Annotated in this window: 98 protein-coding genes, 2 tRNA genes and 3 rRNA genes (2 of these 103 cut by a window edge); 66 read left to right on the top strand and 37 right to left on the bottom strand. The window is 38.8% G+C overall.

The window, feature by feature from the left end; translation table 11 throughout:
- Nucleotides 1–485: the 5' end (the start) of a beta-N-acetylhexosaminidase gene (gene nagZ / locus HUV91_RS13395; RefSeq protein ID WP_174493736.1), read on the bottom strand. It extends 535 nt beyond the left edge of the window; the window shows 485 of its 1,020 coding nt (coding positions 1–485); its start codon is at nucleotides 483–485; the stop codon falls past the left edge of the window.
- 195 nt (nucleotides 486–680) lie between these two features.
- Between nagZ and HUV91_RS13390 the strand changes: the two genes are divergently transcribed.
- The 15 genes from HUV91_RS13390 to HUV91_RS13320 all read left to right on the top strand — a co-directional run bounded on the left by HUV91_RS13390 (nucleotide 681) and on the right by HUV91_RS13320 (nucleotide 20,276).
- Nucleotides 681–2,861 carry a carboxy terminal-processing peptidase gene (locus tag HUV91_RS13390; protein WP_130072057.1) on the top strand — a complete coding sequence of 727 codons (2,181 nt, stop codon included), beginning with the start codon at nucleotides 681–683 and terminating at the stop codon, nucleotides 2,859–2,861.
- 217 nt (nucleotides 2,862–3,078) lie between these two features.
- Nucleotides 3,079–5,178, top strand: a complete 2,100-nt coding sequence (locus HUV91_RS13385; protein ID WP_174493735.1) for a putative bifunctional diguanylate cyclase/phosphodiesterase — start codon at nucleotides 3,079–3,081, stop codon at nucleotides 5,176–5,178.
- A 350-nt stretch (nucleotides 5,179–5,528) separates the two neighbouring features.
- Nucleotides 5,529–6,290, top strand: a complete 762-nt coding sequence (locus HUV91_RS13380; protein WP_174493734.1) for a PP2C family protein-serine/threonine phosphatase — start codon at nucleotides 5,529–5,531, stop codon at nucleotides 6,288–6,290.
- A gap of 21 nt (nucleotides 6,291–6,311) precedes the next feature.
- Nucleotides 6,312–6,512 (top strand): DNA translocase FtsK, encoded by a 201-nt coding sequence (locus HUV91_RS13375; protein WP_174493733.1) that lies wholly within the window; start codon nucleotides 6,312–6,314, stop codon nucleotides 6,510–6,512.
- 24 nt (nucleotides 6,513–6,536) lie between these two features.
- On the top strand, nucleotides 6,537–8,180 hold the full coding sequence (locus HUV91_RS13370; RefSeq protein WP_174493732.1) for an McrB family protein: 1,644 nt from the start codon (nucleotides 6,537–6,539) through the stop codon (nucleotides 8,178–8,180).
- Between the two features lies 1 nt (nucleotide 8,181).
- Nucleotides 8,182–9,609: a 5-methylcytosine restriction system specificity protein McrC gene (locus tag HUV91_RS13365; RefSeq protein ID WP_174493731.1), complete on the top strand. Its 1,428-nt coding sequence runs from the start codon at nucleotides 8,182–8,184 to the stop codon at nucleotides 9,607–9,609.
- Between the two features lie 158 nt (nucleotides 9,610–9,767).
- Nucleotides 9,768–11,357: a peptide chain release factor 3 gene (locus HUV91_RS13360; protein ID WP_174493730.1), complete on the top strand. Its 1,590-nt coding sequence runs from the start codon at nucleotides 9,768–9,770 to the stop codon at nucleotides 11,355–11,357.
- Nucleotides 11,358–11,471: 114 nt separating this feature from the next.
- A complete protein-coding gene (locus HUV91_RS13355; RefSeq protein ID WP_174493729.1) occupies nucleotides 11,472–12,296 on the top strand; it encodes a hypothetical protein in 825 nt (274 codons plus the stop codon).
- A 93-nt stretch (nucleotides 12,297–12,389) separates the two neighbouring features.
- On the top strand, nucleotides 12,390–13,373 hold the full coding sequence (locus tag HUV91_RS13350) for an RsiV family protein (protein ID WP_174493728.1): 984 nt from the start codon (nucleotides 12,390–12,392) through the stop codon (nucleotides 13,371–13,373).
- Nucleotides 13,374–13,409: 36 nt separating this feature from the next.
- Nucleotides 13,410–14,234 carry a TatD family hydrolase gene (locus tag HUV91_RS13345; protein WP_174493727.1) on the top strand — a complete coding sequence of 275 codons (825 nt, stop codon included), beginning with the start codon at nucleotides 13,410–13,412 and terminating at the stop codon, nucleotides 14,232–14,234.
- A 123-nt stretch (nucleotides 14,235–14,357) separates the two neighbouring features.
- Nucleotides 14,358–17,114, top strand: a complete 2,757-nt coding sequence (acnA, locus tag HUV91_RS13340; RefSeq protein WP_174493726.1) for an aconitate hydratase AcnA — start codon at nucleotides 14,358–14,360, stop codon at nucleotides 17,112–17,114.
- A 169-nt stretch (nucleotides 17,115–17,283) separates the two neighbouring features.
- Nucleotides 17,284–18,060 (top strand): ThiF family adenylyltransferase, encoded by a 777-nt coding sequence (locus HUV91_RS13335; protein WP_130072050.1) that lies wholly within the window; start codon nucleotides 17,284–17,286, stop codon nucleotides 18,058–18,060.
- 344 nt (nucleotides 18,061–18,404) lie between these two features.
- Nucleotides 18,405–19,049: a hypothetical protein gene (locus tag HUV91_RS13330; protein ID WP_130072049.1), complete on the top strand. Its 645-nt coding sequence runs from the start codon at nucleotides 18,405–18,407 to the stop codon at nucleotides 19,047–19,049.
- A 144-nt stretch (nucleotides 19,050–19,193) separates the two neighbouring features.
- Nucleotides 19,194–19,598, top strand: coding sequence for a hypothetical protein (locus HUV91_RS13325; protein ID WP_174493725.1), 405 nt, complete (start codon nucleotides 19,194–19,196; stop codon nucleotides 19,596–19,598).
- 12 nt (nucleotides 19,599–19,610) lie between these two features.
- A complete protein-coding gene (locus HUV91_RS13320; protein ID WP_130072047.1) occupies nucleotides 19,611–20,276 on the top strand; it encodes a CDP-alcohol phosphatidyltransferase family protein in 666 nt (221 codons plus the stop codon).
- Between the two features lie 46 nt (nucleotides 20,277–20,322).
- On the opposite strand, the gene dusA is transcribed toward HUV91_RS13320, so the two are convergent.
- Nucleotides 20,323–21,327, bottom strand: coding sequence for a tRNA dihydrouridine(20/20a) synthase DusA (gene dusA / locus HUV91_RS13315; protein ID WP_174493724.1), 1,005 nt, complete (start codon nucleotides 21,325–21,327; stop codon nucleotides 20,323–20,325).
- A 206-nt stretch (nucleotides 21,328–21,533) separates the two neighbouring features.
- On the opposite strand from dusA, the gene HUV91_RS13310 reads away from it, so the two are divergent.
- Complete coding sequence (locus HUV91_RS13310) at nucleotides 21,534–22,178, top strand: HEPN domain-containing protein (RefSeq protein WP_174493723.1); 645 nt, start codon at nucleotides 21,534–21,536, stop codon at nucleotides 22,176–22,178.
- A 42-nt stretch (nucleotides 22,179–22,220) separates the two neighbouring features.
- Here HUV91_RS13310 and HUV91_RS13305 read toward each other — a convergent pair whose 3' ends face one another.
- From HUV91_RS13305 to HUV91_RS13290, 4 genes are all read right to left on the bottom strand, one after another.
- Nucleotides 22,221–23,408, bottom strand: a complete 1,188-nt coding sequence (locus tag HUV91_RS13305) for an MFS transporter (protein WP_130072044.1) — start codon at nucleotides 23,406–23,408, stop codon at nucleotides 22,221–22,223.
- 558 nt (nucleotides 23,409–23,966) lie between these two features.
- Nucleotides 23,967–25,562, bottom strand: coding sequence for an FAD-dependent monooxygenase (locus tag HUV91_RS13300; RefSeq protein WP_174493722.1), 1,596 nt, complete (start codon nucleotides 25,560–25,562; stop codon nucleotides 23,967–23,969).
- A 317-nt stretch (nucleotides 25,563–25,879) separates the two neighbouring features.
- The gene (locus HUV91_RS13295) at nucleotides 25,880–26,761 is read right to left on the bottom strand and encodes a S66 peptidase family protein (protein ID WP_174493721.1); all 882 of its coding nucleotides are present in this window, start codon (nucleotides 26,759–26,761) and stop codon (nucleotides 25,880–25,882) included.
- Nucleotides 26,762–26,785: 24 nt separating this feature from the next.
- The gene (locus HUV91_RS13290) at nucleotides 26,786–27,712 is read right to left on the bottom strand and encodes a DMT family transporter (protein ID WP_174493720.1); all 927 of its coding nucleotides are present in this window, start codon (nucleotides 27,710–27,712) and stop codon (nucleotides 26,786–26,788) included.
- Nucleotides 27,713–28,593: 881 nt separating this feature from the next.
- On the opposite strand from HUV91_RS13290, the gene HUV91_RS13285 reads away from it, so the two are divergent.
- From HUV91_RS13285 to HUV91_RS13270, 4 genes are all read left to right on the top strand, one after another.
- Entirely contained in the window at nucleotides 28,594–29,721 is a 1,128-nt protein-coding gene (locus HUV91_RS13285) for a Re/Si-specific NAD(P)(+) transhydrogenase subunit alpha (RefSeq protein WP_130072041.1), read from the top strand.
- Nucleotides 29,722–29,732: 11 nt separating this feature from the next.
- A complete protein-coding gene (locus HUV91_RS13280) occupies nucleotides 29,733–30,053 on the top strand; it encodes a proton-translocating transhydrogenase family protein (RefSeq protein ID WP_174493719.1) in 321 nt (106 codons plus the stop codon).
- A gap of 3 nt (nucleotides 30,054–30,056) precedes the next feature.
- The gene (locus tag HUV91_RS13275) at nucleotides 30,057–31,511 is read left to right on the top strand and encodes an NAD(P)(+) transhydrogenase (Re/Si-specific) subunit beta (protein ID WP_174493718.1); all 1,455 of its coding nucleotides are present in this window, start codon (nucleotides 30,057–30,059) and stop codon (nucleotides 31,509–31,511) included.
- Nucleotides 31,512–31,904: 393 nt separating this feature from the next.
- A complete protein-coding gene (locus HUV91_RS13270) occupies nucleotides 31,905–33,113 on the top strand; it encodes an ammonium transporter (protein ID WP_174493717.1) in 1,209 nt (402 codons plus the stop codon).
- 82 nt (nucleotides 33,114–33,195) lie between these two features.
- Here HUV91_RS13270 and rsfS read toward each other — a convergent pair whose 3' ends face one another.
- From rsfS to HUV91_RS13245, 5 genes are all read right to left on the bottom strand, one after another.
- Complete coding sequence (gene rsfS / locus HUV91_RS13265) at nucleotides 33,196–33,594, bottom strand: ribosome silencing factor (protein ID WP_130072033.1); 399 nt, start codon at nucleotides 33,592–33,594, stop codon at nucleotides 33,196–33,198.
- Nucleotides 33,595–33,695: 101 nt separating this feature from the next.
- Nucleotides 33,696–34,490 carry a hydroxypyruvate isomerase family protein gene (locus HUV91_RS13260; protein WP_174493716.1) on the bottom strand — a complete coding sequence of 265 codons (795 nt, stop codon included), beginning with the start codon at nucleotides 34,488–34,490 and terminating at the stop codon, nucleotides 33,696–33,698.
- Between the two features lie 45 nt (nucleotides 34,491–34,535).
- Nucleotides 34,536–35,405 carry an NAD(P)-dependent oxidoreductase gene (locus tag HUV91_RS13255; protein ID WP_174493715.1) on the bottom strand — a complete coding sequence of 290 codons (870 nt, stop codon included), beginning with the start codon at nucleotides 35,403–35,405 and terminating at the stop codon, nucleotides 34,536–34,538.
- Nucleotides 35,406–35,456: 51 nt separating this feature from the next.
- Nucleotides 35,457–36,245, bottom strand: coding sequence for a crotonase/enoyl-CoA hydratase family protein (locus tag HUV91_RS13250; protein ID WP_130072030.1), 789 nt, complete (start codon nucleotides 36,243–36,245; stop codon nucleotides 35,457–35,459).
- Between the two features lie 115 nt (nucleotides 36,246–36,360).
- A complete protein-coding gene (locus HUV91_RS13245) occupies nucleotides 36,361–39,165 on the bottom strand; it encodes an ATP-binding protein (protein WP_174493714.1) in 2,805 nt (934 codons plus the stop codon).
- Between the two features lie 315 nt (nucleotides 39,166–39,480).
- Here HUV91_RS13245 and cysM point away from each other — a divergent pair, with 315 nt between their 5' ends.
- The 4 genes from cysM to HUV91_RS13225 all read left to right on the top strand — a co-directional run bounded on the left by cysM (nucleotide 39,481) and on the right by HUV91_RS13225 (nucleotide 45,062).
- Nucleotides 39,481–40,395: a cysteine synthase CysM gene (cysM, locus tag HUV91_RS13240; RefSeq protein ID WP_130072028.1), complete on the top strand. Its 915-nt coding sequence runs from the start codon at nucleotides 39,481–39,483 to the stop codon at nucleotides 40,393–40,395.
- Between the two features lie 108 nt (nucleotides 40,396–40,503).
- A complete protein-coding gene (locus HUV91_RS13235; protein WP_130072027.1) occupies nucleotides 40,504–41,325 on the top strand; it encodes a 3'-5' exonuclease in 822 nt (273 codons plus the stop codon).
- An 8-nt stretch (nucleotides 41,326–41,333) separates the two neighbouring features.
- Nucleotides 41,334–42,728: a 23S rRNA (uracil(1939)-C(5))-methyltransferase RlmD gene (gene rlmD, locus HUV91_RS13230; protein ID WP_174493713.1), complete on the top strand. Its 1,395-nt coding sequence runs from the start codon at nucleotides 41,334–41,336 to the stop codon at nucleotides 42,726–42,728.
- A gap of 27 nt (nucleotides 42,729–42,755) precedes the next feature.
- Complete coding sequence (locus HUV91_RS13225) at nucleotides 42,756–45,062, top strand: RelA/SpoT family protein (RefSeq protein ID WP_130072025.1); 2,307 nt, start codon at nucleotides 42,756–42,758, stop codon at nucleotides 45,060–45,062.
- 62 nt (nucleotides 45,063–45,124) lie between these two features.
- Here the strand turns inward: HUV91_RS13225 and HUV91_RS13220 are convergent, their stop codons facing one another.
- A complete protein-coding gene (locus tag HUV91_RS13220) occupies nucleotides 45,125–45,898 on the bottom strand; it encodes an SDR family oxidoreductase (RefSeq protein WP_174493712.1) in 774 nt (257 codons plus the stop codon).
- Between the two features lie 114 nt (nucleotides 45,899–46,012).
- On the opposite strand from HUV91_RS13220, the gene mazG reads away from it, so the two are divergent.
- The 9 genes from mazG (at nucleotide 46,013) to yjgA (ending at nucleotide 52,709) form a co-directional block, all read left to right on the top strand.
- Nucleotides 46,013–46,795 (top strand): nucleoside triphosphate pyrophosphohydrolase, encoded by a 783-nt coding sequence (gene mazG / locus HUV91_RS13215; RefSeq protein ID WP_174493711.1) that lies wholly within the window; start codon nucleotides 46,013–46,015, stop codon nucleotides 46,793–46,795.
- Nucleotides 46,785–47,225, top strand: a complete 441-nt coding sequence (locus HUV91_RS13210; RefSeq protein ID WP_416377021.1) for a ComEA family DNA-binding protein — start codon at nucleotides 46,785–46,787, stop codon at nucleotides 47,223–47,225. Before mazG ends, HUV91_RS13210 begins: the two co-directional genes overlap by 11 nt.
- A 152-nt stretch (nucleotides 47,226–47,377) precedes the next feature.
- The gene (gene pcnB / locus HUV91_RS13205; protein WP_174493710.1) at nucleotides 47,378–48,832 is read left to right on the top strand and encodes a polynucleotide adenylyltransferase PcnB; all 1,455 of its coding nucleotides are present in this window, start codon (nucleotides 47,378–47,380) and stop codon (nucleotides 48,830–48,832) included.
- Nucleotides 48,829–49,317, top strand: coding sequence for a 2-amino-4-hydroxy-6-hydroxymethyldihydropteridine diphosphokinase (folK, locus tag HUV91_RS13200; RefSeq protein ID WP_130072021.1), 489 nt, complete (start codon nucleotides 48,829–48,831; stop codon nucleotides 49,315–49,317). The genes pcnB and folK overlap by 4 nt, the downstream gene beginning before the upstream one ends.
- A 43-nt stretch (nucleotides 49,318–49,360) precedes the next feature.
- Nucleotides 49,361–50,170, top strand: a complete 810-nt coding sequence (gene panB / locus HUV91_RS13195; protein ID WP_174493709.1) for a 3-methyl-2-oxobutanoate hydroxymethyltransferase — start codon at nucleotides 49,361–49,363, stop codon at nucleotides 50,168–50,170.
- 2 nt (nucleotides 50,171–50,172) lie between these two features.
- Nucleotides 50,173–51,018: a pantoate--beta-alanine ligase gene (gene panC / locus HUV91_RS13190; protein WP_130072019.1), complete on the top strand. Its 846-nt coding sequence runs from the start codon at nucleotides 50,173–50,175 to the stop codon at nucleotides 51,016–51,018.
- A gap of 25 nt (nucleotides 51,019–51,043) precedes the next feature.
- Nucleotides 51,044–51,895 carry an RNase adapter RapZ gene (gene rapZ / locus HUV91_RS13185; RefSeq protein WP_130072018.1) on the top strand — a complete coding sequence of 284 codons (852 nt, stop codon included), beginning with the start codon at nucleotides 51,044–51,046 and terminating at the stop codon, nucleotides 51,893–51,895.
- Nucleotides 51,892–52,161: an HPr family phosphocarrier protein gene (locus HUV91_RS13180; protein ID WP_130072017.1), complete on the top strand. Its 270-nt coding sequence runs from the start codon at nucleotides 51,892–51,894 to the stop codon at nucleotides 52,159–52,161. The genes rapZ and HUV91_RS13180 overlap by 4 nt, the downstream gene beginning before the upstream one ends.
- A gap of 2 nt (nucleotides 52,162–52,163) precedes the next feature.
- On the top strand, nucleotides 52,164–52,709 hold the full coding sequence (gene yjgA, locus HUV91_RS13175; protein WP_130072016.1) for a ribosome biogenesis factor YjgA: 546 nt from the start codon (nucleotides 52,164–52,166) through the stop codon (nucleotides 52,707–52,709).
- A 173-nt stretch (nucleotides 52,710–52,882) separates the two neighbouring features.
- Here the strand turns inward: yjgA and HUV91_RS13170 are convergent, their stop codons facing one another.
- Nucleotides 52,883–54,529, bottom strand: coding sequence for an acyl-CoA synthetase (locus HUV91_RS13170; RefSeq protein WP_174493708.1), 1,647 nt, complete (start codon nucleotides 54,527–54,529; stop codon nucleotides 52,883–52,885).
- Between the two features lie 208 nt (nucleotides 54,530–54,737).
- A complete protein-coding gene (locus HUV91_RS13165) occupies nucleotides 54,738–55,826 on the bottom strand; it encodes a hypothetical protein (RefSeq protein ID WP_174493707.1) in 1,089 nt (362 codons plus the stop codon).
- A 279-nt stretch (nucleotides 55,827–56,105) separates the two neighbouring features.
- Here HUV91_RS13165 and thrS point away from each other — a divergent pair, with 279 nt between their 5' ends.
- Together thrS and infC are read left to right on the top strand one after the other, a co-directional pair.
- Nucleotides 56,106–58,028, top strand: a complete 1,923-nt coding sequence (gene thrS / locus HUV91_RS13160) for a threonine--tRNA ligase (RefSeq protein ID WP_130072013.1) — start codon at nucleotides 56,106–56,108, stop codon at nucleotides 58,026–58,028.
- Between the two features lie 5 nt (nucleotides 58,029–58,033).
- Nucleotides 58,034–58,585 carry a translation initiation factor IF-3 gene (gene infC, locus HUV91_RS13155; protein WP_130072012.1) on the top strand — a complete coding sequence of 184 codons (552 nt, stop codon included), beginning with the start codon at nucleotides 58,034–58,036 and terminating at the stop codon, nucleotides 58,583–58,585.
- 60 nt (nucleotides 58,586–58,645) lie between these two features.
- On the opposite strand, the gene HUV91_RS13150 is transcribed toward infC, so the two are convergent.
- Complete coding sequence (locus tag HUV91_RS13150) at nucleotides 58,646–59,119, bottom strand: Hsp20 family protein (protein ID WP_130072011.1); 474 nt, start codon at nucleotides 59,117–59,119, stop codon at nucleotides 58,646–58,648.
- A gap of 288 nt (nucleotides 59,120–59,407) precedes the next feature.
- Between HUV91_RS13150 and HUV91_RS13145 the strand changes: the two genes are divergently transcribed.
- The 3 genes from HUV91_RS13145 (at nucleotide 59,408) to HUV91_RS13135 (ending at nucleotide 60,827) form a co-directional block, all read left to right on the top strand.
- On the top strand, nucleotides 59,408–60,025 hold the full coding sequence (locus HUV91_RS13145; protein ID WP_130072010.1) for a glutathione S-transferase N-terminal domain-containing protein: 618 nt from the start codon (nucleotides 59,408–59,410) through the stop codon (nucleotides 60,023–60,025).
- Between the two features lie 64 nt (nucleotides 60,026–60,089).
- Nucleotides 60,090–60,374 carry a hypothetical protein gene (locus HUV91_RS13140; protein ID WP_174493706.1) on the top strand — a complete coding sequence of 95 codons (285 nt, stop codon included), beginning with the start codon at nucleotides 60,090–60,092 and terminating at the stop codon, nucleotides 60,372–60,374.
- A 27-nt stretch (nucleotides 60,375–60,401) separates the two neighbouring features.
- Complete coding sequence (locus HUV91_RS13135) at nucleotides 60,402–60,827, top strand: YqaA family protein (RefSeq protein ID WP_130072008.1); 426 nt, start codon at nucleotides 60,402–60,404, stop codon at nucleotides 60,825–60,827.
- Between the two features lie 4 nt (nucleotides 60,828–60,831).
- Here HUV91_RS13135 and HUV91_RS13130 read toward each other — a convergent pair whose 3' ends face one another.
- Both HUV91_RS13130 and HUV91_RS13125 read right to left on the bottom strand, forming a co-directional pair.
- A complete protein-coding gene (locus HUV91_RS13130) occupies nucleotides 60,832–61,557 on the bottom strand; it encodes an energy transducer TonB (protein WP_174493705.1) in 726 nt (241 codons plus the stop codon).
- 98 nt (nucleotides 61,558–61,655) lie between these two features.
- Nucleotides 61,656–62,918, bottom strand: coding sequence for an MFS transporter (locus HUV91_RS13125; RefSeq protein WP_174493704.1), 1,263 nt, complete (start codon nucleotides 62,916–62,918; stop codon nucleotides 61,656–61,658).
- 233 nt (nucleotides 62,919–63,151) lie between these two features.
- On the opposite strand from HUV91_RS13125, the gene rpmI reads away from it, so the two are divergent.
- On the top strand, nucleotides 63,152–63,346 hold the full coding sequence (rpmI, locus tag HUV91_RS13120; protein ID WP_002054552.1) for a 50S ribosomal protein L35: 195 nt from the start codon (nucleotides 63,152–63,154) through the stop codon (nucleotides 63,344–63,346).
- A gap of 11 nt (nucleotides 63,347–63,357) precedes the next feature.
- Nucleotides 63,358–63,717, top strand: a complete 360-nt coding sequence (gene rplT, locus HUV91_RS13115; RefSeq protein WP_120401613.1) for a 50S ribosomal protein L20 — start codon at nucleotides 63,358–63,360, stop codon at nucleotides 63,715–63,717.
- 56 nt (nucleotides 63,718–63,773) lie between these two features.
- Here the strand turns inward: rplT and HUV91_RS13110 are convergent, their stop codons facing one another.
- A complete protein-coding gene (locus tag HUV91_RS13110; RefSeq protein WP_174493703.1) occupies nucleotides 63,774–64,937 on the bottom strand; it encodes a hypothetical protein in 1,164 nt (387 codons plus the stop codon).
- 54 nt (nucleotides 64,938–64,991) lie between these two features.
- On the opposite strand from HUV91_RS13110, the gene HUV91_RS13105 reads away from it, so the two are divergent.
- The 4 genes from HUV91_RS13105 (at nucleotide 64,992) to HUV91_RS13090 (ending at nucleotide 66,753) form a co-directional block, all read left to right on the top strand.
- Nucleotides 64,992–65,372, top strand: a complete 381-nt coding sequence (locus tag HUV91_RS13105; protein ID WP_174493702.1) for a hypothetical protein — start codon at nucleotides 64,992–64,994, stop codon at nucleotides 65,370–65,372.
- A gap of 95 nt (nucleotides 65,373–65,467) precedes the next feature.
- The gene (locus HUV91_RS13100) at nucleotides 65,468–65,665 is read left to right on the top strand and encodes a hypothetical protein (protein ID WP_130072003.1); all 198 of its coding nucleotides are present in this window, start codon (nucleotides 65,468–65,470) and stop codon (nucleotides 65,663–65,665) included.
- 121 nt (nucleotides 65,666–65,786) lie between these two features.
- Nucleotides 65,787–66,119 (top strand): GNAT family N-acetyltransferase, encoded by a 333-nt coding sequence (locus HUV91_RS13095; RefSeq protein ID WP_286433712.1) that lies wholly within the window; start codon nucleotides 65,787–65,789, stop codon nucleotides 66,117–66,119.
- A gap of 85 nt (nucleotides 66,120–66,204) precedes the next feature.
- On the top strand, nucleotides 66,205–66,753 hold the full coding sequence (locus HUV91_RS13090; protein ID WP_174493701.1) for an NADAR family protein: 549 nt from the start codon (nucleotides 66,205–66,207) through the stop codon (nucleotides 66,751–66,753).
- Between the two features lie 42 nt (nucleotides 66,754–66,795).
- Here HUV91_RS13090 and HUV91_RS13085 read toward each other — a convergent pair whose 3' ends face one another.
- Nucleotides 66,796–67,809, bottom strand: coding sequence for a hypothetical protein (locus tag HUV91_RS13085; RefSeq protein ID WP_130072001.1), 1,014 nt, complete (start codon nucleotides 67,807–67,809; stop codon nucleotides 66,796–66,798).
- A gap of 170 nt (nucleotides 67,810–67,979) precedes the next feature.
- Between HUV91_RS13085 and pheS the strand changes: the two genes are divergently transcribed.
- The 3 genes from pheS to HUV91_RS13070 all read left to right on the top strand — a co-directional run bounded on the left by pheS (nucleotide 67,980) and on the right by HUV91_RS13070 (nucleotide 71,766).
- Nucleotides 67,980–68,960: a phenylalanine--tRNA ligase subunit alpha gene (gene pheS / locus HUV91_RS13080; protein ID WP_130072000.1), complete on the top strand. Its 981-nt coding sequence runs from the start codon at nucleotides 67,980–67,982 to the stop codon at nucleotides 68,958–68,960.
- Nucleotides 68,961–69,091: 131 nt separating this feature from the next.
- Nucleotides 69,092–71,473, top strand: a complete 2,382-nt coding sequence (gene pheT / locus HUV91_RS13075; protein WP_174493700.1) for a phenylalanine--tRNA ligase subunit beta — start codon at nucleotides 69,092–69,094, stop codon at nucleotides 71,471–71,473.
- A complete protein-coding gene (locus HUV91_RS13070) occupies nucleotides 71,470–71,766 on the top strand; it encodes an integration host factor subunit alpha (RefSeq protein ID WP_004723042.1) in 297 nt (98 codons plus the stop codon). Before pheT ends, HUV91_RS13070 begins: the two co-directional genes overlap by 4 nt.
- Before the next feature lie 319 nt (nucleotides 71,767–72,085).
- Here the strand turns inward: HUV91_RS13070 and HUV91_RS13065 are convergent, their stop codons facing one another.
- The 3 genes from HUV91_RS13065 to trxA all read right to left on the bottom strand — a co-directional run bounded on the left by HUV91_RS13065 (nucleotide 72,086) and on the right by trxA (nucleotide 74,672).
- Nucleotides 72,086–72,367 carry a hypothetical protein gene (locus HUV91_RS13065; protein ID WP_130071998.1) on the bottom strand — a complete coding sequence of 94 codons (282 nt, stop codon included), beginning with the start codon at nucleotides 72,365–72,367 and terminating at the stop codon, nucleotides 72,086–72,088.
- A gap of 381 nt (nucleotides 72,368–72,748) precedes the next feature.
- Entirely contained in the window at nucleotides 72,749–74,017 is a 1,269-nt protein-coding gene (rho, locus tag HUV91_RS13060; RefSeq protein ID WP_111859432.1) for a transcription termination factor Rho, read from the bottom strand.
- Between the two features lie 328 nt (nucleotides 74,018–74,345).
- Entirely contained in the window at nucleotides 74,346–74,672 is a 327-nt protein-coding gene (trxA, locus tag HUV91_RS13055; protein ID WP_130071997.1) for a thioredoxin, read from the bottom strand.
- Nucleotides 74,673–74,948: 276 nt separating this feature from the next.
- Between trxA and ppx the strand changes: the two genes are divergently transcribed.
- The 5 genes from ppx to HUV91_RS13030 are packed head-to-tail and all read left to right on the top strand — an operon-like array spanning nucleotide 74,949 to nucleotide 80,098.
- Nucleotides 74,949–76,469, top strand: a complete 1,521-nt coding sequence (gene ppx, locus HUV91_RS13050) for an exopolyphosphatase (RefSeq protein ID WP_174493699.1) — start codon at nucleotides 74,949–74,951, stop codon at nucleotides 76,467–76,469.
- A gap of 51 nt (nucleotides 76,470–76,520) precedes the next feature.
- Nucleotides 76,521–77,345: an acetyl-CoA carboxylase carboxyltransferase subunit alpha gene (locus HUV91_RS13045; protein WP_130071995.1), complete on the top strand. Its 825-nt coding sequence runs from the start codon at nucleotides 76,521–76,523 to the stop codon at nucleotides 77,343–77,345.
- Nucleotides 77,282–78,631, top strand: coding sequence for a tRNA lysidine(34) synthetase TilS (tilS, locus tag HUV91_RS13040; protein ID WP_174493698.1), 1,350 nt, complete (start codon nucleotides 77,282–77,284; stop codon nucleotides 78,629–78,631). The genes HUV91_RS13045 and tilS overlap by 64 nt, the downstream gene beginning before the upstream one ends.
- Before the next feature lie 28 nt (nucleotides 78,632–78,659).
- Nucleotides 78,660–79,490, top strand: a complete 831-nt coding sequence (proC, locus tag HUV91_RS13035) for a pyrroline-5-carboxylate reductase (protein WP_174493697.1) — start codon at nucleotides 78,660–78,662, stop codon at nucleotides 79,488–79,490.
- Nucleotides 79,491–79,528: 38 nt separating this feature from the next.
- Entirely contained in the window at nucleotides 79,529–80,098 is a 570-nt protein-coding gene (locus HUV91_RS13030) for a YggT family protein (RefSeq protein ID WP_174493696.1), read from the top strand.
- Nucleotides 80,099–80,252: 154 nt separating this feature from the next.
- Here HUV91_RS13030 and polA read toward each other — a convergent pair whose 3' ends face one another.
- Nucleotides 80,253–83,012 carry a DNA polymerase I gene (gene polA, locus HUV91_RS13025; protein ID WP_130071991.1) on the bottom strand — a complete coding sequence of 920 codons (2,760 nt, stop codon included), beginning with the start codon at nucleotides 83,010–83,012 and terminating at the stop codon, nucleotides 80,253–80,255.
- A 162-nt stretch (nucleotides 83,013–83,174) separates the two neighbouring features.
- Between polA and HUV91_RS13020 the strand changes: the two genes are divergently transcribed.
- A complete protein-coding gene (locus HUV91_RS13020; RefSeq protein WP_174493695.1) occupies nucleotides 83,175–85,883 on the top strand; it encodes a DUF2339 domain-containing protein in 2,709 nt (902 codons plus the stop codon).
- A gap of 67 nt (nucleotides 85,884–85,950) precedes the next feature.
- On the opposite strand, the gene HUV91_RS13015 is transcribed toward HUV91_RS13020, so the two are convergent.
- Nucleotides 85,951–86,889 (bottom strand): mechanosensitive ion channel family protein, encoded by a 939-nt coding sequence (locus HUV91_RS13015; RefSeq protein ID WP_174493694.1) that lies wholly within the window; start codon nucleotides 86,887–86,889, stop codon nucleotides 85,951–85,953.
- A 9-nt stretch (nucleotides 86,890–86,898) separates the two neighbouring features.
- On the bottom strand, nucleotides 86,899–87,720 hold the full coding sequence (locus tag HUV91_RS13010; RefSeq protein WP_130071988.1) for a hypothetical protein: 822 nt from the start codon (nucleotides 87,718–87,720) through the stop codon (nucleotides 86,899–86,901).
- 98 nt (nucleotides 87,721–87,818) lie between these two features.
- On the opposite strand from HUV91_RS13010, the gene gspE reads away from it, so the two are divergent.
- The 3 genes from gspE to HUV91_RS12995 are packed head-to-tail and all read left to right on the top strand — an operon-like array spanning nucleotide 87,819 to nucleotide 90,220.
- Entirely contained in the window at nucleotides 87,819–89,306 is a 1,488-nt protein-coding gene (gspE, locus tag HUV91_RS13005; RefSeq protein WP_174493693.1) for a type II secretion system ATPase GspE, read from the top strand.
- A complete protein-coding gene (locus tag HUV91_RS13000; RefSeq protein ID WP_174493692.1) occupies nucleotides 89,306–89,530 on the top strand; it encodes a hypothetical protein in 225 nt (74 codons plus the stop codon). The genes gspE and HUV91_RS13000 overlap by 1 nt, the downstream gene beginning before the upstream one ends.
- 30 nt (nucleotides 89,531–89,560) lie before the next feature.
- Nucleotides 89,561–90,220, top strand: a complete 660-nt coding sequence (locus HUV91_RS12995; RefSeq protein ID WP_217431202.1) for a hypothetical protein — start codon at nucleotides 89,561–89,563, stop codon at nucleotides 90,218–90,220.
- Nucleotides 90,221–90,416: 196 nt separating this feature from the next.
- Here HUV91_RS12995 and HUV91_RS12990 read toward each other — a convergent pair whose 3' ends face one another.
- The 5 genes from HUV91_RS12990 to HUV91_RS12970 form a co-directional block, all read right to left on the bottom strand.
- Nucleotides 90,417–90,842 carry an organic hydroperoxide resistance protein gene (locus tag HUV91_RS12990; RefSeq protein WP_130071983.1) on the bottom strand — a complete coding sequence of 142 codons (426 nt, stop codon included), beginning with the start codon at nucleotides 90,840–90,842 and terminating at the stop codon, nucleotides 90,417–90,419.
- Nucleotides 90,843–90,960: 118 nt separating this feature from the next.
- On the bottom strand, nucleotides 90,961–91,785 hold the full coding sequence (locus tag HUV91_RS12985) for a carbon-nitrogen hydrolase family protein (RefSeq protein ID WP_174493691.1): 825 nt from the start codon (nucleotides 91,783–91,785) through the stop codon (nucleotides 90,961–90,963).
- 20 nt (nucleotides 91,786–91,805) lie between these two features.
- Nucleotides 91,806–92,336 (bottom strand): anti-anti-sigma factor GigB, encoded by a 531-nt coding sequence (gigB, locus tag HUV91_RS12980; protein ID WP_130071981.1) that lies wholly within the window; start codon nucleotides 92,334–92,336, stop codon nucleotides 91,806–91,808.
- Nucleotides 92,337–92,449: 113 nt separating this feature from the next.
- On the bottom strand, nucleotides 92,450–93,418 hold the full coding sequence (gigA, locus tag HUV91_RS12975; protein WP_130071980.1) for an RsbU family protein phosphatase GigA: 969 nt from the start codon (nucleotides 93,416–93,418) through the stop codon (nucleotides 92,450–92,452).
- Nucleotides 93,419–93,567: 149 nt separating this feature from the next.
- Nucleotides 93,568–94,500, bottom strand: coding sequence for a VacJ family lipoprotein (locus tag HUV91_RS12970; RefSeq protein WP_174493690.1), 933 nt, complete (start codon nucleotides 94,498–94,500; stop codon nucleotides 93,568–93,570).
- Between the two features lie 559 nt (nucleotides 94,501–95,059).
- On the opposite strand from HUV91_RS12970, the gene HUV91_RS12965 reads away from it, so the two are divergent.
- The 5 genes from HUV91_RS12965 to rrf all read left to right on the top strand — a co-directional run bounded on the left by HUV91_RS12965 (nucleotide 95,060) and on the right by rrf (nucleotide 100,493).
- A 16S ribosomal RNA gene (locus HUV91_RS12965) occupies nucleotides 95,060–96,596 on the top strand.
- A 59-nt stretch (nucleotides 96,597–96,655) separates the two neighbouring features.
- Nucleotides 96,656–96,732 (top strand) — tRNA-Ile (locus HUV91_RS12960).
- Nucleotides 96,733–96,806: 74 nt separating this feature from the next.
- Nucleotides 96,807–96,882, top strand: a tRNA-Ala gene (locus tag HUV91_RS12955).
- Between the two features lie 431 nt (nucleotides 96,883–97,313).
- Nucleotides 97,314–100,206 (top strand): 23S ribosomal RNA (locus HUV91_RS12950).
- Nucleotides 100,207–100,378: 172 nt separating this feature from the next.
- Nucleotides 100,379–100,493 (top strand): 5S ribosomal RNA (rrf, locus tag HUV91_RS12945).
- Together the 16S, 23S and 5S rRNA genes with 2 tRNA genes alongside form the textbook arrangement of a ribosomal RNA operon.
- 148 nt (nucleotides 100,494–100,641) lie before the next feature.
- On the opposite strand, the gene HUV91_RS12940 is transcribed toward rrf, so the two are convergent.
- Together HUV91_RS12940 and HUV91_RS12935 are read right to left on the bottom strand one after the other, a co-directional pair.
- Nucleotides 100,642–101,481, bottom strand: a complete 840-nt coding sequence (locus HUV91_RS12940) for an FkbM family methyltransferase (protein ID WP_174493689.1) — start codon at nucleotides 101,479–101,481, stop codon at nucleotides 100,642–100,644.
- 79 nt (nucleotides 101,482–101,560) lie between these two features.
- Nucleotides 101,561–104,950 carry a DEAD/DEAH box helicase gene (locus tag HUV91_RS12935; protein WP_174493688.1) on the bottom strand — a complete coding sequence of 1,130 codons (3,390 nt, stop codon included), beginning with the start codon at nucleotides 104,948–104,950 and terminating at the stop codon, nucleotides 101,561–101,563.
- A gap of 202 nt (nucleotides 104,951–105,152) precedes the next feature.
- Here HUV91_RS12935 and HUV91_RS12930 point away from each other — a divergent pair, with 202 nt between their 5' ends.
- The gene (locus tag HUV91_RS12930; protein WP_174493687.1) at nucleotides 105,153–106,316 is read left to right on the top strand and encodes an acyl-CoA dehydrogenase family protein; all 1,164 of its coding nucleotides are present in this window, start codon (nucleotides 105,153–105,155) and stop codon (nucleotides 106,314–106,316) included.
- 70 nt (nucleotides 106,317–106,386) lie between these two features.
- On the opposite strand, the gene HUV91_RS12925 is transcribed toward HUV91_RS12930, so the two are convergent.
- The 5 genes from HUV91_RS12925 to HUV91_RS12905 all read right to left on the bottom strand — a co-directional run bounded on the left by HUV91_RS12925 (nucleotide 106,387) and on the right by HUV91_RS12905 (nucleotide 109,623).
- The gene (locus HUV91_RS12925) at nucleotides 106,387–107,145 is read right to left on the bottom strand and encodes a hypothetical protein (RefSeq protein WP_174493686.1); all 759 of its coding nucleotides are present in this window, start codon (nucleotides 107,143–107,145) and stop codon (nucleotides 106,387–106,389) included.
- The gene (locus tag HUV91_RS12920) at nucleotides 107,138–107,887 is read right to left on the bottom strand and encodes a hypothetical protein (RefSeq protein WP_174493685.1); all 750 of its coding nucleotides are present in this window, start codon (nucleotides 107,885–107,887) and stop codon (nucleotides 107,138–107,140) included. The genes HUV91_RS12925 and HUV91_RS12920 overlap by 8 nt, the downstream gene beginning before the upstream one ends.
- Before the next feature lie 28 nt (nucleotides 107,888–107,915).
- The gene (locus HUV91_RS12915; protein WP_174493684.1) at nucleotides 107,916–108,533 is read right to left on the bottom strand and encodes a DUF6915 family protein; all 618 of its coding nucleotides are present in this window, start codon (nucleotides 108,531–108,533) and stop codon (nucleotides 107,916–107,918) included.
- A 100-nt stretch (nucleotides 108,534–108,633) separates the two neighbouring features.
- Entirely contained in the window at nucleotides 108,634–108,984 is a 351-nt protein-coding gene (locus tag HUV91_RS12910; protein ID WP_174493683.1) for a VOC family protein, read from the bottom strand.
- Nucleotides 108,985–109,023: 39 nt separating this feature from the next.
- Nucleotides 109,024–109,623, bottom strand: coding sequence for a TetR/AcrR family transcriptional regulator (locus HUV91_RS12905; RefSeq protein ID WP_130074984.1), 600 nt, complete (start codon nucleotides 109,621–109,623; stop codon nucleotides 109,024–109,026).
- 173 nt (nucleotides 109,624–109,796) lie between these two features.
- Here HUV91_RS12905 and HUV91_RS12900 point away from each other — a divergent pair, with 173 nt between their 5' ends.
- The 4 genes from HUV91_RS12900 to HUV91_RS12885 all read left to right on the top strand — a co-directional run.
- Nucleotides 109,797–111,587: an acyclic terpene utilization AtuA family protein gene (locus HUV91_RS12900; protein WP_174493682.1), complete on the top strand. Its 1,791-nt coding sequence runs from the start codon at nucleotides 109,797–109,799 to the stop codon at nucleotides 111,585–111,587.
- A gap of 82 nt (nucleotides 111,588–111,669) precedes the next feature.
- Nucleotides 111,670–112,620, top strand: coding sequence for an SDR family oxidoreductase (locus tag HUV91_RS12895; RefSeq protein WP_174493681.1), 951 nt, complete (start codon nucleotides 111,670–111,672; stop codon nucleotides 112,618–112,620).
- Nucleotides 112,617–114,230, top strand: a complete 1,614-nt coding sequence (locus tag HUV91_RS12890; RefSeq protein ID WP_174493680.1) for an acyl-CoA carboxylase subunit beta — start codon at nucleotides 112,617–112,619, stop codon at nucleotides 114,228–114,230. The genes HUV91_RS12895 and HUV91_RS12890 overlap by 4 nt, the downstream gene beginning before the upstream one ends.
- A 65-nt stretch (nucleotides 114,231–114,295) precedes the next feature.
- Nucleotides 114,296–115,343 carry the 5' portion of an acyl-CoA dehydrogenase family protein gene (locus tag HUV91_RS12885; RefSeq protein WP_174493679.1) on the top strand. The gene runs 110 nt beyond the window's last position, so the window shows 1,048 of its 1,158 coding nt (coding positions 1–1,048); the start codon lies at nucleotides 114,296–114,298; its stop codon lies off the right edge, out of view.

The raw sequence follows: 115,343 nt of genomic DNA, 5'->3' as shown, positions 1-115,343 counted from the left end.
GTTGCCATGCCAGCACGTTGCATCCCTCGCATAAAGGCACAGGCTAAAGGCACGATGTCTTTTACATTGTTTGCAAAAGCACGATCACCAATGACATCACTAATGGCATTGATATCTAAAACAGGTGCAAAGCTAAAATCAATCCCGACAGCAAGAACTTCGGTTGCCATAAGCCAACCACATTTTTCTGCAAGGTCAAGTGCTTTTTCAGGTGCGTTTAAGTAAAGTTCACCAAAATGACCCATGGCCGGCAGTAGCGTAAAGCCTTGTTTTAAGCGTTGTACACGTCCACCTTCTTGATCGACAGCAATAAGAATATCAGGACGAATTTGACGCATATGGTCAGTGAGTTGACGTACTTGAGCAGGAGATTGAATATTTCTTGAAAATAAAATCACCCCACCGACTTGCGGAGCACGTAATAGTTCAATATCTTCTTGATTAAGTTCTGTGCCTGCAATGTCAAGCATCAATGCGCCGATCATAAGAAATCCGAATTGTATTTATTTAAAAAAGAAACAATAACCGAATTTTGCAATGATTTGCTACATTTTGTCAGTACAGTTTATGATAAAACTACACGATATAAACAGATAAAGTTGTTTAAGATTTTGAATTGCATGAATTCATTTCAAAAAACAGCGCTGAAATTGGTAAATCCAAGGAAGTACACACAATTTATGAAACTTCAAACAATCGCATGTGCAGTTGCTATCGCAACGGGTGGTTTATTTTTTAACCATGCTATTACAATGGCTATGGCGGCAACTGAAACAACTGCTGTTTCAGAATCTATTCAACCAACAAAAGAACAAGCTTTGGTGACACGCCAGTTGGCAACTTTGGTGGATCGTCAGCATTATTTAAATATGCGTTTGGATGCGAATACCTCTGCACGTATTTTAGATATGTATATAGATAGTTTAGATCCTGATCATTCTTTATTCTTAGCCCCTGAAATTGAGCAGTATAAAAAGCAATATGGTGCAACCTTGGGTGCTGCTTTAAAAGCAGGGGATTTGACAGGATCATACGCAATTCATGCGCAATATCGAGCACGTCTAAAAGAATTTTATACGTATATGTTGGCAGAGCTGAAAAAGCCGCAAAATCTGAATCAGCCTGATGCTTATATCGAAACAGATCGAGAAAAAGCGCCATTTTTTAGTCACAAGGCTGAACAAGAACAGTATTGGAATAAAATGTTGGTGTCTCAGCTCATCAACTTAACCATTACCAAACAAGAAGAACAAGCGAAACAAAAAGCACTGAAAGATGATCCTTCTTTGGCGAATGGACAAGATCTGACAGCTTCTGAAGATTTAACGCCTGTTCAAACTTTGACGAAGCGTTATACGCGTCAGTTAGAACGTATGGGACGTGTCAAAAGTGATGATGTGCTTGAGAAAATTTTAAACTCAATGACATTAACTTATGACCCACATAGTAATTATTTCCCACCACTTGATGCAATGGAGCTGAATCGTCAAACTACGTTGCAGCTTGAAGGGATTGGGGTCTCGATTCGTCCTGAACGGAGTAATGAAGATTACACCAAGATTGAAACTATTGTAGAAGGTGGGCCTGCAAGTAAGTCGGGACAAGTGAAATCAGGTGATCGGATCATTGGTGTCGCACAAGATGGCGAAAAAATGATTGATGTCATCGGTTGGCCAAGCTCGGAAATTGTTGGGTTAATTCGTGGTAAGCGTGGTACCAAAGTCAGTATTAAGCTGTTAGGTGCAGGTGCTTCTATGAACCAAGCCCGTACAGTGACATTGACTCGTGATGTGATTCAAGAAGAAGATGCAGGGGTGCGCTCTCGTACAGTTGAAGTAACACGTGATGGGGTTAAACATAAGTTTGGTGTGTTGGAAATTCCATCATTCTATTTGAACTATCGTGCACGTCGTGCAGGCAATGAATACCGTTCAGTTGCAGAAGACACCAACAAAGCATTGCAAGATTTAGCGAATCAAAAAGTCGAAGGGGTTATTATTGATCTACGCAATAATCCAGGTGGTTCTTTAGAAGAAGTTGCGAAAATGATTGGGCAAGTGGTAAAAGAAGGCCCTGTGGTGCAAATTCGTGATGGCAATGGCACAGTGAACGTATTTGAAGATACTGATGGAGGCGCTCAGACTTATGCGGGGCCTCTAGCTGTACTGATCAATCTTGCATCTGCTTCGGCAAGTGAGATTTATTCGGCTGCAATCCAAGATTATGATCGTGGTGTGGTACTAGGCAGTACGACTACAGGCAAAGGCACAGCCCAAGTTCAATTAGACAGTTTGGCGTATGGTCAAGCTACCTTAACACAACGTAAATTCTATCGAATCACAGGTGGAAGTACCCAAAACAAAGGTGTGATTCCGGATATTAAACTGGTGGATATCTATGATGAAGAGTTTGGAGAACGTAAAGCGAAGAATGCATTGAAATGGGATACGATTCCAACAGCGCCATTTAAGCGTGAAGGTTCTATTAAACCGTATTTGCCACAATTAGCTGAAAAATCAAAAATACGTGTATCTTTAGATCCTCAATTTCAGTATTTAGCGCAAAGAACTGCAATTGCGCAGCAAACCAAAGATCAAAAGCAAATTGTTTTAGATATTGAAAAGCGTAAAGCAGAGCTTAATACTCTGGAGTTAAAAACTTTAGCTGCTGAAAATAAAAGACGTGCTGAAACAGGGTTAAAAGCTTATCCAAATTGGGAGAGTTATCAGGCTTCTTTGGATGCACTTGCTGAATCTCGTGCAAAAATGAAAGCAAATAAGCGACCTGCTTTACCTGAAGAAGAAACTTTTGTGACTGAAGCGGCAAATGTGTTAATTGACTTGGCAAAATTACAGAAGTAAATTTGTCTAAACACTCTGTTAAATCAAGATTAAAAGCATATTACGATATGCTTTTTTCTTATCTAAAAAGTTAAGAATAACTTGACCTTCAATAAGATAATGCTATTTTAACCATATATTTTACATTCTTTAAAAGGCGAACCTTCACACAGTTTTCTGTTGTAAAAAAATTGGGGTTTTATAAAAATAATAGGTTCTCTATTGGAAGATAATTTTTATGAATGATATGGGTTATGACAGTAGTCTCGTAATGGGGTCTGCATGTGTTGCAGTATTTATCTGTTATGTTGCTATATCATTAGAACAACTCATATTTGTTTCAAGGACGCCCCGTATACAAAAAATGATCCTTTGTCTGAGCGGCATGGTCTTTGGTTTTGCAATTTGGGCAATGCATTTTTTGGGGTTATGGGCGGGTGATTTACCAGAAGGTTATACGTTTGATCTGTCATTAACCATCATTTCTTATGTAATTGCAGCACTTGCTTCAACTTTTGCAATTTGGTTAATGACGCGTGAAACGTTACCCATAGTCCGTTTAGTCTTAGGTGCATTGCTGATGGGTTTAGGGATCTCGGGTATGCATTATGTAGGAATGATGGGCCTACAAATTCCAAATCAGGAAATTCACTATAATATTTTATTGGTTGTATTTTCTGTTTTGATTGCGATTAGTGGAGCTGGTTTATCTTTTTGGTTAGCATTTAAATATAAAAATACCTTTAAACACAAAACACTCTATAAAATCGCTCTTTCTGTCATGCTCGCTTTTAGCATTGTTGGCATGCATTATACTGGTATGGCGGCTACAACTTTTCATTCTCTTGGAAATTTATTACATACGACACATCATGTTCATGGTGGGCAAGGGATTTTATTATTAACTATCATTTTTGTGACCAGTTTAATTTTGGTTTCTGCTTTTAGTGTTGCGGTGTTAGAGCGCAGATTAGAAGAGCGTAATTTACAATTATTACAAGCCAATAAAGAACTTGAAGATTTAGCATTACAGGACAATTTAACTAAGCTGCCGAATCGATTATTTTTAGAAGATCATATCCAAAAATTATTTCAGCATTATAAAGTAACTCACCAAAAATTTGCTTTGATTTACTTAGATTTAGACTTTTTTAAGGCTGTAAATGATAATTTTGGTCATCAAGTTGGTGATGATTTATTGGTGGCTTTGACCACGCGATTACAAACAGTGTTACATGATAATCAAACTTTATTACGCTTAGGTGGTGATGAGTTTTTAGTGATTGTTCCACAAATTAAAGAACTTAAACTGGATGTTCTTGCAGAAAAAATTTTAGAAAAAATTCAACAGCGTTTTTTAATTCATGAAAAGCAAATTAATATTTCAGCAAGTTTAGGAATCGTGTTATATCCTGATCATGGGCAATCTTTACAAGATTTATTGATTCATGCGGATACGGCAAAAATGCTTGCCAAAGAGCAGGGGCGCAATACTTTTTGTATTTATCATCAAAATTCAGATGATTATTTTCAACATCGTCATCAATCTAAACTGGTGAATGATTTATATTGTGCCGTTGATGAGCAGCAGTTTGTTTTATATTATCAGCCTAAATTTACAGCGGATTATAAAATTTGTGGTGTTGAAGCTTTGATTCGTTGGCAGCATCCAACTTTAGGTTTGCTGGCACCGAACAAATTTATTGAGGTGGCTGAACAAACAGGTTTAATTATTCGCATGGGCTATTGGGCATTAGAACAAGCCTGTATTCAGTTGCAATCATGGCATCAACGTGGGATGCCATTTTGTCCAATCGCAGTGAATTTGTCGGCAATGCAGTTTGAGCATAAGCATTTAATTACCACTTTAGATAATTTAATGCAAAAGTATCAGATCCAAGCCAAGGAGCTGATTGTTGAAATTACTGAATCGACGGCTATGCATCACATTGAAAAAAGTATCGCAACTTTTGAGCAGCTAAAAGCATTGGGTATTTTATTGGCAATTGATGATTTTGGGACAGGACATTCTAGCTTTTTATATCTGAAGAACTTACCTGTGGATGAATTGAAAATTGATCGTGAATTTATTCGTAACTTATGTGAAGGCTCTAAAGATGAAATTATTTTGGAAAGTATCATTCATCTCGCAATACGACTGGGTCTAATTGTCACTGCTGAAGGTGTAGAAACCGAGCAGCAAGCTGCAATTTTAAAACGCTTAAATTGTCAGCAGTTACAGGGTTTTTTATTTGGAAAACCAAAGCCAATACAATGTTTGGAAAATAAATATTTCGCAGCTCAACTCGCTGCTCATAAGACAGTTCATCTTGACTAAAACGCAAGTCACAAACAAAAAATAAAAAATGATCCGTGCTGAAAACATGTCTAATTTATTCGCAGATATCAGCGTATTCATATACTGATGTGTGCTGATAAAACTGGAGGATTTAACTTGGTAAGCCTAAAAGCCTGAAGCAAAGGTAGCGTCTTAAATCATGATTTAGCCTTAAAAATATTTCGTTACATTTTATCTAAATAGTTAAACATGAACGAAACTCTAAAAGCGTAAAGTCAGTTTATAATTAAATAATTTATTATAAATCAAAAACTTATGTAATATTTTTCTTGATTGTCTTATTGTAATTTGATAAAAATAAACTCACTATCAAGTATGAGATCGGTGTGATGAGTACTTTTGAAATGCAAGGTCTGACATGGAAGGCAAGGTCGAAGTATCAACAAGATGCCATTTTGATTGAAAATAAAGTGATTCAACATGATGGGCTAATGAGTAAACGATATTGCCATTCTGAAAATGAGCAGTGGTGTGTTGCTGTAGCGGATGGGATTAGTAATAGTCCAGCAGCTGAGCAAGCAGCTTATACAGTTTTAAATGCTTTAATACAAAATAGAAAGTTAGAACTATATCAAGCATTCACCGTTCAGCAGTATCTTGTTGATCAAGTAGCACATCAAAAAAATGGTTTTGGCGCAAGTTCAACACTCGCACTCATTCAAAATAATGGCGAACAAGGTTTTGTGACCATTCAACATATTGGGGATAGTCGAGTATATTTGTTTAGCCAGCATGATCAAAAGTGGCACTGCCTGACGAGAGATCATAATTATCTTGAACAGCTAAGAGAAAATGGCGAGATAAAAGAAGGAGAAAATTATGCCAGTATTTATGGTGCATTATTACAATACTTTTGTGCTGATCCCTTGCATGAAGTGATGGATTTTACAACAACAGAAGAATACTTAACTGAAAATGATGCCTTATTGGTTTGTACAGATGGTGTGCATGATGTGGCGGAGTGTGGGGAATGGCCTGCTTTAAAAGTGGATATGGAGCTTCGGGCATGGTTGCTCAATATGAAAGCGTTATTAGATTCGAAACAGGTATATGACAATGTCAGCATGGTCTTAGTCCGAGCAAAAATTTGATTTATTGAAAATGGGGGAGTTATGCAATCAGACGATCTTTTTGAACGTGCTAAATTGTTTACTGAAGAGGTTGGGGGTATTTCTGTTTCTAGTCTACAACGTAAGTTTTTAATTGGACATACTCAGGCAGAAACGTTACTTAAACAGTTAATTAAAGACAATATTTGCGAGAGCTATTTTGTTCAAGGACAAGGCTATATTTTAAAAAAGCTTTTGAAGTAAATTAATTTAGAAAAAGGATACAGTATGTCGATCAGATTAAAAAATCTTTATAAGCTTTTAATTGAAAATAGAAAGCATGAGATTCAAGGGTGGAATAAAGCATATAAAAATTTTTATAGTCAGGTTGAGGAAATCCGTGAAAGGTTAAAAAGTGGGGAAATCTTATCAAATCAAGATGAGAGTTTTTTACGTGAGCTTCTTTATAATTTAGATAACGGAATTGCTTCTCGTGGGCAATCAGTTTTGAGTAATGAGAATTTTATAAATTTTCTAAAAAACAAACAATTTTTATCAGCTTTAGAGAGCTTAATTGTTAATCCTAATATTGAAACTTATCAAAATTTTAATAAGGTTTGGTCTGACGAAGGTAAATCGAATAATCCAGTACTCATCAATCGAGTAGTTGCGGCATGTACGCTTGACGTTTCTACAACAGTGGACGCAGGTAAATTTAATCAAATTTTTAACTGGTTAATGCGTGAAAAAATTATTCCTATTTATCCTGATAGTGAAGCTCAAGACTGGTATTCAAAAAATTATTATTTGATGGCGATTTTGAAAAAAGTATTTAGTGAAGAGATTCAGAATCAAGAAACCGATGAGTTTTATTTAAGTCAGTTTGTGTGGGAGCTTTATGAAAACTTATCAAATCCATTTAGTTTAAAAAAACAAATTATCAAATACGGTGCTCCTGGTACAGGGAAGACTTTTCAAGCTCGTCAGCAAACTTCACTTTTATTTGATATTTGGAAAGAGGAATTTGCTGCCAATAGCGATTTTACTCATCATGGTCAGATTGAGTTAGTACAATTTCATCCATCTTTTAGCTATGAAGATTTTATTGAGGGATTACGTCCTATTTTGGATGAGAATGGTCAAGCTCAATTAAAATTACAGAATGGCGTTTTTAAAGACTTTTGTTTGAGTGCAGGTAAATGGGAGATTGATGTATTTCATTTGCATCTACAGAGCGAATGGGAGGATATAAAAATCATAGATTTAATTCCCTATAAAGATCAACTTAGCGGCTCACATTGGGATTATATCTTTAAAATAGAGGACCACAATAAGTTAGTTTCTGATGCAATTCCTCCATTCTTTTTTATAGTAGATGAAATCAATCGTGCTGAACTGTCTCGTGTTTTTGGCGAGTTAATGTACTGCTTGGAATATCGTGGATTTAAGGGATGCGTTAAAACTCAATATGCTAATTTGAATACGAAGCAAACAGGGATGTTGAAATTAGAGCAGACGTATCAATTTTTCATTCCGACCAATATATATTTAATAGGCACAATGAATACGATTGATAGAAGTGTGGAAAGTTTTGACTTTGCTCTTCGTCGTAGATTCTCTTGGCAAGAAGTGAAACCAGATATTAGATTGTTGAAATTCTACCTGTCAGAGCATTGTGCTAAATGGATTGAACTAGCCACTAGTCTTGAGAAGCTTAATGAAAAGATAGAAGAACAAGCTTTGCTCGGTCATGATTATCAAATTGGGCATGCTTATTTGATGAATTTGAAATATCCGAAAAGTTTAAGCTTAACAGAGGTGAAAGCTTCGATTTGGGAAGATAGTATCAGGCCATTATTGCAAGAATATTTACGTGGTACAGGTGAAGAAGCTGAGTTGATTATCTCCTTTAGCAAATCTTTTGGGGTTTAATATGTGGCTTTTTGATGTCATTAAAAATGGAACTCTAGTCGACAATCAGACGTATACAGTTCAAGATGAAATCTTGCGCAACCAACGACTAGATGCACCCATTAAGCTAAATAAAAGGGCGAATAGAAAATGGACGTGTCCTCTTAATAATGACCAAGCAGTTTGGGAGTTCATTAATAAGATATCTACTGATGTCAACGATTTCTTAATCAATCGTGGTGCTGATGCTTTGGTTCTCTTTAACGATGGTGAATATGAGCATAATACTGATGATACTTTATTAAGAGTCAACGGTGTTAATGTCGCTAATTTTACGCTTAGTACAGGTAATCTTATTGGCTTTATAAAACAGGGAGAATATTCACTGAAGATTAGTTCGCGATTTGGCGATAATTTTTTAAGATTTATTATCGCTGATGCTGACGGTTTTCTTGAGTTAGAGAATTTGGGTGGACAAATGGACGAGGAGGGGTATGAGTGGCTCCTCGCATATCTTTGGAATATTAAATTTAAGCGAGCGTATCGTTTAGGACTTCCAAAAACCTATGTAACAAAAAATGAGAAGTTAGCGCGAGTGCGTGGAAGGATTGATATTATTGATTATTTTAACAAAAAGATGTCAGGAAAACACTTATGTCGTTATAGAGCGCATAGCTACGAAAACGCTGCTGCTTCACTTTTCCTTGCTACTTACGAAATGATAGAGGATTACTCATTTTGTCAGCATACGAGGAGTATCTATAACGCATTTCTTATTGCTAATAACGGGGTGAAAAGGACGAGACAGGAGATTTTGCGAACGCAATATTTCACAAACCCATTTTATAATGATTACAATGTTCTTATAGATTTATCCAAGAAAATCATAAGTCAAAAAAGTTCTGATTTCAGTTCCGAAGACGCATCAAGCTCATTTTTATTTGACGTATCTATGCTTTTTGAATATTTCATTCGTAAGTTAATAAAAAGAGCTGGGATAATTATGCGTAGTAAATATGCACAAAATCATAAAATATCAGCAGGTATCAATACTGGATATATGAGGAAATTAGAGCCAGATTTGGTTCTCGAAGCTACCGAAGGTCTTTATGTATTTGATGTTAAATATAAAATTTTCGATAGTAGATTTGGCATTAGTCGTGAGGATCTATTTCAGCTTCATACTTACATCGGTCAATATGCTAATGAGGCTCAAATCAAAGGGTGTGGTTTTATATATCCAATATCAGAGAAGAATTGGAGATCATTGAATTTAGATAGCACGAATGGCGTAATTTCTAGTGTTATAAAACAACATGGCGTAGATATTCCTTTCCATGTGGTATTCTTTAAAATTACTGAAGATGATTTTAATTTCAATCTGTCTATGAGGAATGAGAGTTTAGATTTTTGTACACGTATAAAAGAAAAACTGATAGGAATGATATAAATCCTGTCAGTCATAAGATATGGACTCTTAATGGCCAAGACTTGAATATAGCGAGTTTAAATCTGCTACAATTGCGCCAATTTTAAGTTACCACTTCACTGGCTTGATACACATTTACAAGTGTGTACAAAACTGTGTACATATTGAAGATTTCCTTTATGTTTAAAGATCAATTAGCTAGAGAAGTTGCGGCACGCCGAACCTTTGCCATTATTTCCCACCCCGATGCGGGTAAAACCACAATGACAGAAAAACTGTTGTTATGGGGACAAGCGATTCAAGTGGCGGGAATGGTAAAAAGCCGTAAAGCCGATCGTGCTGCGACATCAGACTGGATGGAAATGGAAAAAGAACGTGGGATTTCGATCACCACATCTGTGATGCAATTTCCATTTAAAGATAAAATGATTAACTTGCTCGATACCCCAGGGCACGAAGACTTTTCGGAAGATACTTACCGTACCTTGACGGCAGTGGACTCTGCGTTGATGGTGATTGATGGTGCAAAAGGTGTCGAAGACCGTACCATCAAATTGATGGAAGTGTGTCGTATGCGTGACACGCCGATCATTTCATTTGTTAACAAAATGGACCGTGAAATCCGTGAGCCATTAGAGCTGCTTGATGAAATTGAAAATGTCCTCAAAATTAAATGTGTACCACTGACTTGGCCTTTAGGTACAGGACGTGATTTTGCGGGTGTATTTAATTTAATTGAAGAAAAATTTTACGTTTATAAAGCAGGGTTTGGTTCAACCATTACTGAAATTGAAGTTCGTGATGGCTATAACCATGCAGACCTTCGTGAAAAAGTCGGTGAACTCGCATGGGCTGCATTTGAAGAGTCTTTAGAACTCGTACAAATGGCAAATGAGCCGTTGAATCGTGAAGAGTTTTTGGCAGGTCGTCAAACGCCTGTATTGTTCGGTACGGCTTTGGGTAACTTTGGTGTAGACCATGTTTTGGATGCATTTAGTAACTACGCACCGCCACCTAAAGCACATCCAACGGAAGTGCGTACTGTTGATGCGACTGAAGAAGGCTTTACAGGCTTTGTCTTTAAAATTCAAGCCAATATGGATCCGAAACATCGTGACCGTATTGCATTTATGCGTATTTGTTCAGGTCGCTATGAAAAAGGCTTGAAAATGAAGCATGTACGTATCGATAAAGATGTACGAATCAGTGATGCTTTGACTTTCTTGGCCGGTGATCGTCAACACTTAGAGGAAGCTTGGCCGGGCGATATCATTGGTTTGCATAACCATGGTACGATTCAAATTGGTGATACCTTCACTTCAGGTGAAAAATTACAATTTACAGGTATTCCTCACTTTGCCCCTGAAATGTTCCGCCGTGTACGCTTAAAAGATCCTTTGAAATCTAAACAGTTGCAAAAAGGTCTTAAAGAGCTTTCAGAAGAAGGTGCAACACAAGTATTTATGCCGCAAAACAGCAATGACTTAATCGTAGGTGCTGTGGGTGTGCTGCAGTTTGAAGTGGTGGCATATCGCTTGAAAGAAGAGTACAAAGTGGACTGTATTTATGAGCCTGTGAGTATCAATACTGTGCGTTGGGTGTCATGTAGCGATGAGAAAAAATTCAATGAATTTAAGAAAAAAGCGCATGATCAGCTTTCTGTAGATGGTGGTGGTCATTTGACCTATCTTGCACCAAGTCGCGTAAATTTACAGTTGATGCAAGAGCGTTATCCTGACATCGAATTCCGTGCGACACGTGAACATTAATTATAGATTGTGATATATCATTGTCTTGAATCAAAAACAGCTTCCTGGTGAAGCTGTTTTATTTGCTCGTAGGTTCAAAATACTGAAATATAAGAGACAAAATGAGAGGGCGTAATGTACATTCATAAACGTTTCATGCTGATGCTTTGCCTGGGGATCTTTTTGTCAGCATGTGATTCAAATAAAAAATCATCACCACAAGAAGAATCGAGAGATGCCACTGTACAAGAAAAAGTAGTTGAAAAAGCTGAGGTTTTACCTTATCTAAATATTCAAGAAACAAAAGCAGATTATGCTGTACCATTTTGTGAAAAGAAAAATTGTATAGAAATCGACATACAAACTTTAAAAACTCAAGACCCTTGGTTAAATACTTGGATTGCCAATAACCAGGCCAAGGTGATTCAAGACCAAATTGGGTTAAAACAAAGCATGACTTTGCAGCAAGCTGTGAATGCCTATGTGAAAAAGTCAGATGCGTGGCAAGATGAGTTTTCTAAAAATAAAGCCTATGAACTACATCTGAGTACGAGAATGGCATCACAACGTAATCAGTATGTTTTATTGCAATTGTCGGTGGATACACAACAAGCTGAAGTTGCTGTCAAAGCGCGACAATACTTTTTTGTGGCAGATCGTAAAACACAGAAAAGCTTAAGTATTTTGGATGTGATCCAATCGAAACAACAAAATAAACTCAATGCTTGGGTGCAAGAGAAATACCAAGCATGGTTAAAAAAACAAGACAGTCTTGTGCAAAAATCTGCCCCGAAAAAGTTGTATTGGGGGCAGTCAGATTGGTTCTTTGATGGCGAAGGGGTGGGCTTACATTATCGTGCAGGAGAAATTGTGGAAGACGCTCAACAGTTAGATATATATTTTTCTAAACAACAAACCCAAGAAATTTTACAAGCACCCGTGTTTCAATATATGTTTTAAGCTTGGATACAAATAAATATTGAGTGTGTGATGGAGGAGGCATAAGCTAGCAGTATGCCTTTTTTATTTCTATTTGTTTTAAGGTTTTATGAGATGTTAGATCGGAAACACACATGTGTATTGTCTATTTTGATGGTAAGCCTTGCCTTATCTGCTTGTCAGCCGAAAGCAGATCAAAAAGAACAAAAACCGCCTGTAGAACAACAAAGCAGTTCAGAGGTCATCGACACGACATTGACTTTACAAGGTGAAGCCGAAAAAGTGGTATTGGATTTACCTGAATGTAATGGCAATAGTTGTTCTGAATTCACAGTTGAGCGCTTACATACCAATCAATTTGTCGTGGATAGTATTATTGATCAAGCCATCTTAAAAAACTTAGATCAAATCTTGGATGTTGGGCATCAAAGTAAAAGTATTCAAGAAGAAAAGAAAAAGAGTGAACAGCAGCAAAAACAAGATGAACAGCAAGCCAGTAGTAGTGTGATCGCTGCCAATGCAGCAAAAACACCTGCACAAACCATGGCGGATCAGCTTAAACCTTATGTCACGACTTTTGCAGCATTACAAAAAGAGCTGACCAGTTTAGGGGCGAGCAGTAAAATCAGTGTCAGCGTGAGTCCAAAAATTTTGAACTCGATTGAGCCCTTAGCAACAGTTGTATTAAATACCAGTAGCTATTTGGGAGGGGCACATGGTTCAGCTTCACAGGTTTACTATAACTTTGATTTAAAAAATCAAAAGCAAGTCAGTTTAGATGATATTGTTGAGCCAAACCAAAAGAAAGCATTAGAAAAATTGGCTTATGAGGCATTTAAAGTTTGGGTAGCGGATAATAAATTAGCGGATAATTTGCAAGAGTATGAGCAAGTCTGGAAATTTAAACTGTCGGATAATTTTTATCTGGGTAAGCAAGGTTTAATTTTACAATATGCTGAATATGAAATTGGTCCATATGTGGTGGGTTTACCCCGCTTAGAGATCTCTTATGACGCACTTAAAACTGTGTTGAAAAAACCGTATTTACCTGTGGAATTGGTGGTAGATCAACCTGCATCAACCGTGGTTAAAAACTAAATGTTTAAATAGGCAGCGAATACGCTAGCAAAATATATGTCTAAATTGGTTTTGTTTGATACGCATACACATTTTGATGTGGAAGACTTCGATGTAGATCGAGAGGTTTTAGCGTATCAAGCCAAAGCGGTAGGCGTAGAACGTTTGATTCTTATCGGTTTTCAGCAACAACGGTTTGCTGCTTTAATTCAAACGCAACATTTTTTAAATCAATTGCATCAGGCACCGCAAAGTTATTTAGCACCTGGTCTGCATCCATTCTATATTGAGCAACATGAACAGCAGCATTTGGCAGAGTTAGAACATATTTTAAATCATGAAGATTGTGTGGCAATCGGTGAAATTGGCTTAGATACGTTTTTAAAGCAACATAAACAAGCGGTACTGTTACAAAAGCAAAAAGATTTTTTTGCAGCCCAAATTGAACTTGCACAACAATTTGACAAACCCATACTGTTACATATCCGTAAATCCCATGCGGATGTTCTTGCGATGTTAAAACGACACCATTTTAAACTCGGTGGAATTGCACACGCATTTAGTGGTGGAGTGGAAGAAGCCAAAGCCTTTATTCAACTTGGTTTTAAAATTGGTGTGACAGGGCAGATTACAAACCCGAATGCCAAAAAGCTGATCAATGTCGTACAGGCTGTTGGGGCAGAACATTTGGTTTTAGAAACCGATTGCCCTGATATGACACCTTTATGCTGTCAAACCTCGCATGAACACCGTATACGTAATACCCCTGCCAATTTACCTTATGTGCTAGAAGGATTGGCTCAGCAACTCAATATTGCACCTGAAAAACTTGCTGCAATGCTTTGGGAAAATACGTTACAGGCATTACATTTGCCATTTTAAAAAAGTGAAAGTGCTAGAAATTTAACCAATTCATAACATCTATAAATTTGAATTGGCTTACATTAGAACAAGAGCGACTTCTTGCCATCCAATAAAAATGTATTTTACCAAAGGAGTAACCCCATGGGTAAATATAGCCACAAAAACAGTTTTAAAGCATTCAAAGATTTACAGGTTGGTTCAGCACAGTACAAAATTTTTAGTTTAAATGCTGCCCAAGCACAGTTAGATGACTTTTCAAAATTACCTAAATCATTGAAGGTATTGTTAGAAAATCTACTGAGATTTGAAGATGATGTCACAGTCAAAACCGAACATATTTTAGCGTTGGTGAATTGGCAGAAAACACAGAAGTCTGATCAAGAAATCCAATATCGACCTGCACGGGTTTTGATGCAAGATTTTACAGGTGTGCCTGCTGTTGTTGATTTGGCTGCTATGCGTGCCGCGGTAGCCAAAGCAGGGGTTGATCCTGACAAAATTAATCCATTGTCTCCTGTCGATTTGGTGATTGACCATTCTGTGATGGTGGATCATTTTGCAACGCCGCAAGCCTTTGAAGAAAATGTCGATATTGAAATGCAAAGAAATGGCGAGCGCTATCAGTTCTTACGTTGGGGACAGTCTGCATTTGATAATTTTAGTGTTGTTCCACCTGGAACAGGGATTTGCCATCAGGTCAACTTAGAATATTTAGCACAAGCGGTATGGCTAGGTGAAAGTGAAGGCGATACTTTTGCATTTCCAGATACCTTGGTCGGGACAGACTCGCACACCACCATGATTAATGGTTTAGGTGTTTTGGGTTGGGGGGTGGGAGGAATCGAAGCTGAAGCGGCAATGTTAGGACAGCCCATTTCCATGCTGATTCCCGAAGTCATTGGCTTTAAGCTCACAGGCAAATTAAAAGAAGGCATTACTGCCACAGATTTGGTATTAACCATTACACAAATGTTGCGTCAAAAAGGCGTGGTTGGAAAATTTGTAGAATTTTATGGCGATGGTTTAGCGGATTTACCTTTGGCAGATCGTGCCACCATTGCCAATATGGCACCTGAGTATGGTGCAACCTGTGGTTTTTTCCCTGTCGATGAAATTACTTTAGACTATTTAAGACTGACTGGGCGTAAAGCCGAGCGAATTGCCTTGGTGGAAGCCTATTGTAAAGAGCAAGGTTTATGGCGCAATGCAGGTGATGAACCGATTTTTACGGATGTATTAAGCTTAGATATGAGCACAGTACAAGCGAGTGTTGCTGGGCCAAAACGCCCACAAGATCGAGTACTTTTGGCGGATATTCCACACGTATTTGATGCGTTGATGGCACTTGATCTTAAACCTGCCAAAGAAGACAAAGAGCGTTTGGTCAATGAAGGTGGTGCAGGTGCAGCTGTTGATGCTAAACAATCTGCGGTACAAAATGATGAGCCGCACTGTGTGATTGAGGGTAAGCGTTATCCATTGGTGGATGGTGATGTGGTGATTTCAGCAATTACTTCATGTACCAATACCTCTAATCCAAGTGTCATGCTTGCAGCAGGGCTTTTGGCGAAAAAGGCAGTTGAAAAGGGACTGCATCGTAAACCGTGGGTAAAAAGCTCTCTGGCACCAGGTTCAAAAGTGGTGACAGATTATTTGGCTGCGGCAGGTTTAACCCCGTATTTAGATCAATTGGGTTATAACTTAGTGGGGTATGGATGTACCACCTGTATTGGTAATTCTGGGCCTTTACCTCAGCCGATTGAAGATGCAATTCAATGCTATGACTTAAATGTTGCTTCGGTACTTTCGGGTAACCGAAACTTTGAGGGACGTGTACATCCTTTGGTGAAAACCAATTGGTTAGCATCCCCCCCTTTGGTGATTGCATTTGGGCTTATGGGGACGATTCGCAAAGACATTACCCAAGAGCCTTTAGGTGTGGATTTACAAGGGAATAATGTCTATTTAAAAGATATTTGGCCGAGCCAAACAGAAATTGATGCGGTTTTACAAAAATTAAATACCGAGATGTATCATAAAGAATATGCAGCGGTATTTAACGGTGATGAAAAATGGCAAGCTATTTCAATTCCTAATAGCAAAACCTATGAATGGAATGCACAATCGACTTATATTCGTCATCCCCCATTTTTTGAAGGCATTGATCAGCCTGCAAAACCGATAGCCAATATTCTGGGTGCCAATATTTTAGCTGTGCTGGGTGATTCGGTGACGACAGATCATATTTCACCTGCAGGAAATATTAAAGCAGATAGCCCAGCGGGCAGATATTTACAGGCTCAAGGCGTGGCACAAAAAGACTTTAACTCCTATGGTTCACGCCGTGGTAATCATGAAGTAATGATGCGAGGCACATTTGCCAATATTCGGATTAAAAATGAAATGTTGGGTGGTGAAGAAGGTGGCAACACGCTTTATATTCCGACAGGTGAGAAGTTGGCAATCTATGATGCTGCTATGAAATATCAAAGCACACAAACGCCATTGGTGATTATTGCAGGGAAAGAATATGGTACAGGTTCATCCCGAGATTGGGCAGCGAAAGGAACAAATTTACTCGGGGTGAAAGCGGTCATTGCAGAAAGTTTTGAGCGTATTCACCGTTCAAACTTGGTCGGAATGGGGGTATTACCTTTGCAGTTTGTGAATAATCAAAGTCGTCAAAGTTTAAACTTAACAGGGCACGAGCAGTTGTCGATTAGGGGGCTGTCGGATGAATTACAACCCCATCAAACTTTAGATGTGGAGTTAAAACGTGCAGATGGTTCAATTGAGCAATTTAAAGTGTTGTGCCGTATTGATACTTTGAATGAAGTAGAATATTTTAAAGCAGGTGGTATTTTACATTATGTATTACGTCATCTGATTGCTGCTTAAAAAATTCAGTTCTCCAAGCCCTACCAGAATGTAGGGCTTTTTTTTATTCATAGATTTAAAATAATCTGCGCTCAATCGAGTGATTCAAGCAAGAGGAAATGGAAAATTTTCGATTTGGCAGTGGAGTTTGTTAAAATGGACAGGATTTTATCAATTTTAGATTTTTGCCATGACTGATGTACTTCAAAATGATGAATATGACCGCCGTTTTGCTGGTGTTGCCAAAATTTATGGAGAAGATGCATTTCAATATTATGAAAAAAGCCATGTCATGGTAATTGGAATTGGGGGAGTAGGTTCGTGGGCGGTTGAAGCTTTGGCACGTACAGGTGTTGGTGAGTTGACCTTGGTCGACATGGACTCGATTGCAGCCTCCAACATTAACCGCCAATTGCCTGCCATGACTGCAACATTGGGACAAGAAAAAATTGAAGTGATGGCAGAGCGTTGTCGTTCGATTAACCCGAGAATTAAAATCAATTTAGTGGATGATTATCTCAGTGCTGAAAATATCAAAGAAATTTTGGCAGATGCTCCTGATTTAATTTTAGATTGTATTGATGATGTCAAAGCCAAATTGGCGTTAATGTTACATTGTCGTTTTAATAAAATTCCCTTGATTGTATCGGGTGGTGCAGGGGGTAAATTAGACCCACTAAAAATTCGAGTGGCTGATTTATCAAAAACGGAACAAGATCCGATGTTAGCCAAGTTGCGTACACAACTGCGTGGTATGGGCATTTGCAAAAAACCGAAAGATAAATTTGGCATTACCTGTGTCTATTCCATTGATAATCCATTTTCGAGTGCCGATGTATGCGCAAGTGCAGGTTTACGTTGCGGTGGCTATGGCTCAGCTGTTGTGGTGACCTCAAGTTTTGCCATGGTGGCTGTGGCGGAAGTATTGAAAAAGTTGGATCAAATAAAGTCTAAACAGAGAGGTTAAGAGGGTTAAGATTAGCATCTACCAACATAAAAATTCTCAAATATACAAAAACCATTAGATGTTGTTGCTAAGATTTATACTTTTAATAGCGATATCTTTGCGTATTTTACGAAACATTTAGCTGAACAAAATTATCTTATTTTACCGTATGTAGAGTCACTCGATGTATTTGAGGGGTGTTTTGATCAAGATAGATGAGTTCATTCAAGGTATGATTGAGCTTTAAAAATATAAAATAAAAACCATTGAACTTGGAATAGAGATTGTTTAACGTCTTCTTTATGAATCTTATTCTATTTGATTCATAGCGTTAATGATGAATGGCGAGAATCAAAGGTTAGCACGTGAAAACATTATTTTTGGTTTTATTTCTTATGTTGAGTGTTGGATGCTCTTATTTTAAGACGACTCAACAAGTTGAAAATGATGTTAAGGCTCAAATTCAGGAAGCTTTTGATTTAAAAACAAATTTTAAGGATTATCATTTTAAAATTATTGATTTAAAAATTATTGATGAAAGTTTAAATCAATATACGGGTTTAGCCACTGTTGAATATCAAGGTCAAACTCACAAAATGACCGTAAAAATCATGAGAAATGGTGATGAGCTTGTTTGGCGGATTCCTGCGGAAAATTTTGCTTTTGTAAAACAAATACAGCTTGAAAAATATCAGCATGATTTAGATGCAAAACTAAATGCAATCACCATTACCGATAATGATCGACTTTCATATGTCAATCCTAATCTAAATGCTGCGAGTTCTGCAGAAAATGTCGCTGAGATGTTTGCAGCAGAGACTTCTTCTGCATCAGAAATCCTTGAAGATGGAGTAAATTTATCAACTGCGCTTTTAAATGTGGAAGATCGATCCTTAAAATCTTCAGAAGTGGCTGAGAATTTGGAGCAAAAAAATAAAGTTGGGATGGATGTGGAACATTTAGAATCTAAAAATCTCTATAAAGCTGCTATTCAGGAGCAAGTAAAATAAAGGCTTAAAATTTGAGTAGCGTTTAAAAAGTTTCGTCCAACTTATTTTGAAGCTGAGTATATAAAAAATATAAATTATTCACATTGATTGATATTCATGATTCCACTAAAGTAAAAGAAATTGTACTTACTAAAATGTTTCAAAATGAACAATAAAATTAAAAATACACAACGTTATAATTTTTTGTCGGCTTTTTTTGCTTTTCTACTTTGGGGCTCATGGTCATTTTACATCAACATGACTCAAGGCAATTTGAAAGTAGGCATCATTTCAGGGCTTGCACAAGGCATCTGTAGTTTTATCATTACGCTGCTCATTACACACCTAATTGAAAAACAATTTAATTTTTATCAAATAAAAGGGTTGAAATTACTACTTCCGCCGATTTGCACAATTCTTTTTACAGGGAGCATATTGGTCTTGGTACATCATCTTATTCATACCCCCAATATTTTTAAAACAGTTGCACCTGCATTAACAGTTGCATTTATTTTTGCATTTTTCACCAATTTAAAACTTTATAAGCAATATCAAAATGTTGAATTGTGAGGGAAATATAGGATGTCACAGGAAAATAATTCACCTGAAAACCGCCGCCCGTTGAAAGTGCGAGGTGTAGGTTTGGTTAATCAATTTGCCAAATGGTTAAGTCAAAAGTCAATTACGCCGAATCACATTTCATTGTTCAGTATTGTTTTTGCTGCATTTGCTGCAGCATGTTTATTTGCTGTTCCATATTACGAGGGTATGCTGCAACTTACATTGTACCTTTTAGCTGCATTGTTTATTCAAGGGCGCTTGCTGTGCAATTTGTTTGATGGATTGGTGGCGATCGAGGGTGGAAAGTCTACAGCTTCAGGTGAACTGTTTAACGATATTCCAGATCGAATTTCAGATCCGTTGATTATTATTGCCGCAGGATATTCTATTGGTTGTGTGAGTTATGGTGATATTTTGGGATGGTGTGGGGCATTGCTCGCAGTATTAACCGCATATGTACGAACATTGGCGGTATCGATTGGTGCACCTGCGAATTTCATGGGGCCAATGGCAAAACAACATCGTATGGCATTATTAACCGTTGCCTGTGTGGCGAGTGCAGTGGAACAATGGATTTGGCAACATGATTTTGTCATGTTGTTTGCATTGGTATTGTTAAATCTAGGGGCAGCTGTCACTACGTGGCGTAGGGCTGCATTTGCATATCGCTTTTTAGAGAATAAGTAGCTGAAATATTCCATGTAAATAAGCTCCCGATTTGGGAGCTTATTTTTTAGTTTTGCTTTTCTAAAATGTATTCTTCAGTGCGTTTCATCGCTTCTTTGATATTGATTATTGCATTTTCAACATCAGCAAAAGTTTTGGCATTACCACCACTTAAAGCCTGACGCCATTTACGTGCACCTGGAAGATTTTGAAATAAACCTAAAATATGACGCGTGATAATGGACAGGGGTGCACCTTCTTCCATACGTTTTGCAATATAAGGCAACATTTGATCCATAATGTCAAAACGGTCAGGCAAGTCTAAATTCCACAATTGCCCCATTTCAGCCAAAAGATAAGGATTGTGATAGGCCTCACGACCAATCATTACACCATCGACATGTTTAAGGTGTTCTTGCGTTTCAGCGAAAGTTTTGATGCCGCCATTGATCTCGATGAGTAAATCTGGACGTTCTTGTTTTAAACGATAAACATCTTCATAGCGTAGCGGTGGCACATCGCGATTTTCTTTGGGGGATAGACCTTTGAGGAGTGCAATGCGTGCATGTACGATAAAATTATTACAGCCGGTTTTTGCTACAGTGTCTACAAAATGCAACATCTCTTCATAGGATTGCATGTCGTCAATGCCGATACGGTGTTTTACTGTGACAGGGATATCTACAGCGTTACGCATTTCAGCAATACACTCAGCGACCAAATCAGGCTCTGCCATTAAACAAGCCCCGATTTTATTATTCTGTACACGGTCACTTGGACAGCCGACATTTAAATTGACTTCATCATAGCCCCAGTCTTGTGCCATTTTACTACAGGTTGCCAGCTCTTGGGGGTTGGAGCCACCAAGCTGTAAAACAATCGGATGCTCTTCATGGTTATAGTCTAAATGACGATTTGCACCACCGTAGATGATTGCACCTGTCGTGACCATCTCGGTATATAAAATCACGTTTGGATTAAATAGACGTGCAAAAAAACGGTAATCCTTAGTTGTCCAATCCATCATCGGGGCAACCGAAATGCGAGGCTGTAAAGAATGGAGATCAGACATAACATAATCCACAAGGAGCAAAACGAAAGGGCAAATTATACGGGTTTTAGTTATAAATCTACAGTACTGTGATAATGCATAATTTTTGTCGCAATTTTATTGCTCGTGTTTTAGTTATTTTAAATAAAATTAAATATTTAGGCTTGATGCATCGCTTAAATTTCAGTAATGTAATTTTATAAATATAAAGAATGGAGTGATAAACCATGTTGGTTTTAGAAGAAACTTACAAAAGTAAGAAAGCGCAAAATTCAGACCAATTTAATTTAAGAATTCATCGTAGTTTGAGTTGGTTGAAACAAGCCATATTATTAGATAAAAGTTTAGATTTAAAATTTATCAGTTTATGGGTTGCATTCAACGCAATTTATGCGCAAGACGGTGATGAAATCAAAGATCGACAGCAATTTAGACGCTTCTTATTGGAACTGTGTCAGGCGGATACTGAACATAAAATTTATTATTTAATTTGGACGAAATACAGTCATTCAATACGTATATTGCTTGATAATCCTTATACTTTTCAACCTTTTTGGGATTATCAAAACCAAAAAATCAGCCAACAAGAGTGGAAAATAAGTTTTGAGAAAGATAAAAATAAAGTACATCAAGCTTTGCAACAAAAAGACAGCGTGGAAGTGCTATATGTGATTTTTAATCGGCTCTATACCTTACGTAACCAAATTATGCATGGTGGTTCGACGTATAACAGCTCAGTGAATCGTGCACAGATTCAGGATGCATGTCATATTTTAACCGCAGTGTTGCCTACATTTATGCATATCTTATTGGAAAATGAAAAGATTATAGATTTAGGTAAACCCTTTTACCCTGTAGTTCAGGTGTCTTAAGCAAAAAAAATCCCTCAAATATTGTGGGATTTTGCATGGGTTTTAAGCTTGAATTTTATTTAAAAATAAGCGGTCTAGCAGTGCAAAAAATGCTGAACAAAGGACTAAACACAAACCAACGAGACAGGTCATTGTCCACCCACCATGATGCCAAGCATAAACACCAAGTGCTGACCCACACGCACCACCCGTAAAATAAGCCGTCATATAAATTGAATTAATACGAGATTTTGCATCAGGGCGTAAACGGAAAATAATGTTTTGGTTACTACTGTGCACGATGGCTAAACCAAGGCTAATCACACCATACCCGATGATATAACTGAAGAGTGATGTGCCACCAAAATATAAAAATACCCAACTACAGGCTAAAATAATCACACCGATGAGGGTTAAACGATTGGTATAGCCTTTGTCTGCGATTTTACCGATTTTTGTAGTACTGAGTGCGCCAAAGACACCGATGAGCGTAGCAACGCCCACCATGACATCGGGGAGTTCAAAAGGTTTTGAAGTGAGTAGAACGGCAATGGTTGAAAATAAAATACTCATTGCAGCAAAGGCAAAACCGCCAATCAATGAGCGATAGACTAAACGTTTTTCTTCAACAATCAACGTGGCCATCGACTGAAAAATTTTACGATAACTCATCTTAAATGTAGGTACTGCAGGCAAACGAGTTCTTAATAAAAATGCTAAAATTAACATCAATATAGAACTTAGGGCATAGATCACTTTCCAGTGAAATAAGTTAGAGAGTAAACCTGCCAAACTGGTGGAAAGTAATAATCCAACCAATAAACCACTCATTAAAAAGCCAATGACTTCACCCGTTTTTTCAGGCTTGACTGCCATCGTTGCCAAGGGAATCAAAACTTGTGCAGCCACAGAAAATAATCCTGCGATGACTGTACCGAGCCAAAGCATGGGTAAATTCACAGCAAAAGCACAAAGTAATAAACCGATTGCGGCAAAAAACATCAATAAAGGAATAAACTTAGTTTTATTTACAATATCGCCAACAGGCACAATGAATAATAGACCTAAAGCATAGGACACTTGTGCAAAAGTCACAGTCAGTGCTACCTGTGATTCAGGGACTTGAAAATATTGTTGAATCGAATGCACTAAAGGTTGGCAATAATAGTTCGCACCTGCACATAAACCACAGGAGATCGCCATCAGCCACAATAATCCTTTATTTTGGCTAATATCGAGTTGAGGTTGCATAAAAGCTCCGTATGGGTTTTATAAACAATAGGCTGTTGCTTCAATTTCAAGCTGCATTGCGGGCAGTACAAAACAAGGCATAGGAATCAATCTACATGCAGGGAAAGCGTGATTTTTCCATAAAAGTTACATTTCTTGAATTAAGCTTTGATGCTTTTGTGCAGGAAAAATGTTTCACTTCAGCGATGTGACTATACGTAAATGCAGATGGATTATAAAGAGTGTTTTGATTAAAGAGGATAAAGACTTTGATGCAAAAAAAAGATTTAATTTGCAGTATAGGATGAGTCTGATACAAGTCATGCAAGCATCTAATGTTTTGCCACGATAAGGTCTACCGAATCAGCTTGATTGAAAATAAAGGTCAAAAAATTGGCGATCATGATTTGATTAAAAATAATATAATTATGGCAGTTTTGCTAATCGTTAGATCAATTTATTGGGTGTGAATATAAGATCAAAAATAAATCAAGAACAATAAGAAATGACGATTAAATAAAAGAAACCTTTACACAAAAAGTGCAAAGGTGTGTTGTTAAGTTTCTCTATATGTAGAGCTTAATTGATTGAATTCTTGATGGGTACAGCGATTTGATTGATCACCTGAAGAAGCACATTTTCAGGATCATCGGGTCGATTGATGCTGCGCCAAGCAATAAAACCATCTGGACGAACAAGACTTACACCTTCAGCATTTATGCCAAATAAAGAATTAAACTCATCGGGCTGATCAAAGAACACATCTACACCAATCACGAAGGTTCGTAGGGGAATTGCTGTCTTTTCTGCAACAATGTGTGCGGCGATTTTCCATCTTGGATTTTGTGTAAGGAGAATGAATCCTTGACCAAATAAATCGATTGTTGATCTCCTATTTTGTTGATCATGAATCCATGCGTGAGGTGCGCGTGTACCTGGTTGTCCTGCCCATTCAGTTGGTGTTGCTGCAGGAGGCAGATTTGTATGTGTATCGACAATCGCGGATGAACATAACCGTTGTCCTAATTCCATAGCGAGATCACTGAATAATGGTATTTCATTAAATTTTGCACCAAGAAATTTATGATAATCAGGTCGTGCAAAAGTTTGATCATGTCGCAATACGGCAATAGGCTGACGTTCAGTTTGGTAAGTAGAAAGTAAAATGGGGGCAGAATTTCCTTTGATAACAAGTTCAAGTTTCCATGCTAGGTTATACACATCATCTATTCCTGTATTGGCCCCAAAACCTCCACGTGTAGGAGGAAGTTGATGGGCAGCATCACCAGCCAAAAATATACGACCATCGCGATAGTGTTCTGCGATCCAACCTGCCATTTCCCATTGACCTGTGGTAATGATCTTAAAATCCATTTTTTTACCGAGCGCCAAATGAATTGCAGCCTTAAGTTCATCCTCGGTTCGTTCATGATGATCAGTAAACATAAGTACCCAACGACCATCATGGTAGGTGGTTAGAAATGCTTTTAAATGAGGCTGCTCAATTTCAAATTGCTGAATTCCTTGCTTAAGATAAAGATCTGCTTCAGGGCAACTAAATAGAACGCTATACACTGTTTGTAAATATCCAACACCATTACGTTGAATACCGAGCTGTGATCGAACCGAACTATGACAACCATCAGCAGCGATCATATATTTTGCTTCTATAATCTGTTCTTCAAGTGTCTCACGATGGCGTATACGTGCCGAAACGCCTTGACTATTTTGAGTGAAATCAATCATCTCACTACCTAGCCTGAAGTCAGCCCCCAAGGCGAGTGCACGTTTACGCAGGATCGGTTCAAGTTTATCTTGTGCGATAGCTGCACCTTTTACAGGTGAATACTGCATGGGTATTTCTTTAGTTGTTTGTGGTGTCCAAGGTGATTCTTCAAACCATTTTCCACTTAAGCTTTCAGCACGAATACGTCTTAAGCGAAAACTATCATTCACTTGTGGAATTTCATCACCGATTCCCGTGATGCGGAAAAACTCAAGCGTATGTTCTGTATAGCCCATCGCTCTAGGATGGGGAGAACTGTTTAAGTGTTTTTCAATGAGAATATTTTTAATGCCTCGCCATGATAAAAACAGCGAAGCAGAAAGACCAACTAGGCTACCGCCAATAATCACAATATCAGTTTGTTGTGATTTAAGATGAGAATTTTGCATCTCTACCTCCTATAAACATGAATAAAAAGACATTCATATTCGGTTGAGTATCGGAAGCTGTAGAGGTTACAAAAGAGAAAATTTGAATAAATCATCAACGAACTCCGACACTAGACAGATATAAAAACGTCTATTGTCGTGGTCCGCGGCCTTAGGGGCTGGATCATTCATGCTTGATCTTGGTCAAGTATTGACTGGGGCTCACCACATCCAGTCTCGCCATTTTCGACCTTTTGATCATAATCCAATTTTAAATGGATGGAAATCCAAATTTAAAAAACAGATGGATGAGGTAAATCAGCTTTTGAGCAATTGGGTTAAAAAACAAGTTGTGAGTTTTGAATAGAGGCCTCTTTTCCAATCCAAAATGGCTGGTTACTCGCACCGTGCCCAAACCAATCACATTGATAAAGTGGAATTTTTAATGGCTCTAAATGTTCGGCAACAATTTCTACAATACTTTGAGGAACATTTTTTTGAGGACATGCATAGAAATCACCGAGGACCAATGCTTTTAAGTTCGAGAGATCAAGGCTTTGTAATAGCTGTGTCAATGCACGCTCAATACGGTAATAGGGTTCACCAACATCTTCGAGTAAGAGCATACTCGGTTGCTGTAATTTCAATGCATTACTTGTCCCTTGTAGACTGCACAATACGGTAAGATTTCCACCTAACACTTTGAGTTGACCTGAACATGCTTGAGCATGATCTGAATAAATCTGCGTGAGTGGATAAACATTTTCTGACGTTAAAGCTAAACGTTGAACATCAAGCAGTTGAATAACAGATTGAGCATCGGGTGAAAGCGTATGCTGAGCTAAATTTTTTACAGCAATTTCAGAAAATACAGGTGCATGTAGCGCTTGACCGTGATGCATTGCAACATAGTTTAGCAACACGGTTGCATCTGAATAGCCAATAATTGGTTTGTTTAATATCCAGTTTTCTAGATAAGGCACGAGCATGGCTGCTCCAGAGCCACCGCGTGCCAACCAAATAGCATCGACTTCAGGATCTAAACACGCCATTTTTAAGTCTGAAAGACGTTGTTCGACTGTACCTGCCAAATAGCGGTATTGAGCAAAAACATGAGTGCCTAAACTGACTTGATGACCCAGTTGTTCAAGCTGAGTTTGAGCTAATTTAATATTTTCAACATCTACACATGCGCTAGGCGAAACAATTCTAAAATGCATATTTATTCCAAAATTTTATACGATTTAACTTGCAAGTTTCTTCTTGGATAATGTGATCATCATGACACCAATGATATTTAAGATGCAACCAAACCATTGAATACTATTCATCTGCTCGCCCAATAAAGCAACAGCTAAAATAATGGTTAAAATTGGTCCAATAGAGCCAATCATTGCAGATTGTGCTGCACCTAAACGGGAAATACTTTGCGCAATTAAAATGGTGGGTAAAACCGTGACCAATAAACCCAAAGCAATACCATACCCAATAATTTCACGCGGTAACTGAGCAAGTAAAGTCAAAGGTTGTGGGGTCGCAATCAGAAAATGGGTCAATGTCCCTATACATGCAACACTGAGTGCTAAACCTGTAAAGTTCCAAGAACCAAAACGCACGATTAAACGAGGGGTTAAGAGCAAATAGGCTGCAAAACTGATTGCACTTGCAAATACCAAGCTGACCCCGAGCCAAAAATTACCTTCATGTGCAACGGTACTTTGCTCTTGTAACATCACAATTACAGTACCACCGTAGCTTAAAGCAATAGCAATAAGACTTTTGACGCTGAGTTTTTGTTTATAGATCGCGCAAGACGCCAAGACTGTTAAAGTTGGATATAAAAATAAAATAATTCTTTCCAAGGATGCACTGATATACATTAACCCTGAAAAGTCTAACCAACTTGAAAAGTAATAACCAAGTAAACCCGCAAAAACTAACAGCCCCCAATCTTTCAGTGTAATATTTTGACTATGTTTACGGTTTAACCAACACAACAAGAGAAAAAATGGCAAAGCACTTGCCATACGCAATGCCATCAGTACTGTGCCATCGACCAAAGGTGATAGTGCATAGGCTTGTTTAATGAAAATAGCTTTGGTACTAAACAAAAATGCAGCACCCAAAGCAAACAAAGAACCTAATTGTGTGCTAGATAAAGAAAATTTCATGGATTGATCACAATTTAAAAATGAGGACTTTCGATATATGCATTTTCAGTATAAAGGCTCTTAATTTAGAGATGAAATGCAAAAAAAGAATCAATTCCATCAAAAGATGGAATGGAAGATCTATGCAAGTGTTATATGAAGCTGTTTATTGAGATCAAAGCGAGATGATGTCATTTAAGCACACCAAACGAGTTTGTTTAAAAATGCACTAAAAATGTGCATATTATGCCAAAGTGTTTCAATAATGCCGTTTGGTCATCATTTGGCAAAATGGCGAATAAAAAAATTAAAAAATTTTTGCATTTTAAATTATGGTAAAAAAGGCAATTTAAGATATTTTATCCAAGTACTTTTATTTATTAATGAAATTAAAAAAAGTAATGATAACATTCTTGCATAATTGACATTTTTTGTATGAAATTAAGTCAATAAAACAAGAGAGGTAAAACGATAAAATTGTCAGAAAGGCGAATTTAGAAAATTATGCAGCTAAAAAGCTTGTTTTCTAAATAAATATCTAAAAGTGATTAAGACGAATTTTCTAAGTCTAAGTGTAGTAAAAGCCAATTTAAATGTGATGTTCGATATCACAACCGTGATTTAACAAGCTCAAATGCTTCATAAATCACTTTAATTTTTTTATTTTGATTAAAAAATAGGCTTGAATAGCATAGGTGCTATTACTTTAAATAAATGTTGCATATGTTTTTAATTTATAAAAGTGAATCTTGAGTTCAAAATAATCACATTTATTAAATAAATATTGGGTAGTATTTTAAAAAAGTTCAATTAGAATCCAAAAATTAGAAGAAAACGCATCCTAGGGGGAGACATCGTTTACACGATGTTTGCTTGAAGAAAAATTAGCTTGAGGAACGCTCATGCAGATCGGAATCCCAACCGAAACTGTCGTCGGAGAAAGTCGTGTAGCTGCTACACCTGAGACAGTAAAAAAGTTGATCAGCGCTGGTCATAACGTAGTCATTGAACGTGGAGCAGGTAAAAAAGCTGCTTATATTGACAGTGCTTACGAACAGGTCGGTGCAAAAATTACGGATGATGCCTACACGGGTAGTCAATTGATTTTGAAAGTTCGTGCACCTAAGAATGATGAAATTCAAAAACTTGCTGCGGGCACAACAGTGGTTGCTATGTTTGATCCCTATCGTAATCCTGACCTTGATCAGTTTGCGTCACAACAGGTATCTGCATTTGCATTAGAGCTTTTGCCTCGTACACTTTCTCGTGCGCAGAACATGGACGTATTGTCTTCTCAAGCGAACCTTGCAGGTTATAAATCTGTACTTTTAGCTGCTGCAGAATATCAACGTATGTTCCCAATGCTCATGACGGCTGCTGGTACTGTGAAACCAGCTCGTGTCGTGATCATGGGAGTTGGTGTTGCAGGTCTTCAAGCGATTGCGACTGCAAAACGTCTAGGTGCTGTGGTTGAAGCCACAGATTTACGTCCAACTGCACGTGACCAAGTAGAATCACTTGGTGGTAAGTGGTTAGACGTACCAATGTCTGATGAAGAAAAACAAAAAGCTGCAGATGCTGCAAAAAATGGTTATGGATGGATGCCAGGTGAGCAATACATCAAAGACCAAGCCATTATCGTCGATAAAGCAGTTTCAAATGCGGATATCGTAATTACGACGGCATTATTGCCAGGTCGTGATGCACCGCGTCTGATTAAAGCTGAAACTGTTGCCAAAATGAAACCAGGTTCAATCATCCTTGATATGGCGGTTGAAACAGGCGGTAACGTTGAAGGCTCGAAATGTGGTGAAAATGTTGTAACAGATAATGGCGTGACTATTTTGGGTATCCCAAATATTCCTGCAACTGTTTCGACAGAAGCTTCGGCGTTGTATGCACGTAACGTTTTCAATTTCGTAGAAACGTTGTTTGATAAAGAGAAAAACTTTGCCATCAACCAAGAAGACGAAATTCAAAAAGCACTTCTAGTAACTCATGGCGGTCAAGTACTGCTGAAGCGTGGTTAAGGAGAGTCATCATGGTTGAAACTATTACTATTTTCGTCTTAGCCATCTTTGTTGGTTACTACGTGGTTTGGGGTGTAACACCTGCATTGCATACGCCGTTAATGGCGGTAACCAATGCTTTGTCATCAATCATTATCGTGGGTGCGATGCTACAAACTGTTGGTATCCCAGGTGTTGTTGATGCAAATGTACAATTCCAATCAATCAATGTTGTGAGTGTACTTGGTGCAGTTGCAGTGTTCTTGGCAAGTATTAACATTTTTGGTGGTTTCGCAGTCACTGCGCGTATGCTTGAAATGTTTAAGCCTAAACAAAAGAAAAAAGAGGGCTAATCCATGGAATTCATTAAAGAATATGCGGATTGGTTCTACCTAGTCGGTGCTGTCCTTTTTATCTTAACTTTACGTGGTCTTTCGGGTCCTAAAACTGCGATCCAAGGTAACCGTTACGGTATGGTTGCGATGGCAATCGCTGTCATTACAACTTTCTTCGTGGCAGATCATCCTGTTGTTTGGATGATTGGTGGGGCGATGGTGTTGGGTGCGATTGTGGGTATTGCGCGTGCTCGTACAGTGCCAATGACACAAATGCCTGAAACTGTTGCGTTAATGCACTCATTGGTGGGGTTGGCTGCGGTATTGATTGCGATTGCTGCAATTTTACACAATAACCAGCTCACAGCATTATTTGCTGAAAATGAAGCTGCTTTGACTGCTGCAGGTGTACAACATGCACACATGAGCAAAGTTCATTTATTTGAATTATTTGTAGGTTGTTTCGTTGGTGCGATTACCTTCACAGCTTCGGTATTTGCTTATGGTAAATTGGCTGCGAAGAAATGGGCAAAAACCATTTCAGGTGGATGGGTTAAACCTGTTCAAGCAATCATTTTTATTGCAATGTTGGCATGTGGTATCTACTTCTTTACCACAGGTAACATGCAAGCATTCTGGGCAATGACAGCACTTGCACTTGCATTCGGCTGGGTGTGGATTGCACCAGTTGGTGGCGGTGATATGCCAGTGGTGGTATCGCTTCTTAACTCATTCTCAGGATGGGCTGCTGCTGGGATTGGTTTCACGCTTGAAAACAACATGTTGATTGTTGCTGGTTCACTGGTTGGTTCTTCTGGTGCAATTCTGTCTTACATCATGTGTAAAGCAATGAACCGTTCAATCATCAACGTATTGTTTGGTGGTGCAATGGGTGGTGCAGCTGCTGCGACTGCTGAAAAAGGTGAACAGGTTCAACGTAATTATCGCTCAGGTTCTGCGGATGATGCTGGCTTCTTGATGTCAAATGCGGATAGCGTTGTGATTGTACCAGGTTATGGTATGGCGCAAGGTCGTGCGCAAAATGCTGTGAAAGAGTTGTGTGAAATCTTGAAAGAACAAGGTGTAACGGTTCGTTTTGCGATTCACCCAGTTGCTGGTCGTATGCCAGGTCACATGAACGTACTTTTAGCTGAAGCTGATGTTGCTTATGAAGACATCTTGGAAATGGATGAGATTAACTCAGATTTTCCTGCAACAGACGTGGTACTTGTGATTGGTGCGAACGACGTAGTGAACCCAGCTGCGAAAGATGATCCAAGCTCACCAATTTATGGTATGCCAATTCTTGAGGCGCATAAAGCACGTACCATCATGGTGATCAAACGCTCTATGGCAACAGGTTATGCTGGCTTAGATAACGATTTGTTCTACAATGAAAAAACCATGATGATCTTTGGTGATGCGAAGAAAGTGGTTGAAGATATGACGAAAGCGATTAATGGCGGCGGTCACTAATCTATGCTTCTAAAGTCCCTCTTTTGTAAAGAGGGACTTAGGGAGAGTAAAAACCACCTTCGGGTGGTTTTTTATTGTGACTGAAGAGATATTTAGCCATTAATTGAATTTCAAATTTTGGAACTGGATTAAAAGCTTGACTAAGTTTTAAATAATATTTAGGACATGCAGTAAGGCAAGTTCAATAAATTTAAATGATTTGCTTTAAACATCTAATTAAAATTACTGTTTGATAAATAGTATAAAAAATGAGAAAACGTGAAAAGTTGTTTTTTAAAAGACAAAATCACTTTATAATTCAAACGAATTGATAACTATGTAACATTAGTATTATTAATTGTGATTTTTTTAAAATAAATAAAATGTCATTTAAACAATGGGATAGAGGAATTCATGCTGAATTGGAAGTACGCTAAGTATCTTGCTTTATTCATGTTGCTTGTCCCATGCTGTGTATTTGCTTCGAATTTAGATCAAGATATTGCTGCATTTAATCTCATAACTGACTACCGATTACTGTTTTTTGGTGGGGTATTCGTGATTTTTGTTCAAGCTGGTTTTGCTATAGTTGAAGGTGGATACCAGTTTAATCTTAAGTCTATTTTTGCGCTGTTGATCAGTTATTTATCTTCAATTTTAGGTGCTGTGCTTTTTGGCTTATTGTGTGTGGGGGGGATTCATTTTGGCGTAATAGATCACCCCAATGATAAGCCATATTTTTATTCTGGTTGGCATAGGAATTTATTGTTTTTCTATATACTTATGGCAACTACAATTACTACAGTTGTAGGGCGAATTATTCCTAATAAAAGTTCACTTATCATGAGTTGGGGAGTGGGTTTAACCATTTCTGCAATTATTTTTCCTTTCTTTAGTAGTTGGGTTTGGGGCAATATTTTATGGGGTGGTGGCTGGCTAAAAAATATTGGATTTATTGATTTTGCAGGTTCTACCGTTGTTCATTCTGCGGCAGCATGGGTGCTTCTTGCAGGTTATTTGACATTGAAGTCTGCTGGAAAAGAAGAAGAAAAGAAGAAGAATTTAATCTTTGAAGATTATCGAATTTTATCATTTGCAGTTGCAGGTTTTATTCTTTGGCTCGCGTGGTCAGGATTGAATGTTGTTTATATCACTGCGATTCCAGTCGATGTTAGTGTAGTTGTGAGCAATGCTTTTATTGCGCTGTTCACAGCCTTCATTGCTCCCCTGATTTTAGTTTCAGCATTTGATCGTCGGATGATCTCTTGGAATGAATTAATTAAATCTGCACTCGGTGGATTGGTAGCTATCACTGCAAGCTGTGGATTTGTTGATTATTTCACAGCAACACTGATTGGCGCAGTAGCAGGTTTACTAACCGTTTATGTACCCCGAACATTGATTCATCGAGTAACATCTCGACATGTTAGAGATGTGATTGCAGTACATGGAATGTGTGGTGTGTGGGGGACTTTGGCAGTTGCCATGGTTGAAAGTTCAATGGGACTTTCTATAGCAGAAGCTTTTGTTGTTCAAAGTTTTGGTGTTTTGGTTAATTTTGTTTGGAGTTTCGGGCTAGGTTATCTTGTCTTTAAGCAGTTATCCAAAATGAATTTTTTATAAAAATTCGCAAAAAATCAAATAATAGTGACAAAAAAAGCGACAAATACGTCGCTTTTTAAGTTTCTCATTTTATAAATGAGCTTTAGGCAACTTCAGGAGTTACACGCCATAAGCTTTCTAAATCATAAAATTTACGAGCTGTCGGTAGCATGACATGTACAACAACCAATCCTAAATCAATCAGGATCCATTCTGCATCACGCTCACCTTCTACCCCGATCGGGCGGAAGCCAGCTTTACGTGCTTCTTCAGCAACATTATCAGCAAGCGCTTTAACATGACGTGTTGATGTACCACTTGCGATGACGATAGCATCTGCTACGTTGCTAATGCTGCTTACATCAAGTTCAAGAATATCTTTTGCTTTTACATCTAGTAGGGCTTCATGTACAACTTTTAAGCAATTTTGTACATCTTGTTTGTGAGAATTCATTGCAAGTTCAAGAGAATTAGAAGCGCTGGGCGATGGTTCTAAATTCATGGTAAAATATATTTTCCAGACAATTACTCATCCTCTAATATAGCGCCTTTATCGAATAAATTCAAATTTATACAATAAGACTTGTGGATATTTTTTCCAGTTTAAGCTTGGTGGTTGTCGGTAAAATATTTTCTTTTCCATGCAAATGATTGATTGGAATAAACTTGTGGTTTGTATTCTGCGGCGATATAGCCTGTGTATGAACTTTGTCCAAGCCATGTGAAAATTTCTGCATAATTTATCTGAGCTGTATCGGGTTCATGTCGCCCTGGGCAGTCAGCAAATTGAATATGCCCAATCCAGTTTATATTTTCCTGTAGTGCCAGCAAAATATTTTCGCCCATCATTGCCATGTGGTAACAATCGTATTGTATTTTTAAAGCAGGATGTTGTACGGCTTCGAGCATTTCTTGGGCTTGTGCAATATTTTGCACTAAAAAGCGTGGCATATCTGTGCCATTAATCATTTCAAAAACAGGCTGAATGTGATGTTCCGAACACAGGTGACATGCAAGCTTTAAGTTTTTAGATAGGGTGTTGAGGCAGGGAAGTAGATCTGCATCTAGAGGTTGTTTACCTGCAAGAATATTTACACTGGGGACATTCAGCGCAGTGGCATATTCAATTGCTGTTAATAGCGCTTGATGAAATTCAAGCTCTTTGCCAGGAATGCCTGCTAAACCATTACCGCCATGCATTAAGTCGCCCGCAGGGACATTGATCAAGCAGAGTTTTAAGTCATATTGATCAAGTTGATTTTGAATTTCTCTAATGCTGAGCTCATAAGGAAACTGAATTTCAATGTGTTGGAAGCCGTGCTGATGTGCTAAAGCAAAGCGTTCAATTAAGGGAACTTCAGTAAAAATCATTGAAAGATTTACTGCGAGTTTACTCATATATCTGCTCCATGATGATGTATCATATTATTAATTTTCAATGTTTTACTGATTTTCAACGTGTTTAATTACACTTGCTAAATCTGAATCAGCATAACCATTGTTTTGGTGTGCTTGCAACTGCGACAATGCTTTTTTTGCTACAGGAATATCGAGTTGGAATTTTTCAGCCAAGTGAACTGCATTATTTAAATCTTTTGATAATGTCTGTACTTTCCATTGCACAGGCTCAAAGTGATGTGCTGCCATGCGAGGCGTTAAAATTTGAAAAGGTTTTGAGTCAGCAAAACCACCTGCGAGCGCAGGCGCAAGTAGTGTGGTATCTACACCTGCTTGTTGTGCAAGTGCAACCGCTTCAGCAATCAGTGTACTGTTTGCGGCAACAATAAGTTGATTACAGATTTTAGTGGCTTGTCCTGTTCCTGAGTCACCCATGCGTGTGACACGTTGCGAAAGAACATTGTAGATTAAGCTTAAATGCTCAATGGTTTCGGCATCTCCCCCAGCAAAAATGACCAAAGTGCCATTTTCTGCACCTGCTGTTCCACCTGATACAGGCGAGTCAATCCAAGTGACACTAAGTTGCTGTGCTTTATCCGCAAGTGTCAGCGTTTTATCCACAGATAAACTCGAAAAATCCACAATGACCTGTTGAGGTTTGAGATGTGGTGCGATGAGATCAAACACATTTTGTACGGCATGATCATCGGCAAGGCAGCTTAAAATAACAGGATAGTCTGCAATATTGTCGAGTTGAAGAGCATGTGCTCCCATGTCAATCAAGCTTTCACATGCACTCGCAGTTCGATTCCATATCGCTACTTGAAAACCAGCTTGGACTAAACGCGTTGCCATGCGGCTGCCCATCAATCCCATTCCAAGAAATGCAATTTTAGTATTACGATCAAAACTCATATTCACGATCTCAAACTATTCCCTGTAAATTTAAATGATTTCACATATCTATTATTTAAATTGGCGAGGTAAAAACTCCACGTCTGGGTTTTTATCTTTTTTACGTGCAATTTGACTGTTCTTACCTAAAAGTAATTTCAATTGCCAAATTTTTTCTAAACGCAATGACTTTTTAGGTTCATGCTCCATTGCATCGAGCACGCGTTTTGCTGCTGCAAGCGCATCCGGTGAGCGTTGTAACATTTCTTCAGCAATGGCTTGAGCTTTTGTAAGCGGAGCTGGATCAGTATGAGTGACTAAGCCGATCTCTTTGGCGTAATTGCCATCAAAAATACGCGCAGTTAAAGTCAACTCTTTTGCTAAATCTAAGCCAATAACGCCTTTGATTGAGCGAGATAATCCCATATCAGGCACTAAGCCCCAACGACTTTCCATGATTGACATTTTCGTATCAGGATGAGCGATTCGAATATCTGCTGCAAGCGCCAATTGCATCCCTGCGCCAAAGCAAAAACCTTCTAGTGCTGCAATGACAGGAACTGGGAGTTCTTGCCAAATGAGAAAGGCTTTTTGAAATAAACTTTGTCCTGGTTTTAACAACTCCCAAGCAGCAAAAGCTGTATTTTTGGGGCTGTTTAAATCAGCAAGATCAATGCCAGCACTAAATACATTGGCTTCGCCTGTTAAAATGACGGCACGGATACTACGGTCTTTTTTAATCTTTTGGGCAGTAATGACCAACTCTCGTAGTAAGGCAAAGCTCATGGCATTGCGTTTTTCTGGGCGGTTGAGATATACCGTAGCAATGCCATTTTGTTTTTCAATGCGTAATAGCGACATGTTTTTTACTCTTCTTGATTTGTCATTTAGCATAGCATGTGCATGTCATGGGAACATGACAGTGCAGTCACAGAAAGTAGTCATTAGTGATACCTCAATAGTTCTGATCTACAGATTAGCTACTGAGCACTTGCTGCGCGGCTGACTCCACTTCATGAATGACTAATTGTAAATGGTCTAAACGTTGCAAAGTTTCTTGAATAAATGGTTCATCGGCTTTACGGCGTTCTTTTCTTAAAGTCGATACAAACTGTTCAAACTCACCTGTAGCGCGTTGTAATTTTGGTGTACCTACATAACGTGTTGCACCATATAAACGATGTAATACATGTTCAAGCTGTGGGAAATCTTCAAGTTCAATCAATTGTGAAATTTCATCTAATTCTGTTGGGAAGCTATCGACTAACATTTTGAGTAAATCTTGTGCTAAATCTTCTTTATTGGCTGCTAAAGAAAGACTTTGTTTCCAATCTAAGATATCGGGGTCGAGTGCATCGACATAGACCGTATTTTCAGTAGCTTGTTGTGATTGAACAAAGTTATCAGATGTCCATTGCGTTAAGATTTGAATCAATTGATCAATCTGAATGGGTTTGGTGACATAGTCATCCATACCTACTTTTAGAAGTTTTTGTTTTTCATCTGCCAGTGCATGAGCAGTGAGCGCAATGATCGGCATGCGCATGCCATCCAAAGTTGACTCTAAAGAACGAATGGCACGGGTGGTATCAATACCTGACATGACAGGCATTTGAATGTCCATAAACACGAGATCATGTGGTTTTAAGCCTTGTTCAATACCTTGTTGGATGATGGTTAATGCTTCTTGACCACTTTGCGCTTTGGTGGTTTTGACATTGAGTTCAGCAAGCAGGGCTTCAAGTACAATTAAGTTGGGCAAATGGTCATCGACTGCCAAGACATGCAGATCACGTGCTTTAAAATCTTGGTGTTGCTCAGTTTCAAAAATTGGCTGATTGCTGAGGAGTTGAATGACACCTGTACGACTGAGCGGTTGATACAATGGACGAGCACGATATTCATTGAGCATATTTGGCTCTAATGACATTTGATAGCCATATACTGCTAAATGACCTTGATAACGTGCACGAATTTCTTTTAATAATGCTTCTGTATCACCGCTATGATCAACAATTAACCATGTGTTTTCAGGTAGTCGCTCTAAGCTATTGAGCTTGCTAAACAAGTCTAAAATAGACTGTGTTTCAATATGCGTCACTTGATAGTCTTCTAAATAATGACGTAACACATTGGCAGTTGCAGGATGTGCGAGGAAGGAAACGACATGCATATCTTTAAAGACCGGATGGATAATTTCCTCATGTTCATCCACATCAAACTGTGCGGTAAACCAAAAGGTTGAGCCTTTTTCTGTGGGTGCACGTTCTTGATTGTCTTCAAAACCAATTTGCCCGTGCATCAAATGTACAAGCTGTTTGGAAATGGCAAGTCCTAAACCTGTACCACCGAACTGGCGTGTGACAGAAGCATCACCTTGTGAGAAAGATTCAAATAGTTTTTTCCGATCTGTACCACTTAAACCGATTCCGCTGTCTTGTACACTAAAGTGCAATAAGCATTGTCCAATATCATCATGTTCCATACGCACACGTACAATAATTTCGCCATCTGGGGTGAATTTAATCGCATTGGAAATCAGATTAGTCAGAATTTGCTTAAAGCGTAAAATATCACCATTGACATGTTTCGGAACGGTATCGTCATAGTAAAATGCCATTTCAATCTGCTTTTGTGCAGCCAAAGGTGACAACATATCCATGACGTCAAAAATTGCTTCTTCAAGATCAAAAGGTGCAGTTTCGAGTTCTAATTTTCCGGCATCAATTTTGGAAAAGTCGAGTACATCATTAATTAATGCCAATAAATGGGCCGAAGATTTACGAATGGTTTGTAGGTATAAGCTTTGGTCATTGCTGAGATTATCTTGTCGAAGCAATAAATGAATAAAGCCATCGATACTGTTTAATGGGGTGCGTAATTCATGACTGATATTTGCTAAAAAGACCGATTTTGCCTGATTGGATGAAATCGCTTGGTCACGTGCCTGTTTATAGGTAATGTTTTGCACTTCGAGTGTATCTAAGGTACGTCTTAAATCATCCTCAGTTTGTTCGGTATGTTCTTTTAATTCTAAGAAACTAAAATGCAGACGTTTGACCACATTGGCAATGTCGCGTTGTAGTAGACGTAGCTCGCCTGTACTGTTGATGACCATGTGCTGATCGAGCGTGTCAGCATTTAGACGTTGTAACTGCATACGAATCTCGTACATTGGTGCGATCCAACGGCGAGAATAAAAATTTAAGCACAGTAATAATAAAAGTAAAGTAAATAGCCCTGTGGTAATCAACACGATCATGACCCGATAGTGGGCAATTTCTAAGGGTTGATTGTCCAACTCAATCATGAGCCAAACGGTTGGTTGTTGCGTATTATTGTGTAAAAGAGTGGCGTAAATATTATTATGCTTTGCTGTAAGAGGTCCGACAAAAGTACCTTGTGTGGGGGGCTTTGGCCAAGACTGCTGACTTTGATAACCAACATTGAGCAATACTTTGCTATTTGACTGAACGATTGCAGCACGAATCAAATATTTTTCATTAAACATATGCTGCAAAATATTTTCAGCATGGGGTTTTTGTTTGGGATCATTCTGTATTAAGCGAATCAACTGTTCAGCAGTATTTTGATAACGGCTCAAAATCGCAATTGCGGCATAGCGTTGATTGGATTTGGTCGCGGAAGAAGTCTCTTTGATCACTAAGAGTGCACCAACACACGCTAAAATAGTGATCGGTACAAAAATTAATGCAATAAGTTGCCCATAAGCATGATTGAGTTTTAAACGTTTAAAGAGTTTTTTATTGAAATTCGACATGGTTCCAGCAACTCATTGACCATGCGCATGATATTAACATGCTTTATTCATCCTGCATGACAATCTGATTAAAAATCTTAGCATTTGGAAAATATACTTTGCTGATTTATAGATAATCTTATTATTTTAAATGCTAAGTAAAGTTTCAATTATTTTATATCAATGATTTTAAAAATAAAATATTAAATGCTATGAAAGTAAAAAATATACAGAATCGCTTTAATAGAGGCATAGTATTTTGAAAAATGAATGGAAAGTTGTGCAGTAAGTTTTATTTTTTCATACAATATCGCCACCTCAATATAGGTGCAAATGATGAGTAACACACAACCTGATTTCTTCGCTGATGATTTTCTACTTGACCATTATGTCGGAAAAACGCCTTTAGTGCGTTTGCAGCGTTTGGCAAATCATACTCAAGCAACGGTATTGGCAAAACTTGAAGGCAATAATCCTGCGGGTTCTGTTAAAGATCGTCCTGCATACAATATGATTATGCAAGCTGAAAAACGTGGACAAATTCAGCCGGGTGATACCTTGATTGAAGCGACCAGTGGGAATACAGGAATTGCATTGGCGATGGTTGCGGCAATGCGTGGTTACAACATGCGTTTGATTATGCCAGCTGCATCGAGCCAAGAGCGTAAAGATGCGATGCGTGCATATGGTGCTGAGCTGATTGAAGCAGCAAGCATGGAAGAAGCACGTGATATGGCATTACAAATGGAAAAAGAAGGGCAAGGTCTGGTTTTAAATCAGTTTGGTAATCCTGATAATGTTGAAGCACATTACCTCACGACAGGTCCAGAAATCTGGCAACAAACAGGGGGTAAAATCACCCATTTCGTGAGTTCTATGGGAACAACGGGAACCATCATGGGGATTTCAAAATATTTAAAAGAACAAAATCCTGACATTCAAATTGTGGGTTTACAACCGTCTGAAGGTTCAAATATTGCAGGGATTCGCCGTTGGCCACAAGAGTATTTACCTACGATTTTTGATCCATCACGTGTCGATCACATTATGGATATTCCACAAATTGAAGCTGAAAAAACTGCACGTGCTTTAGCACGTAAAGAGGGGATCAGTGCGGGAACATCATCAGGTGGAGCTGTGTGGGCTTCAATCAAAATTGCAGAAGAAAATCCTGATGCGGTGATTGTATGTATCGTGTGTGATCGTGGCGACCGTTATCTTTCAACAGGTTTATTCTCTGTTGAGGATTAAATTTTAAAAGATTTAGACTTTACAATTATTTGCCTATCTGCATTGATTCTCTGAAAAGAAGCGAGTTAATGTGTAAAATAGTCTATGTCGTTTAGGGAAATCTTATTTATGCGTTTACCCGTACTGGTTTTTGATATTGAAACATTGACTGATCATCAGTCGGGTGCACATTTGTATGGGTTGGATTTACCTGCAGAAGATTTAGAGTACGCATTAATGAAAATCCGCCGTCAAGAAGCAGGGACGGATTTTCAACGCTTACCTTTACATGAAATTGTCTGTATTTCAGGTTTATGGATTGATGAAAATGGTTCGATGAAGCTGTTTTCATTTAGCCAAGAACATTTTTCTGAAGCAGAAATTTTAAAGAAATTTCTATCGATTTTTGATAAGCGTCATCCTACTTTGGTCAGTTGGAATGGTTCGCAGTTTGATTTACCTGTGATTTTGTTCCGTGCCATGTATCATGGTTTATCTGCACCAAGTTTGTTCGATCAAGGTGAGATTGACACACAAAAACGGTATAATAACTACCAAAATCGTTATCATCATCGTCATGTTGACTTGATGGATGTGATGGCAATGTTTAATGGTCGACATTTTCAGAAATTAGATGATATTGCACATTTATTGGGTTTTCCTGGTAAACGAGGTATTGCAGGTTATTTTATTCCTGAATATGTGAAAACCAAACAATGGCTCAAGTTGACCAGTTATTGTGAAGGTGATGTCTTAAATACATGGTTGATATTTTTGCGTTGGAATTTACTCAAAGGTCAAATTTCACTCGCAGATCATCAGCTTTGGATTCAAGCGACGATTCACTATTTACAAGGTCAACCGCAGCAAGCTGAGTTTGTACAGATTTGGCGTGAAAGCGCACAAAAAACTGCATTTAGCGCTACAGATTTTCCCACTACTCCCAATTAGGTATTCCTTTGAAACATAGAGCTAAACCTCGTCCATCTCAACGACCACAGTCTATTTTTAACGTTGAGAGACTTTCACATGAGGGGCGAGGCATAGCACGCTATGGTGATGATCCAAGTCACCCATCTGATAAAAAAGGCAAAAGTGTTTTTATTCGTTTTGCTTTACCAGGTGAAAAAGTCAAAGTACAAATTACACGTCAAGTGTCTAAGCTTGAAGAAGCCGATACGATACAACTTTTAAGTGAACCACATCCGCAACGGATCGAACCGATATGTCCACATTTTGGCACATGCGGCGGCTGTAACTTGCAGCATTTACATCCTGATGAGCAAATCCGTTTTAAACAAGATGTATTAAAATCGCATTTAAAACATTTTGCAGGTTTGGAGCCTAAAGAATGGCTAGCGCCTATTCGTTCTCTTAAAGTTGATTATCGTCATAAAGCCCGCATTGGTGTGCGCTATATTGCAAAAACGAAAAAACTGTTGATGGGCTTTCGTGAGTCGCAAAGTAATCAATTGATTAATATCCACACGTGTAAGATTTTAGATCAACAATTAGATAAAGCTTTACCTAAACTGCGTGTATTACTCGAAAGTCTTACAGGCAAAGCCGATATTGGTCATATAGAATTAGCAAAGGGTGATCAGGAAATTGCATTATTAATTCGCCATACAGCGGATTTATCGACACAAGATGTCAACCGATTAAAACAATTTGCGTTAGAGGAACAGTGGCAACTGTATTTTCAACCTGCGGGGAATGAGAGCTTACATCGTGTAGATGATGCTCAAGCGGCGATGCATTTACATTATAGTTTGAATGATTTTGCAATTCATTTTGCATTTAAACCTACAGATTTTACGCAGGTGAATCCTACTGTAAATCCACAAATGGTAAAATTGGCATGTGATTTGCTTGATTTAAAACAAGGTGAGCGTGTGCTTGATCTTTTCTGCGGTCTAGGTAATTTTTCTTTACCACTCGCTAAAAAAGTTGGGCAAACCGGATCGGTGATTGCTGTTGAAGGTAGTCCCGAGATGGTTAAGCGCGGTACAGAAAATGCACTGAAAAATTGCATAACTAATGTTACGTTTTACTCACAAGATTTAACAAAAGATTTTTCTCAAAATTCTTGGGCAAATCAAGGATTTGATGCATTATTAATAGACCCACCTCGTGCAGGGGCGGAGCAAATCATGCATTATGTACCTAAGTTTGGTGCAAAAAAAATCGTTTATGTATCCTGTGACCCTGCAACGCTTGCGAGGGATGCTGGGATTTTAGTGCAACATGGGTATCAGCTGAAAAAGGCGGGTGTAATGGATATGTTTACACATACAGGTCATGTTGAATCCATTGCCTTATTTGAAAAAAATGTTGAGATAAACGATTTATAATGAACTGTAGATTCACAGGAGAAGGGTATGGTCACAGTACGTGAACAACTTCCAGAACAGCTAAATGAGTTGTCTGAGGAAGCGACTGTAGAACATGCCGTAGAAGCGCAACAGGCTTTAGCGACTTGGCTAGATCGTGTACGTGGAATTTTAGACGGTGCAGAGCTGGATCAGCTTCAAGAAGTAGCTCAATTAGTTTTACAAAAAGAATTAGCGACCATAGCAAATAGCCGAACCAATACCTTTGCAACAGGAATTGGGATGGCTGATATTTTGGCGCATTTACATGTCGATGAAGATACCTTATCTGCTGCTGTTTTATACCGTAGTGTGCGTGAAGGTATTACCACCCTTGAAGAAATTCAAGAAAAGTTTGGAGAGCATGTTTTTAATCTTGTCAAAGGTACTTTGGCAATGGGGAAACTCTCTGAACTGATCGAAAAAAACAAACGTTTAGAAGACCATTTTAATAATAACCAACGTGAGCATTTGTCTGGCATTTATAAAATGCTGATTTCTGTGACTGAAGATGTCCGGGTTGTATTAATTAAATTGGCTGAACGTACTTATGCTTTACGTGAGTTAGCAAAATCACCTAGAGAGCGTCAAGAACGTGTTGCACGTGAAATTCTTACCATTTATTCGCCTTTGGCGCATCGTTTAGGGATTGCACAGTTAAAGTGGGAACTTGAAGATTTAGCCTTTCGTTATTTAGCGCCTGAACGTTATAAAGAAATTGCATCATTGCTCAATGAAAAGCGTTTAGAGCGTGAGCAATATATTCAGTTTGTGGTGGAAAAACTCAAAAGTGAATTGGCAGCACATGATATTCATGCGGAAATTTCAGGGCGTGTAAAACATATTTATTCTATTTATCGTAAGATGAAGAGTAAAAATCTGAGTTTTGACCAACTTTATGATATTCGCGCTGTGCGTGTGTTAGTAAAATCGGTTCCTGAATGTTATCACGCTTTGGGTATTGTGCATCAAATTTGGCGACATATTCCGCATCAGTTTGATGATTATATTACTAATCCTAAAGCCAATGGTTATCGTTCCTTACATACGGCTGTTATTGCTGAAAATAAATCGCTTGAAATTCAGATTCGTACTGTAGAAATGCATGAAGAAGCTGAACTAGGTGTTTGTTCACATTTCAATTATAAAGAAGGTTCAAAAACCACAGATTATTCATTTAATCATCGGTTGCATTCATTGCGTTCAGTGCTTGAGCATTATCAAGAACGCAATGAAACCAATGTGCATCCAAATGAGGATGACACTGAAGATTTTGAACATATTCAAGACTTTGAAGGTTTTGAGAAAATTTATGTCTTTAGTCGTGATGGTGATATCAAAGAATTACCACGTGGTTCAACCGTCTTAGATTTTGCTTATCACGTACATACAGAAGTGGGCAATAAGTGCTATGCCGCACGTGTGAATCAGCGTTATGTCCCACTTACTTACACCTTGAAAACAGGTGAACAAGTTGAAATTTTAACCAAAAAAGATCGTGAGCCAAATCGGGATTGGTTGGTAAATTCTTTAGGTTATATCAAAACTGCGCGAGCGCGTGACAAATTGCGTCATTGGTTTAGACAGCAAGATCGCAGTAAAAACTTGGAAGTTGGACGAGAGATTTTAAATAAAGAACTTTCTCGTTTAGCGATTCACCCGAAAAGTATTGATTTAAATGATTATTGTAATCATTTTAATGTCAAAACAGGGGACGATATTTTAGTGGCATTGGTGAGTGGTGACATTAGCCTACATGCCATGATTAACCAAGTAAATCGTCATATGCACTTAGATCAGGATGAGCCTGAACTGGTGTTAAAGCCGACGTTGAACCCTCGTGCAAGTCATACCTTGTCAGCACATGGTATTTTGATTGACGGTTTGGATAATGTTGAATTGCATATCGCACAATGTTGTCAGCCTGTGCATGGTGAGTCGATTGCAGGTTATATCACTTTAAATCGTGGTGTGAGCATTCATAAAGTGACCTGTACCGATTATATGCGTATGATCAATTTAGAGCCTGATCGTGCAGTAGAAGCTGATTGGGAAATGCAGCCGACACGTGGGCAAAGTGTGCAAATCGTGGTGGAAGCTTATGATCGTCGTGGTTTGTTGAAAGATTTAACCCAAGTGATTTTCTCTGATCAGATCAATATTCGTCAGGTTAATACCATTTCTGAAGCAGATGGTATTGCCAATATGAAGCTTTTGATTGAAGTCAAAGGCTTGGCACAACTGTCTCGTTTGTTGGCACGTTTAGAGCAACAACCCGGTATTATTAGCGCAAGACGCTTAGTGCAAGGCAACTAGTGTAGATCTGATAAAAAACCTGCGTAACGCAGGTTTTTTATTGGCTGAAATTATATTCATTTTTATTTTCGACTTAATAACATGTTACTTAGGCGATTGATAATTTGTGGGCTGATATTTGAAAGTTGATACATGGCTTTGGTTTTAAAACCAATTGGATGATGTGTTGGTGTGAGCAAGTTACCTTTGCAATTTACTAAGCTTAATACTTCATCAGCAATATCTTGTGGTTTTAAACTCACACCAATATTGTGAATGGTGCCTGCATCCATATCCTTTACCATTGTGGTTTGTACAAAGAGTGGCATGACATCTAAGACTCGAATACCATATTTTTGCCACTCAATATCTAAGCCTTCAGTGATGCCACGTACGGCAAATTTACTGGCTGAATAGGAGATAAGATCGGCTTGACCATAAATTGCAGAGGCTGAAGATAGGTTGATAATACGTGCAAAATTTGCTTGTTTTAAAAAAGGCAATGCAGCATGGCAACCATTTAGAACACCTTTAACATTAATGTCAATGGTGCGATGATGGGCTTGAATTTCGGTTTTTTCAAATGCGCCAGAGTATAAAATGCCTGCATTATTGACTAAAACATTGAGCTGACCTGCCCAAGTGCTAAACTCGTCTAAGGCATGTTGCCATTGTATATAATCGCTGACATCAAGTTTTCCAGCTTTGGCGTTATTGCCGAGTTGTTGTGCAAGCTGTTGTGCTAAAGTTTCGTTGATATCATAAATGCCCACTTTATAGCCTTGTTGATAAAAAGTTCGAGCAATCGCTGCACCAATGCCTTGTGCTGCACCACTAATAAAAATACTTTGCTGCATGTGGCTATCCTTTTTGTTTTAAAATATTGATCTTAGTTCAGTTGAACATAAAATACTTTTAGCTGACAAGCCTGCGTAGTCATCGATTTTATTGTGTTATCTATAGGACGTTTTATGGAAAAGTTACTCAACATCATGCAACAGTTGCGTCAAGAATGCCCTTGGGATCGTGAACAAACGCCAGAATCTTTAACACAATATGCCATCGAAGAAGCGTATGAAGTTGAGTCCGCAGTACGCTCAGGTCATGCCAATGATGTACGTGATGAGTTGGGAGACTTGTTATTGCAAGTCGTTTTTCAAGCGCAAATGTACAGTGAGCAAGGGGCATTTGACTTTAATGATGTGGTTGAGGCAATTTGTCAAAAATTGATTCGCCGTCATCCACATGTTTTTGAGAAAGATAAATTTAATGATTTAAATGCAGAAGACGTTTCACAGCTTTGGCAGCAAATTAAACAGCAAGAAAAGCAAGGTAAAACACAGTCGCGTTTGGATGAGGTGAAACATGCGCCAGCTTTGATTCAAGCGGAAAATATTCAAAAAAATGTTGCAAAGATTGGTTTTGACTTTTCTGATGCAGCAGAAGCTTATGGCAAAGTGAAAGAAGAGTTGGCTGAGTTAGAGGCAGCAGTTGCCGCTAAAAAATCCGATGAAATAATGGATGAATTTGGTGATTGTTTGTTCTCATTAATCAATGTTGGGCGTAAACTAGGGATCTCAAGTGAAATGGCGTTATTGAGTACCATTCACAAGTTTAAAAAACGTTTTGCTTTTATAGAAGATCAAGTATTACAACAAAATAAAAGATTAGAGCAGATGAGTTTAGCGCAATTAGATCAGCTATGGGAGCAAGCCAAATTACATTTAAAACAACAGGCTGCGTATGAAAAATAATCAGGAATATCTATTTAAAAATGCTTTTTTGTTTTTAGCATTATTTTTCAGTATGTGTGTGTTGCCTCATACGCATGCTGAAAAATTTGACCAAAACTATTTGCAATGGAAAGCTAAACAACAAGCACGTGATGAGCAACTTAAAAGGCAAGACCCTAATTATTATTTAGGAAAGCCAACGGTGAGTAATAATCAAACATCGAAGCAAGCAAACAGTGCTAGCGCTGCTGTATCGGGGGCAAAAATTAATATTAATACAGCCAATGTTCAGCAATTACAGCAATTAAATGGGGTAGGTGAAAAGAAAGCCCAAGCCATTTTGGAATATAGACAACAAAATGGAAAATTTAAAAATATTGATGAGCTGCAAAATATCAAAGGAATTGGTCCTAAATTGCTAGAAAAGAATCGTACGATGATTGTTTTATAAGAAAAAAATATGTGGTTGAACTGTGTGCAGTATGTATTCGACAATAGATTATTTCGGGCAAGATTGAGAGAATCAAATTGCCCTTTGATTGTGTTAGAGATATTATTAGCATAATTATTATTTTTACGTCCTGACGTAGGAGACAGCGTCTTTTGCAAACTTTGCGTGCGTCAAAGTGTGGATTATCCACCGCTCAATTACCTTCTTCCATTTTAGATGTTATTGATTCTTTAACAAAAGCGGGCTATGAAGCTTATATCGTCGGTGGCGGCGTTCGTGATCTGATGTTGGGACAAAGTCCAAAAGATTACGATGCTGTGACCAATGCAACACCATCCCAAGTTAAAGAAGTCTTTGGACGTCGTTGTCGTATTATTGGTCGCCGTTTTGAATTGGCACATGTCTATTCAGGGCGTGAGTTGATTGAAGTTGCGACTTTCCGTGCACCACCGAAAAAAGCCATCACCTCTGCCGCAGGGATGATTTTACGCGACAATAATTGGGGCACGATCGAGCAAGATTTTGCTCGCCGAGATTTTTCGATCAATGCTTTATACTATCAACCACGTAAAGGTATCGTGCTTGATTTTTGTGATGCAGTCGAGGATATAAACAGTAAAACCTTACGTTTATTGGGTGATCCTGCACAGCGTTTTGAAGAAGACCCTGTACGGATGTTGCGTACTTTACGTTTTGCAGCCAAGCTCAATTTTAATATTGACCAGACGATTTTAGATATATTCACCCCTGAAATGACTCAGCTTTTGCGTGATGTATCACCCCATCGTTTATATGATGAGTCACAAAAATTATTCACCATGGGGCATCTCAATCGTGTTATGCCGATGTTGATCGAGTTTGGTATTTGGCAACAGCTATTTGCCGATTTAAACCCTGAAGTTACTCCATTTATGGAACGTGCTGCAAAAAATACCGATCAGCGTATCCAAATTGGTAAAACCATAAATCCTGCATTTTTCTATGCGGTGTTGTTATGGGAAAACTTCCTGCAACGTTGTGATGTGTACCAAGCCAAAGGTATTGTTGCAGCAGAAGCACGTGCGCAAGCAGGTTTAGATGTACTAAAACGCCAAGCGACACGTACTATTATTCCTCGTTTTGCAGAAACGTTTATTCGTGAAGTGTGGGAAATGCAAACGCGTTTGTTGAATCCGAAGCCACAGCAAATTGAAGCATTATCAGGGCATGCACGCTTTAGAGCGGGTTTTGACTTTTTGTTATTGCGTGAAAAGGCAGGCGATACAGCAACACAAGGCATGGGCAGTTGGTGGGAAGCCTATCAAAATATGTCTTTGGATGAGAAAGAACGTGCGATCAGCAGTTACAATCGTCAACGTGCTAAAAACCGTCGTAAAGCCACAACAGATGAGTCTGTAGAAAGCAAAGTTTCAACGCAAATTGAGCCTTTGGTAAAAGAAGTTGAAACACGCAGTCGTCGTAGTCGTAAACCACGTGTTGAGGAGAAAAAACCTGTAACACAAGCCACTTCTCATCAAGCGGATACGATTCATCCTGATCATCCAATCTTAAAACGTAAACGTGTACAACGTGATTTGACGCAAGTGATTTTTGGACCAACACAATGAGTGTGCTGACGTATATTGGTTTAGGCAGTAACCTCGGTGACTCACAGCAAATTTTACAAGAAGCGGTGCAAAAGCTTGCGACTATTGGGCAAGTGAAAGTCTCGAAATTGTACCAAAGTCCACCGATGGGACCGCAAGATCAGCCGAATTATCATAATGCTGTTGCACAATTGGTGACGGATTTAGCGCCTTTGGCATTGTTAGATGCTTTACAGCGCTTTGAAAATGAATCAGGGCGCGTGCGTTTACGCCGTTGGGGGGAACGCACTTTAGATTTAGATCTTTTGCTTTATGCTGAAAAAAACATTATAAATGAGCGGCTCACTGTGCCACATATTGGTATTTTAGAGCGCGATTTTGTAGTGATTCCTTTGTTGGATTTAGATCCTGATCTCAAAGTGAATGGGCAAGCTTTAAAAAACTCAGAACTGCTACAACATTCAACTTTAACTGTTTTAGCTGATACAGATTGGGCAAACATTTAAGCCTGTTGAACGCTAAGGAACTCTGAATGAGAGGATTATCATCATGATTAGTCTAAGTGATTTACGCAAATTTAAAACGCAAGGACGTAAATTTTCATGCTTAACTTGCTATGATGCAAGCATGGCAAAAGCAATGCAAATTGCTGAGATTGATAGTATTTTAATCGGTGATTCTTTAGGTATGACCATTCAAGGGCATGATTCAACTTTGCCTGTCACTGTCGCAGATATGGCTTATCATACTGCTGTGGTACGCCGTGGTAATCAGCATTCTTTTATCATGTGTGATTTACCTTTTATGAGTTATGCAACGCTTAATGATGCGTTGGTCAACTCAAAAACAGTGATGCAAGCTGGCGCACAAATGGTCAAAATCGAAGGTGGTGCGTGGTTAGCTGAAACTGTGCAAACTTTGACGCGCAATGGTATTCCTGTCTGTGTGCATTTAGGTTTAACACCACAGTCTGTACATGTGTTTGGTGGCTATAAATTACAAGCAAAAACCCGTGCAGCAGCAGATCAGCTTATTGCAGATTGTAAAGCGGTGGTTGCGGCAGGCGCAGCAATTTTATTGCTTGAATGTGTGCCTGCACAGTTGGGGCAAGAAATTTCTGAATTATTCCCTGAAGTTCCTGTCATCGGCATTGGTGCAGGTAAAGAAACGGATGGACAAGTGTTGGTGGTACAAGACATGTTAGGTTTAACCTTTGGTCGTGTAGCACGATTTGTCCGTAATTTTATGAAAGAACAAGCAGGGGAAACCGCAATTTTGGATGCTTTTAAAGCTTACCATGCGGCTGTACAAGATCAATCGTTCCCTGCAGCTGAACATACTTTCCAAGTCGAGCTATAAACATGAAAACTGAAACTACCATACAAGGATTATCTGCATCGTTAAGTCCTGCTCGATCAGCACGTAAAATCATAGGTTTTATCCCCACGATGGGGAATTTGCATGAGGGGCATTTGAACCTTGTGCGTGCTGCACGAAAATTGTGTGATGTAGTGGTGGTCAGTATTTTTGTGAACCCGATTCAGTTTGGTCCAAATGAAGATTTTGATAATTATCCTCGCACCTTAGAGCACGATAGTCATCTTTTGGCTGAAGTTGGATGTGATATTGTATTTGCACCTTCTGTAGAGCAAATGTATGGCAAACAACCGCGTTTGACCAATATCAGCGTGAGTGACATTACCAATGACTTATGCGGTTTACAACGTCCGGGACATTTTGATGGTGTTGCCGTTGTTGTGACTAAACTGTTTAATATTGTGCAACCTAATTTTGCATTTTTTGGGCAAAAAGATTATCAGCAATTAGCAGTGATTAAGCAGTTAGTTCAAGATTTAAGTATGCCAATAGAAGTCATTGCTGTGCCTATTGCGCGTGCAGAAGATGGTTTGGCATTAAGTTCTCGTAATGGTTATTTATCTGAGCAAGATCGTGCAACTGCACCGACCATTTATGCAACTTTGCAAGCAGCTGAAAAGCAATTGCATGATGGGCTTGAATTAGATGTTGTGTTAACGAATATTCGTCAAATACTCACTGAGGCAGGTTTTGAAGTAGATTACGTGGAAGCACGTACGCCAACGTTGCAAAAAATTGGTCAATTTGATCAAGATATAGTATTGTTTGTTGCTGCAAAATTAGGAAAAACCCGTTTGATTGATAACTTACAGGTTAAACATTCTACTTAAAACAATAAATTAGGGTCGCCATGCCATGAAGCGTATACTTATCGTGACAGGACAATCTGGATCAGGAAAATCCTCTGCATTGCAGGTTTTAGAAGATTTGGGCTATTACTGTATTGATAATTTACCTTTGGCATTGCTGCCTGAAATTGTAGAAAAATTAGACAAAGAAAACAATCTAGAGCAATTGGCTCTAGGGGTTGATGTCCGTAGTACACGTGCTGATTTACAAGGTTTCGACCATGTTTTTCAAATGCTACAAAAGCATGGTGAAGTCGATGTGATTTATCTTACGACACGTGATCAAGAGCTGATTTCACGATTTAGTGCATCACGTAGACCACATCCCTTGTCTACACGTTTTAAAAGTTTAAATGAGTGTATTCAAGAAGAAAAAAATTTATTACTGCCAATTCAATTACGTGCCACAGTGCATATAGATACATCAGATAAAAGCGTACACGATTTAAAAGATATATTATTGTCCAAGTTGGGGCAGTCAGATAAACTGATTTTGATTTTACAGTCATTTGGTTATAAATACGGTATTCCTTTAGATGCCGACTTTGTTTTTGATGTTCGTCATTTACCTAATCCACATTGGGATTTAGAGCTGCGAAAATTTTCAGGTTTGGATGAACCTGTGAAAGTTTTTTTAGAGGAAAGTCCACAAGCCAATGACATGTATAACGATATTTACCAATTTTTAAATAAGTGGTTGCCTGCATTTGCGGAAGGACATCGACATTATATTACGGTGTCTATTGGTTGTACGGGTGGACAGCACCGTTCGGTTTATATCGTTGATCGGTTGAAAACAGCGTTACAGTCAAAATGGACGATTCAAGTATTACATAGAGAAATGAAGCACTGGTCATGATTGACACAACTGTTGACGTAATTAATAAATTAGGGTTACATGCGCGAGCATCTGGAAAACTCATTGAAGTGACGACCAAATTTCGTTCATCGATTCAGATTGGTAAAGATGATAAATTGGTTGATGCAAAGAATATCCTTTCTTTACTTATGCTTGGTGCAGGTAAGGGAACCACTTTACGTCTAGTGATTGACGGTGCAGATGAAGAAAAAGCTTTGTCTGAAGTTCAAGCACTATTCGCAGCTAAATTTTACGAGGCAGAATAATCGTGGCACGTCGTCCGCAACGTTTTACTGAAGACGATTTTGAGTCTTTAGAAGGACGTGCAAGTAAATCAGAACAGAAAAGAGCTGTACAACGTATGGCTGCTTTGGGTGAGCAATTGGCTGAATTGTCGAAAAAACAAATCGAAGCCTTGCCTGTTGAAGAACGTTTGATCGAAGCTTTGCTTGATGTGCAATTAATCACATCATTTGAAGCACGCCGCCGTCAATTTCAGCGTATTGGTAAATTATTGCGTAATGAAGATGAAGCAATGATTTTATCTTACTTGACTCCGAAACAAGGTGCAAAAAAACTTGCACAATTGGATCGTTGGGTTGAACGTATGATTGAGCAGCGTGATCCTGCCATTAAAGAATTTTGTAAATCTTATAATGCCGCAGAAAGTCATTCATTGCGTCAACATGTGCTTCGTATTCATCGTGATAAGTCATTGCAAGCAACTGAAGAAGAGTTGGCTGAATCTAAACAGAAGTTTTTAAACTATGTTCAACAAGTGGCGCTATTGTCTGAACAAGGTCGAGCAAAGTAATTTGATTTACTTAAGTTTGATGATAAAAAACGACCTTTTGTAGGTCGTTTTTTACTGTTTGGGCTATTCATACTTGTTTGGGATTATAAGAATTCATATTGATCCATCATTTTTATGCGTTTATTTTGGCTCTGCCTAGCCCTCTCCTGAAAAGGAGAGGGCTATTTACAGGATTAGCTAAACTCACCTACAGAACGCTCTTTTGCCCAATCACGTAAGATAAATTTTTGTAATTTACCTGTAGAGGTTTTTGGAATTTCACCAATCACTACATCTTTTGGCACTTTAAAACGCGCTAAATGCTGCTTACAGAACTCGATCACTTCTTCTGGTGTGGTTTGTGCACCTTGTTTTAACTCAATAAAGGCACATGGTACTTCTTGCCAACGTGGATCAGGTTTTGCCACTACAGCAGCCGTCATGATGGCTGGATGGGTATAAAGGACTTCTTCCACTTCTAACGATGAAATATTCTCACCTCCTGAAATGATGATGTCTTTGGAACGATCCATAATCTTGGCATAACCATCAGGTTGGCAAACTGCGAGGTCACCTGTATGGAACCATCCCCCTTTAAAGGCTTCTTCTGTTGCTTGTGGATTTTTTAAATAGCCTTTCATCACAATATTGCCACGGAACATAATTTCGCCCATGGTGGTACCATCGTTAGGCACAGGTTGCATGGTTTCAGGGTCAAGCACACGCATACCATCTTGCAATGGATAAGGTACGCCTTGACGCGAATGTAGCTGTGCCTGTTCACTGATTGAAAGCTCACTCCAACCTGCTTGTGAGGCACATAGTGCAGATGGACCATAGGTTTCGGTTAAGCCATACACATGGTTCACTTGTACACCAATGTGATGCATGCCTTCAATGATTGCCGCAGGTGGGGCAGCGCCTGCCACCATCACTTCAACACGATGATTAAATTTGATTTGCTTATCTTTTGGTGTGTTAATGAGCATCGACAGTACAATTGGTGCGCCACAAAAATAATCGACTTTATATTGATCAATCAATTTATAAATCAATTCTGGGTCGATTTTACGCAAGCAAATATTGGTACCGCCATTTGCCGCTACTGTCCACGCAAAACACCAACCATTGCAGTGAAAGAGGGGTAATGTCCATAAATATTTACAACGTGGGGTCATGCCGCAGGCAATGATATTACTTGCTGCATTAATATAAGCACCACGATGATGATAAACCACACCTTTCGGATTGCCTGTCGTACCTGAGGTGTAGTTTAAACTGATGGCATCCCATTCATCTTGTGGTAGATGCCATTCAAAATTTTCGTCACCTGCTTTGAGCCAGTCCTCATATTCGACCTGACCGATACGTGGAGTGGTATCATTGGCTTCGTATTCTGCATCTGCCACGTCAATAATATAGATTTCCTGATCTATGAGTGCGATTGCTTCTTGTGCAAGTGCTGCAAATTCAGGATCAACCAAAAGGACTTTGGTTTCAGCATGTTCAAGCATGAAGGCAATGGTCTTTGCGTCTAGACGGGTATTTAAAGTGTTGAGTACTGCACCTACCATAGGAACTGCAAAGTGTGCCTCAATCATTGCTGGAATATTAGGTAATAATACCGAAACGGTATCATTCTTTTGAATGCCTAAATTTTGTAATTGATGTGCAAACTGACGGCAACGTGTATACGTTTCACGCCAAGAAATATGTCGTGCACCATGTACGATCGCATCCTGATGTGGATAGATGTACGCAGCACGCTCTAAATAGCGTAAAGGTGATAATGCGACAAAGTTCGCAGGTGTGCGTGGTAATTCATCGTATGCACTGATCATATTTTTTAACTCCATTTCATATTTGTTTTAATTTCCATGTCTAAAAGATATGCATATCTTGATTATAAATCATTTATTCTTTAGTCGAGTATTTGTCTAAATTTACATTTTATTTTTAACATGACTATTTAAAATAAAGTGACTACTACACCTTAAAAATAACATTAAAAAACCGCCGTAATGGCGGTTTTTTAAAAACAAAGTTCTATCAAAGCACTTTGTTTAATGCATTTGCCAATGTCATCATGGCTGTTTTATTAAAGTAAGTTTCAGACATATCCACATTTTTTTCTGATGGATCCATTTGCATTTTAATTAAATCTCCAGCAGGGAAATAGGCTGCTGAATAGATCTTACCGTTTAATCTTACAGCTGTGTAGTTTTGAGTAAATGGATATCCTATTCCTGTCGAACTACTCACTGGATAAGCAACTTGATATCCTGCAAATTGGTCTGTTTTCCAAACATAACCTTTAGGGATTTTTGTATTTGCTATAAATTCTTCTATTGTTTTGTAATTGGTTAAGTTACTGTGATTAAATGTAATATTGGGAGCATTTAAAATTGTTTGATCAATGTAGCCAATTTTTGATCCCGCAGGAAATTTAGTTTGATCTAATAATAGTGAATTTAGTAATTTTTTATCATGATATTTGAGAAAGTTTACAATATTAGAGCTGATATATCGTTGAGCATTTCCTGAATTAGGGTAATCATAATACTTAAATAAATCAGCAACTGTTTTACCTGAAATATCAATTTGTATCGCATGGGATTTAACTTGAGTTTCGGCTTGAATTGTACATTCATCACTAAATTGATTTAATACAGTTGAATTTCCATTTTGAGAAATGACATAACCGAGTGGAAAACCACTACTCGTCAGCGTTTGTTTGAAACTCGTGTCTAATTTTGAGGGTGTTAGACGATATTGATCTATATAATCAGTACTGATGGATGTAGGTGAGTTTTTAAGAAAGTGAGTTAAGTTTTGATAGATGACACCATTGTGGAGTGTATTTGAATAAAAAACGAGATTACTTTCTCTTTCTAATGAAAAAATTTCTTCACTAAAGAAACCTGAACCCGTTGTCTTTAAATTCTTAGGAATACCATTGACACATTCAATATTTGTTGGGGTAGTGGGTGTAGTTGGATTGGTCGGTGTTGTGGGATGGGTTGGATTAGTGGCAGCAGAATTTCCATCATTAGAACTTCCACCTCCACATGCACTCAATGCCATAGATATAACAACACTTGTACTTATAAGTTTAATTTTCTTGTTGAGCTTTTTCATCATTTGCCTTTTTTAGTCTTAGATGGAGATTTGAAACTCTAGTTTTTCTTTAAAGTGATAAATATATCACTGTATTTTTATTTTTAGTCGTTTGTTTCAAAAAAAATAGACCAACGCGTTATATCTGCGTTAAGAGGTTTATCAATCATCATTTAAGGTGTAAAATTATCCGCACTTTTTATTTGTTCCACCGATTTTATCTTTTGAGCTTCGCTCGATCATAATCTCGCGGTGATATGCTCTATTGTACGGGGCATCACTCCTTAAGGATTTTTTCTTATGCCTATTATCACATTGCCAAATGGCGATCAAAAAACTTTTGACCAAGCCGTTTCTGTCATGGAAGTTGCACAAAGTATTGGACCTGGACTTGCTAAAAATACAGTCGCAGGTAAAGTCAATGGTCGTTTAGTGGATGCAAGTGATTTCATTACCGAAGATGCCACACTTGAAATTATTACACCTAAAAACCCAGAAGGTGTAGAAATCATTCGTCACTCATGTGCGCACTTGGTGGGACATGCGGTAAAACAACTTTTCCCAGAAGCGAAAATGGTGATTGGCCCTGTGATTGAAGATGGTTTTTATTATGACATCTTTAGTTCAAAGCCATTTACACCAGAAGATATGGCTGCCATCGAAGCACGCATGAAAAAGTTGATCGATGAAGATTATGATGTCATTAAAAAAATGACCCCTCGTGCAGAGGTCATCAAAATCTTTACTGAGCGTGGTGAAGATTATAAATTACGCTTAATTGATGATATGCCTGATGAAACTCAAATGGGCTTGTACTATCATCAAGAATACGTTGACATGTGTCGTGGTCCACACGTGCCCAATACTAAGTTCTTAAAATCATTCAAACTTACTAAAATGTCAGGTGCATACTGGCGTGGTGATGCGAAGAATGAACAGCTTCAGCGTATTTATGGTACAGCTTGGGCGGACAAAAAAGAATTAGCTGCTTACATCAAGCGTATTGAAGAAGCTGAAAAACGTGACCATCGTAAAATTGGGAAAGCTTTAGACTTGTTCCATATGCAAGAAGAAGCGCCTGGTATGGTGTTTTGGCATGCCAATGGTTGGACGATTTACCAAGTACTTGAACAGTACATGCGTAAAATTCAACAAGACAATGGCTATCAAGAAATTAAAACGCCGCAAATTGTAGACTTTACACTTTGGGAAAAATCGGGTCACGCTGCTAACTACGCAGAAAACATGTTTACGACGCATTCAGAAAGCCGTAACTATGCTGTTAAGCCAATGAACTGCCCATGTCACGTGCAAGTTTTCAACCAAGGTTTGAAATCTTACCGTGATCTTCCAATTCGTTTGGCAGAGTTTGGTTCATGTCACCGTAACGAACCATCAGGTTCATTACACGGCATTATGCGTGTACGTGGCTTTACCCAAGATGATGCACATATCTTCTGTACCACTGAACAAATTGGTAAAGAAGTTGCAGACTTTATTAAACTAACTTTAGATGTTTATAAAGACTTCGGCTTTGAAGAAGTTCAAATGAAGTTGTCTACTCGTCCTGAAAAACGTGTAGGTGCAGATGAGCTTTGGGATGTTGCAGAAAAATCTTTAGCAGATGCTTTAGACGAAGCAGGTCTAGATTGGGAAGAGCAACCTGGTGAAGGTGCGTTCTATGGTCCGAAGATTGAATTCTCTCTGAAAGACTGTTTAGGTCGGATCTGGCAATGCGGTACGATTCAGTGTGATTTTAACTTGCCATTACGTTTAGATGCCTCATATGTAACAGAAGATAACGATCGTGACCATCCTGTGATGTTACACCGTGCAATTCTTGGCAGTTTTGAACGTTTTATTGGTATACTTATTGAACACTACGCAGGCTTTATGCCACCATGGTTGGCACCAGTCCAAGCATGTGTGATGAATATTACCGATTCTCAAGCAGCAGCATGTGAAAATGTAGTTGCAAAACTCAAAGAAAATGGCATTCGAGCGATTTCAGACTTGAGAAATGAGAAAATCGGCTTTAAGATTCGTGAGCGTACATTAGAGCGTATTCCATATTTATTGGTACTTGGGGATCGTGAAGTGGAAGAAGGTACGGTTAATGTTCGTACCCGTTCTGGAAAAAATTTAGGGACTATGTCAATTGATGCATTTGTTGACTTAGTGAAAGCAGCCGTTGCCGAACGTGGCCGGTATATTGTGGAGTAAGAAAGATTAAACAGCCTGACCGTAACCAACAACAAGGTGCTAAAAGCAATCGTCCTGCATTAAACGACGAGATTAAGGCAAAAGAAGTCCGTCTCGTTGCTGCAGATGGAGAACAAAAAGGCATTGTGACGCTTGCAGAAGCGTTGCGTGCTGCTGAAGACGCAGATCTTGACCTTGTTGAGATTGTGGCAAATGCAGAACCGCCTGTTTGTAAAATCATGGACTTTAACAAGCATTTATTTGATTTAAAGCAAAAGCAAAAAGATGCTAAGAAGAAACAGCATCAAGTGCAAGTTAAAGAAATCAAATTGCGTCCTGGTACAGATGTTGGTGATTACAACGTTAAGTTGCGTGCTATTCTGAAATTCCTTGAAGAAGGCAACAAAGTCAAAATTACTCTACGTTTCCGTGGTCGTGAAATGGCTCACCAACAGTTAGGTTTAGCTCAATTACAAAAAATTGAGGCTGATGTGGCTGAAAGTGGTGTTGTTGAACAAGCACCAAAAATGGAAGGTCGTCAAATGGGTATGTTACTTGGTCCTAAAAAGAAAAAGTAATCATCCAATGATCAAAAAAGCCCTGCTCGAATAGCAGGGCTTTTTTGATTTAAAGCATAATTACTCAATACTTACAGTTTTGTCTGTAGATTCAGGCTGATCAAGTAAAAGTTTTTTCTTACCAATTGGGATTTCGCGTGGAAGTTTTTCTTCTGGTATGATTCGTTCCAAGTCAATGATCAATAAACCATTCTCATAATCTGCTTGTTGAACTTCAATATGTTCATCTAAGCGTAAAGACAATTTAAAGGCACGACGCGCGATTCCTTTATGCAGATATTCAGTTGTTTCTTTCTGAACAGCCTCAGGTTTACCTGAAATGGTAAGTAACTGATTTTCTAGACTCAGTCCTAATTCCTCTAGGCTAAAACCTGCGGTAGCCACCACAATGCGATAACGGTTTTCACCAGATTTCTCTATGTTATATGGAGGGTAGTTGGGTGCATCACTTTGCATGGCGTAGTCAATAAAATCATTTAAACGGTCAAATCCAATGCTACGACGAAATAAAGGATGAAGATTTAGATTACTCATGATTAGAACCTCCTGAGGTCAGCAAAGTTTTAAAAATAAGAAGATAAAATTAAACCTGCCATGTATAAACATCGACAGAATGTTAAAAATCGTCATTTCTAACACAATAATTAATATGTGTTTGAGTTTAAAAAATTCAAGTAAAATATCTATTTTTTTAAATAAACTTTTTATATATATGATAATTATAGGAAATTATTTTTAATTTGCAAAACTTGTTGTTTCTTTTTAAATCTATTAAGGTGTGTAAAGAGCCACCATCTACGGTGTATGGAGAATAATTTTAAAATGATTGATCTTTATTATTGGGGAACACCCAATGGACATAAAATAACCATTGCACTTGAGGAAATGGGCTTAGATTATCAAATTTTTCCAATTAATATTTTGGAAAATGATCAATTTCAACCTGATTTTTTACGTATTTCGCCAAATAATAAAATTCCTGCGATTGTTGATCAAAATGGACCAAATGGTGAGGCGATTTCAGTTTTTGAATCAGGTGCAATTTTACAATATTTAGGTCGTAAAACAGGATTATATTATCCTGAAAACGAACAGGATCGTGTTGAAGTAGAGCAATGGTTGATGTGGCAAATGGGCGGGTTTGGTCCAATGTTAGGACAGAACCATCATTTTAGTCGTTTTGCTAAAGAGCAAGTGCCTTATGCTATAGATCGTTTTGTGAGTGAAACGCAACGCTTATATTCAGTTTTAAACAAGCAGTTAATTGGGCAAAAATTTGTCGCAGGAGAATATTCAATTGCTGATATGGCGATCTTACCTTGGATCTTACGTCATGAGTGGCAACAAATTAATTTAGATGATTATCCTTATGTGAAAGCGTATGTAGAACGTATGACGGCACGTCCCGCAGTACAGCGAGCATTATCGATCAAAGTCTAAAACCAGAATATGCTACACTGCTGAACCACCTGCTACGGTGGTTTTTTAATGTTGGATATGAACGATGAAAGCATTCTTTTTAAATCTCACCCTTATTTTAGAAAAAAATCCTAAAGTTTATTGGTGCATAATTATGGGGATCGCCCTATGTTCAGTGTTGTATGTTGTGGAAGTGGTTCATATTCAAAATTTATTACCTGATGTGAAAGTGCAAGATAGATCGGCATTACGTGCCCTGATTGATCCGATTGCTCAGCGTTATTCTTGGGCGCGTATAGTGGTGATAATTGTGGCAATTATTGCTGCAAATGTTCAATATTTAAAAACTAAAAAATCACTAGGCTTATAGGTTAGATCATGGATCTTGATTGATTTTATGGCATATTTTTTACTGTTTTTATCTGCGTTTGGTGCAGCGACTTTACTTCCTTTACAGTCTGAAGCAGTGTTAGTTGGCTTATTAGCCCAAGAGAAATATTCAGTTTTTGGATTGGTTTTAATTGCATCTATAGGGAATATATTAGGTTCGTGTATAAATTGGTACTTGGGTTTAAAAATAGAGCAATTTAAACATAAAAAATGGTTTCCTGTAACTGAACAGAATATGTTAAAAGCCGAAAAGACTTATCAAAAATATGGGTTTTGGTCGTTATTTCTCAGTTGGATGCCGATTATTGGAGATCCAATTACTTTAATTGCTGGATTGCTGAAAGAAAGTTTTTGGCGATTTTTATTGATTGTCACGCTAGCAAAGACAGGCAGATATATTTTTATCTACCTGTTGTATATAGGATTATTTTAATTGCTTAATCATTTTCACAATCACTGCTATCGAGACGAATTTGATCTGTAGCAGTCATTTTAAAAAATGGAAACCATGATTTTTTAGATTGAACTGCGGTATTGGAGATGATTTGTTTGATTTGTTCATCGATATATCGATTACCAGAGCTTTCTATCTCTTTAATCTCTGGATGGGTTATCGTATTTTTTTTCATCGTGAATGATACGGAGATAGATGGACTGGTTTTAGTGAACAGATTTCTGTCTAAGTAGATAGATCGCAAAGTTTGTTCATATTTAAATGAGGTTTTTTCGCCTTTGTGTTGAGCATCATAAGCATTTGAATGAAGTTTTATTTTGCATTCAGGTGAAATACTACTTGGAGAGTTAGTATTCAGATTAATAGGTATTTCAGCAATGAATGAAGAGGCTTGACCATTCTCTATATACGGCTTAAATCTTGCACTTTTTAAGGATGAACTTATTTTTCGATCCAAACGATCTAAGCCTGTACTTTTGATGATTTCGACTTGAGTCACTTTGCCTATCTCACTTACATATAAATGTGCAAGCAATTGACGAGATTTACCTTTTAGATCAGTGTCTTCAAATTCAATATTTGGAGTTCTAAGCCAACTAATGCCGCTAGGTTGTACTTTAACCTCTTTGGGGCTGTTATTTAGATTGATATCGGCATAGGAATAGCCACATAAAATACTGCTCAGTAAAATCAAAGTTTTAATTTTCATAAAATAAATCTTAAATTGTAAAAATAATGAGAAAAATGGAGTATAAATCATCCATAAAAAAGGGCAAAATGAATATTTACCCTTTAAAATATATCTGTTTATTTTCTTAAATCATCATGACCTTGGGTAATATCGACTTTGAATAAGTCCTGTGTTTTTGCCCAACTGATCGCAACGACAACCATAGTCATACAACCACCAAAAACAGTAGCAGCAATCGTTCCCATATATTTGGCTGCAAGACCTGACTCAAAAGCACCCAGTTCATTACTGCTTGATACAAACATGCCATTTACCGCAGCGACACGCCCACGCATATTTTCAGGTGGATAGACCTGTAAAATAGTTTGACGCACAACGACAGAAATACTGTCACAGGCACCTGTCATCGCTAAGGCAATGAGTGAAAGCCATAAAGTATCGGAAAATGCAAAAATAATGGTAAAAACACCAAAACCAGCGACTGCAAGTAACATATTGCGCCATGCATGATGTGTCGGTGGAAATTTAGTGAGGGCAATCATGGTGATAAGTGCACCAATAGACGGAGCAGCACGTAAATAACCTAAACCTTCAGGACCAACTTTTAAAATATCTTCAGCAAATATCGGGAGTAGAGCAATCACACCACCGAACAATACAGATACGAGATCAAGTGAAATCGCCCACAATACGATTTTAGTTTTCCAGATAAAACGGAAACCTTCACTTAAACTATCCCATAAATTATCTTTTTCCATCGTAGGAAAAATGCGCTTTTTAAGAAGTGAAATCAGGAAAAAGCAAATAAACAGTAAAACAGCAACCGATAATAAACTGGTTTCTCGTCCGAGCCATGCCAACATAAAACCACCGAGCATTGGACCGATAATGACGCCACTTTGCCAACCAATGGTGGTCCATGTTGCACCATTGGCATATAACTCACGTGGAATGAGAAATGGCTTTAGCGATGTTGCAGAGGGATTGTAAAAACCACGAATTGTACCTAATCCAAAAATAACGGCATAAATACCCCATGATAATGTCTGAATCCCGATATGCCCATGATCATAGCTATGAAATAACCACCATAAAACCAGTGGAAGAGGAAAGGCGAAAAATAAACAAATTTTCATAATGATTTGTTTGTTGAATTTATCCGCGAAATAACCACCCCATAATGAAAGCGCGATGAAAGGAATTGCTTCAGCTAAACCAATTAAACCAAGTGTTAGGGGATCTTTGGTAATTTGATATAAAGAATAAGCAACAATAATTTCCTGAATCAAAATCGCTAAAGTTAAACAAAATTGGTTAATGGTGACGATAGAGAAATCTCGGTAGCGGAGCGCTGCGAATGCATCCTGTGCAGGGTTCATAATGTTCCAAAATTATCATGATGTGATGATTATAAGGAAATTTTTTTGAAGTATTTATTGTTTAGGTTAGAAATATCATTTTAAGCGTACATGCCATTGCATCTGTTTTAAAGTTAAATTTAAAAGTTATTGCTTTTGTTTTATACGCAGATGATTTAGAATATTGCCTCCCTTACCTGCAGGTTGTCTCGCAATGGTGCGAACATGCCGAACAGGTGTTTAAAGAGGTTGTTATGGCTAAGTTAAAAACTCGCCGTGGTGCAGCTAAGCGTTTCAAAGCGACTGCTAACGGTTTCAAGCGTAAACAAGCGTTCAAACGCCACATTTTGACCAAAAAATCTGCTAAACGTATTCGTCAATTGCGCGGTTGTGTCATGGTTCACGTAAGTGACATGAATTCAGTTCGTCGTATGTGCCCATACATCTAAGGAGATTATAAATGGCTCGTGTAAAACGTGGTGTACAGGCTCATCGCCGTCATAAAAAAATTCTTGCTCGTGCTAAAGGTTACTATGGCGCGCGTTCACGTGTTTATCGTGTAGCGTTCCAAGCGGTAATCAAAGCAGGTCAATACGCTTACCGTGACCGTCGTCAAAAGAAACGTCAATTCCGCGCTTTGTGGATTGCACGTATCAATGCGGGCGCACGTCAAAATGGTTTATCGTACAGCCGTATGATTTCTGGCTTGAAAAAAGCGCAAGTGATCATCGACCGTCGCGTACTTGCTGACATCGCTATGCATGACGCAGTTGCATTTGCTGCTTTAGCTGAAAAAGCGAAAGGTGCATTGGCTGCATAATCATCATTGATGATTGAAAAAGACCGCTATTTTGCGGTCTTTTTTATGGATTGATTTTATATTGATTGATCATCTTTTATTTTAAGGGCTTTGTATAATGCATAAAATAACGCAATGATAATAATGAAAATATTCCCCCAATGTACTGTGAAATATGCCAATGTCCATAGAGCACAATAACACCATAACATAAACCATAAAAACTTGATGAGTCCAACCCAGTGAAATGCAGACGGTGTTTCATCTAACGCGATATGTTCAGTGTTCGTTATATTTGAATCGTGAGCTGAATCATCTTGTGATTTTGCTATGATTTTGGGTGGTGTAATCAAGGGTGTAAATCGCTGTGTTTGTGAATTGAGTACAACCTCTTGATGATGATTAGCACTATGCTTTAACAAAATTGGGAAAAGCTCATCTAAGGTCTGAGATGCTTTTGAAAACTCTTTTCTTTCATTTTCAGACATATGCCAATATGCTGCATATTCATTTTTAGCATGAGATTCAACATGAAAAGCATGAGTGAGTGCGGCAGCATTGATGATTAAATTACTGGCATAATTGCGTTTTAAGCTAAAAGGTAATAAAGGAAACTGTTCTTGTTTTTGATAATAATTACCTTCATAACAATTACTTTCTGTTAATGGAACAGGAAAGGTTCCATAACGTTTGGAAATCTCAAAGGCGTAGATGGAGTCTTGATAATCATCATAAAAAGATTGCCATGAGAAAGCTTGTAGATCTGCTAAAATTTTGTCTGAATAATCATGAGATATATCCATTAAGACGTAGTTTTCAACACTGTCATGATAATTATTATAGTTTGATTGCTGTGGAAATCCATTTTCATCATATTCTTGCCAAAGTGGTTCTTCCTCAGCATAGATCAAAACTTTAAAGATTTGGTTTGGAAAATGACAGACAATACAAAAGTCATCTTCAGTGGTTTTTAGATCGAATATTTTAGATTCGGTAATATCTTCTAATACATCTGAAGCAAGATGTAAGCTGATTTTAAAAAGCCCTTGAGTTTTAAGATGATTGAGTAGATGTGAGGCTGAGCCAGCCAATAAAGTCCCTGTGTCTAGATCACGTAAAATCGGAAAATGAGTAAAAAGGAGTGGATGGCGATCTAAAATTTCGGAATCGACAGAGCCGCTCAAAAATTCATTGCCATAACTCACTAAAGCGACTTGGCGATAAGCGCTTTCCAAATACATGTGTTTTTCCTGTTATTATGTTTTTTGATTGTGTAATAGCATGCGTAAAAAATAATGAGAAAACAATATCATTTCCGCCAAGTTGGTGAAGACACGCTGATTTGGGATGTACATCATCTCATTGAATTGAGTAAAAATTTTCCTATTCAAAATATTGAGTTAGCAGATATTCAAGAACTCAGCGAAGCGTATTGGTTCCCAGATACACATCCAACTACACAACAAATCATTGAGCATATTCAATTGATTCAAGATGCCGATCTAAATTATCCCATTATTTTATGTGCAGATAGACGAGTGATGGATGGTATGCATCGAGTCGCAAAAGCTCAATTATTGAATCAAAAAATGATTCCAGCGGTGCAGTTTAAAGAAACACCACCGCCAGACTTTATGAATATCAATGAAGATGATCTCGAATATGATGAAGATTAAAACTGCTCAAGATATACACAATATCAACAGGAATATTCTAGTTGTTTAAAGTTGAATCAAATACATTAGAACGATAATAAAATCAGGAGCTTCATATGCTTGTTGCAATTCAAGGTTTAGATCAAGGGACAATAGATGTTAACTTAGATGTCTTACCGCGAGAAGGTGAATATTTAAAAATAGTTTATGGGGCAGATGCAGAAGTTGAAGGCGAAGTTGCTTCAATTAATCATTATATTAATCAACATGCAGATGAGCATAAAATTACCATCGTGTTAAAACCAATTAACTAATTGATAAAAATTAGATGATTAAAAGTAGCTTTTTTGCTACTTTTTTCATGTTGCAATACTTGATGAGGCTGAACAGATTGCACAAGATCATGTACATAGTTGGCATGAGACCTATACAGGCATGATTAGACAAGAAGTTTTAGATAGTCGAAGTGCAGAGGGGTGTAAGCAACTTTGGCAAAAGTTAATTGTTGATCAACAGCATCGAATTACGGTGTATGAGAAAGATGATGTCATTTTCGGTTTTTTAGATGGTTATTTAAATCCTGAGCAAACGATAGCAGAAATTCATGCATTTTATTTGTTGAAAAGAATCCATGGGCAAGGTATTGGTCGTGCCATGTTTGAGCAGTTCTATCAATCTTTACAGCCAGATCAATATTCTATTTTACGATTAGGTGTTTTGAATAAAAATTTAAGCCGCTATTTTTATGAAAAAATGGGTGGTATTTAGGTAGATGAACAAACGATTCCTGAGTATGGTGAGGGAATTTCAGAAGTTTTTTATCAGTGGAATCTTCTCAAGAGTGGATAATAATATGTCAGATCAACGCTATTTAACAGATTTACAAGAAGACCTTAGAAAGGGAAAAAACTTTAAATATCTTTGCTTTTGGGGGCATACGCCCAAGCAACAAGATCTTGTGGATAAAAGCTGTTTTAGCCAATGGTATCCTGCGGCTTTTCAGGTCGATGGGATCGACTATAAAACGGCTGAACATTTTATGATGGCGCAAAAAGCACGGTTATTTGCGGACGAAGAGATTTTTCAAAACATTATTCAAGCAAATCATCCTAATGAAGCCAAAGCTTTGGGACGAAAAGTCAAAAATTATCAGGAAGATGTATGGCTAAAGCATCGTTTTGATATTGTGGTGCAAGGTAATTTAGCGAAGTTTTCGCAAAATGCGGAATTGAAAAAGTATTTATTGCACACAGGAAATCGTGTGTTGGTCGAAGCATCGCCTGTCGATAAAATTTGGGGCATTGGTTTAGCTGCGGATGATAAAAATGCTGAAAAACCATTGCAATGGAAAGGTTTAAATCTGTTAGGTTTTGCATTGATGGAAGTGAGGAAGCAACTTTAATGCTGCTTGCTCACAAGGTTTGATTTTATTGAAAATGCAAATTTACAAGCCAAAATAATATGCTGCGATACAAATCAAAATAGTCATGACAATTAAAGTCATAACTCCTGATTTACCAACTTTGGACTCCGAATTTTGACTAAAACGTTGCTGTTTATTTTCAGTGCCTGTTGCCTCAAACGGTGATGGTGCTTGTTTCGGCGTTAAACGTGCTGATTGATAATGGTTGGCAACTTTGGTAATAAATTTGCTGTATAAATCATCAAGTTTCTGTGAAAAATGACGTAAATTCATTCGCTCTTCTGGACTCATTTCTTGTTCTAAATCATTTGAAGAATATTGCATTTTATTTTGAATAAAAGTCGATAAAGCTTCTAAGCGATGTAACGTTTCATGTGCATAATCTGCTGAGTAGGCACTTGGAAATAAGGCAAGATTGTTGGTATTTTCTTGAGCAGACTGAGCTTTACTCAAACCTAAATAAGGGAGTGTTACTGTACTTGGTTCAATAAAACCTTGTGCATATTTACTATTAAAAAGCTCGTTGTCCGTGTACACCTGAATATCATCCCAATTCGGCTGTGCTAAATCTTGCTCAATGGGTTTATTATATTTTGTGCTGAGTTCAAAACGCCAAAATGTTTCCTGACGGGTACTATTGTGTTGGGCTGTCGGCACTTCATAATCATTGTCCGCAGTGTACCATTCAGCCAATTCTTTACCTAAAATCCAAGCTGTATGCTGTTGCTTATGATGACTAATAATAAAGTGTGGCGTTGCTAAGAGCTCTACATTCGCATTTGGATTTTTTTCGTCATTGAGTAGGCTTGAGCTATGTAAGCTAAGGCGATAAACCCCTTGTCTTTTTAAGCCTTCTAGCCATATTTGAAAATGTTGTGCCAATAAATGTTGATTGAGTAAATCTCGAAAATACAGACGGTGTTGATTAAAAATAGCGTGATTGACCCATTGATTAAAGCTTAAATCTTGGGACAAAAATTCGTTGCCATAAGTGACAAGCGTGAGTTGTTGCTTCCAAATTGGGTCAAGTGCCATGTGTTCTTGATCTCGGTGACATCATTCTTATGAAATTCTGATTATCTTATACTTTTTATACTTAAAAATACTAATTTGATTTTCCTGTTTATGAAGCTTCATCCATCTGCATAAAAACTGTTAGAATATGCAGTTATATTATTTTCTAAATTGTTGCTTTGAGAGTTACTATGTCACTGGAAGCCCTGACCACTGAAGCGCTCGCTGCGATTGCAGCAGCTCAAGACCTTGCTACACTCGACCAAGTGCGAGTGCAATTTACAGGGAAAAAAAGCCAGCTTGCGGAACAATCTAAGTCGTTGGGTAAAATGGATCCCGAAGAGCGTAAAGCTTTTGGTGCGCAAATTCATGCGGTACGTGAAGCAATCAACGCTGCCTTAACTGAGCGTCAAGCAGCATTACAAAAAGCAGCACTAGAACAAAAGCTTGCAAGTGAAACGATTGATATTACTTTGCCAGGTCGTGGGCAAACTATTGGTAGCATTCATCCTGTGACGCAAGTTCAAGAGCGTATTTGTCAATTCTTTACTAAAGCTGGATTTACGGTTGCGACGGGTCCTGAAGTAGAAGATGACTACCATAACTTTGAAGCATTAAACATTCCGGGACATCATCCTGCGCGTGCGATGCATGATACGTTCTATTTTGATGCGACACATTTGCTACGTACACACACATCAGGTGTACAAATTCGTACTATGGAAACGCAACAACCACCGATTCGTATCGTTTGCCCGGGTCGTGTTTATCGTTGTGACTCGGATCAAACTCATTCACCGATGTTTCATCAAATCGAAGGTTTGTATGTGGCTGAGAACACAAGTTTTGCTGAATTAAAAGGCTTGTTGGTGAACTTGCTGAATGAATTTTTTGAGAAAGATTTAAAAGTACGTTTCCGTCCTTCATATTTTCCATTTACGGAGCCAAGTGCAGAAGTAGATATTATGGATGAACGTGGTAAATGGCTTGAAGTTTTAGGTTGCGGTATGGTGCATCCAAATGTATTACAAGCTGCGGGCATTGATCCTGAGAAATATAAAGGTTTTGCTTTTGGTTTAGGGGTAGAGCGTTTTGCGATGTTACGTTATGGCATCAATGACTTACGTATGTTCTATCAAAATGATGTGCGTTTCTTACGCCAATTTGCTTAACAAATTTATACCTCTCCCTAACCTCTCCTGAAAGGAGAGGGGTGTTCTTTAACATGAGATGAAGGGGCCTTCGCTGCTAAAAAGCGAAGTTGAAGAGGGATTGGAAATTTAGAAATAATAGGTTTTTTGAAATGAAAATTAGCGAAAATTGGCTACGCACGTGGGTAAACCCTGCTATTGATAGCGAAACTTTATCTGACCAACTCACCATGTTAGGTCTTGAAATTGATGATTTAACACCTGCGGCTAAAGCATTTACAGGTGTGGTTGTGGGTGAAGTACTGACAGTTGAACAACATCCCGATGCGGACCGTTTGCGTGTAACTACAGTCAATATTGGTTCAGGTGAGCCATTACAAATTGTATGTGGTGCACCAAACGTACGTGCAGGCATGAAAGCACCTGTTGCAACGATTGGCGCAGTGCTTCCCGGCGATTTCAAAATTAAGAAAGGCAAACTACGCGGTATCGAATCACAAGGCATGTTGTGTGGTGCTTCGGAAATTGATCTTGAAGATAAAATTGATGGTTTGTTAGAACTTCCTGATGATGCACCTGTAGGTGTGAATATCCGTGAATATTTAAATTTAGATGATAATGTCATTGATATCAGTATCACCCCAAACCGTGGTGACTGTTTTAGTATCCGTGGTATTGCGCGTGAAATTGGGGTGATTAATCAACTTGCTGTAACCGCACCCGAAATTAAAGAAGTTGCGGCAACCATTGCAGATCAGAAGCAAGTTGTAGTGACAACCGAAGGTTGCCCACGTTATTTAGGTCGTGTGATCAAAAATGTAAATACCAAAGCGCCTACACCTACATGGATGGAACAAGCGCTTGCTCGTTCAGGTATTCGTCAGCACAGCATTTTGGTGGATATTACCAACTATGTATTGATGGAACTTGGTCAACCTTTACATGCTTTTGATGGAGGTAAAGTTCAAGGTTCAGTGCATGTTCGTCAGGCAACTGCTCAGGAAAAATTGGTTTTACTCAATGAGCAAGAAGTTGAATTGTCTGAAAATGTCATGGTCATTGCAGATGATAACAAAGCTTTAGCAATTGCAGGCATCATGGGTGGTTTATCTTCAGCGGTGTCTGATGAAACGACTGAAATTTTCCTTGAGTCAGCATTCTTTGAACCTATTCATATTGCGGGTCGTGCCCGTAGTTTCGGTTTACACACCGATGCATCTCAGCGTTATGAGCGTGGTGTAGATTTTGAATTGCCAATGCTTGCGATGCATCGTGCATCACAGTTAATTCAAGAACTCGCAGGTGGTGAATTTGGTCCAATCACTGTAGCTGAACAAGCGGATTTATTGCCAAAACGTGAAGCGATTGAACTGAATCAGGCACAAGTGGATCAGTTATTAGGTTATACCGTTGCCTCTGACTTTATTACTGATGCATTACAACGTTTAGGTTGTGACGTGACTGTAAAAGCACAAGGTGAGTGGGTGGTTGTACCACCATCGCATCGTTATGATATGGTGATTTATCAAGACTTAATCGAAGAAGTAGCGCGTATTCATGGTTATGACAATATTCAAATGAGCCTGCCTGTGATCGATGTGAAATTAGCGAAACATCAAGATCAATTTGAATTGCCACAATTACGTCAAACTTTGGTGACTTTAGGTTACCAAGAAGCGATTAGCTTTAGCTTTGCAGATTTAAAACTTGAAAAACAGTTGAATTCACAAGTAAATCCTTTGGCTTTAGCAAACCCGATTTCAAGTGATCTTGCTGTTATGCGTTCAACTTTGTTGTCGAGTTTGATTCCATGTGTACAATACAATGTGAATCGTCAACAAAGCCGTGTGCGTTTCTTTGAGTTAGGCTTACGTTTTGATTATCAAGATGCACAAGGTATTGATGATCTTAAACAGATTCCTACATTGGCAATGATTGCCACAGGTGCTAAACAAGCTGAATCATGGCATGCTAAACCACAAGCAATGGATTTCTTTGACTTTAAAGGTGAAGTAGAGGAATTACTTGCTGCTGCGCGTGTACAGGTTGAATATGTGCGTTCTGAGCGCGAATGGTTGCATCCTGGACAATCTGCTGAGATATTAGTTGCTGGAAAATCGATTGGTTATTTAGGTCGTTTACATCCATCATTGGAAAATGAACTAGATTTGGCAACAACTTGGGTTGCAGAACTCGATCAATTGGTTGTTTTGCAAACTTATGTATCTAATTTTACAGAATTATCACGATTTCCATCGGTTAGACGTGATATTGCTGTTTTAATTAGTGATAAGATTAATGTCAGTGAAATTCAGCAACTTATCGAAAAAACGGGTGGTGAGCTCTTAGACTCAACTTGGTTATTCGATGTGTACACAGGTCAAGGTGTGGCAGAAGGCAAGCGCTCTCTAGCATTTGCATTATTATGGCAACATCCAACGCGTACACTTGAAGATGCTGAAATAAAATCTGGTATGGACAACATTATACAAGTGTTGCAAGACACTTATGAAGCGACATTGAGGGCCTCATGACAGCATTAACAAAAGCAGAAATGGCTGATCATTTAAGTGAGCTTACGAGTTTAAATCGTCGTGAAGCAAAACAAATGGTTGAGTTATTCTTTGATGAAATTAGCCAAGCATTGATTGCTGGCGAACAAGTGAAACTTTCAGGATTTGGTAATTTTGAATTGCGTGACAAACGTCAGCGCCCTGGTCGTAATCCAAAAACTGGGGAAGAGATTCCAATTTCTGCACGCCGTGTTGTGACTTTCCGTGCGGGTCAGAAATTTAGACAACGTGTTGGTACTGAACAAGAGGATTAATTTTCTCTATTATAAAAAAAGCCCTGTATACATGACAGGGCTTTTTTTATATCAGATGTTAAGTATTGATTGAAATTTTTTGAGTTTGATATGGAAAGAAGGTAGGAGGGTTCCCTATCTGTTCAGTTATATTCAAAAGTGTATTGGATTTCAGAAAAAGCTTAAGTTTTTAAAAAATATGTATATGTATAGCTTAAGAGTAGGTTTTTGATATTGATACTTTTGAATATTGAGTATTTTGGGTTCTGATCTTTAAATTTAAGATATAAAAAAAGAGAACCAAAGGTTCTCTTTTTCTGATAATAATCTAAAGTGATTATTATTTTGCAGCAGAAGCAGCAGCAGTAGCGTCAGCAGCAGCATCAGTTGCAGCAGAAGCAGCAGCAGTAGCGTCAGCAGCAGCATCACTTGCAGCAGCAACGTCAGTTGCAGCAGAAGCAGCAGCAGCGTCAGCAGCAGCAGTAGCTTCAGAAGCAGCTTCTACAGCTTGAGAAGCAGCAGCGTTTGCGTCAGCAGCAGCTTCTTCAGTTTTTTTAGCACAACCAACGAAAGCTAAAGTAGTAGCAACTGCAGCAGCAATAGCGATTTTTTTGAATAACATGGCATCACTCTCATAAAATAAATTGAGACAAAAAACCCAAGTTAGCCTGTTTTTTGCTTTGTGCATAGCAGTCTAACTGGTATGCGAATATGCTATCACTGCGCATTTAGAATTGCTACTGCCCAAAATCAAAAAAATGGCAAAAATGACTAGAAAATGACGTTTTTTTAACAGGTATTTACAATTAATTTGAGCGTTTATATTGGTTTATTACTATCTAACTGCTTAAAAAATATAAGGATTAATATTTAAAAATATTAATATTCAATAGCTTGTAATACATATTAACAATCTACAATGGTATATGTAATTTTATGTAAATAAAGTCAACCAAATAAAAAGGCTATCGTTATAGATAGCCTTCTTAAGATAAATAAAATTTTAGTTAGTGGCTTTACGCTTCATCTGATCAAAGAAATCATCATTGGTTTTGGTTTCTTTCATACGGTCAAGTAGGAATTCCATCGCTGCTAATTCATCTTGTGTATGTAAAAGTTTACGTAAAATCCAAACCTTGCGTAGATTTTCTTCGCTCATTAAGCGTTCTTCACGACGAGTACCTGATTTTTTGATATTCATCGCAGGGAAGACGCGTTTTTCAGCAATACGGCGATCAAGTGTAATCTCTTGGTTACCTGTACCTTTGAATTCTTCATAGATCACTTCATCCATTTTACTGCCTGTTTCAATCAAGGCAGTAGAAATGATGGTGAGAGAGCCACCTTCTTCAATATTACGTGCCGCACCAAAGAAACGTTTTGGACGCTCTAAAGCATGTGCATCTACACCACCTGTCAGTACTTTACCTGACGACGGAATAACCGTGTTATAGGCACGTGCGAGACGCGTGATTGAATCAAGTAAAATCACGACATCTTTTTTATGTTCGACGAGGCGTTTTGCTTTTTCAATCACCATTTCAGCAACTTGTACATGACGAGCAGGTGATTCATCAAATGTAGAGGCAACGACTTCACCACGTACTGTACGTTCCATTTCTGTGACTTCTTCAGGACGTTCATCAATGAGAAGAACGATCAGGAAGCATTCAGGGTTATTACGTACGATAGATTGTGCAATGTTTTGTAATAACATTGTTTTACCGGCTTTTGGCGGTGCAACAATGATTGAACGTTGACCTTTACCAATCGGTGCGATCAAATCAACTACACGTGCGGTTAAATCCTCAGTTGAACCATTGCCTAATTCCATGATCAATTGTTCAGTCGGGAATAAAGGTGTTAAGTTTTCAAATAAGATTTTATTACGTGAATTCTCAGGTGTGTCATAGTTAATTTGATTTACTTTAAGTAAAGCAAAATAGCGTTCGCCTTCTTTTGGTGGGCGAATTGTACCAGTAATGGTGTCGCCAGTTCTAAGGTTAAAACGGCGAATTTGTGACGGGCTCACATAGATATCATCTGGTCCTGCAAGGTAAGAGCCAGCAGCCGAGCGTAAGAAGCCAAACCCATCAGACAAAATTTCTAGAACACCATCACCAAAAATTTCTTCGCCATTCATTGCATGGCGTTTTAAGATGGCAAAAATAATGTCTTGTTTACGGTTACGAGCCATTCCTTCAAGGCCCATAAACTCCGCAATCTTAATGAGTTCGCCAATCGGTTTTTTCTTGAGTTCAGTTAAGTTCATAGATGGTCAGATTGATTTAAGGATGTGTGGTACACAGAGATAATAGAAAGAAGCAAAAGTCGCCCGCAGTACAATAGGTGAGTGTAATTGTATTTGCACAATAACAAAACTCAGAATCTAATTAGTTCTTTCGAGGAGAAATGTGTAAAACAATTTCTGTTGCCGAGCGGCGATCTTATGTGTTGTGTTGTAAGAAATTGGAATAAACCCCAAAATTTCTTATGCATGGAATATAAGTGAGAACTTTAAAATTGTCAATGTATAGAAGAAAAATACGCCATATTTTTATAGCGTATTTTTGAAGAATAACGAAAGCTTAAACACTGAATTAGATGTTTTCGTCGATGAATGCAGTCAATTTAGACTTAGGTACCGCACCGATTTGTTGTGCTACAACTTCGCCATTTTTAAACATGAGCAATGCTGGAATGTTGCGAATGTTATAATTTACTGCGGTTGCTTCACATGCAGTTACGTCAACTTTAACGATTTTTACTTTACCTTGGTATTCATCAGATAAAACTTCAAGTACAGGTGCAATGGCTTTACATGGTGCACACCACCCTGCCCAAAAATCGACAAGTACAGGAGTTTCAGATTGTAAAACGTCTGCTTCAAAGTTGGCATCGGTTGTGTTTACGATATTGCCTGACATGGATATTGCTCCAAAATATTTTAAAGATGTCATCTATGTCTATAAGTATTACATAGACATCTCTTACAAAGTAGGGGAATAGGTAAATTTTCGATCTTAATTGTGGATTTGTCTAATTGATGCTCACGATAAGCCTAATCGGAGGCTTGAAATTGTCATACAATTGTCACAAATGTAGAAAAAATAATGGCTCAGTGAATTGTCATGATAAATGGCTTTTCAATTGTCTTTAGGTGAATTAATCTAGGCATACTTCTGAATGAGTTTGTATGAATAATGTCTGATTTTTTAATTGATGAAGAATTACTTGCTGCCATTGATATGGGGTCAAACAGCTTTCATTTGGCAATTGCTCGTGTCGATCATGGTGAAGTAAAAAAAGTCGCATCAATGTCAGAAAAAGTTCAACTTGCGGCTGGATTAGATGAAAATAAAAATTTAACAGAAGCAGCGCAGCAGCGAGGCTTGGCGTGTTTAGCACGATTTGTAGGACGTTTAAGTTCAGTTCAACCCAATCGTTTACGTATTGTGGCAACCAATGCATTGCGTCAAGCGAAAAATGGTCAAGAGTTTATTCAAAAAGCCGCAGAAATTTTACCTAAACCGATTGAAATTATTGCAGGGCGTGAAGAGGCTCGTTTAATTTACCTAGGTGTTTCACATACGATGGCGAATAGTGGTCGTCGTTTGGTGATTGATATTGGCGGTGGTTCGACAGAGCTCATTATTGGTGAAGAGTTTGAACCTATTCATACAGAATCCTTACAAATGGGTTGTGTTGCTTTTACCAAGTCTTATTTCCCTGATGGCGAAATCAACGCTAAAATTTTTGACAAAGCTGTTGTCGCGGCACGAAAAGAATTATCTTCGATTGCAAATACATATAAAGCAGCAGGATGGGACACGGTAGTCGGTTCGAGCGGTACAATTAAGGCGTGTCGTCAGATTACGGTCAATATGGGGTGGAGCGATGATCAGGAAAATCTGACACGTGAAGGATTGGAAAAACTCAAAGATAAAATGCTGAAATATAAACATGTTTCAGATATGGAATTTGATGGCTTAAAAGAAGATCGTCGTGCAGTTTTACCTGCAGGTATCGCTATTTTGTATGCAGTATTTGAAATTTTAAATATCGATAAACTGGTCTATTCCGATGGTGCTTTGCGTGAAGGTGTAATGTACGACTTGCTTGGTCGTTTTCAGCATGAAGATATTCGTGACCGCAGTGTCCAAGCGATGATTGGGCGTTATAGCGCAGACTTAAAACAAGCACAGCGTGTGGTTGATACTGCACAGTATTTATTTGATAGTGTGGCTGTTGCACTTGATTTAAATAATGATGATAGCGATTTATTGCGTCGTGCTGCATATTTACATGAAATTGGTTTAGCAATCAGTCACAGTGGTTATCATAAGCACAGTGCGTATTTGTTACAGCATTCAGATATTCCTGGTTTTTCACAAATTGATCAAAACCATTTGTCACATTTGGTCGCTCATCATCGTCGAAAATTGCGTACTGACAGTAAAATTGATGTGATGAGAGTAGGTGGATACAAGCTTATTTACCTCTGTTTATTGCTTCGTCTTGCAGTTTTACTGAATCACAGTCGTAGTGATGAGATGCTTCCTGCCATTGAATTAACAGTTCAGAATGAGCAACAATGGCACCTCAGCGTTTCTGGTGATGCCAAACAATGGCCATTGCTCGTTGCCGATTTGCATGATGAGCAAGTGCAATTTAAGCATTGGGACATTGAATTGAATATTCAGTCGGAACAGTTTATCGATTAACACAAATTTCTCGGTGTGAGTCATCGGCGAATTAGGGATAATACTCGACTTATGAAAAATAAAGCTGCTCAATCTAAAGCTTGGAAAACGGTTCAAATTGCACGTCATCCAGAGCGTCCGCAATTTTTGGATTATGTAGGCGAAATTTTTACAGAATTTGATACGCTACATGGCGATCGTCTTTATGGTGACGATGGTGCAATGGTCGGTGGTTTAGCACGTTTTAACGGTCAACCTGTGATGGTGGTGGGGCAACATCGTGGTCGCAGCACGCGTGAAAAATTACAACATAACTTTGGGATGTGTAATCCTGAGGGCTATCGTAAATCACAGCGTTTACTTGATATGGCGGAACGCTTTAATCTACCTGTATTTACTTTTATTGATACGATGGGTGCATATCCAGGTGTTGGTGCAGAAGAACGTGGTCAAGCAGAAGCGATTGCAACGAGTTTGGCACAGCTTTCAAGCTTAAAAGTGCCTGTCATTGCCACTGTGCTTGGTGAAGGTGGTTCTGGCGGTGCATTGGGCATTGGGGTTGCTGACCGTGTAATTATGTTATCACATAGTATTTATTCAGTGATTTCACCTGAAGGCTGTGCTTCGATTTTATGGAAAACTGCTGAAAAAGCAGAACAAGCGAGTGAAGCATTGGCATTAACTGCTGATAAATTGCAAAAAATGGGTATTGTTGAATATGTCGTTGATGAAGGCGAAGGTGCACATTTACATCCATTGGAAGTGATGGAATCTTTGAAAAATGTGTTAAAACAAGCGCTTGATGAATTACAAACTATGGATGCTAACGAGCGATGCGAAGCACGTTACCAACGTTTAATGAAGTTTGGCAGCGACAATTTAGGTCTGGCTTCTTAAAACAATCTAAGCAATTTCAAAATAATACCCGATTTTTAATTGGGTGCAGCGGCGGCATGGACTCCATGCTGCTGTTGTATTTAATGGCAGCACTATGTCCTCAACAGGTGCGTGCCATTTATATTAATCATCAATTACAAACTATGAGTGATGACTGGGGAAATTTTGTTGCTCAACAATGTCAATCTTTAAATATTCCCTCGATTATCGAAAATGTTTGTGTTGCCAAAGGCAATCTTGAAAATCAAGCGCGAGAAGCACGTTATCAAGCCTATTTAAAACATTTACAAGCCAATGAAATTTTAGTACTTGCCCATCATCAGCAAGATCAAGCAGAAACGTTGATGTTACGTTTACTCTCGGGCGCAGGTGTCTCTGGTTTGGCTGCGATGCACCCTGTCGATGTTCGTGAAAAAATGACGATTTGGCGCCCCCTTTTAGAGATCAGTCGTGAGCAGATTTGCCAATGGGTTGAACAAACTTATATTCCTTATGTGAATGATCCGACCAATCTCGATACACATTATGATCGAGCATGGTGTAGGCATGAACTTTGGAATATTTTGCAAAGCCGTTACCCAAAAATGCAACAGGCCTTGGCGCGTACGAGTGTATTGATGCAGGATGCTGATGAGATTTTGAACGAGGTTTTAAAGCAAGATTTAGCATGGTGTGGCGATGCTGAACAATTAGATTTAGCAAAATTTGTAACTTTGTCACCAGCACGGCAACGACAGCTTTTATCAGTTTGGATGAAAGGTGAAGGCGATTATCGTCCGAGTTTTGAAATGGTGCAACGATTACAACATGAAGTGATTGCTTCAAAAAATGATGCCCAAGCTGCCTTGCATTGGAATCAATTTTATTATTTACGATTTCAAAATGTTTTATATCGTTTAACTGCTGAGGTTTATCTTGCAAGTAAGCAAGTACCTGAGCAAAATATGACAGAAGTTTGTTATGAAATGGGGCAACATTTGACTGTGGCAGCAGGTCATTTTCAGATTCAAACAGAAAAAATGGGTCTATCGGCAAGGTTGCTGAACACAAATCTGACTTTGCAATATCGCGTTGGCGGAGAAAAAATTCATTTGTATGGACGAGTTGGGGCATGGCCGTTAAAAAAAGCCATCCAAAATCAGCAAATTTTTCCGTGGTTGCGTCATACAATTCAAATATTAAGCATAGATAATGTTATGCTTGGTGTTTTTACACCGAAAGGTTTTTGGTTAGCACAATCGGACTATGTTGAAGTCGATGGTTGGCAGCCAAATTTAATGTCTTAGCGAGCAAAAAGTTAAACGAGCGTAATTCATGAGTGCAGCTTTAAATTGTAATATTACTTTCATTGGTGGTGGCAATATGGCACAAGCCCTGATCGGGGGCTTGATTACCCGTGGACTCCCAGCAACACGGATTACAGTGTCTGATCCTGTAGAAAAAATACGTGAACTATTACAAGAGAAAGATGTACACGTCACCGATGATAATGTTGTTGCAATTGAAAATGCAGATGTTGTTGTTTTAGCCGTAAAACCACAGGTGTTAGGGGCTTTGCTAAAACCGTTAAATGGTTTGTTTAAAAATAAACTGATTATTTCGATTGTAGCAGGTGCTGAAATTGCAACGATTGCAGCGTTAACAGGGTCTGAACGTATTGTTCGTGTCATGCCAAATACGCCTGCATTGGTACAAACAGGTGCACATGGTTTGTTTGCACAAGATAATGTTGTTCGTGAAGATCGTGATTTAGCGAGCCAAGTTTTAGCCGCGACAGGTTTAACCATTTGGGTGAGTGCTGAAGCACAAATTGATGCAGTCACTGCGGTCTCAGGTTCGGGTCCTGCGTACTTCTTCTATATGATGGAAAGTATGATTCGTGCAGGCAAAAACATGGGCTTGGATGAAAAAGTGGCGACGGCATTGACGTTACAAACGGCTTTGGGTGCTGCACAAATGGCAATTACTAGCTCAAATACGCCTGCTGAATTACGCAAAAATGTGACTTCTCCAAATGGTACAACACAAGCGGCATTAGAAGTTTTTGATCGTGCACACATTTCACAAAATATTCAAACTGCCTTGGCTGCGGCACAAAAGCGTAGTCAAGAGTTAGCACAAGAATTAAGTGATAGCACGAAATAATTAATTTAATTATTGATTTTATTTAGGAATATTCCGATATGGGTGCAAATTCTGCGCAGATTTTTGGCATTATTATTAACGTCGCAATTTTGCTTGTATTCTTTCGTTTTTTAATGCAATTAGCAATGGTGAGTCCATATAATCCAGTTGTATTGTCTACAGTGAAAGCGACCAAAATTGTAGATATTTTTAGTCGCATCTTCCCAACCGTTGCTAAAGGACGTGTGAATACGGCTGCATTGGCATTATTGATTATTCTGTATTTATTGAAAATTTTTGGAATCATGTATTTGCAAGGTGCTATGCCAAATAGCCCTGTACATCTTTTGATTTTAACTTTTGTCACCATGATTCAGGATTTGATTCGCTTCTGTCGTTATTTAATTTTTGCAACGATTATTTTAAGTTGGGTAGTGATGTTTACCCAATCTCGTTCACCTTATATTGAAGTGATCCAAGAACTCGCTGAGCCTTTATTAGCCCCATTTCGTAAAATTATGCCAAACATGGGAATGATTGATCTTTCTCCGATTTTGGCCTTCCTTGCATTGTATATTGCTGAAATTCTAATGAATGAAGTTGCAAAAGTTTTATTAACAGGTTTGTAATTTATTAATTGAAAATAAAAAAGGACTCAATTGAGTCCTTTTTTATACATTGTAGTTTTCATTCAAATTAAAGAAATTGTGATCTTTCTTTTGATGTTTGAAAACGACCTCCATCCTAGCCTTGCTCCTAGAAGGAGGAAGGTACTAAAAGCGATTAATGTGCTTCATCCCAATTGTTGCCTTTGCCGACTTCAACCAACAAAGGCACAGACAAGGTACACACTTTTTGCATGACGTCCTGAATCTGTTTTGCTAATTCATCAGCAATCGCTTCATCGACTTCAAAGACCAATTCATCGTGAACTTGAAGTAGAAGTTTGGCTTGATCTTTCGGTAAGATTTTATCAACTTCAATCATGGCCATTTTAATGATTTCAGCGGCAGAACCTTGTAGTGGCGCATTGATTGCTGCACGTTCAGCCGCTTTACGCACCATCATATTACGAGCATCAATATCAGGTGTGTAAAGACGGCGACCTGTAATCGTTTCCACGAAGCCTTGTTCCAAAGCCACTTGGCGAGTACGTTGCATATACTCATAAATGCCAGGATAGCGATGGAAATATTGTTTGATATAGTTTTGTGATTCTTCACGGGTAAAGCCAAGTTGACGAATCAAACCAAATTCAGACATACCATAAAGCAAACCAAAGTTAACGGCTTTGGCTTGGCGACGTTGATCATTGGTGACATCTTCAAGTGCAACACCCAAAACTTCTGATGCTGTACGACGGTGTACATCTTGCCCATGATTAAAAGCATGAACTAACGCTTCATCTTGGGAAAAATGTGCCATTAAACGCAGTTCAATTTGTGAATAATCGGCTGCAAGTAATACGCGACCTTGCGGCGCAATAAAGGCTTTACGAATTTGACGTCCAATCTCTTCACGAACAGGAATATTTTGTAAGTTTGGATCGGTCGAAGATAAGCGACCTGTCGCCGTTAATGCTTGATGATAACTGGTGTGTACACGATGCGTTTCATTATTGGCTTGTTTAGATAAACCTTCGGTATAAGTACTTTTGAGTTTGGTTAAACCACGATATTCAATAATTAATGAGGTAATAGGATGATCAATTTTTTCTAAAATAGCTTCAGACGTGCTGTATTGACCTGTAGCTGTTTTCTTGCCACCTTTTAAACCTAATTTTTCAAATAGGACTTCACCCACTTGCTTTGGTGAACCGACATTAAAAGATTCGCCTGCAATTTCAATAATTTGATTTTCAAGGTTCTGAATGGTTTCAGCAAAATCTACACTGAGTTGGTCTAAAAATGCTAGATTTAACGCAATGCCATTTTCTTCCATTGAAGTCAGAACACGAGCAACAGGCATTTCAATATTGTGCAAAATATTGCTGAGTTCAGGAATTTCTTTTAGCTTACGATCGAGTACTTCATATAAACGATAGGTCACATGTGCATCTTCAGCGGCATAATGTGCAGCTGTTTCAAGCTCAATTTGATTGAAAGTTTTTTGCTTCGCGCCTTTGCCTGCAATTTGTTCAAAGCTTGTGGTCAAGTGACTTAAATAAACACGTGCAACATCATCCATACCGTGACGCGTCGCCACTGAGTTGAGGACATAAGATGCCAACATGGTATCAAAATACCAACCTTGTAAATGGATACCATGATTTTCAAAGATATGCGCATCATATTTTAAATGATGTCCAATTTTTTCAACAGTTACATCTTCTAAAATAGGTTTAATGTGTTGAAGAATCACATCACGATTCAGTTGTTCAGGTGCACCTTCATAATCATGTGCAAGTGGAATGTAATAGGCATCTTTCGCATCAAAAGCAACTGAAAAACCCACCATTTCTGCAACACGATAATCTAAACTAGTGGTTTCAGTATCAATGGCAAAACGTTTTTCTGTACTTAAACGCTTGAAAAACTGCTCCCAATCCGCCTGAGTTAAAATAGTGTGGTAAGTTGCTTGTCCAAGTTGATCATCAATACTACTTGAAATGGCTTGATCATTGTTATTTTCAGTATTTTGTGCGGTTTTTTCGATTTGTTTTGAGGTCTGTTTATACGCAGCACTGTTTGGATTATTAGGATGATCTAACGATTGTAATTGATTACGGAATTCTAACTCAGTATACAAATGACGTAATTCTTCGACATTCGGGTCTGTCAGTTTCAAATCATCATAGGTCAAACCCATATCAAGGTCGATAATAATACTTGCAAGTTGGTGATCAAGTTTAATACCGTCTTGGTTTTCTTTAATACTTAAACCAACTTTACCTTTAATATTGTCAACATTGGCAATAATGTTTTGTAAATTACCATATTCATTTAAAAGCTTGGCTGCTGTTTTTGCACCGACGCCAGGGACACCTTTAATGCCGTCTGAGGCATCGCCCATCAATGTTAAATAATCAATGATCTGATCTGGACGGACACCAAACTTTTCAATGACCCCTTCAATATTCATGGGTTTATCTTTAAAGCTGTCTTCAAGCGTCACTTTTTCAGTGACCAATTGCGCCATGTCTTTGTCGCCTGTTGAGATCAGGACTTGATGACCCGCAGCTTCAGCACGTTTGGCTAAAGTACCAATAATATCATCCGCTTCTGCACCAGGTAGCATATGAAGTGGAATACCTAGCGCACGAATTAAGGCATGTAAATAAGGAATTTGTTGAGCAAGTTCGTCAGGCATACTTGGACGATCACCTTTATAAATCGGTGAAAGTTGATGACGAAAAGTAGGTTCTGGTGTGTCGAAAATCACGGCCATATGCGTAGGTTGAACACGGCGCATTAACTTTTGAATTGCAGAAATAGCACCACGAATTGCATTGGTTTGTAAACCTGTTGAGGTGGTTAATGGTGGTAGTGCATGAAAGGCACGAAATAAAAAGTATGACCCATCGACCAAAACAAATGGTGGCATTGCAAAATTCCTAATTCAATTAATAGCAGTATTGTACGTGATTTTGGAAAGGAGCATAGCATCATGATGTAGAACGATAGTTACCGAATATCTGATGAATTCATCAGAACTCAGCGTTTGACTGTTGTATCATCCAAATACTCAGGAGAGAGACAGAGAAATATGCTCAAAGGGCAGAGTGAGATTCGTATTATTTGGTTAATGGTCTTAACGATTGTTGCGGTTTCAGCGTGGTTTTTAAAGACGGAAGTCGTGACCTATGTCTGCGCTTTGGCATTTGTGATGAGTGTAATACATTATGTCGATGCTTTGCAAAAGCCTTTGCTTGATCTTTCAGCGCAACAACATCTGACTTTACAGTTTACCTCTAAAGTTCCGCTTTATATTTCCTCATTACTTGCGGTTGTGGGCATGAGCCTGCAATGGGGTTGGCTAATAGGCTTGGGTTTAACCTGTTGGATTTTCTTTTTTCTAAGGTGGCTAAGACGTTTAGAGCGTTCTGTACAGCAGTTACAAGAAAAGCTGAACCATGTGCAGCAACAATCTATCACATCAGAACACAGTACTGCGGTTATTTCAAATTCGACCCAACAGTTATCTGAAACTCAGCCTGAAATGAGTTTAATCCAACAAATTAAACAATGGATTTTTCAAGGCAATCCTGTCTTAAAAGCCGCAACTGTTGTATTGGTCATTGGGATTATTTTATTACTGCGTTTTGCAACGGAACATTGGCAGGTCAGTTTATCTTTAAAACTGGCAATCGTTGCAATACTAAGCTTCGTGCTTACAGGGATTGGTGTTTTTCTACAGAATAAAAATAGAAGTTTTGCTTTAGCACTTGAAGGACTTGGATTAGCAGGACTATTTTTAACGCTATTTTTTGCTTATTACAATCATGTCATTCCGAATATTTATGTTGCGACTATTTGTTTTGCTGTGGTAATGGCACTCACGCTGACTTTAAGTTTAAAACAGCAGAGTATTGAATTGGCTTTAATGGCAATGGTCATTGCCGCCGCCGCACCTTTTACTTTGCCTGTGCGGGCGGCAACAGCAGTAGAGTTTGTTGCGTATTATTGGGTTATTAATTTCTGTGTTGCCATTTTAACGACCTTGCGCCCGTGGAAAATTCTCAATCAAATCGCATTTTTAATGACGGTGATTGTGGCAGGCAGCTATGCCTTTATTCATGGGCAAGCGCAGCAACATGATGCTTTGGCATTTTTGGTACTTGCACATACGGCCATTTTCATTTGGTTAGGCTTCCGTTTTAGTCAGCTGATCGCACAAAAAGATGTACAACAATTTCAGTTAAAACCTGCTTTAGACATCGCCCTCATTTTTGGTGCGCCATTGGTTGCTTATACTTTTTTATATTTGATTTATTTTGAAAAAACAGTTTGGCAAGCCAGTCTGAGTCTAGCATTTGCGGTGTTATTTGCAGTGCTGTATCTATTGGCGAAGCATAATCAAGCCGTCAAAATTATTTCACAAAGCTATTTTAGTTTAATGTTGATTTTTATCACATTAATTCCGCCACTTCTTTTACAAGATGAATGGAGTGTGATGGGATGGGCGGTGGAAGGTGTACTGATTTTTGTATTTGCTTTATATCAAAAATCTACAGTGAGTCGTTATCTGGCGAGTGCTTTATTACTGGTTGCGGGCTTGTCGAGCTTATATTATTTATTTGAATCTGCACATTTTCCAAGCTTGATGTATTGGGTGCTGAGTATCAGCTATTTTGCTGTAGTTTTACTTGCTAATGCCTATGAAAAGTTTCAACAACAATTAACCTATAGCAGTATTACTTTTTTGAGTATGTTGTTGCTGTCGGCAACCGCTATGCAATTGTTTTTGTGGGTGGATTATCTTGAAGGACCATCTCAGTATATTGTCACTTTAATATTGATGAGTGGCTTATATGTCATTTTAAATCGCGTGATGTTATGGCGTAAAGCATCATGGTCATGGCTGATTCCAAAATGGATTGGGGTGATCCCACTTTATATTTTTGCATTATTCTTCGTCATTCATCGTAGTGAAAACGGCAGTATCCTCTGGTTGAATACGATTGAACAAGCAGGCATTTTCTTTAGTGGTGCACTGTTGACAGGGTTATGGCTGCGTCCTTCTGTAGGCTTACAGCTTGAAAAAGAATGGGTGAGTTTGGGAACTTTGTTGAGCTTAAGCTTGATGAGTTTGAGTATTTTGCCTGCTCTGCCTTATATCAGTATGGTGATCCTACCTTTAGCATTTTGTGCATGGTGTTTTAGTCAAAAAGAAAATTTGAATTGGACGATGTTTTGGCAAACACGAAGTAGCTTGGCTTTGATGCTTATCTGGATTGTATGTTCACAATTATTTTCACAACAACCTTTTCAGTTTTATCTACTTCCTGTATTCAATCCTTTTGACTTGATCAGTATTGCGATTTTATTTGGTTTTATTTGGATGTTGAGTTTGCAACTTAAACAGGGAATGGATCGTGGAATTGTGGCTGTGTTGTCAGTTTTAAGTTTACTTTGGTTGAGTAGTTATGTGATTTTACGGGCATTACATGTCTATTTGTCTACACCATATAATACGCTTGCGATTTGGCAAAACGCGACAATTCAATTGAGTTTTACTTTGCTTTGGGTGAGTTTGGCTTTTATTACCATGAGTTATGCAACAAAGAAAAATATGCGTGCTTTATGGATTTTAGGCGGCAGTATTTTAATGCTTGTGACCTTAAAATTAGTCTTACTTGACCTCTCACATATCGGCACATTAACACGGGTTATTTCTTTTTTAGGCGCAGGTTTTGTCATGCTGATCATTGCTTATATTGCACCTATTCCTGAAACAAAAGCGTTAAATCATTAGAAATAAAAAACCCTCTAGAGATTAGAGGGTTTTTTCTATCGCAATTTTTAATTGAAATTGTGCGTGTTTATAAATGCTTATCTTGATCTTTTTGCATTTTGAGTTCTTGCGCATTTGCATAGGCATCCACATCTTCATTGGCTAATGCGCTATGTTGGGTTATGGGACGATCTACAAAACCAATTTTAGGCACAGGAATTTCAATCTGATTTTCAACAAAACGATTGCGAATTTGTTCATGGATTTCATCTTTAACTTGCATATAATTGCTTTGTTTACACCACAACGCATAATGCAACTCAATTGAAGATTCACCAAAAGAGGTCACGCTTAAACGTGGTTTAGGGTCAGCTAAAACCAAAGGATAATCATTGGCAAGGTCTAACAACACTTCACGTACTTTGTTGATATCTTCATTAAAATTAATTGCCAAAGTGATCAAGATGCGCCGTATCGGAAACTTTGATAAATTATGTACAGGTGCCCGAATGAGTTGTTCATTCGGTAAACGTACATACACATTATCCCAAGTGAGCAGTTTGACAGAAAGTAAATCAATGGAAATCACTTCACCTTCAATGGTATGCCCACGGATTAAGGTGATCTGAATAGTATCGCCAATTTCAAAAGAGCCTTCGCCAATCAAGAACAAACCACTAATTAAATTTGAGGCTGACGTTTGTGAGGCAAAACCCAAAGCAACGGTCAAAATCCCTGCTGCGCCTAAAAAGACACTGAGTTTAAAGCCTGCTTCTTTTAAACTCGCCATCACAAAAATCATGAAAATAAAATAAAAAATCCCTCGTCGCCATACCAAGCGTTGATGTGCATTGAACTTGGCACCAATGGTTCGAATAAAGGTATTGGAAATGATTCGTGCCAATAAAAAACCCACAAAACACAGCACAATTGCGACCACAATTTCACTGAGTCGGTCAGTATTAATATTGGTAAAAATACCTTTTAAATTATCAGCAATGTCTTTGGGAATATTACTGTCTGCCATACTGACCTCTTAGAAGAATGAATCAAACATATTAAATAGCGCACCACCTGGCGAACGTGGTGGATGTACATAACTGACTTCACCTGCCAAAGGCGGCGTGCGATTTTCAATTTTAATTCGTGCAGGGCGGTCATCACCTTCATAAATGACTTTAATTTGCGATGTCCAAAGCCGTCCTGTACTTTCACTATAAAATAACGGTAATGCCGGTACAGGTACATTCATACGATCAAAACGTAATTGATGATGACTAATATTATGAAAAACAATCGGCGTGACAGCACGAAAGGCACGAGGACGTAATAGATTAAGTTCGGTACGTCCATCTACTGAAGTGGCATAACACATTTCACCAGTACGATGGTCAGGGCCAAACCATGTATCTTTGGGCAAAATGACGGGAATATCAAATAGGGGTTCTTTCTGCGCTTGTACAAAACCTGCCACCCAAAGTGGGGTGCTAATATATAAAGTTCCACGTTGCCCTGCAGGAATATAAATGGGATCTACGGGGCGAATCACCACTGAACGATCCGCTAAGCGTGGCATCAGTTGAAAATGATTATGGGTTTCTCTAAACATATAGCGTTCAACATGCACAGGCTGTGGAAAGCCAAAATTGACATCTTGAATACAACTCCATTGTTGCTCATAGTCATATTGCATTTGTGGGCGATAATATTCCAAGCGCCATTCTTGGAGTCCTCGAGTTAGACGCATCATTAATGAGCCAAATTGCCATGCTTTGGCTTGATTTAGCTCAAATTTTTGTTCTCCCCACCATTTTAGATCAGGAAGCTCTGGTTCTAGATGTTCATTTTTGATCGACAAAGCTCATTATTCCTCTGATCATTTGTTGAAAACAGACTTCACGCTGTCATGCGCTTAGAGTACACTCAAAACAATTTTAATCATTAATATAAGTTGTAATGCAAGTTCTTAAACAATTACAAATACCTTATAGTTTTGCGAAACGGCATGGAGTGCTATTGCGTTACGAAGGCGACCAAGTTTTTATTGTCCGTCGTGAAAATCCCACACAGATTGCCATTCAAGAAGCCCGCCGTTATTTAGGTCGTCCTGCACAGCATCAACTTTCTACCGAAACTGAGTTTAATCAATTACTCACGTCAAGTTATGCGGGTGAAACAGGTGAGTCTCAACAAGTTGCAGCAGGCTTAGAAGACCATCCTGATTTATTGAGTTTAGCAGATCAAGTTCCTGAAACAGAAGATTTAATGGATCAGGAAGATGATGCACCGATTGTTCGTTTAATTAATGCCTTACTCTCCGAAGCCATTCGTGTAGGCGCATCCGATATTCATATTGAAGCTTTTGAAAAGAAACTTTCTGTACGTTTACGGGTTGATGGTCAGTTACGTGAAATCGTCCAACCACGCCGTGAACTTGCACCACTTTTGGTTTCTCGTATCAAAGTCATGGCAAAACTCGATATTGCTGAAAAGCGTATTCCGCAAGATGGTCGTATTTCTTTGCGTCTTGCAGGACGTGAAGTCGATGTTCGTGTTTCAACTTTACCCTCCTCGCATGGTGAACGTGTGGTGATGCGTTTGCTGGATAAGCAAGCAGGGCGTTTGAACATGACCCATTTAGGTTTAATGCCAAGTGATTATGAGCGTTTAACAACTTTGGTTCATCGTCCGCACGGCATTATCCTTGTGACAGGGCCTACGGGTTCGGGTAAAACCACCACGCTGTATGCTGCACTTTCTGACTTAAATGATGGTTCTAAAAATATTTTGACTGCCGAAGACCCGATTGAGTATCAGCTTGAAGGGATTGGACAGACACAAGTCAATAGTAAAGTGGATATGACTTTTGCCCGTGCTTTAAAAGCCATGCTTCGTCAAGACCCTGATGTGGTGATGGTGGGTGAGATTCGTGATCTTGAAACCGCAGAAATTGCCGTGCAAGCCTCATTAACAGGTCACTTGGTTTTATCTACGCTACATACCAATACCGCAATTGGTGCAGTGACACGTTTAAAAGATATGGGAATTGAACCGTTTTTATTATCGAGTTCCTTGATTGGGGTGATTGCGCAGCGTTTGGTGAGAACAATCTGTTCGCAATGTCATACATGGCGTGAAGCGGATGATTTTGAAAAAGCTATTTTTAAGCCTGTTTCTAACGCAGTTGATTTAAAACTTCCTGTACCACAAGGCTGTGACCATTGTTCGCATACTGGTTTTACAGGTCGTACCGCAATTTATGAAATTGTGCCGATTGATGAGCAAATGCGTCGTTTGATTCATGGCAATGCGGCTGAGTATGAACTTGAGGAATATGCACGTCGTGATGCAGGTTCGATTCGTGATGATGGTTTGCGTAAAGTCTTGGCAGGTAAAACTACGATGGAAGAGGTTTTACGTGTGACGAATGAAGCAGCAGAGTGATGAGAATATTATTCTTGCTCGGTTTTTTAGCTTTAGCACTGTGCGGATGTCATCGTAATGTCACACCGCCAAAAGCAAAATTTGATGAGCCTGAACGTGAACAGTGTTATCAAACATGTTTAGGCAGTTATAAAGGTAATGCGGAAGGTGCGCGAAATAAGTGCTTTCGTATCGCTTCAAAGTATCAAGAAGGGCGTTCATGTCATGGTGGGCATGGTCCTTAAAATTTTGCATTTATTTTTATGGACGAATGGATGATAACCTTAGCGCTAATACCTGTTATTGAATTGGGGTATAACAATCAAGGCATTTCACCTCCTGATCAATATCCATATTGGGATTATGCTCATTTATGGAATCAATATCATGCTGACTGTTATAAAAAAGCGGGTTTTTTAGATGATTTTAAGCCTTATAGCCCAGGGTCATCATTTTGTAAAATTTTAGAAATTTCAGAACGTAATTTGATCAAAATAATCATTGATCATACGCAAGATTTGAGAGATGGAATATACGAACGGTCTCAAGTAGTCGCATTTTTTGGCGGTTATGTTTTACAAATAAATGGGACTGATCAATATTTTCCACAATGCTGTGGCACTCTTTCTGATATTCAGTATTGGGAAAATTTAGCAACGAATAAGGCATTTTTCTATGAGGGGCATCCTGAGCCACAAATTAAAATTCAAGGTGAGCAGATAACGTTTGATTTTACAGTTGATGAGCATGATGAAGGATTTTTTCCACCACCTGCACAAGATCCGATCCATTTTTATCGTTCTGATTTGGAAAATGCCGTTGAATTAGCGAAAAAAGAATTAGAAATTTTTGAACAGCGATTAGAAAAAATGAATCATATGCATAAGCTTCATATAGATGATATTGGTAAACTACTCATTTGGGGAGATAACTAAAAATTATTCATAGCTTTTATAGGATTAGCCTAATTAAAACGTTTCATGATGTTTTAAGTCATTTAAAGCTGAATCATCATAATAATTTTTTTAACAATGACGTATTTTAAAAAGAATAGAGCATGTTTTAATTTATATTGAAATACAACCCAAAGAAAATTTATATCCTTCAGGTTGATTTTACTTATACAATGTTTTAAACAATCACATTTAACGTCACATCAATATTGCCACGTGTTGCATTTGAGTATGGACAAACAATATGCGCGGCATCTACCAACTTTTGAGCTTCTGCTTGGTCTAAACCTTCCAAATGAATATCTAACTTCACTTCGATGCCGAAACCTGTAGGAATTGGACCAATGCCGACATTGCCTTCAATAAAAGCATCATGTGGAATTTTGATGTGATCACGATTCGCCACAAACTTCATTGCACCTAAGAAACATGCAGAATAACCCGCAGCAAAAAGCTGTTCAGGATTGGTTCCACCACCTGCACCTCCCATTTCTGTAGGTACTGCGAGTTTTACATCTAAAATATTATCTGAGGAAGTAGCACGACCATCACGACCGCCTGTAGCTTTTGCATGTGCGGTATAAACAACTTTTTCTAAAGACATGGTAAATCCCTGTGTATGTTATTTGAACCATTATCCTGTCTGAAAGTGAGAAAAGAATAAGCAGTGTTTTTGTAAATTTATCAGGGATTGAAAAGTGAGATGCAATGCAAAATGATGTTCAGTATTGCACTAAAATACGATGTTGCATCAAAGGCATAGAAGCACGAATGGCTTCCTGCTCTGCTAAATCAAAAGGTATAGTCAAAAGCTGCGCACCTTCTTGATTGGTGATCTCTAAAATCTGACCACGACTATTGCTTGCGCCTGCATGCCCCCAAGTTTGACGCTTTTCACCATGCCAACCTTGTTGCGCTGCACCTAAAACCTGACATTGACTGTCCATGGCACGTGCTTGAAGCAATAACTGCCAATGCATTTCGCCAGTGGTATAGGTAAATGCAGCAGGCGCAGTCAAAATATTGGCACCTTGCGATCTCAAGGTTAAAGCAAGTTCAGGAAAACGTAAGTCATAACAGACCATTAAGCCAATATTGCCAAAAGGTGTTTTTGCTACAACCACATCTGTACCAGGTTCAAAGAATTTTGACTCTTGATAGCCCCCCACCGAATCACCGACTTGCACATCAAACAAATGAATTTTGTCATAACGTGCTTCAGTCCGTTCAGGGCTGATACACAGGCTTACTGTACGAACACGACCATCTGAAATCGTCGAACCGTCGGGGCGGAAAGGGCAAGGCAAGGTGCCTGCAACAATCCAGATTTGATATTGCGCTGCAAGACGCTCTAAACGCTGTTGAAACTCTTCAAAGCGTTCAGCTGTTTCACGCTGTTTACCTGCAGCAAAACAGACAAAATTTTCAGGAAAAACAATTAAAGAAGCACCATTTGCTTTACTTTGTTGAATCAACGACTCAATCACACTAAAGTTGGCTTCAATGTCATTTTGAGAGTTCATTTGAACAACAGAAAGTAAAGTCATGATTTTTCCTTATTTTAATGCTAAGCGTTATGCTGTGGCACACTTTGAGATACACATTCCATGTCATCTTGCTGTTTTTCAAGCTGTTTTACCAATGGCTCGAACATATTTTGATTGTTTTCATTGAGCTTCATTAATGTTTTATGCGCATCTAAAACCGTGGTTAACATCGTACTATGATTGACATTATCATCGAGTAATGCCTGAGTGCAGACATTCGGATCACCACAATAATTGAGGATGACAAAAACCTGCCCTAAGCCCATGCTATTGGCAAGCGTTGTAATATCGGGATTTGTGGATAGCATTACAGCTTGGATATGATGGATTTGTTTCAGCTTTAAGCCTAACTTTGCCAGTACACCTAAAACTGTACTATCTATAAATGTGGTTTGGGTTAAATCAACAATAGCGCCAATGACGTTTTCTTGCTGTTCAATCCGAGCCAAAAGTTTATCTAAGCTTATACAAGATTGGGCTCGCACTTCACCAATAAGTTTGAAAATATGCGTTCCATTCAAGCTTGCATATTCAACATGACCTGTTGACATATAAATGCCATTTGCAGAGAAGGATGGGAAAATTATCACATAGCGCAACTCTATACTCAAGTATTGACGCGTTAGAGAATAGTCTATATTAAATTAAGTTTTTGAATAATATGCTAATTCATTCTTCTTAAACTGAGGATGGCAATATCATCAGCAACGTGATTTGGGGTTTGGAATGATTGATTTTGCAAATGATAGACGAGTTGTGAAAACTGTTCGTTTAAGCCACCTGTATAAGGTTCAAGCGCACCATCTGAGCAAATAATAAAACGTGCATGGCGATTTAATACCAAATCAAACTCTTCAACTTCAAGGTCTTCGGTTAACCCTAAAGGAAAACTACTGGTATTTAAAACACGAGGTGCTTGGTTCGGTTCAAAAATAATCGGAGGAGGATAGTGTCCTGCACTTGACCATTTTAAAGCATGGGTTTCTAAGTTTAAAATCCCTGCAATCATGGTAATGTGCTTTTCGATATTTTCCTGCACCAACATTCCATTGAGTTTTTTAATCAATTCTCTAGGTGTTTTAGAACGCCCATGAAACGCTGCCATCCATGATGTTAGCAAAGAGCTAGTAACACCATGTCCTGAAACATCAGCAAGATAAAAAATGATTTCTTTATCGCTAATTTTCCAATAATCGTACCAATCTCCAGACAAATATGCTGAAGGCTTAAATAAAGTTTCTACTTTATAGTTCTGTAGTTCAATTGGATTTGGCAGTAATTTTTTTTGTAATTCTGCAGCAGACGGTAAATCACGACTGTCTTGATTACGTTTATATTGTGCGTCTATTTTTAATAATGAATGTTCAGGGTGTGCAGGCAAGCGTGTCCAAATCCAACCTGCTAAAGCACCCAATTCCCAAGCTTGGGAAAGCGCTGTACCTTCATTTTCAAATGCAATAGCAACTGTCGGTAAGTTCCACTGGTGTTGTAAATAGTCTTGTACATCTGCAATGGCAATGACTGTAGGATCATACAAATGAATATCTTCAATATTGATCATTTGCAGACTCGGAAGGGCATTTAGTACTTGGTCTAAATTGGGTATGGTACGAGTGGGCTGAATGAAATACATAAAGTGATTCAATAATCCTGCTATAAAGCGTATATGTCTGAATATATGTTAGACGATGTAAAATAGATAACCAAGAGATATTGACACATCCGAGGATATGCCAATATCAGATAATTTTTTACAAAATATGTGAAAAAGGTGGATTTAAATTATTGCTCGGCATCTGTTGAAGTATCTTCATCTACATCATCAACAAAGGAAATAGCTTCGGTATCTAAACCTTTTTTCTTGGCAATATTATAACTTTGACGTTGTAAATAAATATCACGAATCGCAGCATATCTATCACCTTGTAAAGCACCTTCAAACTCTAATAAGCGTGAACGGGCATTAATCCCCCCCATTAGACGATTTCCCCAGATATAACCTGACTGATCTGCATTATCTACTGTATAAGTCAGTGGGTTTGCATAACTTTCAGCAACATAATCTAAAGAATTACGTAAAGTGCTTGGTCCAAAAAGTGGCAACATTAAATAAGGACCACTTGGAACACCATAATAACCTAAAGTCGTACCCAATGATTCATCTTCATTTGGCATACCTAAACGTTTTGCAGGATCTGCAAAACCTAAAGAGGTGACTGTATTAATCGTAAAACGACCTAAGGTTTTTGCGGCACGGCTAAAACGACCTTGTGCTAATTGATTGACTGCATTCCACGGCTCACTCAAATTTTTACGGAATGAACTATAAGAGCCACGTACATCTTCAGGCACTTTTTCTGAATATTGCACAGCAAGTGGACGTGCAACATTACGATCTAACATATCATTAAATGCAAAAATTTCACGATTTAACGGTTGCAATGGATCTTTGACATCATCCGCTTGAGCAGCATTAGCATTCACTTTTAAATTTTCAACTTTGACATATTTTAATTCTTTTAAAGCATCAAAACGTGGATGTTTACTATCTATAGTTGAATTTTCTGCTGTTGTAACAGCTTCAGTATTCTCTGTTGTTTGGGTAGTTGTCTCACTTTCCTGAACAAGAGATTCTGAAGATGCATCTTGAGCAAATGCAGTTGAGGTCAAGCCTATGCACAGCATACTTGCCCATAAAAAATTAAAACGATGCATATAAATTCCTAAATGTAAGTTACAAGGAACGAACTTGTGACAATCATGGCGCTATTCTAACAGTAGTTCGACAGTATGTATTTAACTCAAATCACCTTAAAAGTTAAAAAAAACATAAAAAATTGCTTAAAAAAGTAACGAGTGAGCAAAAAAACTTGAAAAAAGATAAAAACTTTAAAAAAAGGGGTTGCGTCGTATCTGAAATGCTGTAGAATGCACATCCATCGGCGGTGATGAAGATTAAAACTTCTGATAAAACAATGACTTGATTGAATTGATTAAGTTGGGTTTTAGAAGGAAGGATTAAAAATAATTTTCATTACATGTTGACTTTCTAGAGATAGAGAGTAATATAGCCGACCTAGCTTGATGCTGACGAAGCATTAAGAAGATCATTAAGAGAATATGAAGAACAACTTGTGTGGATTTTTACTGGTTGATTGATCGAAATTATTTTCATTGATTGATGGTAGAAATTACTCGAAGTTTATTTGAGAAATTAATGTCAGAAAATTGATGAGCCAAGATTTGGTGTTTTGAATAAAGCACTATTGATTTTAAACTGAAGAGTTTGATCATGGCTCAGATTGAACGCTGGCGGCAGGCTTAACACATGCAAGTCGAGCGGGGAAAGGTAGCTTGCTACTGGACCTAGCGGCGGACGGGTGAGTAATACTTAGGAATCTGCCTATTAGTGGGGGACAACGTTTCGAAAGGGACGCTAATACCGCATACGCCCTACGGGGGAAAGCAGGGGATCTTCGGACCTTGCGCTAATAGATGAGCCTAAGTCGGATTAGCTAGTTGGTGGGGTAAAGGCCTACCAAGGCGACGATCTGTAGCGGGTCTGAGAGGATGATCCGCCACACTGGGACTGAGACACGGCCCAGACTCCTACGGGAGGCAGCAGTGGGGAATATTGGACAATGGGGGGAACCCTGATCCAGCCATGCCGCGTGTGTGAAGAAGGCCTTATGGTTGTAAAGCACTTTAAGCGAGGAGGAGGCTACTTTGGTTAATACCTAAAGATAGTGGACGTTACTCGCAGAATAAGCACCGGCTAACTCTGTGCCAGCAGCCGCGGTAATACAGAGGGTGCGAGCGTTAATCGGATTTACTGGGCGTAAAGCGTACGTAGGCGGCTTTTTAAGTCGGATGTGAAATCCCTGAGCTTAACTTAGGAATTGCATTCGATACTGGGAAGCTAGAGTATGGGAGAGGATGGTAGAATTCCAGGTGTAGCGGTGAAATGCGTAGAGATCTGGAGGAATACCGATGGCGAAGGCAGCCATCTGGCCTAATACTGACGCTGAGGTACGAAAGCATGGGGAGCAAACAGGATTAGATACCCTGGTAGTCCATGCCGTAAACGATGTCTACTAGCCGTTGGGGCCTTTGAGGCTTTAGTGGCGCAGCTAACGCGATAAGTAGACCGCCTGGGGAGTACGGTCGCAAGACTAAAACTCAAATGAATTGACGGGGGCCCGCACAAGCGGTGGAGCATGTGGTTTAATTCGATGCAACGCGAAGAACCTTACCTGGTCTTGACATAGTAAGAACTTTCCAGAGATGGATTGGTGCCTTCGGGAACTTACATACAGGTGCTGCATGGCTGTCGTCAGCTCGTGTCGTGAGATGTTGGGTTAAGTCCCGCAACGAGCGCAACCCTTTTCCTTATTTGCCAGCACTTCGGGTGGGAACTTTAAGGATACTGCCAGTGACAAACTGGAGGAAGGCGGGGACGACGTCAAGTCATCATGGCCCTTACGACCAGGGCTACACACGTGCTACAATGGTCGGTACAAAGGGTTGCTACCTAGCGATAGGATGCTAATCTCAAAAAGCCGATCGTAGTCCGGATTGGAGTCTGCAACTCGACTCCATGAAGTCGGAATCGCTAGTAATCGCGGATCAGAATGCCGCGGTGAATACGTTCCCGGGCCTTGTACACACCGCCCGTCACACCATGGGAGTTTGTTGCACCAGAAGTAGGTAGTCTAACCGCAAGGAGGACGCTTACCACGGTGTGGCCGACGACTGGGGTGAAGTCGTAACAAGGTAGCCGTAGGGGAACCTGCGGCTGGATCACCTCCTTAACGAAAGATTGACGATCGGTAAGAATCCACAACAAGTTGTTCTTCATTGAAGTATCTGAGGGTCTGTAGCTCAGTTGGTTAGAGCACACGCTTGATAAGCGTGGGGTCACAAGTTCAAGTCTTGTCAGACCCACCATTCTGACGAACACATTATTTAATTGAAAAATTAAATATTGAGTACAGGGAATTAGATATTTTAGATCTTAAGCTGGGGACTTAGCTTAGTTGGTAGAGCGCCTGCTTTGCACGCAGGAGGTCAGGAGTTCGACTCTCCTAGTCTCCACCAAATTTTAAGAATAGAAAAGCAACGCTTTTCCTTAAAATTTAAGCCTTGCGACATATATGTCTCATATGCTTTGCGCAGGCTTTAATCGAACGAAGTCCTAGATTATAGAAATTAATAAGAAGTTGGCGTAATATGCGCATCTTGTTAACTTCTGTGATTTATCACAGTTGACTGCGATCTGACGAAGACGTAGTGAATCATTAACAGAATATATTTGAGTTGAAATAAATTGTTCATACTCGTTTCAAGTAGGCAACTACAAGAAATGAGTTACTAGCGATAAAACTGAATCAAGCGTTTTGGTATATGAATTTAGATTGAAGCTGTACAGTGCTTAAGTGCACAAGACGCCAACTGTATGATTGACTGAGTAATTAGTTGATCTGTTGCTCATCCTACTTGTAGGGATGAACGACTGTTTGGGGTTGTATAGTCAAGTAATTAAGTGCATGTGGTGGATGCCTTGGCAGTCAGAGGCGATGAAAGACGTAATAGCCTGCGATAAGCTTCGGGGAGGCGGCAAATATCCTGTGATCCGGAGATTTCTGAATGGGGAAACCCACTTACCATAAGGTAGGTATCGTATGATGAATACATAGTCATACGAGGCGAACGAGGGGAAGTGAAACATCTCAGTACCCTTAGGAAAAGAAATCAATTGAGATTCCCTCAGTAGCGGCGAGCGAACGGGGATCAGCCCATTAAGTTATATGTGTTTTAGCGGAACGCTCTGGGAAGTGCGACCGTAGAGGGTGATAGTCCCGTACACGAAAGGGCACATATAATGATGACGAGTAGGGCGAGGCACGTGAAACCTTGTCTGAATATGGGGGGACCATCCTCCAAGGCTAAATACTCCTGACTGACCGATAGTGAACCAGTACCGTGAGGGAAAGGCGAAAAGAACCCCTGTGAGGGGAGTGAAATAGATCCTGAAACCGCATGCATACAAGCAGTGGGAGCCGACTTGTTCGGTGACTGCGTACCTTTTGTATAATGGGTCAGCGACTTATATTCAGTAGCAAGGTTAACCGTATAGGGGAGCCGTAGAGAAATCGAGTCTTAATAGGGCGTATAGTTGCTGGGTATAGACCCGAAACCGGGTGATCTATCCATGAGCAGGTTGAAGGTTGGGTAACACTAACTGGAGGACCGAACCCACTGTCGTTGAAAAGCCAGGGGATGACTTGTGGATAGGGGTGAAAGGCTAATCAAACTCGGTGATAGCTGGTTCTCCCCGAAAGCTATTTAGGTAGCGCCTCGGACGAATACCATTGGGGGTAGAGCACTGTTTCGGCTAGGGGGTCATCCCGACTTACCAAACCGATGCAAACTCCGAATACCAATGAGTACTATCCGGGAGACAGACTGCGGGTGCTAACGTCCGTAGTCAAGAGGAAAACAATCCAGACCGCCAGCTAAGGTCCCAAAATCTATATTAAGTGGGAAACGATGTGGGAAGGCATAGACAGCTAGGAGGTTGGCTTAGAAGCAGCCACCCTTTAAAGAAAGCGTAATAGCTCACTAGTCGAGTCGGCCTGCGCGGAAGATGTAACGGGGCTAAAATATAGTACCGAAGCTGCGGATGTATACTATGTATACGTGGTAGGGGAGCGTTCTGTAAGCCGATGAAGGTGGATTGAGAAGTCTGCTGGAGGTATCAGAAGTGCGAATGCTGACGTGAGTAACGACAAAACGGGTGAAAAACCCGTTCGCTGAAAGACCAAGGGTTCCAGTCCAACGTTAATCGGGGCTGGGTGAGTCGACCCCTAAGGCGAGGCCGAGAGGCGTAGTCGATGGGAAATTGGTTAATATTCCAATACTTCTGTGTAATGCGATGAGAGGACGGAGAAGGTTAAGTCAGCCTGGCGTTGGTTGTCCAGGTGAAAGGTTGTAGGCATGTATCTTAGGCAAATCCGGGGTACTCTATGCTGAGAACTGATAGCAAGCTGTACTTGTACAGTAAAGTGGCTGATACCATACTTCCAAGAAAAGTCTCTAAGCTTCAGTTACACAGGAATCGTACCCGAAACCGACACAGGTGGTCAGGTCGAGTAGACCAAAGCGCTTGAGAGAACTCTGCTGAAGGAACTAGGCAAAATGGTACCGTAACTTCGGGAGAAGGTACGCTGCTTTTGGTGATGGAACTTGCTTCCTGAGCTGAGAGCAGCCACAGAAACTAGGCCCCTGCAACTGTTTATTAAAAACATAGCACTCTGCAAACACGAAAGTGGACGTATAGGGTGTGATGCCTGCCCGGTGCTGGAAGGTTAATTGATGGGGTTAGCGTAAGCGAAGCTCTTGATCGAAGCCCCAGTAAACGGCGGCCGTAACTATAACGGTCCTAAGGTAGCGAAATTCCTTGTCGGGTAAGTTCCGACCTGCACGAATGGCATAATGATGGGGGCGCTGTCTCCAGCAGAGGCTCAGTGAAATCGAAATCGCCGTGAAGATGCGGTGTACCCGCGGCTAGACGGAAAGACCCCGTGAACCTTTACTGCAGCTTGACATTGAACTTTGATCTTACTTGTGTAGGATAGGTGGGAGGCTTTGAAACCGAGACGCTAGTTTCGGTGGAGCCAATCTTGAAATACCACCCTGGTAATATTGAGGTTCTAACTCTGCTCCATTATCTGGAGCGAGGACCATGTCTGGTGGGTAGTTTGACTGGGGCGGTCTCCTCCTAAAGAGTAACGGAGGAGTACGAAGGTGCGCTCAGCGTGGTCGGAAATCACGCGTAGAGTATAAAGGCAAAAGCGCGCTTAACTGCGAGACCCACAAGTCGAGCAGGTACGAAAGTAGGTCTTAGTGATCCGGTGGTTCTGTATGGAAGGGCCATCGCTCAACGGATAAAAGGTACTCTGGGGATAACAGGCTGATACCGCCCAAGAGTTCATATCGACGGCGGTGTTTGGCACCTCGATGTCGGCTCATCTCATCCTGGGGCTGAAGCAGGTCCCAAGGGTATGGCTGTTCGCCATTTAAAGAGGTACGCGAGCTGGGTTTAGAACGTCGTGAGACAGTTCGGTCCCTATCTACCGTGGGCGCTGGAAATTTGAGAGGATCTGCTCCTAGTACGAGAGGACCAGAGTGGACGAACCTCTGGTGTACCGGTTGTGACGCCAGTCGCATCGCCGGGTAGCTATGTTCGGAAGGGATAACCGCTGAAAGCATCTAAGCGGGAAGCCTACCTCAAGATAAGATTTCCCCGAGACTTTATGTCTCCTAAAGAGCCGTTGAAGACTACGACGTTGATAGGTTGGATGTGGAAGCATGGTGACATGTGAAGCTGACCAATACTAATTGCTCGTGAGGCTTGACTATACAACACCCAAACAGTTGTATGTTTCAATGAATTCAATGCAAAATGCTTGATTTAGTTTAAAAGCTAGTTTGAATACCAACTCAAATATCTCTGTTAAACTCATTTGGAAAAAGCATTGGCATACACTGAAAAGTGAAGAAATAAGACCAAAGCAAGTATCCATAACAGTTTGCTGGCGACAATAGCAAGAGTGAACCACCTGATCCCTTCCCGAACTCAGAAGTGAAACCTCTTAGCGCTGATGGTAGTGTGGGATTACCCATGTGAGAGTAAGTCATCGCCAGCTTTTAAATTCAAACACCCTCAACTGAAAAGTTGGGGGTGTTTTTTATGGCGGGTGGGAAAATAGTATTTATAAATAAGGAATAATTATTTCAATTATTCCTTGTTATATTTTATTGATTTAATTGTCTTCTTACATGTTTTCTAGAGCATTATGCTAGTTTTTCTAAATAAACTTGTCTATCTTGATCATTCAAAATGATATTATATTTTTTACGTGTTACATGTTGGGCAATGCAAAGTTCATCTATAAAAAATAATTCATAACCAAGATCAGTTGTTAGATATTTAATTAATTTTTCTTTTTTAGTTTTTTGTTTTTTCATATAGTCACCCCATACTTCAAGAAAAATTGGAGGGTAATTACTGTATTTTAACCACTTTTTTGCTCCTTTAATGACATCTAGCTCCATACCTTCGACGTCAATTTTAATAAGGTCCGCGGAGGGGAGTGTTAAATGATCTATTTTTTGTAAATCTACAGACTCATATTTTTTATCATGATGATGAGCGAAATGGTGTTCGCTTTGTTCAGCGCGAATTTCGGCATCTAAAGATAATGCACCAACATTGATGTCGGTATGTAAATCTAAAATGGGTACTTGAATAGTGCCTTGTTTATTTCCAATCGCTAAGTGATGAGCATGACAAGTTTGTGTAAGATGATTAGCAAAAATATTGCCACAGAGTTGATAAAATACCGCTCGTTGTGCTTCAAAGCTATGCACGACACCTTGTCGTGGTTGAATGTGTTTCGCAATTGGAATGGAAATAGCACCTAAATTGGCACCAATATCAATAAATATGGGATGATCTATATCTTTTAAAAAGTGCTCTGATAAAACTAAAATCAATTGATCCCAATATTGTCCTTTTTTGATTTGTGTACTGATTAAATCAGGTCCTGCAGTCAGTAAAAATTGTAAATTTTCTACAGGATATAATTTTACATTCAATGAATGTTTGTTTTGTTGTTCTAAATTATTTTCCATCTATTTTATTCCAAATGAAAAAAAAAGAATTGCGATGTGTTTGTTTAAAATACAATGTGATAGATACATAATGCAATTTTTATTCAAGTAATTTCATTACATCTTCTTCAGTTAATTTTACTTCATGTTCATGGTCTGTGCTGAGAATTGATTGGGTTAATTGGGCTTTATTTTTCTGCAAAGCTAAAATTTTTTCTTCTATACTTTGATTTGTAATTAGTTTATAAACAAACACAGGTTTGTCTTGACCAATTCGCCAAGCTCGGTCAGATGCCTGATCTTCAGCAGCCGGATTCCACCATGGATCATAATGAATTACAGTATCAGCTGCTGTCAGATTTAAGCCAACCCCTCCAGCTTTTAAACTGATTAAAAATACTGGGATATCGCCAGATTGAAAGGCTGTAATCACTTCATCTCGTTTTTTTGTTTTTCCAGTTAATTTGGTATGCTTTATTTTTAGAGTATTTAATTGATTTTCAATAAGTTGCAACATGCTTGTAAATTGTGAAAAAACTAAAATTTTACGTCCTTCTTCGACCATATTGGTCAGCATTTCAATCAGTTGATCTAATTTTGCAGACTGAATATTGTCATCTTTAAGATAGTCTAATTGTAACAGATGAGGATGACAGCAGATTTGTCTGAGTTTTAATAATGCACTTAAAATTTGAATTTGGCTACGTTTAAAGCCCCGAGCTGCAATAATTTCGCGAATATCTTTTTGCATGGTTGCTCGAACAGCTTCATATAGTTTTGACTGCTGTTCATTCATGTCAATATTCACTTCAATTGTTGTTTTTTCTGGCAGTTCTTGAGCAACATCAGTTTTTAAACGGCGTAACATAAAAGGTTTAATACGAGCAACTAAGCGATTTTTGATCATTGTATCGCCTTCTTTTTCAATCGGCGTACGATACTTTTTATTAAATACATCCTGTGTATATAAGAACCCTGGCATTAAAAAGTGGAATAATGACCAAAGTTCGCCTAAATGGTTTTCTATTGGCGTGCCTGTTAAGCACAGGCGATGCTGAGCTTGAATTTGTCTCACCACTTGAGCCGCTTTTGCACGTGGGTTTTTGATATTTTGAGCTTCATCCAAAATTAGAATATGATATTGATATTTCAAAATATATTCTTCATCACGCACTAAAAGTGGGTAGGTACTGAGAATAAGATCTGCATGTGGAATATTTTCGAAATGCTCAAGACGATTTTGCCCCTGTAAAATTAAAACTTTTAATTCAGGTGCAAATTTTTCTGCTTCTTTACGCCAATTTTGCATTAATGATGTCGGTGCAATAATTAAGGCAGGACGCTCATCAAGTCTTCCCGCTTGTTTTTCGATCAATAAATGTGCCAAGGTCTGAGCTGTTTTGCCTAAACCCATATCATCAGCAAGAATACCGCCATGGTGGGTTTCACGTAAAAATTGTAACCAACCTAAGCCTTGTTGTTGATAAGGACGTAATTCACCTCGAAAGCCTTGAGGCGTTGCAATTTGTTGTTGGTAGCATTGATTGAGTTTATGGGCAAATTGGTATAAAGGTTCTGAACTTTGCCATGGCATACCTAAAGTATGTTTTAAATCAATAAGTTGTGCTGCATCATAGCGATCAAATCCTGCTGAATCAGGATGTTGCAAGATCTCTTTAAGATAAATAAAAATAGGTTTTATTTCTTGTACTTTTAAGGTCAATTGTGGTTTTTGATCACCTAAATTTACGATAAAGTAGCCATCATCTTCTAATTCTTCAATGAATTCAGGATCTAACATGGTGGGCATTTTAGCAACAAGATGTGCTAAAAGTTGGATGACATCATATGTGTTACCCTCAAGGTCTTGAACTGTTGCACCGACTTCAAACCAATTTTGTTTTTTTGTTGACTCCACTAAATTTAATTGAAAATTTTGTGTTGCTAATAATTGAAATAAGCTGTCGGGTGTATGTTCAACTTTCCATCCTAATTGTTCAATTTTATTTGCAGGAATCAGGTGATGAATCCAATCTTTTGGATCAGCACAAATAATTGAGTTTTCAGTCATTGTGTCAAACGCAGGGCGTTTGTTTTTATTGATTTGTGTGAGCCATTGAAAAGAGGGGATTAATTTTTTTAAAGATTCAACTTGTTGTTTTTCAAATTTTAAATCACGTTGTTGTTTGACTGCTTTTTCATTCAAAATTTGAATGACATATTCCTCAGTGACGCCTGCTTTGATTCGTCCTGATGGATATTCAAATTCAATTTCAGCAATGGCATAGTGATACATATCGCTTAAACGATGATATTGTGGAAATCCACCAAAACGTATAATCGGAATCGGTTGACCTTGAATCGTTTCTAAGTTTTGTGAAAATTGTGTTTGGGGCAAATCTCCAAAAGCAGAATAGGGTTGAATGACTTGTTCAAACTCAGCTAAAAGATCCGCAGGAAGTTGCGGCATATTGATTAATTCTTCAATCATTTCACTTGAATAAGACGACTCTAATACGCCCACCTGATTTTTAACAGCATCAAGGTAACTCAAAGGATGTGAATGAATAATATAAATCTGTTGGTTATGCTCAGCATCTAATTTTTGATGACTTTGGTCAAAAAATTGTGCTTTTAATTTTTCAGTTTTTTGTGCAGGCTGTGCATGCCAATTAAATTCAAGTTGATAAAGTTCATCAGACCATGTGAGTGCAGAATTGAGGGTATTTAGATGATAACAAACACCTTTTTGAATCACCATTTTGAGTTGTTCTTGGTAAATACCTGAAATGTCCCACGTGGGTGGATAGTTATATATATTTGCATGGTTGAAGTTTAGTTTTGCAAAAAAATAGAGATGATTAAAAATATTTTTATCTTCATTGGATACTTTTAAGCGGCCATTAGGCACATTGTCATAACTAGTATAATGCTCTGTTCTACTGATACTACCATCTTTAATGCGACGTGCTTTATTGACTGTTAATTGTAATTTTTTTGAATTTTTCTTCGGTTCAAAAATATAGATGAGTTGGTGATGTTTTAAGATTTGTGTCGATTTTTCAAGGGCTAATTGTTGGCGGAACTGCTCCAGCCATGCTTTGGCAGTGTCATGTGTGGCGTGATTTGATTGATGATGTACTGAATGAGTTGCTGTATTTTTATGAGATTGATGAGGATGGTAATCTGATCGTTTTTTGAATGGCTTTTCATGTTGATGATTATAATAATAATGTGCTAATGCTGCTGCATGTTTACAATTAAAACCGACAGGGCAACTGCATTCATTATCTATGATGCTGCTCTTGTTGAGGTCAACACGAATAAAAGTATCATACCAATCATTGCCTTCAATTTGTGCTTCAATGTCCAAGCGGTTATTGTCAAGATGTGTTTCTAAATTTGCCACGTCAATTTTTTTTACATAATTTAGACTGCGTTGAAGAGTGACAGTGCTAAAACGAGATAAAAATTGAGACAGTGTGATCATCGGTACATCATAATAAAAAGCAAATAGTTCAAGATTGTAAAGGATTTTGCTGTCATAAAAAATCAATATTTGTGAGTCAAATGAAAGTTATGTTTTGGCTGAAAAGATCATGACTTTCGGGTTTAAATGATGCTTTTAGCACATTGAAAAGCTTAAAAATCTGTCACTATAAGTTTGAAAATTAATAAGGAAGTGTATAAAAATGAAGCCGAATCCAATTTACTATAGCCCGCAACATTTTGAATTTTCCGATTCAGTACGAAAATTTGTACAAAAGGAAATGCTGCCTTATGTAAATGAATGGGAAGAGGCTGAAACTTTTCCACGTGAACTTTATAAAAAAGCAGCTGATATTGGATTACTTGGATTAGGGTTTGATGAAACTTATGGGGGTATTGCACAGACCGATGCATTTCATGTTTTATTGTCTTCGATCGAATTAGCAAAAACAGGTTCAGGTGGTTTGTGCGCATCATTGCTTTCACATTCCATTGGTGCCCCACCGATTAATCATTTTGCATCTGCTGAAATTAAAGAAACGGTTTTAACGAAAATATTGGCAGGTGAAAAAATATCTGCTTTAGCAATTACAGAACCCACTGGCGGCTCAGATGTCGCAGCATTAAAAACCAAAGCTTTTCGGGATGGAGATGATTACATTGTCAGTGGGGAAAAGACCTTTATTACTTCGGGAATGCGAGCAGATTATTATACGGTTGCAGTGCGTACTGACCCCGATGCCAAAGGTCCGAATGGCATTTCCATGTTGTTGATTGATGCACATAGTGAAGGGATCAGCAAATCTAAGCTCGATAAAATGGGCTGGTGGGCTTCAGATACCGCACATTTACATTTTGACAATGTCCGTGTCCCTGTAAAAAATTTGTTGGGTGTTGAAAATATGGGCTTTCTTGTCATTATGAATAACTTCAACATGGAGCGTTTCTTTCTTGCAGCCAGTAGTTATGGTTTTGCTTTGACCTGTTATGAAGAAGCTTTAGAATGGGCAAAAGAGCGTAAGACTTTTGGTAAGCGCTTGGTCGATCATCAAGTTGTACGTCATAAATTGGTCGATATGGCAACACGTTTAACCACGACACGCGCTTTACTTGAAGATACAGCTTATCGTTTGGGACGACCTGAGTTACAAGGCAATGAATTGATTGCACAGATTTGTATGCTAAAAAATGTTGCAACACAAACCATGCAGTTTTGTGCAGATGCAGCGGTGCAAACACTGGGTGGCATGGGCTTCATGCGTGGCACAAAATCTGAGCGTATTTACCGTGACGTCAAAGTAAATATGATCGGTGGTGGCGCTGAAGAAATCATGAAAGATTTGGCAAGTCGTCAGTTAGGGTACTAGTTTGCTGGAAGCTTTAGAATCAATGCGGTGAAAATTTTCACCGCATTTCATCTGTGATATTAAGAAATGTTTAATTGAGTGTTGCGAGTTCTTCTAATGTCACCTGACGAATTTCAAAAATCGGGTCTTTCAGCAAAGCATTGAGTGACTTGATCCAATTAAATGAGTCTTGGTCAGCAAAACTTTTGACTTTTAATTGTTGATTTTCATAACTGAGCCAAAAATTATCATCAATGAGTTGTTGCAATAATGTCGGTGAATCACTCAGTTCTTCTAATGTACCATTCAATTCAAGTTTTAGATCAGCAAAAAAATCGTTAATGGTTTGTTCTTGCCAATAATCATCAACATAGTTTTTATCATCAAATAAAAATAGTTCATTTTGACCTGTTAAGAGTACGGATTCTTCAGGTGTAGAGGCATAGACATAGCTTTGGGTTGCTAGGTTGAAAAGTACGTAATTCGGTAATGAATCATCAATTTCAATGAGCTGATAATGCAAAATGCCTGAAAGTTTAGCAAACTCAAAAGCATCATCTTCATTCATTTCGGGAATCAATTCACCATCAAATTCTTCGCCCGTTTTTTCTAAAATAAAGGCTGCAATGGCTATATATTGTTGGTCATCACCTTCGCCATTTGCAATGGAAAAATTATAGTAATCATCTTGATATAAGGCACGTACAATCAATTTTTTATACTGCTCTTCAGCTTCACGTTGATCACTGTAGACCGCTTTAATTGCCCCTTGCATTGCCCAATCAAGCACATACCATTCATCATTATAACCAAATGATTGATGGCGAATCACATATTTGTTATTACTCATCTTCTTCTCCATTGTTGATTTTACTGAGTTGTTCTAAGCTAATTTGTCTCACTTCAAAAATGGGTTGTTTGAGTAATGCATTGAGTGATTTTAAGTCGGTGAAAGCAAGGTTGTACCAATCAATCTCAGTGATGCTATTTGTATCAACATCATAGGTGATGTCTGAAAGGGTATGGATAAGATTTTTTAATAATTCAGGACTATCACTTAATTCATTTAAGTCGTGCCCAATGACATCTTGAGTAAAATCATCTTCAAAAATATACAGATCTAAATCCTCTCGATCCGCAAAATTTTCGTCGAGACTATCAAAAGTATTGTTATATTCTCCTTTGAGATAATCATTTTGTGTATTTGACCAAAGGATGTGAATCGGTTGAGTTTGATCAATTTCAATCAGTTGGTAATGTAAAATGCCTGCAATTTGTGCAAATTGAAAAGCATCCTCTAGTTCCATGTCTGGAATTTCATCATCTGTGTCAAATTCTTCGCCTGTTTTTTCTAGTACAAAGGCTTCTAAATTTTCATAGGTTGCATCATCTGCATAGCCGTTGCCAATATCATAATTGCTTAGGTCTTCATTCTGATATAAAGCTTCTACAATCAGTTGTTTATAGGCTGCTTCGGCTTCAGATTTATCTGTATAAACCGCTTGTATTGCCCCTAAAATTGGGCTGTGGGTTTGATACCATTCATCATTATAGGCAAAGTCATTGTGGCGGATGACGTATTGAGTGGTCATAGTATTTTTTCCTTTTCTAAAAATAGAATTAAGCAATTTTTGTTTTCAATTCTTGAAGTTTTAATGCACTTGGTGGAACAACCGTGCCATTGTCCATCCACAGTTCAAAGCGCATCGGATTGAAAAACATGGCAGGGGTGATATCAAACTCGATGAACTTGGCTTCACTTTTGCCCATCATGGGTAAAATAGTGTTAATAAACCAACTGTTATGTGTGATGAGTAAAGACTTGAGCTGACCTGTCACTGACAAGGGGGAAAGTAGAGTGGCTGAAAGTTTTGGGTCATCAATGACTTCGGTATGGAATTTTTCTAAGCGTTTGGCTAAACCTTCGGTTGGAATATCTTGCATTGCTGCCACAAAATCGCCCAAAGTTGGAATAAAGCGATGATGAAAATCCACCAATAAATGATCTTTTTCACAGAGGTCTTTGACTTCAATACTTGAGCCTGCACTGTTTTGAAAATGATGACCAAAAATTGGAATAATGACTTCTTGCACAGACCAAAAAGTATGCAAAATTCGATGACGGTTGTCGGTACAGAGCATTTTAGTGCTGTCGATTAAGGCGTGAATGTCGATATAATCTTCGAGTTCGCCACCCCTGCGTTTTTGTGAAATTTGAGCATGTTGGACTGGATTCATTGTTCTAGTTTAATTATTTTAAAGTCAGTAGATTAGCAAAAATGAATGACAAGAAAAATAACTTTTTAATGAGGTGCGTTAAGTGATGTCGTTTAGTTTTTTATTTAGATCGTTCAGTTAATTCGATGATATGTCGATCATTATTCATAATGACTGCTCGAAAGCCAAATGAAGTGAGTTGAGGCTGTAATATTATTTTTTCAATATCAATCATATTTTTCAGTAATTCAACTAAGTTTTCAACGTGAAAACCTAATCTTATATTTTGCGTTAAATTGCTTAGATCAGTGGCGGCAGGATATATTTCAAAAACGAGTCCATTCATCATACAAGAATAATGTTGAGGTCCATTTCCATGTTGTTCTGTTTGGAATTCAAGTCCAAATTGGCGATAAAAATTTTTAGATCGTTCGATATTTTCTACTTTTAGAACGATGAGATTGATAAGCATAGGTATACTCGTTAATTGGGTTCAATTATCTTATTTATTTTACCTCATCACCATTTCCCAAACCATTTCCGTCAATTGCTCCAAAGAAATTTTGCCATTGGGGTTATACCACGTCACCGTCCATGCAATCGCACCACCGAGTAAACGTCGCCAAATAAAAGCATCATGCTGAATTTTATTTTGTAGGCGTAATTGTTCAATCACATTGAGCCAAATTTGCTCATAATCATGACGCAGTTTCAATAATTCATCCTGACGCTCTTTCGACAGTGCAAACCATTCATAGACCAAAACCGCCATTGCCGAACCTGTATCGCCTGTAATGGAGGTCAATTCTGCTTTGATTAAATGCTTCAATTGTTGCTCAGCATCATCCGATTGTGCAGTTGCATCCAACAAACGTGCATGGTTATAAATGATCGTTTCGTGCATCACATTGGCAAGAATATCATCCTTACTTTTAAAATGATGAAACAAACTACCTGACTGAATCCCAATAAAATTTGCCAACTCACGCACCGTGGTTTTTTCATAACCTTGCTTATGAAATAAATAGGCAGCGCCTTGTAATAAACGCCCACGAGCACTTGCATCGAAGCAGGCAATGGGTTGAATTTCATTTATGGAGCAGGCAATCATCGGTATTTTTTCCAAATAAATGAATGGCTTATGGTTTTTTATAGCAAAATAAACACATTTGCCAATTCAGCATAACATTTTGTACTTTACAAACCAAGCGCTTGCTTGGTAGATTAAAGTATAAATTTTATTCACAACAATGAAAATAATCGAGCTGTGGAAAGGGTGCGAAAATGGAAGATCAACGTATAGTCAAAATTGGATGTGCTTCTGGTTTTTGGGGAGATACCAATACCGCCGCATTCCAATTGGTACATTTATCCGATATCAATTATTTAGTCTTTGATTATCTTTCAGAAATCACCATGTCCATTATGGCAAAAGCCATGATGACCAATCCCGAACACGGCTATGCGCTTGATTTTGTCAGTCGTGTCATGACGCCATTGCTGAAAAAAATCAGTGAAAAAAACATTAAAGTGATCAGCAATGCGGGTGGGGTAAATCCATTGGCATGTCGTGATGCTTTACAAAAAGTGATTGAAGCACAAGGTCTGAATTTAAAAGTGGCTGTGGTGTTGGGGGATGACCTGATGCCGAATTTGGCTGAATTAAAGAGCCAAAATATCAAAGAAATGTTCAGTGGCGAAGAGCTGCCAAGTCATTTAGCAAGTTGTAATGCTTACCTCGGTGCGATTCCAATTCGTGATGCCTTGGATGCAGGTGCAGATATTGTGATTACAGGGCGTGTGGTTGATTCAGCCGTTGTGCTTGCACCTTTGATGCATGAATATCAGTGGTCAGTTGATGATTATGACAAGCTTGCGCAGGGTTCATTGGCAGGACATATCATTGAATGTGGTGCGCAATGTACAGGCGGAAATTTTACCGATTGGCGTTTGGTTGAAGGTTTTGACAATATGGGTTTTCCCATCGTTGAAGTCAAAGAAGATGCCTCTTTTATTGTCACGAAACCCAAAGGTACAGGCGGTTTGGTTTCAACCGCAACGGTTGCCGAACAGATTGTTTATGAAATTGGCAATCCGCAAGCTTATTTATTACCTGATGTAAGCTGTGATTTCAGTCAGGTCAAATTGGAACAAGTCGCTGAGCACCGAGTGTTAGTGACAGGTGCAACAGGTCGTGCGCCAACGCAACAATACAAAGTCAGCGCAACCTATCCTGATGGCTATCGTGTTTTAGTCAGTTTCTTAATCGCAGGGCGTGAAGCCCCTGAAAAGGCACAAGTCATTGCCGATGCTATTTTAAATAAGTGTGAACGCGTTTTAGCTTTGCGTTCTGTTCCACCATTTCAAGAAAAATCGGTGGAAATTTTGGGTATTGAAAGTACCTATGGAGCAAATGCAAGACATACAGATAGTCGTGAAGTTGTGGTGAAAATCGCAGTGAAACACATGTTTAAAGAAGCATGTATGTTCTTTGCTTCGGAAATTGCACAAGCCTCTACAGGCATGGCACCTGCATTGGCGGGTATTGTCGGCGGTCGTCCCAAAGCTTCACCTGTAATCAAATTGTTCTCTTTCCTTGTTGATAAATCAAAGCTCAATGTTGAAATAGACATCAATGGTCAGCGTCAAAATGTAGAGATTCCGCAAGGTTCAACAGATCAATCATTTACACAACTACCTGTCGGTGAGGTAGCACAATTTACTGGCGATGAAGTCGAAGTGGCATTGGTGGATATTGCCCATGCACGCAGTGGTGATAAAGGTAATCACAGCAATATCGGGGTTATCGCACGTCAGCCTGAATTTTTACCATGGATTCGCGCCAATTTGACCTCTGAAAATGTCGCGAAATATATGCAACACGTGCTGAATCCTGAAACAAGCAAAGTCATTCGCTATGAGATTGAAGGTTTTAGTGCCTTAAACATTCTATTGGAAAATGCTTTAGGTGGTGGTGGTATTGCGAGTCTGCGTATTGATCCACAGGGCAAAGCTTTTGCACAGCAGTTGTTGGATATGCCTGTGAAAGTGCCTGCAAGTTTTAAATCTCCCTAACCCCCTTTGGAAAAGGTGAGCAGTATTACTGCGCAAGGGGAGAGATTCAAGGAAATCAAAGAAAACAAATTGGAAATAAAAAATGCATTATCACTCAATATTTAGATCAGATGCTTTTCAGGACAAAGTCGTTATTGTGACAGGTGGTGGGTCAGGCATCGGGCGTTGTACTGCACATGAGTTGGCGGCATTGGGTGCGCAAGTGGTGATCACAGGACGCAAAATTGAAAAATTGGAAAAAGTCAGTGCTGAAATCACGGAAGATGGTGGCAAGGTTCATTTTATCGTTTGTGATAACCGTGAAGAACAGCAAGTCAAAAACATGATTGCCGAAGTGCTTGAAAAATTCGGCAAGCTCGATGGCTTGGTGAATAACGCGGGCGGTCAATTTCCGTCAAATTTAGAAGGCATCTCAGCAAATGGTTTTGATGCAGTGGTACGTAATAACCTGCATTCAACATTTTACTTAATGAAAGAAGCCTATAACCAATGGATGGCAAAACATGGCGGTAGCATTGTCAATATGGCAGCAGACATGTGGGGCGGAATGCCGGGGATGGGGCATTCAGGTGCGGCACGTTCAGGCGTGGATAATTTAACAAAAACGGCTGCGGTGGAATGGGGACGTTCAGGTGTTCGAGTCAACTGTGTTGCACCGGGTTGGATTGTATCATCGGGTATGGACAATTATTCGGGTGATTTTGCCAAATTTATTATTCCAAGTCTTGCTGGTAATGTGCCTTTAAAACGTATGGGTACGGAGTCAGAAATTTCATCGGCAATTGTTTATTTACTTTCAGAAGCAGCAGGTTTTATTTCAGGGGTAACACTACGAGTGGATGGTGCAGCTTCACAAGGTACACGAATGTATCCACTGGCTGATGCAACCAATAGTGTCTCGTTCAATGGTTTCCATCGTGCCTTTATACCAGATGTATTAAAAGATGAGCTTGGAAAAGTAGAGCAACGCTCTACCCAAGCGCAAGAGCAGAAGCAAACACAACACAATAAATCTACAGGGGAAAATTCATGACGATTCTCCAATCTGAAATTGCTGTGGGAAGTGAACAATATGAACAAAATAAGGCAACACTTTTAGCTCAAATTGCCGAAGTTCGTGCTGTGCAAAATAAGAGTATTGAAAAATCTTATGCCGCCAAACCGAAGTTTGATAAACGCGGTAAAATTTTACCGCATGAACGTGTTCGCCTTATTTTAGATGCAGATTCACCTTTTGTAGAACTATGCGGTTTGGTCGGCTATGGCATGCATGATGATAAAGATGGTTCAGATGCAGGTGGGGGAATTCTTGCAGGCATTGGTTTTGTCAGTGGTGTACGCTGTTTAGTCACAGCAAGCAATAGTGCAATTAAAGGGGGCACAATTTCCCCGATGGGTGTCCGTAAAACGCTACGTATCCAAGAAATTGCCATGAAGCAGAAACTTCCTGTCGTGGCTTTAACTGAAAGTGGTGGGGCAAACCTAACCTATGCGGCAGAAGTATTTACTGATGGTGGTAAAACTTTTGCTAATCAAGCACGTATGTCAGCAATGGGTATTCCGCAGATTTCTGTGGTACATGGTAATGCTACAGCAGGCGGTGCCTATCAACCGGGTTTATCGGATTACGTCATTTCAGTGCGTAAAAAGACCGAGATGTTTTTAGCTGGACCACCTTTGTTATTGGCTGCAACAGGTGAAGTGGCAAGTGCTGAAGAATTGGGTGGTGCTGAAATGCATGCTCAAGTTGCAGGTACTGCAGAATATTTAGCTGAAAATGATGCTGATGGTTTACGAATCGCGCGTGAAGTTCTTGAACATTTGAATTGGAAGGAACAAACGCATTCACTGAGTGAAAGTTATAAAGAACCGCGTTACGCCATTGAAGAACTACTGGGCATTATTCCCACTGATCCAAAGCAACCTTTAGAGATGAAAGAGATTATTGCCCGTCTGGTCGATGATTCAGACTTTCTCGAGTTTAAACAAGAATACGACTCACATACGGTATGTGGATGGTCAAAAATCGGTGGCTTGAATATTGGCATCATAACTAACAATGGCCCAATTACCACACAAGGCGCTGCAAAGGCGGCACAATTTATTCATCTTTGTGAGCAGACACAGCGACCGTTATTATTTTTGCATAACACCACAGGTTTTATGGTGGGAACAGATGCGGAGCAGAACGGTATTATTAAACATGGTTCGAAATTGATCCAAGCAGTAGCTAATTGTACCGTTCCAAAAGTATCTATAGTCGCGCATGGTTCTTATGGTGCAGGAAACTATGCGATGTGTGGTCGCCCTTTAGATCCAGACTTTATTTTTGCATGGCCAAATTCTCATGTCGCTGTGATGGGTTCTGCACAGGCAGGTAAGGTTCTACGTATTGTGGCTGAAGAAAAGCAAAAAGCTGCGGGTATGGAACCCAATGCACAAATGTTAGATTTTCTAGAACAAAGTACAGCGGTCAAATTAGAGCAGCAATCTACTGCTTTATTTAATACGGCCATGCTGCATGATGATGGCATTATTGACCCACGAGACACACGTAAAGTACTTATTTTTCTATTTAAAACAATTTATGAGTCAAGAGCCCGTCAATTGAATGCATCAAAATTTGGCGTATCCAGATTTTGAAAATCAAAAATTGATCGTTGAAAAACGATGATATGGAACATTAAAAATAAATTTAGGACAAAACAATGAAATTTACTCCAGAACATGAAGCACTACGCCGTACCACACGCCAGTTTGTTGAAACTGAACTGAATCCATTCATTCCAACATGGGAAGCGGAAGGTATTTTCCCGATTCATGATGTATTTAAGAAAATGTCAGATTTGGGTTTATTGGGCATTTGTAAACCTGAAGAAAATGGTGGTTTAGGTTTAGATTATTCTTATAACTTGGTTGTTGCAGAAGAGTTGGGACGAGCAGCATGTGGTGGTGTACCGCTTGCGATTGGTGTACAAACCGATATGGCAACACCTGCTTTGGCGCGTTTTGGCAGTAAAGAATTGCGTGATGAATTTCTGACACCTGCCATTGCAGGGGAATATGTCGCTTCGATTGCAGTTTCAGAATTGCATGCAGGTTCAGACGTTGCAGCCATTAAAACCACAGCAAAAAAAGACGGTGATGATTACATTATTAACGGAAGCAAGATGTGGATCACCAATTCACTGCAAGCAGATTTCTTCTGTTTACTTGCGAATACATCTGACGATAAACCGCATGTCAATAAATCGATGATTATTGTCCCTGCAAAAAGTGCTGGGATCAGTTTTTCAGAGCCATTAAATAAATTGGGAATGCGTTCAACCACAACTGCTCAAGTCTATTTTGACAATGTCCGTGTTCCACAACGTAACTTGGTGGGCGCTGAAGGCATGGGCTTTATGATGCAGATGATGCAATTCCAAGAGGAACGTATGTGGGCAGCAGCGAATGCCATTGGTGGTTTGGAGCATGTGATTAAACAAACCATTGAATATACCAAAGAGCGAGCTACTTTTGGTCAGCCATTGATTAATAACCAATATGTACATTTCCGTTTTGCAGAAATGATGACGGAAGTCGAAGCTTTACGTGCCTTGACCTATCGTGCCTGTCAGATTCATTTGGAAGGTGGCAATGCCACTGAGATTGCATCTATGGCAAAACTCAAAGCAGGGCGTTTAACCCGTGAAGTGGCTGATAGTTGCTTACAGTTTTGGGGGGGTAATGGTTTTATGTGGGATAACCCTGCTT

The organism is Acinetobacter sp. Marseille-Q1623, from assembly GCF_902809895.1.
In the GTDB taxonomy this organism is placed as follows: domain Bacteria; phylum Pseudomonadota; class Gammaproteobacteria; order Pseudomonadales; family Moraxellaceae; genus Acinetobacter; species Acinetobacter piscicola_A.
Note: the sequence above shows the minus strand (reverse complement) of the source record. Positions and strands in the feature narration are given on the sequence as shown.

Bases quoted from the DNA above. Each gene is read 5' to 3' on its own strand.
- HUV91_RS13390 (WP_130072057.1), top strand. From the start codon at position 681: ATGAAACTTCAAACAATCGCATGTGCAGTTGCTATCGCAACGGGTGGT.
- HUV91_RS13385 (WP_174493735.1), top strand. From the start codon at position 3,079: ATGAATGATATGGGTTATGACAGTAGTCTCGTAATGGGGTCTGCATGT.
- HUV91_RS13380 (WP_174493734.1), top strand. From the start codon at position 5,529: ATGAGTACTTTTGAAATGCAAGGTCTGACATGGAAGGCAAGGTCGAAG.
- HUV91_RS13375 (WP_174493733.1), top strand. From the start codon at position 6,312: ATGCAATCAGACGATCTTTTTGAACGTGCTAAATTGTTTACTGAAGAG.
- HUV91_RS13370 (WP_174493732.1), top strand. From the start codon at position 6,537: ATGTCGATCAGATTAAAAAATCTTTATAAGCTTTTAATTGAAAATAGA.
- HUV91_RS13365 (WP_174493731.1), top strand. From the start codon at position 8,182: ATGTGGCTTTTTGATGTCATTAAAAATGGAACTCTAGTCGACAATCAG.
- HUV91_RS13360 (WP_174493730.1), top strand. From the start codon at position 9,768: ATGTTTAAAGATCAATTAGCTAGAGAAGTTGCGGCACGCCGAACCTTT.
- HUV91_RS13355 (WP_174493729.1), top strand. From the start codon at position 11,472: ATGTACATTCATAAACGTTTCATGCTGATGCTTTGCCTGGGGATCTTT.
- HUV91_RS13350 (WP_174493728.1), top strand. From the start codon at position 12,390: ATGTTAGATCGGAAACACACATGTGTATTGTCTATTTTGATGGTAAGC.
- HUV91_RS13345 (WP_174493727.1), top strand. From the start codon at position 13,410: ATGTCTAAATTGGTTTTGTTTGATACGCATACACATTTTGATGTGGAA.
- acnA (WP_174493726.1), top strand. From the start codon at position 14,358: ATGGGTAAATATAGCCACAAAAACAGTTTTAAAGCATTCAAAGATTTA.
- HUV91_RS13335 (WP_130072050.1), top strand. From the start codon at position 17,284: ATGACTGATGTACTTCAAAATGATGAATATGACCGCCGTTTTGCTGGT.
- HUV91_RS13325 (WP_174493725.1), top strand. From the start codon at position 19,194: ATGAACAATAAAATTAAAAATACACAACGTTATAATTTTTTGTCGGCT.
- HUV91_RS13320 (WP_130072047.1), top strand. From the start codon at position 19,611: ATGTCACAGGAAAATAATTCACCTGAAAACCGCCGCCCGTTGAAAGTG.
- dusA (WP_174493724.1), bottom strand. From the start codon at position 21,327: ATGTCTGATCTCCATTCTTTACAGCCTCGCATTTCGGTTGCCCCGATG.
- HUV91_RS13310 (WP_174493723.1), top strand. From the start codon at position 21,534: ATGTTGGTTTTAGAAGAAACTTACAAAAGTAAGAAAGCGCAAAATTCA.
- HUV91_RS13305 (WP_130072044.1), bottom strand. From the start codon at position 23,408: ATGCAACCTCAACTCGATATTAGCCAAAATAAAGGATTATTGTGGCTG.
- HUV91_RS13300 (WP_174493722.1), bottom strand. From the start codon at position 25,562: ATGCAAAATTCTCATCTTAAATCACAACAAACTGATATTGTGATTATT.
- HUV91_RS13295 (WP_174493721.1), bottom strand. From the start codon at position 26,761: ATGCATTTTAGAATTGTTTCGCCTAGCGCATGTGTAGATGTTGAAAAT.
- HUV91_RS13290 (WP_174493720.1), bottom strand. From the start codon at position 27,712: ATGAAATTTTCTTTATCTAGCACACAATTAGGTTCTTTGTTTGCTTTG.
- HUV91_RS13285 (WP_130072041.1), top strand. From the start codon at position 28,594: ATGCAGATCGGAATCCCAACCGAAACTGTCGTCGGAGAAAGTCGTGTA.
- HUV91_RS13280 (WP_174493719.1), top strand. From the start codon at position 29,733: ATGGTTGAAACTATTACTATTTTCGTCTTAGCCATCTTTGTTGGTTAC.
- HUV91_RS13275 (WP_174493718.1), top strand. From the start codon at position 30,057: ATGGAATTCATTAAAGAATATGCGGATTGGTTCTACCTAGTCGGTGCT.
- HUV91_RS13270 (WP_174493717.1), top strand. From the start codon at position 31,905: ATGCTGAATTGGAAGTACGCTAAGTATCTTGCTTTATTCATGTTGCTT.
- rsfS (WP_130072033.1), bottom strand. From the start codon at position 33,594: ATGAATTTAGAACCATCGCCCAGCGCTTCTAATTCTCTTGAACTTGCA.
- HUV91_RS13260 (WP_174493716.1), bottom strand. From the start codon at position 34,490: ATGAGTAAACTCGCAGTAAATCTTTCAATGATTTTTACTGAAGTTCCC.
- HUV91_RS13255 (WP_174493715.1), bottom strand. From the start codon at position 35,405: ATGAGTTTTGATCGTAATACTAAAATTGCATTTCTTGGAATGGGATTG.
- HUV91_RS13250 (WP_130072030.1), bottom strand. From the start codon at position 36,245: ATGTCGCTATTACGCATTGAAAAACAAAATGGCATTGCTACGGTATAT.
- HUV91_RS13245 (WP_174493714.1), bottom strand. From the start codon at position 39,165: ATGTCGAATTTCAATAAAAAACTCTTTAAACGTTTAAAACTCAATCAT.
- cysM (WP_130072028.1), top strand. From the start codon at position 39,481: ATGAGTAACACACAACCTGATTTCTTCGCTGATGATTTTCTACTTGAC.
- HUV91_RS13235 (WP_130072027.1), top strand. From the start codon at position 40,504: ATGCGTTTACCCGTACTGGTTTTTGATATTGAAACATTGACTGATCAT.
- HUV91_RS13225 (WP_130072025.1), top strand. From the start codon at position 42,756: ATGGTCACAGTACGTGAACAACTTCCAGAACAGCTAAATGAGTTGTCT.
- HUV91_RS13220 (WP_174493712.1), bottom strand. From the start codon at position 45,898: ATGCAGCAAAGTATTTTTATTAGTGGTGCAGCACAAGGCATTGGTGCA.
- mazG (WP_174493711.1), top strand. From the start codon at position 46,013: ATGGAAAAGTTACTCAACATCATGCAACAGTTGCGTCAAGAATGCCCT.
- HUV91_RS13210 (WP_416377021.1), top strand. From the start codon at position 46,785: ATGAAAAATAATCAGGAATATCTATTTAAAAATGCTTTTTTGTTTTTA.
- folK (WP_130072021.1), top strand. From the start codon at position 48,829: ATGAGTGTGCTGACGTATATTGGTTTAGGCAGTAACCTCGGTGACTCA.
- panB (WP_174493709.1), top strand. From the start codon at position 49,361: ATGATTAGTCTAAGTGATTTACGCAAATTTAAAACGCAAGGACGTAAA.
- panC (WP_130072019.1), top strand. From the start codon at position 50,173: ATGAAAACTGAAACTACCATACAAGGATTATCTGCATCGTTAAGTCCT.
- rapZ (WP_130072018.1), top strand. From the start codon at position 51,044: ATGAAGCGTATACTTATCGTGACAGGACAATCTGGATCAGGAAAATCC.
- HUV91_RS13180 (WP_130072017.1), top strand. From the start codon at position 51,892: ATGATTGACACAACTGTTGACGTAATTAATAAATTAGGGTTACATGCG.
- HUV91_RS13170 (WP_174493708.1), bottom strand. From the start codon at position 54,529: ATGATCAGTGCATACGATGAATTACCACGCACACCTGCGAACTTTGTC.
- HUV91_RS13165 (WP_174493707.1), bottom strand. From the start codon at position 55,826: ATGAAAAAGCTCAACAAGAAAATTAAACTTATAAGTACAAGTGTTGTT.
- thrS (WP_130072013.1), top strand. From the start codon at position 56,106: ATGCCTATTATCACATTGCCAAATGGCGATCAAAAAACTTTTGACCAA.
- HUV91_RS13150 (WP_130072011.1), bottom strand. From the start codon at position 59,119: ATGAGTAATCTAAATCTTCATCCTTTATTTCGTCGTAGCATTGGATTT.
- HUV91_RS13145 (WP_130072010.1), top strand. From the start codon at position 59,408: ATGATTGATCTTTATTATTGGGGAACACCCAATGGACATAAAATAACC.
- HUV91_RS13140 (WP_174493706.1), top strand. From the start codon at position 60,090: ATGAAAGCATTCTTTTTAAATCTCACCCTTATTTTAGAAAAAAATCCT.
- HUV91_RS13135 (WP_130072008.1), top strand. From the start codon at position 60,402: ATGGCATATTTTTTACTGTTTTTATCTGCGTTTGGTGCAGCGACTTTA.
- HUV91_RS13130 (WP_174493705.1), bottom strand. From the start codon at position 61,557: ATGAAAATTAAAACTTTGATTTTACTGAGCAGTATTTTATGTGGCTAT.
- HUV91_RS13125 (WP_174493704.1), bottom strand. From the start codon at position 62,918: ATGAACCCTGCACAGGATGCATTCGCAGCGCTCCGCTACCGAGATTTC.
- rpmI (WP_002054552.1), top strand. From the start codon at position 63,152: ATGGCTAAGTTAAAAACTCGCCGTGGTGCAGCTAAGCGTTTCAAAGCG.
- rplT (WP_120401613.1), top strand. From the start codon at position 63,358: ATGGCTCGTGTAAAACGTGGTGTACAGGCTCATCGCCGTCATAAAAAA.
- HUV91_RS13110 (WP_174493703.1), bottom strand. From the start codon at position 64,937: ATGTATTTGGAAAGCGCTTATCGCCAAGTCGCTTTAGTGAGTTATGGC.
- HUV91_RS13105 (WP_174493702.1), top strand. From the start codon at position 64,992: ATGAGAAAACAATATCATTTCCGCCAAGTTGGTGAAGACACGCTGATT.
- HUV91_RS13100 (WP_130072003.1), top strand. From the start codon at position 65,468: ATGCTTGTTGCAATTCAAGGTTTAGATCAAGGGACAATAGATGTTAAC.
- HUV91_RS13095 (WP_286433712.1), top strand. From the start codon at position 65,787: ATGATTAGACAAGAAGTTTTAGATAGTCGAAGTGCAGAGGGGTGTAAG.
- HUV91_RS13090 (WP_174493701.1), top strand. From the start codon at position 66,205: ATGTCAGATCAACGCTATTTAACAGATTTACAAGAAGACCTTAGAAAG.
- HUV91_RS13085 (WP_130072001.1), bottom strand. From the start codon at position 67,809: ATGGCACTTGACCCAATTTGGAAGCAACAACTCACGCTTGTCACTTAT.
- pheS (WP_130072000.1), top strand. From the start codon at position 67,980: ATGTCACTGGAAGCCCTGACCACTGAAGCGCTCGCTGCGATTGCAGCA.
- pheT (WP_174493700.1), top strand. From the start codon at position 69,092: ATGAAAATTAGCGAAAATTGGCTACGCACGTGGGTAAACCCTGCTATT.
- HUV91_RS13070 (WP_004723042.1), top strand. From the start codon at position 71,470: ATGACAGCATTAACAAAAGCAGAAATGGCTGATCATTTAAGTGAGCTT.
- HUV91_RS13065 (WP_130071998.1), bottom strand. From the start codon at position 72,367: ATGTTATTCAAAAAAATCGCTATTGCTGCTGCAGTTGCTACTACTTTA.
- rho (WP_111859432.1), bottom strand. From the start codon at position 74,017: ATGAACTTAACTGAACTCAAGAAAAAACCGATTGGCGAACTCATTAAG.
- trxA (WP_130071997.1), bottom strand. From the start codon at position 74,672: ATGTCAGGCAATATCGTAAACACAACCGATGCCAACTTTGAAGCAGAC.
- ppx (WP_174493699.1), top strand. From the start codon at position 74,949: ATGTCTGATTTTTTAATTGATGAAGAATTACTTGCTGCCATTGATATG.
- HUV91_RS13045 (WP_130071995.1), top strand. From the start codon at position 76,521: ATGAAAAATAAAGCTGCTCAATCTAAAGCTTGGAAAACGGTTCAAATT.
- tilS (WP_174493698.1), top strand. From the start codon at position 77,282: ATGCGAAGCACGTTACCAACGTTTAATGAAGTTTGGCAGCGACAATTT.
- proC (WP_174493697.1), top strand. From the start codon at position 78,660: ATGAGTGCAGCTTTAAATTGTAATATTACTTTCATTGGTGGTGGCAAT.
- HUV91_RS13030 (WP_174493696.1), top strand. From the start codon at position 79,529: ATGGGTGCAAATTCTGCGCAGATTTTTGGCATTATTATTAACGTCGCA.
- polA (WP_130071991.1), bottom strand. From the start codon at position 83,012: ATGCCACCATTTGTTTTGGTCGATGGGTCATACTTTTTATTTCGTGCC.
- HUV91_RS13020 (WP_174493695.1), top strand. From the start codon at position 83,175: ATGCTCAAAGGGCAGAGTGAGATTCGTATTATTTGGTTAATGGTCTTA.
- HUV91_RS13015 (WP_174493694.1), bottom strand. From the start codon at position 86,889: ATGGCAGACAGTAATATTCCCAAAGACATTGCTGATAATTTAAAAGGT.
- gspE (WP_174493693.1), top strand. From the start codon at position 87,819: ATGCAAGTTCTTAAACAATTACAAATACCTTATAGTTTTGCGAAACGG.
- HUV91_RS13000 (WP_174493692.1), top strand. From the start codon at position 89,306: ATGAGAATATTATTCTTGCTCGGTTTTTTAGCTTTAGCACTGTGCGGA.
- HUV91_RS12995 (WP_217431202.1), top strand. From the start codon at position 89,561: ATGATAACCTTAGCGCTAATACCTGTTATTGAATTGGGGTATAACAAT.
- HUV91_RS12990 (WP_130071983.1), bottom strand. From the start codon at position 90,842: ATGTCTTTAGAAAAAGTTGTTTATACCGCACATGCAAAAGCTACAGGC.
- HUV91_RS12985 (WP_174493691.1), bottom strand. From the start codon at position 91,785: ATGACTTTACTTTCTGTTGTTCAAATGAACTCTCAAAATGACATTGAA.
- gigB (WP_130071981.1), bottom strand. From the start codon at position 92,336: ATGTCAACAGGTCATGTTGAATATGCAAGCTTGAATGGAACGCATATT.
- gigA (WP_130071980.1), bottom strand. From the start codon at position 93,418: ATGTATTTCATTCAGCCCACTCGTACCATACCCAATTTAGACCAAGTA.
- HUV91_RS12970 (WP_174493690.1), bottom strand. From the start codon at position 94,500: ATGCATCGTTTTAATTTTTTATGGGCAAGTATGCTGTGCATAGGCTTG.
- HUV91_RS12940 (WP_174493689.1), bottom strand. From the start codon at position 101,481: ATGGAAAATAATTTAGAACAACAAAACAAACATTCATTGAATGTAAAA.
- HUV91_RS12935 (WP_174493688.1), bottom strand. From the start codon at position 104,950: ATGATCACACTGTCTCAATTTTTATCTCGTTTTAGCACTGTCACTCTT.
- HUV91_RS12930 (WP_174493687.1), top strand. From the start codon at position 105,153: ATGAAGCCGAATCCAATTTACTATAGCCCGCAACATTTTGAATTTTCC.
- HUV91_RS12925 (WP_174493686.1), bottom strand. From the start codon at position 107,145: ATGAGTAATAACAAATATGTGATTCGCCATCAATCATTTGGTTATAAT.
- HUV91_RS12920 (WP_174493685.1), bottom strand. From the start codon at position 107,887: ATGACCACTCAATACGTCATCCGCCACAATGACTTTGCCTATAATGAT.
- HUV91_RS12915 (WP_174493684.1), bottom strand. From the start codon at position 108,533: ATGAATCCAGTCCAACATGCTCAAATTTCACAAAAACGCAGGGGTGGC.
- HUV91_RS12910 (WP_174493683.1), bottom strand. From the start codon at position 108,984: ATGCTTATCAATCTCATCGTTCTAAAAGTAGAAAATATCGAACGATCT.
- HUV91_RS12905 (WP_130074984.1), bottom strand. From the start codon at position 109,623: ATGATTGCCTGCTCCATAAATGAAATTCAACCCATTGCCTGCTTCGAT.
- HUV91_RS12900 (WP_174493682.1), top strand. From the start codon at position 109,797: ATGGAAGATCAACGTATAGTCAAAATTGGATGTGCTTCTGGTTTTTGG.
- HUV91_RS12895 (WP_174493681.1), top strand. From the start codon at position 111,670: ATGCATTATCACTCAATATTTAGATCAGATGCTTTTCAGGACAAAGTC.
- HUV91_RS12890 (WP_174493680.1), top strand. From the start codon at position 112,617: ATGACGATTCTCCAATCTGAAATTGCTGTGGGAAGTGAACAATATGAA.